The 115,343-nt window shown below is 49.3% G+C and carries 90 protein-coding genes, 3 tRNA genes and 2 riboswitches (1 of these 95 running past the window's edge); of the genes, 45 read left to right on the forward strand and 48 right to left on the reverse strand.

Annotated features, from left to right (window positions below):
* The coding region (locus H8K29_RS18075; protein ID WP_370527135.1) for an ExbD/TolR family protein at window positions 1–129 on the forward strand (129 nt) is incomplete at its 5' end.
* Between the two features lie 166 nt (window positions 130–295).
* Entirely contained in the window at window positions 296–1,543 is a 1,248-nt protein-coding gene (locus H8K29_RS16250) for a hypothetical protein (protein ID WP_186898434.1), read from the forward strand.
* A gap of 107 nt (window positions 1,544–1,650) precedes the next feature.
* On the opposite strand, the gene H8K29_RS16255 is transcribed toward H8K29_RS16250, so the two are convergent.
* Window positions 1,651–3,180, reverse strand: coding sequence for a transglycosylase SLT domain-containing protein (locus H8K29_RS16255; protein WP_186898435.1), 1,530 nt, complete (start codon window positions 3,178–3,180; stop codon window positions 1,651–1,653).
* Between the two features lie 336 nt (window positions 3,181–3,516).
* On the opposite strand from H8K29_RS16255, the gene H8K29_RS16260 reads away from it, so the two are divergent.
* The gene (locus tag H8K29_RS16260; protein ID WP_186898436.1) at window positions 3,517–5,202 is read left to right on the forward strand and encodes an amidohydrolase; all 1,686 of its coding nucleotides are present in this window, start codon (window positions 3,517–3,519) and stop codon (window positions 5,200–5,202) included.
* A 95-nt stretch (window positions 5,203–5,297) separates the two neighbouring features.
* Here H8K29_RS16260 and H8K29_RS16265 read toward each other — a convergent pair whose 3' ends face one another.
* Window positions 5,298–5,672 carry a VOC family protein gene (locus tag H8K29_RS16265; protein WP_186898437.1) on the reverse strand — a complete coding sequence of 125 codons (375 nt, stop codon included), beginning with the start codon at window positions 5,670–5,672 and terminating at the stop codon, window positions 5,298–5,300.
* Window positions 5,673–5,759: 87 nt separating this feature from the next.
* Window positions 5,760–7,562, reverse strand: a complete 1,803-nt coding sequence (locus tag H8K29_RS16270; RefSeq protein ID WP_186898438.1) for an ABC transporter transmembrane domain-containing protein — start codon at window positions 7,560–7,562, stop codon at window positions 5,760–5,762.
* Window positions 7,563–7,819: 257 nt separating this feature from the next.
* On the opposite strand from H8K29_RS16270, the gene H8K29_RS16275 reads away from it, so the two are divergent.
* From H8K29_RS16275 to gcvP, 4 genes are all read left to right on the forward strand, one after another.
* A complete protein-coding gene (locus H8K29_RS16275) occupies window positions 7,820–9,220 on the forward strand; it encodes a DUF2799 domain-containing protein (RefSeq protein ID WP_186898439.1) in 1,401 nt (466 codons plus the stop codon).
* Between the two features lie 295 nt (window positions 9,221–9,515).
* A riboswitch (glycine riboswitch) is annotated at window positions 9,516–9,623 on the forward strand.
* A 9-nt stretch (window positions 9,624–9,632) separates the two neighbouring features.
* Window positions 9,633–9,771: riboswitch (glycine riboswitch) on the forward strand.
* Between the two features lie 75 nt (window positions 9,772–9,846).
* Window positions 9,847–10,977, forward strand: a complete 1,131-nt coding sequence (gene gcvT / locus H8K29_RS16280) for a glycine cleavage system aminomethyltransferase GcvT (RefSeq protein WP_186898440.1) — start codon at window positions 9,847–9,849, stop codon at window positions 10,975–10,977.
* A gap of 131 nt (window positions 10,978–11,108) precedes the next feature.
* Window positions 11,109–11,486 carry a glycine cleavage system protein GcvH gene (gene gcvH, locus H8K29_RS16285; RefSeq protein WP_186883752.1) on the forward strand — a complete coding sequence of 126 codons (378 nt, stop codon included), beginning with the start codon at window positions 11,109–11,111 and terminating at the stop codon, window positions 11,484–11,486.
* 88 nt (window positions 11,487–11,574) lie between these two features.
* Window positions 11,575–14,454: an aminomethyl-transferring glycine dehydrogenase gene (gene gcvP, locus H8K29_RS16290; protein ID WP_186898511.1), complete on the forward strand. Its 2,880-nt coding sequence runs from the start codon at window positions 11,575–11,577 to the stop codon at window positions 14,452–14,454.
* A gap of 128 nt (window positions 14,455–14,582) precedes the next feature.
* Here the strand turns inward: gcvP and H8K29_RS16295 are convergent, their stop codons facing one another.
* The 18 genes from H8K29_RS16295 to H8K29_RS16380 all read right to left on the reverse strand — a co-directional run bounded on the left by H8K29_RS16295 (window position 14,583) and on the right by H8K29_RS16380 (window position 41,254).
* Window positions 14,583–15,179, reverse strand: a complete 597-nt coding sequence (locus H8K29_RS16295; protein ID WP_186898441.1) for a trans-aconitate 2-methyltransferase — start codon at window positions 15,177–15,179, stop codon at window positions 14,583–14,585.
* Window positions 15,180–15,221: 42 nt separating this feature from the next.
* On the reverse strand, window positions 15,222–18,662 hold the full coding sequence (locus H8K29_RS16300) for a hypothetical protein (protein WP_186898442.1): 3,441 nt from the start codon (window positions 18,660–18,662) through the stop codon (window positions 15,222–15,224).
* Complete coding sequence (locus H8K29_RS16305) at window positions 18,659–20,005, reverse strand: ATP-binding protein (protein WP_186898443.1); 1,347 nt, start codon at window positions 20,003–20,005, stop codon at window positions 18,659–18,661. The genes H8K29_RS16300 and H8K29_RS16305 overlap by 4 nt, the downstream gene beginning before the upstream one ends.
* 21 nt (window positions 20,006–20,026) lie before the next feature.
* Window positions 20,027–26,281, reverse strand: a complete 6,255-nt coding sequence (locus tag H8K29_RS16310; RefSeq protein ID WP_186898444.1) for a contractile injection system tape measure protein — start codon at window positions 26,279–26,281, stop codon at window positions 20,027–20,029.
* Window positions 26,282–26,286: 5 nt separating this feature from the next.
* Window positions 26,287–28,815, reverse strand: a complete 2,529-nt coding sequence (locus tag H8K29_RS16315; protein ID WP_186898445.1) for a hypothetical protein — start codon at window positions 28,813–28,815, stop codon at window positions 26,287–26,289.
* A complete protein-coding gene (locus H8K29_RS16320) occupies window positions 28,805–29,098 on the reverse strand; it encodes a hypothetical protein (protein ID WP_186883745.1) in 294 nt (97 codons plus the stop codon). Before H8K29_RS16320 ends, H8K29_RS16315 begins: the two co-directional genes overlap by 11 nt.
* Before the next feature lie 3 nt (window positions 29,099–29,101).
* Complete coding sequence (locus tag H8K29_RS16325) at window positions 29,102–29,920, reverse strand: hypothetical protein (protein WP_186898446.1); 819 nt, start codon at window positions 29,918–29,920, stop codon at window positions 29,102–29,104.
* The gene (locus tag H8K29_RS16330) at window positions 29,917–33,687 is read right to left on the reverse strand and encodes a baseplate J/gp47 family protein (protein WP_186898447.1); all 3,771 of its coding nucleotides are present in this window, start codon (window positions 33,685–33,687) and stop codon (window positions 29,917–29,919) included. The genes H8K29_RS16325 and H8K29_RS16330 overlap by 4 nt, the downstream gene beginning before the upstream one ends.
* An 18-nt stretch (window positions 33,688–33,705) precedes the next feature.
* The gene (locus H8K29_RS16335; protein ID WP_186898448.1) at window positions 33,706–34,119 is read right to left on the reverse strand and encodes a GPW/gp25 family protein; all 414 of its coding nucleotides are present in this window, start codon (window positions 34,117–34,119) and stop codon (window positions 33,706–33,708) included.
* Between the two features lie 18 nt (window positions 34,120–34,137).
* Window positions 34,138–34,410 (reverse strand): PAAR domain-containing protein, encoded by a 273-nt coding sequence (locus tag H8K29_RS16340; protein WP_223826899.1) that lies wholly within the window; start codon window positions 34,408–34,410, stop codon window positions 34,138–34,140.
* A gap of 46 nt (window positions 34,411–34,456) precedes the next feature.
* Window positions 34,457–36,247, reverse strand: coding sequence for a type VI secretion system tip protein VgrG (gene vgrG / locus H8K29_RS16345; RefSeq protein WP_186898449.1), 1,791 nt, complete (start codon window positions 36,245–36,247; stop codon window positions 34,457–34,459).
* 41 nt (window positions 36,248–36,288) lie between these two features.
* Complete coding sequence (locus H8K29_RS16350) at window positions 36,289–36,969, reverse strand: peptidoglycan-binding protein (protein WP_370527212.1); 681 nt, start codon at window positions 36,967–36,969, stop codon at window positions 36,289–36,291.
* Window positions 36,970–36,971: 2 nt separating this feature from the next.
* Window positions 36,972–37,136 carry a DUF5908 family protein gene (locus H8K29_RS16355; RefSeq protein ID WP_186883739.1) on the reverse strand — a complete coding sequence of 55 codons (165 nt, stop codon included), beginning with the start codon at window positions 37,134–37,136 and terminating at the stop codon, window positions 36,972–36,974.
* Between the two features lie 12 nt (window positions 37,137–37,148).
* Window positions 37,149–37,616: a phage tail protein gene (locus H8K29_RS16360; protein ID WP_186883738.1), complete on the reverse strand. Its 468-nt coding sequence runs from the start codon at window positions 37,614–37,616 to the stop codon at window positions 37,149–37,151.
* 8 nt (window positions 37,617–37,624) lie between these two features.
* The gene (locus tag H8K29_RS16365; protein ID WP_186883737.1) at window positions 37,625–38,083 is read right to left on the reverse strand and encodes a phage tail protein; all 459 of its coding nucleotides are present in this window, start codon (window positions 38,081–38,083) and stop codon (window positions 37,625–37,627) included.
* 74 nt (window positions 38,084–38,157) lie between these two features.
* Window positions 38,158–39,843, reverse strand: a complete 1,686-nt coding sequence (locus H8K29_RS18080; RefSeq protein ID WP_186898450.1) for a phage tail sheath C-terminal domain-containing protein — start codon at window positions 39,841–39,843, stop codon at window positions 38,158–38,160.
* A 17-nt stretch (window positions 39,844–39,860) separates the two neighbouring features.
* Window positions 39,861–40,670 carry a hypothetical protein gene (locus H8K29_RS16375; RefSeq protein ID WP_186898451.1) on the reverse strand — a complete coding sequence of 270 codons (810 nt, stop codon included), beginning with the start codon at window positions 40,668–40,670 and terminating at the stop codon, window positions 39,861–39,863.
* Window positions 40,667–41,254 carry a DUF4255 domain-containing protein gene (locus H8K29_RS16380; RefSeq protein WP_186883734.1) on the reverse strand — a complete coding sequence of 196 codons (588 nt, stop codon included), beginning with the start codon at window positions 41,252–41,254 and terminating at the stop codon, window positions 40,667–40,669. Before H8K29_RS16380 ends, H8K29_RS16375 begins: the two co-directional genes overlap by 4 nt.
* Before the next feature lie 502 nt (window positions 41,255–41,756).
* On the opposite strand from H8K29_RS16380, the gene leuE reads away from it, so the two are divergent.
* Both leuE and H8K29_RS16390 read left to right on the forward strand, forming a co-directional pair.
* Window positions 41,757–42,422 carry a leucine efflux protein LeuE gene (gene leuE, locus H8K29_RS16385; RefSeq protein ID WP_186898452.1) on the forward strand — a complete coding sequence of 222 codons (666 nt, stop codon included), beginning with the start codon at window positions 41,757–41,759 and terminating at the stop codon, window positions 42,420–42,422.
* A 155-nt stretch (window positions 42,423–42,577) separates the two neighbouring features.
* Window positions 42,578–43,522, forward strand: a complete 945-nt coding sequence (locus H8K29_RS16390; protein WP_186898453.1) for a prenyltransferase — start codon at window positions 42,578–42,580, stop codon at window positions 43,520–43,522.
* Between the two features lie 45 nt (window positions 43,523–43,567).
* Here the strand turns inward: H8K29_RS16390 and H8K29_RS16395 are convergent, their stop codons facing one another.
* Window positions 43,568–44,140, reverse strand: coding sequence for a lipocalin family protein (locus H8K29_RS16395; RefSeq protein WP_255423421.1), 573 nt, complete (start codon window positions 44,138–44,140; stop codon window positions 43,568–43,570).
* Between the two features lie 425 nt (window positions 44,141–44,565).
* Between H8K29_RS16395 and H8K29_RS16400 the strand changes: the two genes are divergently transcribed.
* The 3 genes from H8K29_RS16400 (at window position 44,566) to H8K29_RS16410 (ending at window position 47,709) form a co-directional block, all read left to right on the forward strand.
* On the forward strand, window positions 44,566–45,453 hold the full coding sequence (locus tag H8K29_RS16400; protein WP_222611514.1) for a hypothetical protein: 888 nt from the start codon (window positions 44,566–44,568) through the stop codon (window positions 45,451–45,453).
* Window positions 45,454–45,455: 2 nt separating this feature from the next.
* The gene (locus H8K29_RS16405; protein WP_186898454.1) at window positions 45,456–46,787 is read left to right on the forward strand and encodes a choice-of-anchor X domain-containing protein; all 1,332 of its coding nucleotides are present in this window, start codon (window positions 45,456–45,458) and stop codon (window positions 46,785–46,787) included.
* Between the two features lie 169 nt (window positions 46,788–46,956).
* Entirely contained in the window at window positions 46,957–47,709 is a 753-nt protein-coding gene (locus H8K29_RS16410) for an SDR family NAD(P)-dependent oxidoreductase (protein ID WP_186898455.1), read from the forward strand.
* A 188-nt stretch (window positions 47,710–47,897) separates the two neighbouring features.
* Here the strand turns inward: H8K29_RS16410 and phnE are convergent, their stop codons facing one another.
* The 8 genes from phnE to prpR form a co-directional block, all read right to left on the reverse strand.
* A complete protein-coding gene (gene phnE, locus H8K29_RS16415; RefSeq protein WP_186898514.1) occupies window positions 47,898–48,719 on the reverse strand; it encodes a phosphonate ABC transporter, permease protein PhnE in 822 nt (273 codons plus the stop codon).
* The gene (locus H8K29_RS16420; RefSeq protein WP_255423422.1) at window positions 48,719–49,582 is read right to left on the reverse strand and encodes an ABC transporter permease; all 864 of its coding nucleotides are present in this window, start codon (window positions 49,580–49,582) and stop codon (window positions 48,719–48,721) included. Before H8K29_RS16420 ends, phnE begins: the two co-directional genes overlap by 1 nt.
* A gap of 14 nt (window positions 49,583–49,596) precedes the next feature.
* The gene (locus tag H8K29_RS16425; RefSeq protein ID WP_186898456.1) at window positions 49,597–50,496 is read right to left on the reverse strand and encodes a phosphonate ABC transporter ATP-binding protein; all 900 of its coding nucleotides are present in this window, start codon (window positions 50,494–50,496) and stop codon (window positions 49,597–49,599) included.
* Entirely contained in the window at window positions 50,496–51,404 is a 909-nt protein-coding gene (locus H8K29_RS16430; protein WP_186898457.1) for a putative selenate ABC transporter substrate-binding protein, read from the reverse strand. The genes H8K29_RS16425 and H8K29_RS16430 overlap by 1 nt, the downstream gene beginning before the upstream one ends.
* 137 nt (window positions 51,405–51,541) lie before the next feature.
* Window positions 51,542–52,561 carry a diguanylate cyclase gene (locus tag H8K29_RS16435; protein ID WP_186898458.1) on the reverse strand — a complete coding sequence of 340 codons (1,020 nt, stop codon included), beginning with the start codon at window positions 52,559–52,561 and terminating at the stop codon, window positions 51,542–51,544.
* Window positions 52,561–53,172, reverse strand: coding sequence for a chemotaxis protein CheC (locus H8K29_RS16440; protein WP_186898459.1), 612 nt, complete (start codon window positions 53,170–53,172; stop codon window positions 52,561–52,563). Before H8K29_RS16440 ends, H8K29_RS16435 begins: the two co-directional genes overlap by 1 nt.
* Window positions 53,172–53,534 (reverse strand): response regulator transcription factor, encoded by a 363-nt coding sequence (locus tag H8K29_RS16445; protein WP_186883725.1) that lies wholly within the window; start codon window positions 53,532–53,534, stop codon window positions 53,172–53,174. Before H8K29_RS16445 ends, H8K29_RS16440 begins: the two co-directional genes overlap by 1 nt.
* A 53-nt stretch (window positions 53,535–53,587) precedes the next feature.
* Window positions 53,588–55,273 carry a propionate catabolism operon regulatory protein PrpR gene (gene prpR, locus H8K29_RS16450; protein ID WP_186898460.1) on the reverse strand — a complete coding sequence of 562 codons (1,686 nt, stop codon included), beginning with the start codon at window positions 55,271–55,273 and terminating at the stop codon, window positions 53,588–53,590.
* Window positions 55,274–55,492: 219 nt separating this feature from the next.
* Between prpR and prpB the strand changes: the two genes are divergently transcribed.
* From prpB to H8K29_RS16475, 5 genes are all read left to right on the forward strand, one after another.
* On the forward strand, window positions 55,493–56,383 hold the full coding sequence (gene prpB, locus H8K29_RS16455) for a methylisocitrate lyase (RefSeq protein ID WP_186883795.1): 891 nt from the start codon (window positions 55,493–55,495) through the stop codon (window positions 56,381–56,383).
* A gap of 150 nt (window positions 56,384–56,533) precedes the next feature.
* A complete protein-coding gene (prpC, locus tag H8K29_RS16460; protein WP_186883723.1) occupies window positions 56,534–57,682 on the forward strand; it encodes a 2-methylcitrate synthase in 1,149 nt (382 codons plus the stop codon).
* 133 nt (window positions 57,683–57,815) lie between these two features.
* Window positions 57,816–60,407 (forward strand): Fe/S-dependent 2-methylisocitrate dehydratase AcnD, encoded by a 2,592-nt coding sequence (gene acnD / locus H8K29_RS16465; RefSeq protein ID WP_186898461.1) that lies wholly within the window; start codon window positions 57,816–57,818, stop codon window positions 60,405–60,407.
* Window positions 60,408–60,473: 66 nt separating this feature from the next.
* The gene (prpF, locus tag H8K29_RS16470; RefSeq protein ID WP_186898462.1) at window positions 60,474–61,664 is read left to right on the forward strand and encodes a 2-methylaconitate cis-trans isomerase PrpF; all 1,191 of its coding nucleotides are present in this window, start codon (window positions 60,474–60,476) and stop codon (window positions 61,662–61,664) included.
* Window positions 61,665–61,985: 321 nt separating this feature from the next.
* Window positions 61,986–63,881: a propionate--CoA ligase gene (locus H8K29_RS16475; RefSeq protein WP_186898463.1), complete on the forward strand. Its 1,896-nt coding sequence runs from the start codon at window positions 61,986–61,988 to the stop codon at window positions 63,879–63,881.
* Window positions 63,882–63,954: 73 nt separating this feature from the next.
* Here the strand turns inward: H8K29_RS16475 and H8K29_RS16480 are convergent, their stop codons facing one another.
* The gene (locus tag H8K29_RS16480; RefSeq protein ID WP_186883719.1) at window positions 63,955–64,836 is read right to left on the reverse strand and encodes an HDOD domain-containing protein; all 882 of its coding nucleotides are present in this window, start codon (window positions 64,834–64,836) and stop codon (window positions 63,955–63,957) included.
* Window positions 64,837–65,102: 266 nt separating this feature from the next.
* Window positions 65,103–66,941 (reverse strand): DUF885 family protein, encoded by a 1,839-nt coding sequence (locus H8K29_RS16485; protein WP_186898464.1) that lies wholly within the window; start codon window positions 66,939–66,941, stop codon window positions 65,103–65,105.
* A gap of 199 nt (window positions 66,942–67,140) precedes the next feature.
* Between H8K29_RS16485 and H8K29_RS16490 the strand changes: the two genes are divergently transcribed.
* Complete coding sequence (locus tag H8K29_RS16490) at window positions 67,141–68,130, forward strand: fumarylacetoacetate hydrolase family protein (protein WP_186898465.1); 990 nt, start codon at window positions 67,141–67,143, stop codon at window positions 68,128–68,130.
* 114 nt (window positions 68,131–68,244) lie between these two features.
* Here H8K29_RS16490 and H8K29_RS16495 read toward each other — a convergent pair whose 3' ends face one another.
* A complete protein-coding gene (locus H8K29_RS16495) occupies window positions 68,245–70,452 on the reverse strand; it encodes a patatin-like phospholipase family protein (RefSeq protein ID WP_186898466.1) in 2,208 nt (735 codons plus the stop codon).
* A 168-nt stretch (window positions 70,453–70,620) separates the two neighbouring features.
* Between H8K29_RS16495 and H8K29_RS16500 the strand changes: the two genes are divergently transcribed.
* The 4 genes from H8K29_RS16500 to H8K29_RS16515 all read left to right on the forward strand — a co-directional run bounded on the left by H8K29_RS16500 (window position 70,621) and on the right by H8K29_RS16515 (window position 73,086).
* Window positions 70,621–71,562 (forward strand): CysB family HTH-type transcriptional regulator, encoded by a 942-nt coding sequence (locus H8K29_RS16500; protein ID WP_186883715.1) that lies wholly within the window; start codon window positions 70,621–70,623, stop codon window positions 71,560–71,562.
* A 95-nt stretch (window positions 71,563–71,657) separates the two neighbouring features.
* On the forward strand, window positions 71,658–72,311 hold the full coding sequence (locus H8K29_RS16505) for a class I SAM-dependent methyltransferase (protein WP_186898467.1): 654 nt from the start codon (window positions 71,658–71,660) through the stop codon (window positions 72,309–72,311).
* Window positions 72,312–72,398: 87 nt separating this feature from the next.
* Window positions 72,399–72,695: an SCP2 sterol-binding domain-containing protein gene (locus H8K29_RS16510; protein ID WP_186883713.1), complete on the forward strand. Its 297-nt coding sequence runs from the start codon at window positions 72,399–72,401 to the stop codon at window positions 72,693–72,695.
* 91 nt (window positions 72,696–72,786) lie between these two features.
* Window positions 72,787–73,086, forward strand: a complete 300-nt coding sequence (locus tag H8K29_RS16515) for a 2Fe-2S iron-sulfur cluster-binding protein (RefSeq protein WP_186898468.1) — start codon at window positions 72,787–72,789, stop codon at window positions 73,084–73,086.
* On the opposite strand, the gene H8K29_RS16520 is transcribed toward H8K29_RS16515, so the two are convergent.
* Together H8K29_RS16520 and H8K29_RS16525 are read right to left on the reverse strand one after the other, a co-directional pair.
* Window positions 73,073–74,101: a CapA family protein gene (locus H8K29_RS16520; RefSeq protein WP_186898469.1), complete on the reverse strand. Its 1,029-nt coding sequence runs from the start codon at window positions 74,099–74,101 to the stop codon at window positions 73,073–73,075. The genes H8K29_RS16515 and H8K29_RS16520 overlap by 14 nt on opposite strands.
* Window positions 74,098–74,556, reverse strand: coding sequence for a hypothetical protein (locus H8K29_RS16525; RefSeq protein ID WP_255423423.1), 459 nt, complete (start codon window positions 74,554–74,556; stop codon window positions 74,098–74,100). Before H8K29_RS16525 ends, H8K29_RS16520 begins: the two co-directional genes overlap by 4 nt.
* Before the next feature lie 460 nt (window positions 74,557–75,016).
* Between H8K29_RS16525 and H8K29_RS16530 the strand changes: the two genes are divergently transcribed.
* Both H8K29_RS16530 and H8K29_RS16535 read left to right on the forward strand, forming a co-directional pair.
* Window positions 75,017–75,220, forward strand: a complete 204-nt coding sequence (locus H8K29_RS16530; RefSeq protein WP_162021796.1) for a cold-shock protein — start codon at window positions 75,017–75,019, stop codon at window positions 75,218–75,220.
* A 218-nt stretch (window positions 75,221–75,438) separates the two neighbouring features.
* Window positions 75,439–77,157: a methyl-accepting chemotaxis protein gene (locus tag H8K29_RS16535; protein ID WP_186898470.1), complete on the forward strand. Its 1,719-nt coding sequence runs from the start codon at window positions 75,439–75,441 to the stop codon at window positions 77,155–77,157.
* Window positions 77,158–77,218: 61 nt separating this feature from the next.
* On the opposite strand, the gene H8K29_RS16540 is transcribed toward H8K29_RS16535, so the two are convergent.
* Window positions 77,219–78,124, reverse strand: a complete 906-nt coding sequence (locus H8K29_RS16540) for a LysR family transcriptional regulator (protein ID WP_186898471.1) — start codon at window positions 78,122–78,124, stop codon at window positions 77,219–77,221.
* Window positions 78,125–78,296: 172 nt separating this feature from the next.
* On the opposite strand from H8K29_RS16540, the gene H8K29_RS16545 reads away from it, so the two are divergent.
* From H8K29_RS16545 to H8K29_RS16565, 5 genes are all read left to right on the forward strand, one after another.
* Window positions 78,297–78,977, forward strand: a complete 681-nt coding sequence (locus H8K29_RS16545) for a haloacid dehalogenase type II (RefSeq protein ID WP_186898472.1) — start codon at window positions 78,297–78,299, stop codon at window positions 78,975–78,977.
* 28 nt (window positions 78,978–79,005) lie between these two features.
* Window positions 79,006–80,592, forward strand: coding sequence for a malate synthase A (gene aceB, locus H8K29_RS16550; RefSeq protein ID WP_186898473.1), 1,587 nt, complete (start codon window positions 79,006–79,008; stop codon window positions 80,590–80,592).
* A 226-nt stretch (window positions 80,593–80,818) separates the two neighbouring features.
* Window positions 80,819–81,385, forward strand: a complete 567-nt coding sequence (locus tag H8K29_RS16555) for a DUF1415 domain-containing protein (RefSeq protein WP_186898474.1) — start codon at window positions 80,819–80,821, stop codon at window positions 81,383–81,385.
* 499 nt (window positions 81,386–81,884) lie between these two features.
* Window positions 81,885–83,135 carry an aspartate kinase gene (locus tag H8K29_RS16560; RefSeq protein WP_186883705.1) on the forward strand — a complete coding sequence of 417 codons (1,251 nt, stop codon included), beginning with the start codon at window positions 81,885–81,887 and terminating at the stop codon, window positions 83,133–83,135.
* 220 nt (window positions 83,136–83,355) lie between these two features.
* Window positions 83,356–83,447 (forward strand) — tRNA-Ser (locus tag H8K29_RS16565).
* A gap of 120 nt (window positions 83,448–83,567) precedes the next feature.
* On the opposite strand, the gene H8K29_RS16570 is transcribed toward H8K29_RS16565, so the two are convergent.
* A complete protein-coding gene (locus H8K29_RS16570) occupies window positions 83,568–84,773 on the reverse strand; it encodes an HPP family protein (RefSeq protein ID WP_186898475.1) in 1,206 nt (401 codons plus the stop codon).
* A gap of 452 nt (window positions 84,774–85,225) precedes the next feature.
* Here H8K29_RS16570 and H8K29_RS16575 point away from each other — a divergent pair, with 452 nt between their 5' ends.
* Window positions 85,226–86,926, forward strand: coding sequence for a DUF1566 domain-containing protein (locus tag H8K29_RS16575; RefSeq protein ID WP_186898476.1), 1,701 nt, complete (start codon window positions 85,226–85,228; stop codon window positions 86,924–86,926).
* Between the two features lie 70 nt (window positions 86,927–86,996).
* Here the strand turns inward: H8K29_RS16575 and H8K29_RS16580 are convergent, their stop codons facing one another.
* The 3 genes from H8K29_RS16580 to metE form a co-directional block, all read right to left on the reverse strand.
* Window positions 86,997–88,751 (reverse strand): hybrid sensor histidine kinase/response regulator, encoded by a 1,755-nt coding sequence (locus H8K29_RS16580; RefSeq protein WP_186898477.1) that lies wholly within the window; start codon window positions 88,749–88,751, stop codon window positions 86,997–86,999.
* Window positions 88,752–88,760: 9 nt separating this feature from the next.
* Entirely contained in the window at window positions 88,761–89,426 is a 666-nt protein-coding gene (locus H8K29_RS16585; RefSeq protein ID WP_255423424.1) for a response regulator transcription factor, read from the reverse strand.
* Window positions 89,427–89,730: 304 nt separating this feature from the next.
* Window positions 89,731–92,007 (reverse strand): 5-methyltetrahydropteroyltriglutamate--homocysteine S-methyltransferase, encoded by a 2,277-nt coding sequence (gene metE, locus H8K29_RS16590; protein ID WP_186898478.1) that lies wholly within the window; start codon window positions 92,005–92,007, stop codon window positions 89,731–89,733.
* Between the two features lie 53 nt (window positions 92,008–92,060).
* On the opposite strand from metE, the gene H8K29_RS16595 reads away from it, so the two are divergent.
* The 3 genes from H8K29_RS16595 (at window position 92,061) to H8K29_RS16605 (ending at window position 95,931) form a co-directional block, all read left to right on the forward strand.
* Window positions 92,061–92,993, forward strand: coding sequence for a LysR family transcriptional regulator (locus H8K29_RS16595; protein WP_255423425.1), 933 nt, complete (start codon window positions 92,061–92,063; stop codon window positions 92,991–92,993).
* A 322-nt stretch (window positions 92,994–93,315) separates the two neighbouring features.
* Complete coding sequence (locus H8K29_RS16600) at window positions 93,316–95,031, forward strand: methyl-accepting chemotaxis protein (protein ID WP_186898479.1); 1,716 nt, start codon at window positions 93,316–93,318, stop codon at window positions 95,029–95,031.
* Between the two features lie 144 nt (window positions 95,032–95,175).
* Window positions 95,176–95,931 carry a carbonic anhydrase gene (locus H8K29_RS16605; RefSeq protein ID WP_186898480.1) on the forward strand — a complete coding sequence of 252 codons (756 nt, stop codon included), beginning with the start codon at window positions 95,176–95,178 and terminating at the stop codon, window positions 95,929–95,931.
* A 153-nt stretch (window positions 95,932–96,084) separates the two neighbouring features.
* On the opposite strand, the gene H8K29_RS16610 is transcribed toward H8K29_RS16605, so the two are convergent.
* Window positions 96,085–97,611, reverse strand: a complete 1,527-nt coding sequence (locus H8K29_RS16610) for an acetyl-CoA hydrolase/transferase family protein (protein ID WP_186898481.1) — start codon at window positions 97,609–97,611, stop codon at window positions 96,085–96,087.
* Between the two features lie 117 nt (window positions 97,612–97,728).
* Window positions 97,729–98,667 carry a bestrophin family protein gene (locus H8K29_RS16615; protein ID WP_186898482.1) on the reverse strand — a complete coding sequence of 313 codons (939 nt, stop codon included), beginning with the start codon at window positions 98,665–98,667 and terminating at the stop codon, window positions 97,729–97,731.
* Between the two features lie 143 nt (window positions 98,668–98,810).
* Between H8K29_RS16615 and hpaR the strand changes: the two genes are divergently transcribed.
* The 4 genes from hpaR to H8K29_RS16635 all read left to right on the forward strand — a co-directional run bounded on the left by hpaR (window position 98,811) and on the right by H8K29_RS16635 (window position 101,904).
* A complete protein-coding gene (hpaR, locus tag H8K29_RS16620) occupies window positions 98,811–99,266 on the forward strand; it encodes a homoprotocatechuate degradation operon regulator HpaR (RefSeq protein ID WP_186883696.1) in 456 nt (151 codons plus the stop codon).
* A gap of 363 nt (window positions 99,267–99,629) precedes the next feature.
* Window positions 99,630–101,507 carry a potassium transporter Kup gene (locus tag H8K29_RS16625; RefSeq protein WP_223826891.1) on the forward strand — a complete coding sequence of 626 codons (1,878 nt, stop codon included), beginning with the start codon at window positions 99,630–99,632 and terminating at the stop codon, window positions 101,505–101,507.
* A 56-nt stretch (window positions 101,508–101,563) separates the two neighbouring features.
* A tRNA-Arg gene (locus H8K29_RS16630) sits at window positions 101,564–101,640 on the forward strand.
* 187 nt (window positions 101,641–101,827) lie between these two features.
* Window positions 101,828–101,904 (forward strand) — tRNA-Arg (locus tag H8K29_RS16635).
* A 107-nt stretch (window positions 101,905–102,011) separates the two neighbouring features.
* On the opposite strand, the gene H8K29_RS16640 is transcribed toward H8K29_RS16635, so the two are convergent.
* Window positions 102,012–102,422 (reverse strand): thioredoxin family protein, encoded by a 411-nt coding sequence (locus H8K29_RS16640; RefSeq protein WP_186898483.1) that lies wholly within the window; start codon window positions 102,420–102,422, stop codon window positions 102,012–102,014.
* Between the two features lie 73 nt (window positions 102,423–102,495).
* On the opposite strand from H8K29_RS16640, the gene tsaB reads away from it, so the two are divergent.
* Genes tsaB through H8K29_RS16660 form a run of 4 tightly spaced genes read left to right on the forward strand, consistent with a single transcriptional unit; the run spans window position 102,496 to window position 105,447 of the window.
* Entirely contained in the window at window positions 102,496–103,185 is a 690-nt protein-coding gene (tsaB, locus tag H8K29_RS16645; protein ID WP_186898484.1) for a tRNA (adenosine(37)-N6)-threonylcarbamoyltransferase complex dimerization subunit type 1 TsaB, read from the forward strand.
* Between the two features lie 44 nt (window positions 103,186–103,229).
* Window positions 103,230–103,664: a ribosomal protein S18-alanine N-acetyltransferase gene (gene rimI, locus H8K29_RS16650; protein ID WP_370527213.1), complete on the forward strand. Its 435-nt coding sequence runs from the start codon at window positions 103,230–103,232 to the stop codon at window positions 103,662–103,664.
* On the forward strand, window positions 103,664–104,476 hold the full coding sequence (locus H8K29_RS16655) for a uracil-DNA glycosylase family protein (RefSeq protein ID WP_186898486.1): 813 nt from the start codon (window positions 103,664–103,666) through the stop codon (window positions 104,474–104,476). Before rimI ends, H8K29_RS16655 begins: the two co-directional genes overlap by 1 nt.
* A complete protein-coding gene (locus tag H8K29_RS16660) occupies window positions 104,476–105,447 on the forward strand; it encodes a DUF1853 family protein (protein ID WP_186898487.1) in 972 nt (323 codons plus the stop codon). Before H8K29_RS16655 ends, H8K29_RS16660 begins: the two co-directional genes overlap by 1 nt.
* On the opposite strand, the gene lplT is transcribed toward H8K29_RS16660, so the two are convergent.
* Window positions 105,444–106,706 carry a lysophospholipid transporter LplT gene (lplT, locus tag H8K29_RS16665; RefSeq protein ID WP_186883690.1) on the reverse strand — a complete coding sequence of 421 codons (1,263 nt, stop codon included), beginning with the start codon at window positions 106,704–106,706 and terminating at the stop codon, window positions 105,444–105,446. The two genes, H8K29_RS16660 and lplT, sit on opposite strands and share 4 nt — an antisense overlap.
* A 138-nt stretch (window positions 106,707–106,844) precedes the next feature.
* Between lplT and radA the strand changes: the two genes are divergently transcribed.
* The gene (gene radA, locus H8K29_RS16670; RefSeq protein WP_186898488.1) at window positions 106,845–108,224 is read left to right on the forward strand and encodes a DNA repair protein RadA; all 1,380 of its coding nucleotides are present in this window, start codon (window positions 106,845–106,847) and stop codon (window positions 108,222–108,224) included.
* A gap of 26 nt (window positions 108,225–108,250) precedes the next feature.
* Here the strand turns inward: radA and hpnE are convergent, their stop codons facing one another.
* Both hpnE and hpnD read right to left on the reverse strand, forming a co-directional pair.
* Complete coding sequence (gene hpnE / locus H8K29_RS16675; protein ID WP_186898489.1) at window positions 108,251–109,582, reverse strand: hydroxysqualene dehydroxylase HpnE; 1,332 nt, start codon at window positions 109,580–109,582, stop codon at window positions 108,251–108,253.
* A 1-nt stretch (window position 109,583) separates the two neighbouring features.
* Window positions 109,584–110,417: a presqualene diphosphate synthase HpnD gene (gene hpnD / locus H8K29_RS16680; protein WP_186898490.1), complete on the reverse strand. Its 834-nt coding sequence runs from the start codon at window positions 110,415–110,417 to the stop codon at window positions 109,584–109,586.
* Between the two features lie 253 nt (window positions 110,418–110,670).
* Between hpnD and H8K29_RS16685 the strand changes: the two genes are divergently transcribed.
* Window positions 110,671–111,552: a hypothetical protein gene (locus H8K29_RS16685; protein ID WP_186898491.1), complete on the forward strand. Its 882-nt coding sequence runs from the start codon at window positions 110,671–110,673 to the stop codon at window positions 111,550–111,552.
* A 92-nt stretch (window positions 111,553–111,644) separates the two neighbouring features.
* On the opposite strand, the gene H8K29_RS16690 is transcribed toward H8K29_RS16685, so the two are convergent.
* Both H8K29_RS16690 and hpnC read right to left on the reverse strand, forming a co-directional pair.
* Window positions 111,645–112,349, reverse strand: a complete 705-nt coding sequence (locus tag H8K29_RS16690; protein ID WP_200181394.1) for a M24 family metallopeptidase — start codon at window positions 112,347–112,349, stop codon at window positions 111,645–111,647.
* A gap of 480 nt (window positions 112,350–112,829) precedes the next feature.
* Window positions 112,830–113,651, reverse strand: coding sequence for a squalene synthase HpnC (gene hpnC, locus H8K29_RS16695; protein WP_186898492.1), 822 nt, complete (start codon window positions 113,649–113,651; stop codon window positions 112,830–112,832).
* Window positions 113,652–113,837: 186 nt separating this feature from the next.
* Here hpnC and H8K29_RS16700 point away from each other — a divergent pair, with 186 nt between their 5' ends.
* Both H8K29_RS16700 and H8K29_RS16705 read left to right on the forward strand, forming a co-directional pair.
* Window positions 113,838–115,055 carry an efflux RND transporter periplasmic adaptor subunit gene (locus tag H8K29_RS16700; protein ID WP_370527214.1) on the forward strand — a complete coding sequence of 406 codons (1,218 nt, stop codon included), beginning with the start codon at window positions 113,838–113,840 and terminating at the stop codon, window positions 115,053–115,055.
* Window positions 115,052–115,343 carry the 5' portion of an efflux RND transporter permease subunit gene (locus H8K29_RS16705; protein ID WP_186898493.1) on the forward strand. 2,804 nt of this gene lie beyond the right edge of the window, so the window shows 292 of its 3,096 coding nt (coding positions 1–292); its start codon is at window positions 115,052–115,054; its stop codon lies off the right edge, out of view. Before H8K29_RS16700 ends, H8K29_RS16705 begins: the two co-directional genes overlap by 4 nt.

Below are 115,343 nucleotides of genomic sequence, written 5' to 3' on the forward strand. Positions count from 1 at the left end.
CAACCGGAAGTGCATCTGCGTCCGAATGCGGTGGTGCCGTACAAATCGGTCGCCGCGGTGATGGCCTCGGCCCAGCGTCTTGGGGTGACCAAGATCGGTATGGTCGGCAATGAGCAGTTCTTGAAGTGATCCATATAAATCAAGCTCTGGACACTTCAATGGTCAATTCTTGATGTATTATAAAAAACGGCAGGGGCATCCCTGCCTTTTTTCATATTTGCCAGAATGTGTACTTTCAGGTCACGAATATGTACCTTTCTGAGTTTATTTAATTTATTGATTGAGAGATCAACATATGAAGCAACTTCGCTTTTCTCGTATCGCTGTCATGTTTGCAGCAATCGGTTTTGCTGCCGTACCAGAATTAACCAATATCGCAGCTAATACTGCTTATGCACAAGAAGCAATGCGTCCTGAAATTGGTCGTATTGTGCAGGCGGCAGGTGAGTTGTTTAAGGCGAAGAAGTATAAAGATGCTTTGTCTAAGATTCATGAGGCTGATAGTGTCAGCGGTAAAACTGTCAACGAAAATTTTACGATTGAGCGTATGCGCTTGTCGATTGCATCCGCTGCTGGCGATAACGACACTGTGATCCGTGCTGCCGAAACGATTATCGCCGCCGGTAAGTTGCCGTCAAAAGATCAGTTGCAGATGATACAGGTATTGGCAAATGCTTATTACAAGTCGGGCAATTACTCCAAAGCTGCTCAATGGTATAACCGCTATTATGCTGATGGTGGTACAGACCAGTCCTTGCGTCCTTACCTGATCCAGGCAATGAATCAGGGTGGTGACAGTGCTAAAGCGCTCAAGGAAGTAACCGCCGATCTGGCGGCAGATGAAAAAGCTGGACGCACACCTAGTCTGGCGAATCTGGAATTCTATGCTGATGCGGCGCGCAAACAAAAAGATATGGCTGGTTACTCCAGTGCGCTGGAAAAAATGGTGGCATATCATGGCAAAAAAGAATATTGGGTGAATTTGCTGAATAACGTCGAGCGCAAGCCGGGTTACTCTGCTCGCCTGAAACTTGATTTGCTGCGTCTGAAACTGGCTCTGGGTCAGGTGACAAAAGCAAACGACTTCATGGATTTGTCTTTGATGGCAATTCAGGCTGGTTACCCTGCTGAGGCAACTAAAATTATCGAAGCAGGTTACAAGGCGGGTGCTTTAGGCACTGGTAATGATGCTGAGCGTCATAAACGTTTGCGCGATATGGCAGCCAAGGCGCTTGATGAATCAAATAAAGGCGCAGCGGCCGTAGAATCTGAAGCAAAACAAAGCAAAGATGGAAATGGTCTCGTTAGTCTGGGTTACGCCAGTGTCACAGCCGGTAAATTTGATCAGGGCCTGGCAATGATGGAAGAGGGCATCAAAAAAGGTTCTCTGAAAAATCCGGAAGACGCTAAATTGCATCTGGGTATTGCGCAATTCCAGGCTGGTAAAAAAGCCAATGCAATCAAAACCTGGAAAACCGTGCAAGGCAATGACGGTACTTCGGATCTGGCGCGTTACTGGACAATTTACGCGAATCAGAAGTAACTTATTTCTGCTTGTTAAAAAGGGTGCTGATCAGAGCACCCTTTTTTTATTGAGCCTGACTTTCAGACTCATCATGTGGTAATGAAAATTGGCATTAAGCGCGGATATTAACCGTGAGGTTTTCTACCGCTTTTTGCATTCGCTACCAATGTTTTGCTATTCGGTGCCGAAGCCTTATTGCGTTGCGTAGGCTTAGCGTGAGAGGCAACTGTGATGTGGCGGGATTTTGCGAGAACAGGGACCTGGATTTGCAAATTTTGTCCTGCGTTGACGTTATCACGCTTCAGATTATTCCAGCTCTTTAAATCGGCAACGCTGACCTTGTAGCGCTGGGCGATGCTATTCAGATTGTCTTTTTTGCCAACGCGATAATGTAATTGGCGCGTTGCGATTCCTTTTTCTATGACTAACTGAGCTTTGTCAGCAATCTCGGGCGATATATCCTGATCGGGTGTTTTTTCCGACTTTGGAACCAGAATAGTTGAGCCTGCTTTGACCAGCATGCTTGCCGGAATCATGTTCACTTCACGGATAAATTCCGGTTTGTGCCCAAGTTTATGCGCGAGTGACTCAATTTTTTCAGTTTTTGCTACTGTATAAGTGGACCAGCTTGAAAGCGGGCCTTGCCACTTACTGAGGTTTTCCTTAAACAGGGCAGCATTGTCTGTCGGTAATAAAATCTTGGTGTCGCTGTTGCCGGTAATGACAGGGCGGTTGAATTGTGGGTTGAGTGCGGTGAACTCATCCATTGGCAGTTCTGCCAACTGCGCAGCGACGCGAACATCAATATCCCTGGTTTTTTCAACGGTGACAAAGTAGGGCTGATTCTCGAGCTTAGGCAGTGCAATATTAAATTGCTCAGGGTGGCCGATGATGTTTTTGACTGCTTGTAACTTCGGTAGATAATTTCTTGTTTCCGCTGGCATCAGCGCGGACATGCTGTCGAAGTCCACAGGTAAGCCCAGCGCCTGCTGTTTTTTGATCGCGCGTTGAACCGAGCCTTCACCCCAGTTATATGCGGCAAGAGCGAGTTGCCAGTCTCCGAACATTCCGTACAGGCGTTCAAGATAATTCAATGCTGCGTCTGTCGAGTCGAGGACGCCGCGTCTGTCATCCTTAAACATGTTTTGTTTAAGATTGAAATCTTTTCCGGTGGCGGCCATAAATTGCCACATGCCGCTGGCTTTTGCGGTTGAAATCGCCTGCGGATTAAAGGCTGACTCGATAAATGGCAGTAACGCCAGTTCAGATGGCATGCCGCGCTTTTCCAGCTCTTCAACGACATGATACAGATAGCGCGATCCGCGCTGGACCGTGCGCAAAATGTAGTCGGTTCGCGTGCTGTACCAGGTCAGTTGATTATCTACCAACTTGTTGCTCAGATCTGGTATCGCATAACCAGCGCGTATACGCTCCCACAAATCGGCTTCCTGATTTGTGTAAACGAAAGGCGTGATTTCGGCCGGAGAATTAACTACAGAGGGGGAAGTGTTGCGGCTGATGCTGGCTTCTGGTGCATTACTCAGAACAGCGAGTGAAGATGAATCTGCGTGACTGATATTAGGAAGTGCCCAGAATAGTAAGGCAGAGGCCGTAAAAGCAATCAGAGGGCGGGTTTGGTGTCGTAATCGTTTCATAGGCGGGATGATGTGCTCATCGACCATGGTCGACTTTGATAGAAGAATCGTAAGAGTGTACGCAAGGGCAGGCGGGTGCGTCAAGGGAAATGTCATTGTGCTGACATTTTAATCGGCTTCATAAAGGAGATGCGAGGAGTTTGCGTCTCAATGGCACTACGTTAGATGTGACTTGGATAAAGATGCGGATTTTGTAATTGTTTGTGACTGTTTTAGTGCTTCTTTTTTAGCTCTTTTTACGATGTGCGGATAGGTAGCGCACGGATGCAGAATCCTCGATGTCTATTCCGCCATTTATCCTACAATGTCAGCCTGTAATTTTCCGACTGGCTCTTTATGATTTTAATTAAAACAGGTTTGTCTTTGATCGCCGTGACGGTTTTGATGTCGATATCAGCGTACGCCACGGCTGATACGATGATTGAAAATGCGAATGGTTACACATTAAATCGTCAGCAAAAATTGATCCGCTTTGATTCGATTGTTTTTGATGATAGTGGAAAAATCACCGCGGTCGGACGTAGTAAAAATCTGCTCCGGCAATTTCCTCTGGCGCAGCGTATTAATCTTCACGGCAAAACCTTGTTGCCCGGACTGATTGACGCACACGGACATGTGCTGGCGTTGGGGCACCATCAGGCGCAGTTAAGTTTGCGCGAGACGCGGACTTTGGCTGAAGCGCAGGGGCACATCAGCGATTACGCACAACGCTTTCCGTCACAGCAATGGATACTTGGCGGTGAATGGAATCAGGTTAACTGGGATTCGGGCCGCTTTCCAACCGCACACGATATTGACGCCGTTGTCAGCGACCGTCCGGTCTGGCTGAGCCGGGTCGATGGCCATGCCGCTTGGGTAAACAGTCGCGCGATGCAACTGGCCGGTATTGGCCGTGATACGCCTGATCCCGTTGGCGGCAAAATAGAGAGAGATGCGCAGGGCAATCCTACCGGTATGTTGATCGACAATGCGATGGATCTGATTCAAGCGGTCATCCCTCCCGCCAGCGATGCCGGTAACCGTATGGCGTTGGATGCAGCTTTACTCACACTTGCGCAGTTCGGCCTGACCAGCGTGCATGACGCCGGTGTGTCTGCCGAAGCTGATCGTTTGTTCCGTGAATACGCTGCAAACGCCAAACTCAGTGTTCGTATTTACGGCATGATCAGTGGCACCGATGATTTTTTTGAGCGTATTTCCACAGAGGGGCCTTTACTTAGCGGCGGACAGGATCGCTATGCTTTGCGTGCCGTCAAATTGTTTGCGGACGGTGCGCTCGGTAGTCGTGGAGCTGCGCTGGCGGCGCCATATTCAGACGCGCCCGACACTTCGGGCTTATTGTTTCAAACGAAGTCGGCCATGGCAGTGATGATAAAAAAAGCGGCTGACAAAGGTTATCAGGTGAATGTGCATGCGATTGGTGACGCGGCCAATCGCCAGATACTGGATGGTTTTGCGGCTTTACCTGCAACAGAAAGGAAGGCCGCGCGGCACAGGATAGAACATGCGCAAGTCCTTGCTGTTGAGGATATTCCTCGTTTTAAGTCGCTCAATATTATTCCCTCTATGCAGCCTGTACATGCCACCTCAGACATGACGATGGCTGAGCAAAGGGTGGGGCATGAACGCATCAAGGGCGCGTATGCATGGCGCCACTATTTAAAGCAAGGATCGCGCATTGCCTGTGGTTCCGATTTTCCGGTCGAGTCAGCCAATCCGTTCTGGGGGATACACGCGGCAGTAACGCGCCGCAGCCGCGATGGTGAACCTTTGCAGGGCTGGTATGCCGATCAGGCAATGACGCTGACCGAAGCTTTCCGCTGCTTCACGCTGGATGCCGCGTATGCTGCCCATCAGGAAAATATCATCGGCAGTCTGGAGAAGGGAAAATGGGCAGACTTTATCGTTGTAGATCGTGACATGTTCACGATTCCGGCACAGCAGATACATCAGATTCAGGTAGTGCAGACCTGGCTTGCGGGGAAAGTGGTTTATCAGAATGAAGCGCCTTCTCTGAAATAAACGCTTCGTCAGATCAGTTGCTATGTGAATCGTATGTTGAATAAGTGCGCCTGCATTCTCGCCGGGTTATGCGGCAGGAATGCAGGCGTCGTTGATCAGGCACTCATGCAAAACACGTTCAGTTTATTGCCATCGAGGTCGCGGAAATATCCGGCGTAAAATCCACTGTCTCCGCGCGGCCCCGCAGCGCCTTCATCTTTGCCGCCGAGTTCAATGGCTTTGTTGTAGACCGCATCCACTTTTTCTTTTGAATCGACGATCAGCGCAACCATCACACCATTGCCGACCGTTGCTGCTTGCCCGTTGTAGGGTTTGATAATGCTCAGTCTGGCCTGATTCGGGCTATTGCCCCAGGCGATAAATTCTGCTGATTCCATCGCGCGTTTGGCGCCGATTACCGCCAGCAAATTGTCGTAGAAATGAGCTGCGCGTTCAAAGTCGTTTGTTCCCAGTGTGATGTAGCCGATCATATGTTCTCCTTTGGTGTCATGTCAGGCGCAGTTGCGCATGTTTTTATTGCATCATTATTGTGCCAGTAAAAATACAGAATTGTTGGCTCAGGCATGTTCTGACGCCAGATTAAATTGCAATGCAGCCAGTTTTGCATAGACACCACCTTGCGCAACCAGACTGGCATGGGTGCCGGTTTCAACGATACGACCATGTTCCATCACGATGATTTTATCGGCCCGCTGCACCGTTGCCAGGCGGTGCGCAATAATCAGCGTGGTGCGGTCTTGCATCGCGACTTCCAGTGCACCTTGCACCAGACGTTCTGATTCAGCATCCAGTGCGCTGGTGGCTTCATCGAGTAACAGCAATGGCGGATTTTTCAGTAAGGCGCGGGCGATCGCAATCCGCTGCCGTTGGCCGCCCGACAGGCGCACGCCACGTTCACCGAGAAATGATTGATAGCCTTCCGGCAGCTTTTCTATGAATTCATGGGCTGCCGCCATTTTTGCGGCGGCGATCACTTCGGCGTCGCTGGCATCTGCGCGGCCGTAGCGAATGTTGTCCATCGCATTGGCCGAAAAGATGATGGTCTCTTGCGGCACGACGCCAATTGCATTGCGCAGTGTGTGTAAATCGAGATCGCGGATGTTTGCCCCATCGAGTTGAATTTCTCCGCTTTGCGGATCATAAAAGCGCAGCAGCAATTGAAATAAGGTAGTTTTCCCTGAGCCGGAAGAACCGACGACAGCGATTGTTTGTCCGGCGGGAATATCCAGCGTGACACCGGCAATAGAGGCGGTATCCGGGCGCGATGGATAATGAAAGCGGATGTCGCGTATCGATAAACTGGCGCCGCCCGCTTGCTTCACCGTACGTTGCGGCAACTGCAGCGGACGTGCTGGATTTTGTATTGGTGACTGCACTTCCATTAATTCCAGCAAGCGTTCAGTTGCACCGGCAGCGCGTTGCGCATCGCCCATGACTTCCGATAAAGCGCCGAGGGCACCGGCGACGATGGAGGCATACAGGATGAATTGTCCGAGTTCGCCGCCGCTCATCGTGCCGTCCATGACCGCACGGGCACCCAGCCACAGCACGAAGACGATGGCGCCGAACACCAGCAAGATCGCCATCATGGTCAGCAGCGAGCGTGCGCGTATGCGGCGCATGGCGGTGCCGAATGCGTTTTCCACGGAATGTGCAAAGCGTTGTGCTTCGATGGTTTCGTGAGTAAATGCTTGTACCGTCGGCATCGCATTCAGAATTTCACCGGCAATCGCAGACGCATCAGCGATTTTGTCTTGTGAATCACGCGACAGCTTGCGCACACGGCGACCAAACAAAATGATCGGCAACACCACCAGTGCCAGCATCACGATGATGATGGACGAGAGTTTGATGCTGGTGATAAACAGCATCACCAGACCGCCGATAAACAGCAAGACATTGCGCAGTGCCATCGAAATGCTGGTGCCGACCACTGTTTGTATCAGCGTGGTGTCGGTGGTCAGGCGCGACAGCACTTCGCCGGTTTGTGTGGTTTCAAAAAACTGTGGGCTCTGCGTAACCACATGCGAATACACTGCATTGCGGATATCGGCGGTGACACGTTCACCCAGCCACGACACCATGTAAAAGCGGGCGGCCGTCGCGATGCCAAGAACGCAGGCAACAGCAAACAGCGCGAGGAACGTCAGATCCACATGTTGAATGTTGCGCTGCCCGTTGTGAGCAAAGCCCAGATCGATCATTTGCCGGAATGCTGCTGGAATCGCCAGCGTCGCACAGGCCGCGACCAGTAAAGCGATACCGGCAAGAATGAACTGGCGGCGATAGGGGAGCAGGAAAGGGAGCAAACCTTTGAGTGTGCTCAGGCTGCTGCGTTCCTTGGGGATGTCAGTGCTCATAGTGGATATCGACCGTTTGAATGTATGTGAAATAGCGAAACAGCTACATGAAGACCTTCAGCAGGAAATCAAGCGCTTGGAATGAGGAAGCTGGTATAGAAATGTAACAGGCTGCTGCGGTCTATGCTGGCGATTATGTTTTGAATATGCTTTGCGCTTTCGGCGGGTGAGGTACGCGTGTTTGTTTTATCTTGCTGTCAACAATGTTGCAGTGGCAGCCGTTGTAGCAGTTCTTCCGGACTTCTCTCTTTTTCATCATGCGCCTTTCTGATTATGGATTACGTACATTACTGACTTGCTGCGCCATGACAGGCGTGCTGTTACTGAGCGCTTGTCAGAGCACCATCAATCGTATGAATGACTGTCGCAGCGGCGACTGGCAACTGATAGGCAATAAAGATGGTAAGGATGGACTGGACAGAAATTTTGAAGAGCGTCGGCGTTTTTGCGTCTCGGTCGATGCCGATAAAATTCGCACCGAATCGGCCGGTTTATATGAAACTGGCTGGGTGGCCGGGAATCAGCAATTCTGGTATCAACTCGGACGGGACGATGGTCGCAAAGCTTTTCCGATGACGCAATATCTGGTGCAAAGCACTTCTGCGCGTATTCGCGATCTGCACACGCCCCTGAATCAGCCTTCTTACGAACAGGGATGGCAGCAGGGCATCAATGACTACTGGTTTAACACCGGTATGAACGATGGTAAGGCCGGGCGCAATGCCAGCGAAGAAAAGGTGCATGCGACGAACCCTGGCAGCGCAGGCTTTCGTGCCGATGCTTATCGTCAAGGCTGGAACGAAGGTAATTACAGCTATTGGGAAAACCTCGGATATCAGGACGCCCACGTAGGTATACCCGATTCGACATTGACAAGCCATGCTGCAGCGGCGAAAAGTCGTGAACTGCTTGTGCGTGAGGATGCGTATCACAATGGCTGGAATCGCGAGATCGTTGAATACTGGAAGCAATTGGGCTGGAATGATGCCGTCAGCGGACGCGATATTCAACTGCGCCGCGACGATGCCCGCCGCCGTGGTTTGAAAATCATGGAAGCAGAATATCAGCAGCAGTGGCAGCGTCGGCTGATGCAATACTGGGAAGAGGTGGGAACCGCAGATGGTTACGGCCAGCCTTTCCAGCTTGAACAACGCATGAACAATGCGCGCAACGATCAGGTGTTCGTTATTCCGCAGACGCGTGACATCTACACGCAAGCGTGGAATCGCCAGAATGCCGCTTACTGTACGGTCGATAACGCGTTTAACTGGGCGCGCCAGAATCAGCGCATGGCGATCGAAGTGTGTCCGGTATCTTTACAGTTCCGTCTGCAGCAAGCGCAGATGAGCGGGCGCGATTATGAAGATATCAGCCACCGTTCCCGATCTTTGCATCGCGAAATCGGTGAGCAACAGGATAAATACCGAGACGCCGAGCAAAGGCTGAATCGTCTCGAAGCAGAAATACGTCGCAATCAGGACGACAAGAATCGCCCGAATAATCAGGACAACGTGAATGTCGACCGCAGAAATGAGCGTGACCGCAACGAGCTGCGCGACCAGTTGCAATCGTTGCGCCGCCGTATCGACGATATGCGCAGCCGCGAATCTCGCTATGAACAGCAATTACAGCAAATAAAACGGGATCTGCGGTTTTGATCGGGCTGACACCGTGTTGTGCAACTGCCAGATTGCTGCGTAATGGCTACTCCGCGCTATTTTTGCCTGAATTTTCATATACTCCCCCCATTATTTGATGTTTTTGCCCTCATGTCCTTATAAACAAAGGGCTTCAAAATATACTGGGGGGGAGTATATTTTTGCTCCAAAACGGCCTCTGCAAGCATTTCCGACATCACCTGCCTGTGATGAGACGTTTGTCTCGTTTCGCCGAAATAATTGGCTTCCGCTGGCGGCAAACCTATCCAAGCCGATCTAAGCCTTATATAATCGTGCGACTTGATCGGGAGAGCGCCGTGACATTGATCTGATTGATCGCATGCACAGCCGCCGAAGGGGCTACAACCCAAAAACTCTCAGGCAAAAGGACCGGTCAGCGGGGCATGCAGATGCCTCACACTCTGGAGAGCGGTAGCGGCAGATATGTTTATTTTTATAAATATTCGCCGTACTACCCACCGAAGGTGCGCACGAGACTGCAAATGATTTTGCACTCGTAATCTCTCAGGTATCAGGACAGAGGGGTATGCGATTTTTCGCATGCGGCGAGCTATGTTCGTCAGCGTGCGTTTGTTCGTCCCTTCTAATCTGGTAACGAGGCATTCATGACGCAAGCAGCGACATCACTCAAAGTAACTCCTCTCAATGCAGCCCATCGTGCGGCTGGCGCAAAAATGGTTGATTTCGGCGGCTGGGATATGCCTGTCAACTATGGTTCCCAAATCGAAGAACATCATGCGGTACGTACTGATTGCGGTATGTTCGATGTGTCGCACATGTGCGTGGTCGACCTGCGTGGCGAGAATGTGCGTTCTTTCCTGCGCGGTCTGGTTGCCAATAACGTCGATAAATTGCAAGTGCCGGGCAAAGCGCTGTATTCCTGCATGCTGAAACCAGAAGGCACGGTGATCGACGATCTGATCATTTACTTCTTCAGTGAAAACTGGTTCCGCCTCGTCGTCAATGCTGGCACAGCAGAAAAAGATGTGGCATGGATGAATGCCCGCAACGCTGCGACAAACAGCGGCATCACTATCACTCAGCGTCGCGATGGCGCGAATGCGTTTGCACTGGTCGCAGTACAAGGCCCGAATGCGCGTGCCAAAGCATGGGAAGTGCTGCCGGAAACCAAAGCCGCCAGCGCCGATATCAAACCATTCAATGCCGTCATCGTTGAAGGCACTGCATACGGTGAAGTCATGGTGGCGCGCACTGGTTATACCGGCGAAGACGGTTTTGAAATTGCGGTGGCGGCAGACCGCGTGAATGATTTGTGGAATGCGCTGGCTGCAGTCGGCGTCAAACCTGCAGGTCTGGGTGCGCGCGATACCTTGCGTCTGGAAGCCGGGATGAATCTCTACGGTCAGGATATGGATGAATCCATCAATCCACTCGATGCCGGTCTCGCATGGACGATCGATCTGGTTAGTGAACGTGATTTCACCGGTAAGCAAGCTTTGCTGGAACAAGGTCAGAAAGCGCAGTTCCTCGGTCTGATTCTGCGTGAAAAAGGCGGCATCCTGCGCGCACATCAACAAGTTGTGACGGCCCAGGGCAACGGCGAAATCACCAGCGGTACTTTCAGCCCGACCATGCAACAAGCGATTGCGCTGGCGCGTTTGCCTATGGGTGTTGCCATCGGTGACACTGTGCATGTGGTGATCCGCGATAAACAACTCGCGGCAACGGTGGTGAAATTACCGTTTGTACGCAACGGTAAAATTCTCGCTGTCTGATTTTCAGTACGCAGCAAACGGCTGCCGGTAATCTGGCAGCCGAAAAATGTCGCCGCAAAAAATTTAAGCATTATTTTAAGCATTATTTTTAGTATTTTCCTTTTTGAATAATTAACACTCCGGAGTCCACCATGAATGTACCAGCAGATCTGAAATACACTTCCTCTCACGAATGGGTACGCGTTGAAGCCGATGGCACGCTGACAGTCGGCATCACAGACTTCGCGCAAGATGCATTGGGCGATATCGTGTACGTGGAATTGCCAAAAGTTGGCTCAACGCAGACCGCGGGTAAAGAATGTGCTGTGGTTGAATCCGTCAAAGCAGCTGGCGATATTTATTCACCAGTCAGCGGTGAAGTGGTTGGCGTGAACGAAGCATTGGCTGATGCGCCTGAATCCGTGAATACAGATGCATTCGGTGCATGGCTGTTCAAACTGAAACCAGCGAATGCAGCAGACGTTGACGCTTTGCTGAGCGCTGAAGCGTACGCTAAAAATATCGGCTGATCCTGACGCAAATATGATCCTGATCTGCGCTGGCAACGATGTCAGTGCAGGTGGATTTCCCCAGAATACTTCCTGTCGTTCATCTACCATGACCCGTCCCTCATTGTCTCAACTGGAAGCCACTGACGCTTTCATTTCCCGCCATATTGCCCCGTCTGACGCTGAACAAGCGAAGATGCTGGCAGTGCTTGGCTATGCTGACCGTACCGCGCTGATTGATGCGATTGTGCCTGCCAACATCCGTCGTCACGATGTCTTGCCGCTGGCTGACTTCACTGAACCGAAAACGGAGCAGGCTGCGCTGGCGCAATTGAAAGCGCTTGCCGGTAAAAATAAAGTGCTCAAGTCTTTCATTGGACAAGGCTATTACAACACGCATACACCGGGCGTGATTCTGCGTAACATCTTTGAAAATCCAGCCTGGTACACCGCTTATACGCCTTATCAGCCTGAAATTTCTCAGGGGCGTCTGGAAGCGATGCTGAATTTCCAGACCATGATCACCGATCTGACTGGCATGGATATCGCCAATGCTTCCATGCTGGATGAAGGTACTGCCGCTGCTGAAGCGATGACGCTGATTCAACGTGTCGGCAAATCCAATTCCAATGTGTTTTATGTAGCCGCAGACGTGTTGCCGCAAACCCTGGAAATTATTCACACCCGGGCAAAGCCGCTGGGCATAGAAGTCCGTATTTGTAACGGTACGGAAGCAATAGAAAACGAGTGTTTCGGCGTTCTGCTGCAATATCCTGGAGTGAATGGCGATGTGCGCGATTACCGTGAATACGCCGCCGCGATCCATGCAAAAGGCGGCATGGTGATTGCTGCCGCTGACTTGCTGGCGCTGACCTTGATCACGCCGCCGGGCGAGTGGGGTGCTGATGTGGTTGTCGGTAACAGCCAGCGTTTTGGTGTGCCGCTGGGTTTTGGTGGCCCCCATGCAGGTTACATGTCGACACGTGATGCGTTCAAGCGCAGCATGCCGGGTCGTCTGGTTGGTGTGACCGTGGATGCGCAAGGTCAGCAAGCGTATCGTCTGGCATTGCAAACACGCGAACAACATATCCGCCGCGAAAAAGCGACATCCAATATCTGTACAGCACAGGTCTTGCTGGCGGTGATGGCGTCGATGTATGCGGTGTATCACGGCCCAGACGGTTTGCGCCGTATCGCCCAGCGCGTACAGCGTTTCACGGCAATTCTGGCGGCAGGCGTGCAGCAACTTGGTTTGAGTCTGGCGAACAGCACTTACTTCGATACGCTGACAATTAATGTGAGCGATGCGGGTGCGGTGCATGCGGCAGCAACGGCGGCTGGTATTAATTTGCGTCAGATCAGCGCGACGCAAGTCGGCGTTTCGCTCGATGAAACCGTGGTGCGTGAAGACATCGTCAGTTTGCTGACGGTGCTGGCGCAAGGTAAAAATGTGCCGGATTTTGCCGCGCTCGAAACTGCTGCGACAGAAACCGTACCGTCAACACTGGTGCGCAGCAGCGCGTTCCTGACGCATCCTACTTTCAGTCGCTATCATGCAGAGCACGAAATGCTGCGTTATCTGCGCAGTCTGGCCGATAAAGATCTGGCGCTGGATCGCAGCATGATACCGCTGGGTTCATGCACGATGAAGCTGAATGCGACATCTGAAATGATTCCTGTGACCTGGCCTGAGTTTTCCAATATCCATCCGTTTGCACCGGATGATCAGACCGTTGGTTATCGCGAAATGATAGCTCAGTTAGAAGCGATGTTGTGTGCAGCAACGGGTTACGCCGCGGTTTCCCTGCAACCGAATGCCGGTTCGCAAGGCGAGTATGCAGGTTTGCTGGTCATCAAAAAATACCATGAATCGCGTGGCGATCATCACCGCAATATCTGCCTGATTCCTTCGTCGGCACATGGTACCAACCCGGCGTCCGCTGCAATGGCAGGTATGGAAGTTGTTGTCGTGGCATGTGATGAGCGCGGCAATGTTGATCTGGCAGATTTGCAGGCGAAAGCAGAAAAACATAGCGCCAATCTGGCTGCGGTGATGGTGACTTATCCATCCACCCACGGTGTGTTTGAAGAAGGCATCCAGCAATTATGCGAGATCGTTCATCAGCATGGTGGTCAGGTGTATGTCGATGGTGCGAACATGAATGCGCTGGTCGGCGTGGCGGCACCAGGCAAATTCGGTGGTGACGTCAGCCATCTGAATCTGCATAAGACATTCTGTATTCCACATGGCGGCGGCGGACCTGGTGTTGGCCCTGTTGCGGTCGGTGCGCATCTGGCGCAATTCCTGCCGAATCAGACATCGACCGGCTATGTGCGTGGTGAACAGGGCATCTCTGCTGTCAGCGCCGCTGCGTTTGGCTCTGCATCGATTTTGCCGATCTCATGGATGTACATCGCCATGATGGGTGCCGAGGGCTTGAAGGCGGCTACCGAAACAGCAATCCTGGCGGCGAATTACATCGCCAAGCGCCTGGCACCGCATTACCCTGTGCTGTATGCAGGTCATGATGGGCTGGTGGCGCATGAATGTATTCTCGATCTGCGCCCATTGACCGATGCAACAGGCATTTCGAATGAAGACGTGGCAAAGCGTCTGATCGACTTTGGCTTCCATGCGCCGACCATGAGCTTCCCGGTTCCTGGCACGTTGATGATAGAACCAACAGAAAGTGAATCGCTGGCAGAACTGGATCGCTTCATCGATGCGATGATCACGATTCGTGAAGAAATCGCGAAAGTGGCTAGTGGTGAGTTTGATGCGAAAGATAATCCGCTGAAACACGCGCCGCATACCATCCAAACCTTGCTGTCTGCGGAATGGAATCATGCGTACAGCCGTGAAGTCGCGGCTTATCCGGTGGCCAGCCTGCGTCATCAGAAATACTGGGCGCCGGTCGGTCGTGCCGATAATGTGTATGGTGACCGTAATCTGTTCTGCTCTTGCGTACCGCTGTCGGATTATCAGTAATCTGTATTGAGTCCATAAGTAAAAAAGGCTGGTGTGTGCATCAGCCTTTTTTTATTTGTGTTACCGAGTAGCAGAAATTTTTACTCAAATTATTTTCAGATAAAAATCTCGTGATGGGGTTTTGTTTCCTACTTTCGCATCAGCACCGTAAAATCATCCGGCAAATAACCTGAAATAATCTCAGTAGCCGGGTCCAGCTGACGACAGAAATTCAGAACTTCATTCTGATCGTAAGCGCGTAAAACTTCATCGCTTTCAAACTGTGCCGCATCAAGTAAATTAAACACTACGCCCTTGTTTGCGGCTTCCCACATACGGCTGATGCTTTGCCACGGATGCAGGGCGTTCTCAGAGCGATAGTTCAGACTGCCTGAGGCGATAACGATATCTACCTCGGGTAAGCCTACTGTCAGAAAGTCTGCCTGAAAAAATTGGGTATTGGCTAATTCGCCGTAATGCAACTGAGCACCGTCGATGAACTCTTTTAAAAAATCGACGCCGAGGTATACAAAATCTTTGTAATGCTGATCTAGAAATGCTTTCAGATCACCAAAGCCGCAGCCTAAATCTAATACCGAACAGTGCGAAAAATCCCCCAGTTGCAGTAAGACCTGAAAGCGCCGGGTCTGGCTTTCCTGACTACGATACCCAAGCGCCTGTATGGTGCTGCCGTTCAACCTGCTGCGGTGAAATGCCTGCACCGTGGCTTTTTCTATGAGGTGCATATTACGAAGCTCAGGTGGTCAGAAAAGTAGTCTGATTTCATTTCAGTAGCCTCCTGTGGTCAGTGATGATATTTCTTTTCCATTGCTGAGCCAGTGCTCGTTATTGGCCGAGCAGTAGGTGATGTTCACCTTTAACTGGTGCGCCTGTAATTTCACATCAAAGGCGGTCGCTGCTTCGGGGTCGCTGATAGCCAGACCAATCACGGTCTCACCGGGCATGATTTTCTGTCCGATCAGGGGCATGCTGTTCCATTGCAGATTATTATCTGGGCCTAACACCGCTTCCAGTGCAGTCTTGGCATCGGCAATTGCCTGTCCATCCAGCAGTATTTCGACTTTCTTGATGATGGCATAGCCAGTTCCCTGATTCCTGATAACCCAGCGGAACCCTTTATCATCGTCCTGCAGTGACCACATAATGATAGGAAATCCTAGTCCTTGGCGCTGTGGCAGGGCATTTTGTCGTAATGGCACGTCACGTTTGGAACGCAGATAAAGATAACCAAAGAAAATGCCAGAGATAATAATCAGCAAGGAAATAATGAACGGCAATTTTCCTTTCGATAAATTGACCATATAGGGATCATAGAAAAGCAGTAAAGTAAAAAGCAGGAAGATGGGAATCAGCATCAGCGCTAATACCCATAAAAAGTATTTCTTCACCAGATTCTGTACTTCACAATACTTGAAATAGAGTATGGCTAAAGTAATTGCCAGTAACACCAGCAGTGTCAGCATTAATTGCAGATAGCCGCGATAGACGCAGGTGAATTTTTCGATAACGGAAGGTTGGTTTTCTACCTGATCTTGTTCACGGATATTTTTCAACACGCACAAAGCGATGCTTTTACCGTTATTGCATGACTGCGTCATATCAGTGATGGGCGTTGCCAGATTATTGAAATCAGGTGCCCAGAAACCAATTCCGCCAAAATTATCGCTTGCATACACGATATCGTCTTCCAGTTGCTGCCAGTTGTGATTGTCAAACTGCACAACCGGAATCACCCGACGTAAAAACCTCGCACGTCTTTCCCCATGTAAGCCCGCTTCATTTTCGATATCACCTTGTAGACGTTTCTTTGCATCGGAACTGGGTTCTTCTAACAAAACCAGGATGTATTCCTCGACGACAGGTTTATTACCGCCGGAACCGCTTAATTGCAGATCCGCCTTTTTCTGCAAGTTCACCAGATTGGACAGGCTTAAAGCGCTGCGTTTATTTTCCTGACTATTGGTAAAGGTGTCTTGTGATACCAGAATATTGAGCCAGACTTTATCCTGCGCTAACTCTTTACTCAGGTCAGCATAAAACTCATTGAAGAGTAGTGCAGCGTCGGCATCTTGCGGATAGTTTTGAAAATATATGGTGACGCCATCCCCTCGCGTCGGTGTTTTTGCAAGGCCGAAACTGGTGTACGGTCTTAATTTAGAAGCAGTATCGGTCAGTCTGGTATGCAATAACAAGGCAATATTACTCACCAGTTTTTTAAATACAGCTTGTTTGTTTGCCCTGGATTGTTTGCGCCAATCACCATTCCAGTCATTTTTTTGTATCACCCAATCTACTTTTGAATTGTATTGACGTGCAGTATTTAAGAACTGATTTTCTTTGGCATTGCCATTTCTTATATCAAAATTGTCTGACCCAAGATGCAGTTCGCCAACGTTGTCTACCGTTAAACCATAGTAAGCAACCCGGTTCAGTACCTGGAAGTTGATGGTCTGCGGCGTTTTCTGATTGTTCCAGTATGGGTAAAAACCATAAACTGTTCCGGAAAATTCATCTAAAGCGCAACCGCAGTCGCTGCCTTTTATCTGTATCGGAGAAATTTCGTCGGGGATGCGTTTTTTTGCGATGTTTTCAATCGCAACTCCCAGATAAGTCTGATAAATGCTTTGCACCAGAGCTCTGGAATTTCGCAGAGTATCGCTATCGCAGACGCTGAGCTGGGCACGCAGTTTTTCCAGCTCGCTGAACGCGTTATCGATGCTGCTTCCTATCGTGTTTTTTCCATCAATCGCTTGTGCTTGCAAGCTGCTCAGCTCTTTTTTAAGAAGAGAAAATTCTTCATCGCTCATTCTGAGCGTGCCGACAAAGCTGTTGTTGGATGGCGAATTCAGCTTGCAGGCACCGATGCTCATCGCGATTTTAGAAATCGCAGCAGTCCTGAAAAGGCTTACTTCCGGATAATTGACATCTTTGATTTGTTGTAATGCTCGAACGATGACTGCAGGCAGGCCGGTATTCTGTATGTTGCCTTTCAGCTCGCTTTTAATGATATTGATCGACTGTTCCGTCAGGTGCACGTTGTCGAACACCAGTGCTGCATCGGCAATATTATTGCGTTCATCGTCAGAGAGCAGTATGACTTTTTCACTGACTTCTTTCAGAAACTTGTCGAAATCATCCTTTTCCTTGAAGTATTGTGTTCCCTGTAAACGCAATTCATCGATGACGGCGGCAGGGAATTCGCTCGTCTGTTTTAACTTCGTCAGTGCAGCTTCATTGATGAGATAGCCATCGAATACACCTGCATTTCTTTCGATTAAAGGCCAGAGTTGCCGGATGAAATAATCGCGCCCACCCATTGCCTGAGATACGGCAACCCTGAGTGCTTCGGTTGAATTGAATTCTTTATCCTTTAATGTGCTCAGAATCTGAATTACCTGATCTTTACTGCCAAGAACTTCAAGATCTGCCTGGCTCAGGCTATAAGTAAAGTAAGCACTTTCATCGATGTTTCTGTTTTGGGCGATTCGTGGCGCCGTTTTTCTGCTACCGCGAAAGCGATTAACTAGATCTATCAGTTCGCTGTCATTTCCCTGGCGGCGGATCTGATAGTCTTTTGCTTTGATTTTCTCTGACTGAGATGAATCCCAGCTTTCAAATTCCGGGCTTACTAAAATTTGCAGTTCGCTTTTGTGTTTCTCACCGAAAGTTGCGATGCGGTTAATATTGTCGGCGAAGGCGTTCGCATAATCACCTTCCGTATTGACCTTGAAATTAAATCCGAATCGCTGCAGCCATGAAAGCGTGACGGGGCCGACGACGCCGTCACTTAAGGGGGCCTGTTTGAGTGCAAAGTCCCGCTTCCATTCAGCCAGATCCTGGTAGATCAAACCCAGTTGTTTTTGCATCTGTAGAACACTAGTTTTACTCATACCTTTAAAGTGTTCTTGCCGGATATTACGGTTGTAACCCGTGACGGCTACCACTTGTGTATTTGTAGCCGCTGTCGTTTTCTGTATCTCAGCAGGTTTATTGTTTTCTGCGCCTTTGCTTGAAGTTGGCGTTTCTGCTGACGCGACGGGGGCGCTGGCAGATGCGCTCTGGGCGTGACTGACACCGGCAGTCAGCAACAGCAGACTGGTGATTAGGGTGAGATTTCTCAGTATTACGCCCGGATTCATTCGTAAACGAAAAAACGCATCTGTCCGGCGATTTTCTTTTACTTGTGTAATATGGAATAGCGGTTTCACAATGTTTTCCCATCCTTCATCAATTCTCTGCTGATACCCGCCAGCAGGTCGTCTTGTATGATTACATCCCGATGATTTCTGACTGCCCGGATCGCAGCATAACGAGCCACATTCAGTAATGCGCCACCAGCAAGTTCATAGCGCTCCGCAATCTCTCCGAAATTCACATCTGGTGCCAGCTTTCCTGTGGTTCCGAAAAGACCTTGCCAGAGCCGCTCCCGCTGTTTTGCGTCCGGCATGGCGAAATAGACTTCACTCTGAAAACGACGCGAGAATGCGGCGTCAATGTTGGCTTTTAAATTGGTTGCGAGGATGATGACTCCGGGGAAGTCTTCGACCCGTTGCAGCAGATAAGAGATTTCCTGATTCGCATGGCGGTCATTCGAATTGCTCGTTTGTGTGCGCTTTCCAAAAAGAGAGTCAGCTTCGTCGAAAAACAATATCCAGCGTTTGTTCTGCGCCTGATCAAAAACGCTGGCCAGATTTTTTTCAGTTTCACCGATGTACTTTGATACCAGCATCGACAAGTCAATCCGGTAAACATCGGCATTCACGGCTTTGCCGATTAAGCTGGCAGTGAGTGTTTTACCGGTTCCGGGCGGGCCGTAAAATAATGTGCGATAACCGGGCTTCAGCGATTTTTCTAATCCCCATGTCTGTAGAATCTGGGTTGGCTGTTGCAGCCAGGTGACGATGTTTTCCACTTCTTCCATGACGTCGGCATTTAAGACCAGATCAGACCAGGTCAGTTGCGATTGCATCAGCTTGGCTGGAAAACTGGCGCTGAAATCAGGTTTGTGAATTTCTCCATCTGCCAGACGTTGCAGGTATTCGTTGCTGAGCGACAGGGCAGAGTTAAAGAAGGGTTCGCCACTGTCTTTCTGGTCCAGTTTGAGTATTCCATGCTTGTGAAAAAAATGCTCATCTCTGAACAGGCGGGCAACGGCAAAACGTCTTGCAAGGTCAGTTCCTGCCAGAATAAACGAAGCAGTTTCGCAGGTAGGTAAAAAACCAATGTGACTCTTTCCATGCCAGCCGCCAATTTCGCTATAAGGGCGTCCCAATACGGCATTCTGCATAGAAAAAATATCGAGCACCTGTGGTCGTAAATGAGGAATGAATGCGAGCATCAGTACGACACGCTCATAAAAACTCATGTTGTGTTCACGTACCAGACTCGCATAGGGGCTGGGGGACTGCGAGATATCTGGCGCAGGACAGCTTGCTTCCAGATCGATCTTTTTTTCGCTCTGCTGGAAATACGCATTCATGCGGGTCTCACAGACACGGCTGAACCAGGCAATTTCTTGTTCCAGACAATCGGCAATAGTATTTGTCATCATCATAAGAGCCATGATCAGTGATTAACGCCAGGTAACGTGCAAGGGTTCTGGCATCCATGGGAACTTAATCATGGAAAAGCTCCAGGGAAGACGATCTAACAGCATGTCGAACGTTGCTGATGGAATATGTAATTGCCAGCTTTCTTCTTGCTTGAATAAATGTCCTTCTCTTTGCAGAAACGTTTCACGCAGGCCCTGTATCGACGTTTTTCCGATCGCGCTCCAGTGTGTAATCACGCCCACCAGCATTTGCTGGATTACTTCCTTTTCATGCTCCGTCATCTGTATTCCTGCAACGATGGGGACGCCTCCGTGTACGCCGCATAATAGTTTGTTCAAGGTCAATTGATATTCTGGTGTTTGTTCTTCGCCTGTGACGATGTACTGTAAAAGATGTATTGCTCGTTGCGCTGCAGCGTCGTCGATAAAGGCTGAATTTTTTGTCAGTTCTAAAATACCGAACAGGCGTTGAATGTATGGCGCGACGATAACCAAGCCAGCATTCATGACATATGAATCTCTATTGAACATTGCCTGTTCCGCCGGAACCTGTGCCGATGTTTCGGTGCTTTGAGGGTGTGTTTGCACTACTTTTTCAATTTCAGTATGTTCGCGATATTCCTTGAGTAACTGCAGGCAGATATCAATGTCTGGCAACGGATATACGCTGCACAGCTCGCGCAGGAAGCGAGTGACAAATTCCTGCATTGTCAACGGACGTGACTTGGCAAACTGCGCTCGATAAATTGCTAACCACGTCTGCTTTAAAAAAATGGCTTGAGTTAGCTTCAGGCTGATTCCCAGCGCATTTTCTATCTGTGTTACTAACTCAGGTAATCGCATATCCAGTTCCGGCATAAGACAATGACATAGTCTTTGCAGGGTTGCGCAGGAAGCTGCTTCAACCAGCCGGGCGACAGCGACTTCCGAATGCAAGGCGAGCGATATTTCTTCACGGGCGGAAGAGGGCATCTCAAAGATTTTATCTAAGATAAAGTTCAGAAATTGCTCATCACGCATTGATAGTGGCGCATGCTTTTGCAGCAGCAATACACATTGCGAAATCCAGTTTTCCAGTGTTGCTTGTTTCGCCTGCGTACCATTCGCGGTCTTACTTACATTGCCATCAGACGATAGCAAAGATGGCTTCGTCAATTTCAACGCAGCCATCACCATCGCCTGGTAGATATAGTCAGGGTTTTCTGCTGTCTGAACAGATGCCGTTTGCTGGGTATTGATCAGGGTACCTGTAGTCTTGTCTGTGACATGAGTCCTGGCAGTATCGGTTTTTCTGCGGGTTTCTTCATGCAATACATTGGCTGGCGCAAGCTGAACAGCATTCCTTTCCAGATGTCGAGCAAGGCTTTTCCAGAATTCTCTGGTGGCTGTCGGATCGCTTTGCTTTAAACGGCGACGTAACTGTTGTTGCCATTCTTGCTTATGCCAGTCTGTCTCAGGAAATAGAACCTGAAGTGCAGCAAACCAATGCGGTGTCTGTCCGTGTTGGCTCGCCGCTTTCCAGTAAATGGCGATTTCTTGCGTAAGGGGATGAGACAAATGCTTTTCCGTCAGTGCCGTCAGAATTGTGGCGGCGACAGCAGAGACATCTTCTGAATCTGTCTTTTGCTCCAGAAGAGCATTAAACACGGACGCCAGGCTCTTTTGTTGGCACGTCATTAATGACATGTCGTTTCGTAACGCTTGTCGATAAATTTCCCATTGATGCCATAATTCTTCGAGAAGATGAGCTGCCGTCTCAGACAGCGCAGCGATCAAGTCCTTCAGTATCGCCGGATCGTGATCTGCGATTAGTTTGTTGCGCAGATCAATACGACGTAAATAACGCCGCTGTGCTTGCGCTAACAGATCACCATGATATTGAATCAGTTCAGGCCAGATATGGCTCAGCTTGTTTAACTGGCTATGCAACAAAGCATGGGCAAGCTGCCCGGTCAGTGTCGTTTGCGTGCTCATCGACAGAGGCGACTGATGGCTCGCTGTGACGTTATCTGGAGTATTGTCCCGCGTTGACGACAACTCATCAGGCGTGATTCTGTTCCAGGGGACCTGATGAATGAGCTCGACATATTGCTGATAGGCGATCTCATCTGCCGAATTATTCCGGCCACGCTTGTTTACGAGTGACCAGAATTGTTTATCCAGATGGAAGCTGGCATCGGCAATTTCCTGAAACGTTTTTACGATAGATGCTGGTGCCGTGTTGTTGATTGCTTGCAGTAAGTTCGTAAAAATTTCTGTAGATGTATTTGAAAAGTTAATTTCGAGTTGCAATTCATCTGACGGGTTTTCGTTAAGAACTGAGGATGCGGTTAAATTCAGCCATTGATAAACCCACTGACGAAACGCCAGTTTATTCAGAGTTGGTAAACGCTCTGTTGAGTAATTCGTTGTATCAGATACCTGCTTCGCGTGCCAATTTTCTCCGGTGATACCGATACTATTGATAACAGATGGTTGGGGGCTATTTATCGACGAGGTCGCTGATAAGAACTGCAGCAATTGTGAGTTGAATGACGCTTTATCCTTCGTTGCGGCATCTGGTTTAGTCGTGGGGATATACTCTGCTCCAGTAAGACCGCTCAACGGTGGCTGACGCAGATCGTCAATGGCGTATGTGCTTATTTCCGTTAGTTTTCCACGCAGTGTTTCCAGGTTCGGCAGATTGCCATTTTTTTCATTCAGGAGTTGCCGGATGATGTTGATATAAAAAAGACGAATGGATTTTGTTGTCAACGCCAGATTTTCCATTTCATCTAAAAATACAGATGAAATGCCTTTACTCGCAGCCTGATTCACCCATGTTGAAATGAACCGATGTAATTGGGCGCTGCGTAATATTGTCAATACTTCCGGCTGCCGTTTCAGCAGTGCAACGACGTCACTCCAGCCTGTCTCTGATAATAAAGCCTGATCAACTTGATTAAGTAACTCAATATTTTCCATGAGTGTGGGTTGGGTTGCACTTGTCTCGTGGTTAGCAGAGGCGAAGTATGCTTCGTCTAGATTTTTCGGACGGTTTTCAGCAGGATCGTCAGTCGTTGATTCGAAAGCTTGAGCTTGCTGGCGCGAGGTGGTTGGCTGATTTTCTGCTTTTTTTCGTAACGACTCTATGTCAACGTTTTCGCCATTTCTGATCGCTTCAAGTACATATTGCAGGAAAAGCTCTGGTGCGCTGGAATGTTTTTCCGCTTCTTTGATACTGGCTAACATCAGACTGAAATCTTTTCCTTCGTTAGCGTTTTGATGCCACATCAGCCAATGTAAATAGCGAAGTAATTCATTTCTGTTGAGACCTAAATTCTGCAGTTGTATCCTGTCTTGTTGCCACGCCCTGAAACTATCTGCCAAGGGCGTGCTCTCGTTTTTCAAAGATACGTTTTCCGATGGGAAAATATGACGCAGATACTTTGTATCAGCTAAGCGGGCGTCGTTACAGATGCGCCGTAAGCTATTTTCGTCAATGATCGATTTGTCTGCGAAAGCCACCATAAAAATATTTTTAATCGTCATTTTTTCTGACGATGGTTCTGCCTGCAAACAAAATGTGCATACCTTGTTCAAGATGACGTTGGCGGAAATTTTTTCTGCTGTTAACGAAATTGTTGCTCTGTTATCCGAGATAATGTTTGCCAGCGCAGTGGCGTAAACACTCAGTTCTTTTACATAGTGCGCAAAGTTTGGATGCAAAATCTGTATCAAGACAAGCTGTTTTTCTATCGGCAACTGGACAATTAATGTATTTCTCTGCGCATTGGTGAGTGAGAACCACGTAGTTTGTAATTGTCTGGTGTGACTCGCAATAAGTACGGGCCAGATTGCGTTTATCCGATGTATGTCTGCGCACTGAAAAGCAATAGTTAATTCATTCAACTCATCAGGAACAGCGTTAGTGTTTCCGCTATTTCTGATGGGAGTGTTGGTCACCAGCCTGGCGTTGTCAGCGTCGCTGCTCTCAAGCAGTTTTTCATCCAATGCAATAATCGCGTTGAGTTGTTCTCTGCTGAAAGAATTTTCTGGGCTGGCTAACAGCAAGGGAATAAGTCTTTCTATGGTAGAGAAAGAAATGCCATTTTTTGCCTGCAATATTGCCTGAAGTTCAGGGCGTATCGATGCATGCAATTGAAGAATGAGCCGGTGAAGCAGATGTTTCGGCAGGTTTTTCCACCACCTGCGCCAATGCTGATGTCGGATGCGAATCAGCAGAGGTATATCGTTTGCCAACGCGTATTCAATTGCAGTGGAAAGCGTGCTTACATCGTTGCTGCAAAGCGCTGATTGCAACGTAGATACTGTTGTGTAGTTATCCGTCTCGTTATCAACAACCGTAGTAGCAAGCTTAGTAGCGGCAGTGACTGGCGCATGATGCGTCAAGAGGGATGGTGCAGTCGCATTTTCAACGATCGACTGCAAGATGACAGCCAACGACGGTTGCTCCTGAATCAGTGTTTTTATTTTAGCGATAAAACTTTGTACTGATAAAGTCTGAGTCTTTGCAGTGAATAAAATGTCAAAGCCGGCGCGGGTCGCTGCATCAATCTGGCCGTGATAATCCAACTGGATTTTGGGTTGCCATACGCGACTGGCTTCTGTTTGTACAATTCTGCCGATGTCGCTCAGGAAGTGCAGCGGAAAATGGTCCAGCCATTGTATTTTGTAATCCGGTAATAACTTGAGAATCAGTGCCGGATGCTTGCTGATCAACAGATTCCATAGACCTGATAAACGCGGGATGTCAGCATTTTTTAATGCACTTAATATCTGGCTTTGGGGAATTTTTTTTGTAACTTCAGGTGTAGCTTCATTTTTTTCTATGACAACAATTTTTCGTGGCTCTGACCCGTGTACCTGTTTGGGAAATGGCGTAGCCAATATCCTGTTCCCTGCCAACATACGCTCCAGGTCTGCGACTTCAAGGCTATTGACCCGCGCAGATAGCGCATACGTAACAAGCTGATCCAGACACTCTTTACTGAGAGTGTGCAGATTATTCTTTAATTGTCCGCGGATGTACTCACTACAATGCTCTTGCAGGACAGCGATCAGATCAAGGCAACTTGTTACCGGAAATTCGCTTAACCACTGCTGCCAGCAATCATTGTGTTGTACCCGTATGGAATCGACGTTGCTATTGAATAGTTGATTCAACGAGGCGGCAGAGGTTGGATTTCCTTTGTCGGCAGAGGATAGTGCGGTCGTCGATTGCCGGCTTATATTCCTGTCGTCTGCATTTTCCGTAATGCTTGTATTTGATGTTGACGGGGACGAGATTTTTCCAGTCCTGGATTTCTCTTCTGAGGATGAATATTCTGCATTGGCAAGCGATCTTCTCGACGCCATTATCTTGAAGCGATACGAACGTGCAAGCTCGTCCGATATGCTGTTTATCGGTAATTTTTCTGATGACACAGAAATAGCCGTGGCTGAGCGAAGTTTTTGTATCGCCTCATTCATCGCAACACGTGACTGCCGTGACAAATATGAATTTTTTTCAAGAAAATTTTGGTAAATGTGGATTACCTGGTTTTTATTTTTTTGCTGGGCAGACAACCACGCTTGTATCACTGAGTCGAAATTCTTGTCAGCAGAATCAAGAAGCGGTAGTACCGACAACCAGAATTCTTCAATTAACGGACGGTTGTCATGAAGGGTGATCAGTTCCAGACTCAGCCAGTCAAACAATAAATCCTGATTATCTTCCGGCCACTCGCGTAACTCCTGACGCAATATGGCGAACAACGTGCCGGTATCAAATTGACGGATTAGGCGCAGTAAGCGGCGCTGATTCGACACTACATTGCGCAATAATTCATCGGGCGTTCCTTCGTCGAGTACGGCTTGCAAAAGTTTTTTATGTGCGTTTGTCCGGTCGCTTAAATACTTCCAACTGATTTGTCCTGTTTGCAGAAAGTCCAGCAGATGCTGATGTGCTTCGCTGGTGGCTTCCGGTGGGGAAATATCATGAGAAGAATCGCTTATTTGGAAATATAGGGCGTTGCGCAATTGAGCGTGCAGGCGGCGTGCTAATTCGGATTCTGATTCAGCCTGCAGAATACATCCCAAGTCGATTTCCAGTTTTTCTATTCGTTTAACTTCCTTTTTTCCTATCCCCAATTCGATACATATGTCATCCAATACCTGATCTATGACCGGCAGCAGAGACGATTTAATCCAATCAGCTGAGGTAGCGCCATCCGTTTGCATGTCAGCAAACGACAGATCAAACACTAAATGATGGATGAGATTGGATGTTCGCATTTTGCTTATATCCAGAAATGTCTGGGTTGCTGATGACGATTTTTTTTCAAAAACTCAATCAGATCGCCCGCTTTATTATCTAGCTCTTGAGCGTCAGCTTTATAGCCCGCCAGCGCAAAAGTTTTTAGTGCGCTTATCCAATTTTTATAGCGCAGTTCAAATTGCGCCAGAAAGGCAAATTCCAACCAGAAAAATTCCGGCATGATGTGTGCGGGAAGATGTTGCGCAATCAGATTTTCTATCCAGTTGCGACATTTTTGATCCGCATATCTTGCGGTAAATCCCGGCAGGATAATGCTGACGCGATGGGCATAAAAATCATGTGAAATCTTACGATGAGTGTTCTCACCACGCGGGCGCAGTAAGATGTGCTCGACAACATGAAATCCTTCACAATCCATACTTAGCTGGATTAAGGTATGTTGCATGTGTTGTGCATACAGACTGATTTTATCGGTCGGCAAAAGAAGAAGAGGCCAGATTTCTTCCGTCTGCACAGTCAGGCATAACCATGCATGCGTACGCCCAGCGGACAGGGATCGGAAGCTAGCCCAATCGACTCCGGCACGCAGCAAGTATTCGCATACTTCCATGCCAGGAAGGGCAAATGCCGGATCAGAGACATAGTCAGCAGGTTTAGCAAGCGCTTTGGTATTTTCGTAGGCAATTGTGTTGGGGGCGTTGACTTGCTTTATACGTCCGTCTTTATAACGGCTATTGCTGATGAATTTAATTTTTTCCCGGAGTGCTTCCGTTAGTGAATTTACTTTTTTGTCATTGACTGAACCGGTCAGAATTTGCAGACGTTTCTGTAAAGGAGTAAGGCTTTCAACATCCCATTCTTTCTGAACATTGATCGCACTGCCGCGTCGGCTACTGAGTTCACACAGGTGTTTTAAAAAATGTATTTTGTTGTTAATCAGATCCTGTTCCAGCTTTTCGTTTTGATAGTAGTTATAGCGTCGCAGGTCTTCTGTGGGAAATTCTTCGCCGTAGATGGCGAGCAATGAGTCCAGTACACGGCTGCGTCTGTCATAGACGTTATCTTGTCCGGCAATAATTTTTGCGACTTCTGACTCGTTTGCTTTTAATGTATATAAATGCTTGATGTCAGGAATTTCTGCATTCGTAAGAAACTGCGAAAAATAACTGCGATCCAGCGTTTTATCGATGGAATAAAAACTACGTATGTTTTCTAATGACGCAAAGTAATTCGCCATCATTTGTTCGAACGGATAAAGGTAGGCCTTTAATTGTCGTGCTCTGGCATGAACCTCTGGTGGCTCTGACTTTGGTACGCCGTAGTGGTTGATACCATAGATTGCAGGAGTATTTTCACCAAGCGAACTGTATTGTGCGAAGTCGCGGTGCTGCCCTTGAGGCAGTTGTATGATGTGATCGATTTTTCCTTTGTTGCGGCGAAATGCATTATGCTCAAATTCATATTTTTTTAAATACAAAGCGATTTGTTCGCCGAACTCCCGGGTTTCATATTTGTTTTGCAGAGTGCTTTTCTGAACGGTTTTTTCATCATCATGACTCGCGTCCAGCGACGTGGTTCTTCCATGCACCAGACGCAGGGCATGTATTTTTTCGCTTTGTTCAACGAAGTGCAATGCCGGACAGTTGGTATCTTTGTGGCCGATATGCACCAGTTCCAGGTTAGTCCCGTTTTCATCGACCAGAAACAGCGATTTGACATTTTTTACGCCTGGAATATGACGCACTAAAGTAATCAGCTTCATGACATCAATGTCGTAATTTTCCTGGGAAAAATCTCTTTCGTTGATATATCCATGGGTTGTCAACGGCCCGCACAGAATTTCCTCCCATCGCAGACCCTGATGTATGGCGTCTTCAAAACGTAAAATCTGGCTACCGGCGGTTATCAGTTTTGCACAGCGGAAGTAAATATCGGCGTAAATTTCAGCACGCGGACGGCTATCATCAATTTCGATTTCACCAGCTAATGTATAGGCTTGCGGAGTGACGACGTGGATATCATCGATGTCGCGGCAGAGGTTGCGATGTTCTGATAACAAGCGGATGACGTCATTGCGTAAGGTGTGCTGCACCTGACGAGTATCTTTTTTACTTGGAAGGAATAAGGATTCGTGGGGTTTGATGAAGACGGAAAACATACCCGGTATCGGGTGATCGTCATTTGCTGACAATATCCACACGTCCTCTACTTCTGGCAAACTGTCGTAAATTAATTTACAAAAATCAAGATCGGTCAGCGCTTGATTGACGAAAATCTCTTGCGGTGCATAGAGCGCTAAGGCTTTATAATCGATACCGCCGTCCTGTCCGCATAAAAAGTCGCTGACGTCAAAATCGGTGCGGTAGACCAGATCGGTCAGGCCATAACAAAGTAATTCCAGCAGAGTGACGCCAGGGTCGTGCAAATTGTAATCTGTCCATTTTTCTTTAGACAAACTTTGCAAAAGCTCGAGACCCTGCATCCTGAGACCATCGAAGTCGAGGCCGTCAGGATCTGCTTGCAGACGATTAATGTGATCTTTACTGATCACTTTCCTTTGCCTCCTGCATTTGCTGGTGCATGGTGTGTAACAGGGCACTGACACGCTTGTAGGGCATTTCCCCCAATACACTCAGAATCAGACGCAACTGACTGGCGCTGACGTTGATGGTACCGATATCGTCTTCATCCGATCCTTCGGGAAAGCTTGCTGCCGCCTGCTGGTTCAGATGTCCTATCGTTTCAAAAACTTCTTTAAATGGCCGTTCAACCAGTGCTTCCAGTATCAGATTGCCCTGTGCAAGACTCAAGGAGAATGAAATTAAATCTTTCATAGATTAATTTTTAACCTTACCTTTGTCATCGTACTGAGGAACCGGCTGACGTAATGGCTTCTGATCGCTTTCTAACATCAAGGTATCCAGCCAGAGTTGGGTCAGATGATATTTAATCCATACATCATCACCGTAGCTGCAACCAACACGCATCTGTAATTTAAATTCAAATGGCTTCTCTGGATTGTCATTGATCCATCGAAGTTCGATCCGGCTGCATTTGTTACCGAAATGTGTCTGATGATAAGTGATGCTGCCGTTTGCATTAAACGCATTTAATGCAAATGCATGGGTCAGCGCATAACGGCCATCGCTGTCTTTTGCTCCTGCTCCGGCGATCACTTCCCATGCCTGGCAGCCTGTCATCATTTCCGTAATGTCATACCAGCGACCATCGGCTGGCACAGCTAATTCTCCCTCGCGCCCGATGCGGCCGTGAGATGCAATACAGCCCGCAACATCCAGCTCATGCTGCGGTTGGGTTTTACGAATGCCTACTGCCGTGCGATGTACGCCATCGGCGCCGGTTGTGCTGGATAAGGTCAGAAGTGCCTGATTGCGGGCATCCTGAATACTCAGATTGTCGCTGGATTTTTCCAGCCCAAGAGACCAGAGCGCATTCCCGATATTAATGTCCTTGTAAAAACTGACCAGTTTTCCATCGCGTAGTTGCGCGACTTTGAATCCTGCTTCTGGTGTTTTATCGAAACCTTCATCCAGCATGTTCAGCATGGATTCGATTAAGTCGGAAAAATCTTCTTCTGTCGGCATTTTTCCATATTTAAACTGCTCTTGTAGCATTTGACGCGTTCTTCTGGTCATGTCTCTGTTCTCGCTGGAATAATGAATGTGGAACCTACTTTGAGCTCATTGATGCCAATGGCTTTCGCAGAGTGTTGTCCGGGTTTGTCGGCAATGACTATCCAGTGATCGTTAATTGGTACAGCGATACTCCATGGATAACTTGGCTGCAGGTCTTTCTCCTGATGTGAAAATTTGGCGTTATCTTTTAATGCGTACAATAGTTCCGCAGAGCTGCCGACCGGGCAAATTTGCAACATGGATACGCCGCTGACTTCATCGACATATTCAAGATCATGCAGAAATGAAACGACGTTATGCTGCTGTATCGACCATCCGAAATGCCGATGCTGGCCGTGTACATTCCATGGTGAGAGGTAGTCGCAAATAGCCTGATTAATCTGCTCAATATAACGTCCGCCAAAACGACTGTTATTGAACTCTGTTTTCAGCTTGATAGTGCAACGCACTTGTATTTCTTCATACACCGGATTTTCTACACTGATGGTTGCGTCAGCCGGGGCGTAAGTTTTGATGAAGCTCTGAATTTCATGAATCAGATGTCCGCTCAGATTAGGTTTCTGATTGCTATGCCCGCCCTGATTTAAGTGGGGAATAGGGACGATGAGAATATGCCCTGGCCGTATCTGTCTGCGTGAGCCATGATCTGTACACAGGTTGGAAAAACACTTTACCTTATAGACCTGAGGGAATTTTTCCAGAATCAGCGATTCATAATCCGATGCAGTCAGGCTGCGATTTTTATGGCGCAGACGTTCGCTGGCCCGTGTTCTGAATTGTGAAACGCTTTCTTCTGACTTCCCATCAAAACTGCATCTGATTTGTAGTATCTGGTCGATACCGGCGATATTCTTGCGGCTTTTGTTGATACTGAATGCTGGTAATACGGAGGTCAGTTTTTGCCCCTGATCTGCATCCCACGTGACTTTGATTGCCTGAGTATAGATACCGTACAGGCTGCAAAACCGTTCCAGCCCGCGCTGCGCCGTGACTCTCAGCCAGAACATATCATTTGGCATCACCGTATGATCGCTGTCGATATCGTCAGGTAACTGCAATTGCACGATGCCACTGGTCATGAATCCTTGCGTGGAGTCATCCAGAATTTGTGCCTGCTGTAATTTTTTCCAGCGATTGGATGATAAATACGACCAGATCAGATTGGCATCTGCAATCTTTGTCATTGGCAGCGAGTCTTCACGTAAATAGAAATAGAGACTCAACGGACCGGAAAGACGTTGTGCAGTTAAACCAATCAATAAATTTCCTGTTGCGTCGTAGTCAGGAATCAAGGCAACATCTTTGTTATCGTGAATCTGAATCGCCTCGTAACCGATGGGGTGGAGATGAATAAATTGTTCAGAAAAAAAAGAATGTATTTCTGATTTATTGTGTTCGAAGCTTATTTTCGAACAGGCCTCGTAGTTCAAAACAATACGGCTGATTTGTGGCGTGTAGGGTGGGTTAGGTAAGGCTTTTCTCAGATTTATTTTTTTGGTTTGCGCATTGTTTGTCAGCGTTTGCGATAGCAAATGTGGATATTCCTGATGGCCAAAAGCACCATCGGGAGCGTTCAGACTGATTTTGAACATACCGTTCATGGTTGCTGACGTATAGCTGAATGCCGTACTTGCTGTTGCCTGAGGTGTCGGCAAACTCTGTTTATAGAATGGAATAACTGAACGAAAACTGAGACGGTTTTCAGTACGCACTTGATTGCTATGCGTTCCATCGTCATTCGTTTGATGCTGGAACAGATTGTCATTGACGCTTGCGCTGATCCACTTGCCATCGACCAATACCGACATTTTTATCTGCACTGCGCCGGATTGGAGCGGTGAATCATAAGCACTGTAATAGCTGACGAATCCCCCTGAAGAATTTGGTAATCCCGCCCACTCAACATCAACCGAAACGTCGCGTAGGTGTTTACCTACTATCTCTTCGCAACCCAGAACTAAGTAAGAGCCGATATCGGGAAGGGGGCCAAACGGCAAAAAAGGTGCGAGTGTGCTGACCTGTCCTATGTGATTATGCAATACAAGCTGACGGCATCCATTGACGTGCACGTCGATATGAATTTCGTCAAGAAACCACTGATTTAAAATATCGTAGGGATAGGCATATTCATTCTGCGTCATTTCTCCCCGCAGAACAGGAAGGGCTGTCTGGAACCCAGCTCCGTGAATACTCTCCTGGTATTCTGTGATTGCCGGAGCGCTGGCGGGCAGGGTGAATGTAATGGTCAGGCAGTTGGCGCTTAATTCAGCATTTAACCCCTGGTATTCAGGACGATATTCAGTGATCTGGTGCCAGCCAGTGGTGCTGGTCAGTGAGAGACGAAACATACTGCGGACGAGCTTCACAAACACGTCGACATTCCTTAGCCGTGACGTTTGCCCATGTTGTGTATGTTTTTCCTGTTTCAAAATCTGATTGGCAATTTCTTTCAGACTGGACTCAAGGGTATATTTGCTGTTATTACGGAACTGGAATGTGAGGCATACGGTACGCTCGCCCTCGTGCATCAGCAACGTATGGCTTGCAATCGCAAAACCAAAACGAGCTGCGCTTCCTCCGGATACGTGTTCCCCCGGTTTCGGCGCACCCATCAGAGGAAGGGGTGGCAGACTTTCATGCAGGGATTGTTCTCCATCCGGCGGTGGAGGCTCTATCGTGCGCAAATAGGCTGATTGCGTGCTCAGTAATTGAGATGCCGACGCATGCTTATCGAAAAAAAGTGTGTGTATCGCCGCAATTTTTGCATCGCTGAGCTGAGCGCTGTTATCCGCTTTGTAAACAATGTCGCGTTGCGCAGTATCGTTTCCGGCGATGAACTCTGCTCCTTTTTCGACGAAAATCTGACGTACGGCTGTATTGGTTTTGACGACGATATGTGCGCTGTCTGGCCGTTGTCGTTGCGGCTCCATACCGAGAACCTGGCCATAATAAAAATCGATATGCTTATCGCTGAACCGATTAATCCGTTTTTTTAGTTTTTCAAAAAGACGTATGAAACTGATTAATAAGCTGACAGCCGGATCGTGATTACCGCTAGTAATGGACGTTGGTAATAGTTTCTTTACCCCGTTTTGCAACATGTTGATTGCCAGATTCAGCGTATGGAAATTATGACGAATCTGCGTCGTTGAAACAGTTAGTTTTTCTACCGGTGAATTTACGGTTACTGAGTTTGCTGGCCATTCAACGAGTTCTTTAAATTGTTTGCTGAACAAAGCATTCACATAGACTTTCAGTTCTGCGGGAGTACTGTTGATCAGGCTTTGAATTTCCCAATTCAGACCACGCAATATCCCTTCCAATAAGGTTTTGGCTTGGCTGGTGAGATTATTTGGTAAAAGACTGAATGCGGTCAGCCACTGATTCAGTAAACGGAGAACCAGTAATGGCGAGTTAATCAGATCCCGATACGATGCGTCCAACTTTGTTGCGATGTCGGTACGGAACCAGTCGCTATAATCCGGTTCGCTTTGCAATCGATGTTCAAACTGTTTTGAGAGAAATTGTGTATCAACAGCCAATATGGTCGCTATCAACACCGTTTCATCCGCAGCGAAGAACTGGTACCAGTCGCCATCGGTATTGAGATCAGGCTGATAAAAATGCATCAGGCGTGCATATTCACTTGCGATAGCGAGGAGTTGTTCAAAGCGCATCTCACTGATATGGAAGTAATCTCCACTTAATGCCGGTAACTGGCGCTGCGACTGACTGCGGCCATCGCTGATCATTAAATGTGACTTCATACCGATCCTGATGCGGGCTTAGAGTTGCACATCGGTGCCTTCACGCAAGTAGAAGGGGTAGACAATATTGTGACGGGTGTTGGTGCTGATGATCGTGTAGAAAATCGTGAAGTTCAACTTACCTTCGTAAGCCTCAGCCGCATCGGTCACAATATTTTCAAGAATCACACGCGGTTCATAAAACAGAATCGCGCGCCCGATCATGTCTTTCAGGATTGTTACAGTGCTTTCATTGATATTTTCATAGACCTGATTTTTCAGTCCGCAACCAAAATTAGGTTGCATTACACGTTCGCCGGGTGAGGTTGACAGCAATATGAACAAGCTTTGCCTGATATCTTCTTCTGCACTGACCATGATCACGTTGCCACGCTTTGAGAATTCGGGAGGGAAATTCCAGCCGGTGCCAAGAAATGATATGTTTTGATTCATTTTATCTCCCGAATAAAATCAGCCACCGATCATGACTGTCGGAAAACCAAGCGCGATATTTCCGCCGTGCGCGGTCGTATCGCCGATTCTCGCTGCCGGGCGGCTGCTGATCATGACTGTTGCGCTACCTTTAACTATGCTGTCTGGAGGACCAACGCAGACGCATAGGTCTCCGACCACGGCTGCCGGTAAGCCGCCTATCAGCACATTTGGTACACAAGGTCCGGAAATCGGTCCACCGACATGCGGGATCGGTGGCAGACCCGGGGTCACCATGGGACAAACATGCATATCGGTTATTCTTGCGGCAGGAGGCATGGTTATGACTTTCTTCCGTTTAGTTAATCATGACCATGGCGCCTTTTACCGTAGTCTGACCGGCAGCAGACAGCTCTGCGCTGGCGGTTCCTTTGGCGACTAAGCTGACGTTGGCTGTGCTATTGATATTGAGACCTGTGGTTTTGACATCCATCTGTGCGGTAATTTCGACATTTTGTACAGCTGAAATTGCTACTTTTCCTTTGGCATTGATGGTGATGTCTTTGGGACTATCCAACAAAATGCCGCTCGGGCTCAGCTCGACCTTGTTATTGTTCTGATCCTGAAGCAGGATGGATTTATCTTCGTCACTGATGACGACTTTATTTTTACCCGGTGTAATCAAGGTAATAATTTTCTTTTCCTCGTCAAATTCAAGTTTCAGTTTGCTGCGTGTGACGATCGCTTTAAAATTATTTTCTGCTGCGAGCTCATATGGCGGTACATGTTTGCTGCTGTACAGACTACCGAGAATAACGGGGCAGGATGGATCATTGTTAAAGAACCCCAGAATGACTTCATCACCAATTTCCGGAATAATGAATGCGCCAAAACCCGATGAGCCGTAAAAGCTCGAAAACCGGGCCCAGACGCCAACGGTAGCCGCATTCATTAATGGGATCGAAACTTGTATTTTGTATTGACCTTCAGGGTCGGCATCGAGTTTCAGCACGATACCTATGTGTAATCCGCTAATGCCAGCGGTCCATGCCGCCGCCTCTGGCGCTTGTATCTGATGTTCTTCGGTAAACCAATATGTCGGCATACCGAATTCAACTTCGGTGACCCAGTTACCGTCACTGATACTGTGAATGACATTGCTCGCGATGACATTTCCATTGAAATGTTTTCCTACGCCTTTCAATTCCAGTAACACGCCCGGTTTTGCCAGCGCATTTCCCTGAAACTGCATCCGGCCACGGATCCGTGAGAGTGCTGCTTTGGTTTGCTGCGCTTTACTCCAGGCTGTTAAGGCGTCGCTTTCCAACGGTGCCGCGGTTTGCAAACCAAAATCACCGGCATTCAGTACTGCGGCAAGCATCTTTGAATCAAGATCACCCTGACCAGTCAGTTTTTCCGGTTGTGCAGTTTGCTGCACGATGGCTAGCTTTGCCAGATCCCAGCTGGTGCTGGTGACGCTGCTCAATTGCCAGCAGGAGTCGAGTTCCGCCTGAAATTCCTGCAGATCAGCACCGTAAGTCAGAGTGAGTACAGGGCTTCCGCTGGTTGCAGGCGCTGCGACACTCACTTTTCCTGCGTCAACATTGACAAGCAAGCCATTCACTTCAGCGCGCGCCATCATGTAATCCCAATCCGTCACGTAATACTGAACAAGTTCTTTATAGGTGACGCTGGTGCTATCGACTGTGGCGCTTAAATCCGCATGATTGCTGATCAGCGTTGAAATGATTTGATTGTCCGTTTTGTTAACGTAGCTGGCATTTTTCCGGCCAACCGTCATGGCTAACGCCTTATCACGACACTCGATAATGAGTCGCGAATAATTTTCGCCATTAATTTTTACGGCATGCTTAATAACGATGCCTTCAAAGATCACCTGAGTTTTCGAGTCATAGCCTGCACTGATAACGATTTTTGTTCCCGGTTTGAAATTTCCCGCATCGGCAACAGGAAAGTGTCCGTTTGGCATATCGCCATCCAGAATGGTGATTGTCGCAGAGGGAATCCGGTTAAAACTATGCCGGGTTTCTATCGAGACCACTTTGACAAGGTCTGGCATGCTCTGACCGTCACAGGTAATCAGAAAACTCAGAACCCCTGTGCTGTCGTTCAATGGAGAATTAGCCATGGTTGTTTATTTCAAATTAGTAACAGCATCGTCGGATATCTTTAGTTCGCCAATGGCGGAAACTTAAGCGTTGTTCCGGGTGTTAAATTGCGAAAAGAACTAAGACCGTTGATGCGAGCGACTTCCATGTAGTAGCCACTGTCGCGGTAAATCCTGTCGCATAGCAGCGGCAGCGTGTCGCCAGCTTTGACCGTGATCAGATGAGTCAGGTCTGGCGAGCTTGCAGCCTTCTTTTTCCCCATTTCCCCTGGGCTGATGTACTCCACAAAGTTGAGTGTGATTTTTGCGCGCAGAGGTTCACCGTTCGGTTTGAACAGTGTGTAATCAAATTTCATCCCTTCTGCACGCCCGTAGAAAATCAGACTGCCCCACACGATTTGTACAATAGGGGTTTCATGCTTTACTCCTACATAGCTGTAGATCGTGTTTCGTAAAGTCTGAACTTGTTCTTTTACCGTTTTTTTTGTGCCGGGAATGACACCCGTCCCATCCAAAATCAGTTCTTTGAGATTGAGTTTTTGTGGTTGGCTGGCGTGAAATTTTGCCTCATTCCCAGCTTGACCCAAGGTCTGGTTTTTTGCATATTTGATAGAAAAATCATGTCCGTATCCTGATGGGTTAATCAGAGCCTCAAAAAATGGGCGGCTGCTATCAACGCTGATAGATCCGTTTTCAGCGACGGTGCAACCTGAAATTTTGAGCAGTGTTTTTTGCCCGGACACGATCAGCGCTCCCTCGGTTCACGTAGAAGACTTTGTACCATCTGCCGGAGCTCCGTCAGAATTTCGTCTTTGATGAGTTGTTTATCCACAATAACTTCATCCTCCTTATTCTGAGGATGATTCAGTATCGTCGTTTTGATAATCAGCTCTTTAATTTCTATCGACATGATTTCGCCAGATCATTTACTACGTTTCGAATAGGTATAGGCAAAAGTCATCTTCTCGATTGCCACTTCATTTTTTGTCGCGTTAAATCCTTCGACATCCCACTTAACGGGATAAGCATCAATGAAAGCCCATGCCCGTAGTACTTGCCCATCTGCACCATTGAGTTTAACGATAATCGTTTGAGGAACGATCAACTTGATAAAGGCACCTTCCAACGTATCTTTGCACCATTTGACCAACGGTGAGTTGAGCATAGAAATGCCGCGCTTCAATTCAAGGTTAGGATGTTTGATACTCTTTGGAAGCTGATGTACAAAGCGGTTTTCTCCACCTTCCACAACAGCTTCCGTTTCCATCTCCAGACTGATTCCTGACACTTCGCTGAAGGAAGCATCAGGAACCTGTACGCCGTTACCAAAGGTAACCGTGAAATAAAACGCGGCAGGAGGGTAGCCTTCCTCGAAATATTCACCAGTCATATCAATGCTTATTTATTAGCGATAGTCAGACCTTCGTGGACAATCTCGATAGATTCGATCGCCACTTCATTGCCTTCTGATTTCAAGTCGGTACTTGAAATCTTCGTTGGCCACGCATTAGTCAAAGTCCATACCATCGTGTCATTACCTTCTTCATCAAGCAGACTGATCGTGACCGGAACACGTTTGATGGTGTTCATCTTAATTTTGTTGAGCCAGTCCCAGAACTTGTTATCACCTTTAAACACGCCTTTTTTCATCGTGATGTTGCCGTATTTTTTCATTCCGGGCATTTTAATCACTGAGAAAACAGGGCTGTTTCCGTGACGGTATTTAATTTCTTCTGACTGAACATCTAGGCCAGATACCTCCTGGAATGACATTTCATTGGAGTCCCATTTCACGCGGAAATAGAATTTTGGCAAAGGCCATACATTCGCTGATTGTTTAGATCCATCATCTGCCATAACAAACCTCTTTAAGAAAGTAACTTTAAAAAATACGCTGATTAATGACGCGGTATTGCGTTATAAAAGCATTTTTAAGATTTCTGCATCTGCTGTTGGAACGTAATTTCAATGAACTCGGCCGGGCGGCTCAGTGCAACCAGAATAGTGACGCGCAAAATGCCTTCCAGAATATCTTCAGCAGTCATCGTCTCTCCCAGGCCGACATGCACGCTGAATGCATCTTCCGGGCTTGCTCCGGCCAGGCCGCCGCGCTTCCAGATGCCTGTCAGGAAATTGCTTGCCATGCTTTTGATCGTTACCCAGGTGCCGCTGACGTTCGGTTCGAAAACATAAGCTTTCGTTGCCAGACGCAGGGATTCTTCCAACATGATCATCGTCCGACGCACGTTGATATAGCGCCAGTCGAGACTATTGCCATCCAAGGTTCTGGCACCCCAGACCAGCGTTCCTTCGCCGATGAAGCTACGGATCGCATTGATCGATTTACCTGCGGTCGTGACATTCAGATCTTCTTGTTCGTCGTGGGTGATATTGACTGAAGGAGAAACAACCGACGCCAGGCTGACATTGGCTGGAGCTTTCCATACGCCGCGTGAATTATCGACCAGTGTGTAAACGCCTGCCATGGCAGCTGATGGTGGCAACAGATTCAGCTTGACCTGAATGGCACTTAAAATTTTCACGTACAAAGGGCTGATCGTGAACAATGTTTTGTGCAATTCAGCAGGCGCTGAACTGATTTCTGCCTCCGCTTTTGTTTTTTTATCAGCGTCTTCTTTCGCTTTTTTCTTATCTTCATCCGACATTGCTTCTAACGCGGCTCTTTCTTTCGCTCTGTCTTCGGCGTTTTTTTTCGAGTCGGATTCCGCTGTTACTTTTTTATCGGCTTTCAGCTTTTCAGCTGCTGCCAGCACTGACTCTATGCTGTCGATTTGCTCGTTATAAGCATCCTTCTTATCCTGATGCAGGGTGCTGATATTTACTTCTGCTTTCAGGCATTCGCTCAACTTTTTGAGATCAGCGATATTGGAAAAACCTAAATCAGAGAGTTGTACGATGGATGTGTTTGCCCAGGGATAGTAAGCAGAACCAAAGTCGAGAAAGCTGGTGCCTAAAGCATTGCGGAATTTTGCGATGCAGTCACCATCGTCACGACGATCTTTGTAGCCATCATAAATATCAAGAATGGAGAAGCGATTCTTCATTTTTCCGCCGCAGTGCATCAGACTTGCCTGTTGCAGTGAAATGCAGTCATCCATGCTGAGGGACATCGCATCAGGAATGACGATCATTGTCGGTTCCTGTTCCTTGAGCAGTTCGTCAAATGCACTTTCAAGAGCGGCTTTTTCGATTTTTGCCTGATAGTCACCAACAGAAACGACGTAGCATGCGCCACCACCGTTCTGAAAAAACAACTTCATACCGTAGTAGAGATAGTTGCGGCTTTTGGTGTTAAGTAACTGATATTCGTCGTCGCCAATTCTGAAATCGCTGTTAGGCGCATTTTTTACATTGGCGTCTTCACTCGGGAATGTATCGATGGCGAACTTATCGTTCGGAGCGCCACCAAAGAAATTGACGAATTCAGACATGGAGGAAATGCGCCAGGGCTTATTTTTAAGCGACGCTCCTTTGTTACTTGCTATTTCGGTGTATCCGATAAATGCAGGAACTGCAGTCGCAACCTCTACAACTGAGTTAGGAAAAGCATTTTTTTCTACGATATAGACACCAGGGGTTTTATACGCGCCAGCCATATGTATTCCTTTGAAAATTATTGATGAATATAAATTTCCGCAACGACGAATGAATGCCCGTCGGGACGTCTTTCTTTGCCAATATGCTGCACGTTGGCATTTGGTAATCGCTTCATTAATACTTTTCCTGTGACACCCTCTTCACACAGTTGAAAACGTTGTGACGGAATGCTTCTCATCGGCAGTGCCGCTTCAGAAACGAAGGCAACACTGGTCTTGCTAACTACCTGAGACGAAGGGATGAAGCGGATACCTTCGTCTTCATTGCTACTGTTTAAATCAATGATTTTTAATTTGCGCGATGCCAGAGCGCCGGAAAAAAAATATTTCCAATGTATGGGGCGCGCTTCCAGCTGAATCCCGAACTCTCTTGCATCAATTTTTTTCGTATTTACCGGAAAGTCATCCGTTATCGAAACTAGAAATAGAGGTTCTTTCGTGCTGACATAAGCGCTCTTTTTTGCGGCATTTCCGCTGACCATTTCTTCTGCATGCAGCAGTTCGTTCACACTGTCAGCCGTTGCCGTGGAATTTTTGAAGCAGAACGGTAGCGGCATTGGCCAGCGCGTGTAGAAATTCATTAATGGGTCGTCAGAAAAGACGGCAAAGCAGAAGTTCCATTTTTTAGTGCTTGTGACTTGATTTTCTATGTCGCTGGTTTCGAGCCAGATCTCTACGCTATCGGGGCTTTTCCGCAGCAAGATATTTTCCCGTTGCATGAAAAGGGCACATTCCTTCGTTGGCTCAAAACGGATATGCGTACCAGCTCCCTGATCGAAAAAATCATGCCGTACGTAAATCGTAAATAAGCGTTGATATTCGCTCACGATTGCATGCCCACTTCAAATGAATGCTGCGTTTTTGTAATAACAGGTACCTGACCGATGATGGCCTCGCTCTCGACGGTAATCATGCGGACTTTGTAAAAAACCGACGGCAGGTAGCGTCCGCCTAGCAGACTCCACAAATTATTCAAATCAGGAATTTTTAAATTTTCTATATCCAGTATCAGTTTTTCGATACGTGGATCGAGACCAGGGCTGTTTTTATGATCGAATGAGGCTTGTTGCTGGAAAAAGCTGATTGCTTGAGAAATGGATTTAAGTGCTTCAGCGTAATTGCCTGCGCCGAAATTTGCCGCCATCATCACATATAAGTTCAGATATAAAGGGCTGCTTTGCACTACCTGGCGTTCATCTTGCGTGCGCGTTATCTGGTTCGCGCGATAAGGCAGGGTGTCTTTTTCAATATTAACCAGTGTAAGTACCAGTTTATTATTGGCTTGCGCTGCTGCGGTTCCATCTGTTTCAAAGAGATTCGATACAACAGCAATATCTTCTATCAGTTGAAAATTATTTTTGAACTGTTGATTCAGTTGTCCAGCGAGGTGACTTAATGCGGCGTTAATCATCTGCGACTCCGCAGCAGATAGCAGAGAAATAAACAAATGTTAAACGGAACAAAATTCGTAACATGATTGTGTTCTTTCTCTGGGTTCACGCGGACACTGCTAACTTTTTTTATTCTTATTCGACTTAGTTTGAATTGTTTTTTAGTAAACGTTGCGTGATTATCTATATTTTTATTGTTAATTTCAATAGTGAAAAGAAAAACATTTTTGTTGATATTTTTAAATGTCCGGTAGAAACGCGTAACAATGAAGCGCAGCCTGAATGTGGGGCTGGTTTTTATCTGTTCAGATCGTGGAAAAGTGAGTCTTTTATATAAAAATGTGTTGCTTAAATGCACGTTGTCGCTTGCTATGTCCTGCAAATTTGATCCGGATACAGGTGTTTTATTTCTCCCTGATTTGTTCGCGCTGATTATTTTCATTTTTTCTTGTCTGGCGACGTACTTTGATCCGGCGCTGTTATGATGACGACCGTTCACCGTTCTTCACTCTGACATTTCAAATGAATGCATTGATTCACGCCAGCTTTGGCGTTTCTGATTTCTGGACTTTTCTGTTAGGGACAATCTTCATTGTTTTGCTTCCGGGGCCCAATTCCCTTTATGTACTGAGCGTCGCAGCGCAGCGTGGCGTGCGTGCAGGGTATCGCGGTGCTTGTGGAATATTTGTCGGTGATCTGGTGTTGATGGTGCTGTCTGTCGGAGGGATGGCGGCGCTGTTGAAAAGTAATGCGGGTTTGTTTTATGCCGTGAAATATGTTGGCGCGGCTTACCTCGGCTGGATAGGTATTCAGATGTTGCTGCAATGCCTGAAAATGCTGAAAACGAGGCAGGTGGTGGTCGCAGCAAAGATACTACCTGTTCAGACTGGTGACCCGTTTGCAAAAGCTTTGATCATCAGCCTGATGAATCCTAAGGCGATACTGTTTTTCATCTCTTTTTTCATACAGTTTGTTGATCCTGAATTTCATGCGCCACTGTTGTCATATTGCCTTCTGGGGCTGATTTGTCAGTTGACCAGTTTTACGTATCTGACGTTGATTATTTTTGCCGGTGCCAGACTCGCGGAGTCTTTCCGTCAGCGCCGGCGGCTTTCTGCGCTCATGTCGGGCGGGGTCGGTGCGATGTTTATCGGTTTTGGCCTGAAGTTGGCGACGGCGACTCTTTAAGGCGCTTAGTGCTGATGTATAACAAACATTGTTGTCGTTGTTTGCCTCAGATGCAGTGCAAAATCATTGTTTCGCGTTGATTGTTTTTACTGCTTTCGTTTCAGCCTGGCGCTTGTAGGAAAGCGCAGGCTGCACCGTGTTTATTCTGAGGACTTATGCCCGCTGTTGAACCCAATCTGAATAATATGGCCAATCCTGTGCTGCGCTATCTGATGGCGACGCGGCCAGCATTTCTGACAGTCACCTTGTTTGCAGGTTTCATTGGCCTCGCCAGCGCTTATGCCGATGGCGTGCCGATCGATTTGCTGACGGCGGGAATGAGCTTGTTGTTTGGTCTGGTGGCTCATGCCGGTATTAACGTCCTCAATGATTATTACGATGCCCTGAACGGCACTGATGACGCGAACAATGAGCGTATTTTCCCGTTTACCGGCGGTAGTCGCTTTATTCAGAATGGCGTCTTATCTCGCCGTGAAACCGCAATCTTCGGCGGCATACTGATGTTGCTTGTTGTCGTTGCCGGAATCTGGCTGATGCTGGTTTCTGACGCTGCGCTGCTATGGATAGGGGCTGCCGGTTTATTCATAGGCTGGGCGTATTCAGCACCGCCGTTCAAACTCAATAGCCGAGGGCTGGGTGAAATCGGCGTGTGGGCTGGGTTTGCACTGATTGCGATCGGGAGCGATGTTGTCCAGCGCGGTACATTCTCCGTCAAGCCGTTGATTGCGGTTGCGAGTTACGCATTGTTGGTTACAGATCTTTTGTTCATCAATCAGTTTCCGGATGAAAAGGCCGATGGTATTGCCGGTAAACGTCACTGGGTTGTACGTCTGGGGCATCACAACGCTCGCTGGCTATATGCTGTCATCGCGGCGGCTGCATATCTCTGGCTCGCAGCAGCGGTGTGGGGCGGTGCTTTACCGAGGTTTGCATTGTTGGCGTTGGCTTCCTCAGTGTTATCGTTACAGGCGGCCAGAACCCTGATTCAACATTCCGCGACCCCGTCGTCGCTGACACCGGCGATACAACAGACCATCGCCGCGGCAGCTTTACATGGCTTACTTTTATCCATTGGTATCGCCGCCGCAGTCGTGTTCTGATCAGGCGTACTGATCTCCAAAAAAAGCATGAAGGAAATATTGTATTTACTTTTCAGATTGCTGCGGGCTGACCTGAAAATCTTGTCGGCGGTAGCCAAGTGATTCCGCTTTTTTCCATAACTGCTGTAGTGTTTCCTGATTCAGTGTCGGCGTGCGGGCAAGTATCCAGCCATATTTTCTGGATGGTTCACCAACCAGTACCCATTGGTATCCGGGGTCCAGATCAAGTATCCAGTAATCGCCGTAAAAAGGCCGGAAAAAACTGACACGCAATTTCGCGTTATTGCTGCCAGCGACCGGCTCGGCAACACCGATAGCCTCTTCCATACTGCGGTCTGCTTTACGACAACGATTGATCACGCGAATGCTGTCACCCTGTGGAACATATTCCGCCGTAGTATCGCTGACGCACATGGATTGAAAACGATTGGGGATCAGGGCGATCTGATACCAGGTTCCCTGATAGCGTTGCAGCTTCACTTCATTGACAACGGGCAGCGGTGGATATGAGGCGCTGGTACATGCCGCCAGTTCCATGACCGATGTGATGACAAGCAGGCACTTCATCAACGCGCTTAATGGTTTCGCAGATTTCGCTGGTTTTAATGGTTTGTGCATGGTGATGGTCTGGTGATCGGTAAAAGAGAAAATGTCTTGAATCTGACTGGCATCTGCTGCGAGGCGGCGGCATTTTACTATTGTACGTAACCGACGTTTTCCGCGCTGATCGTTTAGCTTTCTGCTTCGCGAAGTGTTGTTTAGAGTCCGGTCTCTAATGTCCGGAATGAATTCCTTTCCTCATAGTGCTTTTATCTGTTTTGTCGCTGTCCCTGGCCTTGATCTGTACGATCAGATGAAGTTATTTTGTTGCATTGCAAGTTGACATCATCGACGTTGATTTCGATACTGCGCTGCGATCTTCCTGTCTGCATCATTGGTCTTTAGCTTATGCATTTATGCGAGGCGGACGGCTGGATTGTTTTTGTTTTCTGATCTCTGTATTCCATGGTTTTTCATCCAGGCAGCACTCGACAAGGAGTTGAATGATGAAGTTAATGCGGATAATGATTACCCTGATGCTGTTGTCGCTGGCAGCGATATCCAGCATCGCCAGTGCCACGAATTACACCTTGTGGATTAATGGTCGCGGCGGTGGCGGTGCGGTTGGCGACTACAACAGTTTTACCTACTGGGGACCTTCCTCCACCGCGGCTGGCGTGAATAAAAAAGCGGTCAACTGGGATGGCTACAACAGTATTTCATCGCAAAACAGCAAGATACGCGACGCGCTAGATTGCTTCTGTACCGGCAGTAACTGGTGTTATGTGGCGACGCACAGCGCTGGCGATCTGATGCTGGGCTATACGCTGGCAAACTATGGCGGCTCGACACGTACCAAGAAAAATGCCGTGGCCAATTCCTCCGGTCAGTGTGGTAACAGCGATGGCACGACACAGGTGGGTTGGAACATCAAGTGGGTCAGAACGGCGTCTGGCGCCGGTGGCGGCTCGGAACTATCTGATGTCGGCTCCTGGGCGGTATCAGAACCATTGGTGAAAGATCTGAAAACGACGACCGCCAGAGCGATGTACAACCATAATGAAACCCGTAACGTCTGGTTTTATATGTATGCCGGAGCCAAAGGCACAGTGTATTCCGGAATTCTGCCCGGACAGGACGACGAGGCCGTGGCTTATCACAGCACTGGTGGTGTGGCAGGTTCCGCCGGACAATCCTTATGCAATCCGAGTGACTGGCTATGCAATGACCTGACGCTGGGAACGGCGGCGAATGAGGGCGGTTCCGTCAAATGGAGTTATCACTCGGTCAGTTTCAGGGATGATGCGGAAGCCTACAATCACTACGCCAATAGTAACTGGCAAGGCATTATTTCTGTTGTGCGGGCGGCGATGGTAAGTAATGCGACGTAATAATGCCACGTAAGCCAGCATCCTCCGAACGCCCTCAGCACCGGCGAGCTAAGCCACCAGTCGATGGTGGTTCATCTTCCGGTGCCGGTGGGTTCAGTCGCTATAAATTCATCGTCATCATTGCTCTGCTGGTAGTGGTGGTGATGGCTGCTGGTTGGAACTGGTTTCCTGAAGCACCTGTCGGCCAGGTCGTTGCGACGACAGCAAAGAATGAACGTTTTCTGGCGATGCCCGCTGCTGCTGGCGCACAACCAGCAGCAGCGGCCTTACCGAAAGACGCACAACGCCAGTTGCTGGTCGCGCAACTGGAACAGGCCGATCAGGTACTTTGCAATTATGTTGAATCAACCCGTTACCCGAATAGCTCCCGCCCGATGAGTGAACATCCGGATCAGGTTTACCCTAACCAACCGGTCGCAGAATCGCATCCCATGCGAAAAAAAGGTGGCGGTACGGACAAAGAAATTCAAATCCAGACGACGCAATCGCGTGTTTATCTGGCGGCTGCCGAAGCCGCCATATTCACCATCAAAGCGACCGACACCAGTGGCAAGCCGCTCACACTCAGTGTCGATAAAGCGATTGCACGCGGGCTGGTGTATGCAGGTGGCCGCGAAACCTCGCCGGTGCCCGTGCCCATGTCGGACAGTGGCCGCGAGGGCGATGCGATTGCTGGTGACGGTATTTACAGCGGTATGCTGGCACCAGCCCAGACCGGGTTCGCCAGTTTCAACGGCACGATACGTACAGAGTTAAATTATGTGGTGAATGGTCAGATCGGTTTCGTGTTTTTCGATGTGATTTATTCGTCGGAAACACCGGCCGTCTGGAGCGGCAATATCCGTGAATCGACCGAAGGTGGCTCGCTCAAATTTATCCTGAAAGCCAATGTCAACACGCCGGGGCGTTACATCGTCAATGGCCGTGTCGATGATGCGAAAGGAAAGCCCTTTGCGCTAGTGACTTTTAACGACCTGCTGCCGCAGGGCAGTAATGATATTCCGCTGACAGTCGTTGGTAATCTGCTGCGTGACCAGCAACCGGCAATGCCGCTGACTTTGCGTGATGTTGATGCGTATTTGCTGAAAGAAAATACCGATCCTGACCGCGCGCTGATGCCGCGTCTGGAAGGCAGCGCCTATGTCAGCAAAACCTATCCGCTGAAGACGTTTTCGGATGCAGAATGGAGCAGCGAAGAGCGCAGCCGCTACATCACCGAATTCAGCAAGGATGTGGCGTTGGCCAAATCTGCGTTGCTGCAATTTGATCCTGAACAGGAGCGCAAACCTTTACCGCAGAGCGAATGCAGCAGAAATAAAAAGCCGAAAAACTAGGCATGCAGATGCAGCTGATTTATCGTCCGTCAAAACAGGCCGCAGCGATGGTGGTATCGTGAGTTTTATCATCGGATTGCGGTCAGTTGCATGCGATCTGACATGATGCAGCCGTGCCCATTCAGCGTCATCAGCAAGGATGTGATCTTGCATTTTCAGGAGAACTATTATGCGTTTGAAAGATAAAAACATCATCATTACTGGTGGTGCCAGCGGCATCGGGCTGGCAACGGCTGAGCGTTGTCTGCAAGAGGGCGCGAATGTGGTGATTGCTGATTTGCCGGGTGCGGCCCATGAACAACTGGTGCGTGATCTCGACGCGCGCTTCACGGGGCGCTGCCTGTTTATTGCGGCGGATGTAAGTTCGACCGCGCAAGCCGATGCATTGATTGCGGCGACGGTTGCGGCACTCGGAAGTGTTGATGGTGTGTTCAATAATGCCGGCATCGGTGGCCTGAGCCCGGCCGATACTTACTCCGATGAAGAGTTTCTGCGCGTGATCGATATCAACCTGATGGGGGTGTTCCGGATTGCCCGCGCTGCCTTACATCAGATGTATCAGCAGGGCAGTGGCAGCATCGTTAATTGCGCATCGATACTCGGTGTGTTCGGTCAGAGCATGACGGCGGCCTATTCTGCGGCAAAAGGTGGCGTGGTTAACCTGACCCGCACGCTGGCGCTGGAATCGGCGGCAAAAGGCGTGCGGGTAAATGCTGTTGCGCCAGGTTATATCGACACGCCTTTGCTGTCGCTGCTTGACGATAATATGCGCAAAGCTTTGATCAGTCTGCATCCTGTCGGTCGCCTCGGGCGGCCTGAGGAGGTGGCGAATGCGGTCGTGTTTTTGCTGTGTGACGAAGCCAGTTTTGTGACCGGTGCCAATTTACTGGTCGATGGCGGTTTTACGGCGGGTAAATCCTGATTTTTCGCGCCGCGATGTGTAAGGCCGCAGCGCGGCCTTTTTTATATTTTATCCGCCAAAACGGCTTAAATATACTGGGGGGAGTATTTTATAAACCCCTTTATTGACGCTGAGATTATCGCGAAATGAATGGATACTCCCCATTTTTGATGAAAATCAGGTCTCGCTGCAAACGGGTTGTGTGGCTGTTAACGCATCAGCCAGCGCCGTATCGCAAAGCTCAGCGCATCCACCAGCGCGACCAGTATCAGCATCGCGATAATGACAGTTGCCGCTGTCGGCATCTGAAACAGCGACAGATGATATTTCAGCATTTGCCCCAGTCCGCCGGCACCGACAACGCCGAGAATGGCAGCGGCGCGGATATTGTTTTCCCAACGATACAAGGTGTACGACAGCATTTGCGGCAAACCTTGCGGCAAGGTCGCATACAGAAACGCATTGCCAGCACTGACGCCGTTTGTACGCAGACTCGTTTCAGCATGTGGCGGCAGGTTTTCCAGTGTTTCTGCAAACAGGCGACCCAGCACACCGGTGGTATGTGCTGCCAGCGCGACGGTACCGGCAAATGGCCCCAGCCCGGCGGCAATCAGCATGATAGCTGCCCACACCAATTCGGGAATCGCCCGCAGGATATTCAACAGTAACCGCGCAACTCGCATGGCGACACCGCCGAAACGACCGCTGGCAGGCAAGGCCATCAATAAGCCCAGCAAGGCGGCAATTAAGGTGCCGAGGGCGGACATTGCCAGTGTTTCCAGTGCCGCGAAAAAGACCTTGTTCACTAAACCGGCACTGGTGTCGGGCGGCGTGAAACCGCGCAAGAATTCTGTCGATGTGCGGATCGCCTCTTCGCTCAGCAGCGCGCGCCAGTCGATTTTCAGACTGGAAAAACTGGCGGCCACCAGCAGCACAAGCGTCAGCAACACCAATGCCGTATTGCGACTGATAAGCGCCGGTGCTGGCGGTAATGCAAGCGGATCTGCCTGGTTGATAGACGACGGTTTCATCATTCCAGACCTTTGCGGAAAAACTGACTGAGCGCATCCGCCGCCGCAACCAGCAAGACGAACACGATCAGCATCGTCGATACTTCGGCACCCGCCAGCATTTTCATCGACTCGTCCATACGCTGACCCAATCCACCTGCGCCGACGAAGCCCATCACGACCGAGCCGCGAATCGCGCATTCCCAGCGATAGACGGTGTACGACACTAATTCTGACGCGGCATTTGGCAGCGTGCCGTAGAAAAATGCCGCCAACCGCGAGCTGCCATTTTCGAGTAATACGCGGGTGGCCTGAGGTTCGCTGGCTTCGATGATTTCAGCATAAACTTTGCCCAGCATGCCACAGTAGGTGAGGGCGATTGCCAGTACGCCGGCGGTGGGGCCGAGCCCGACGATGCGCACGAACAGCAAAGCCCAGACCAGCTCGGGAACACTGCGCAATAACACCAGCAGCCAGCGCACACTTTGTCGCAGCAAGCGCGCAATGAAATGCATGCGGCCAGTGCCGAGACGGGAAATCGATAACTGTTCATTCACCAGCAGTGTCATCGGGATCGCGGCGGCGATTGCCAGAGTGACGCCAGCGGTTGCCATCGCGATGGTTTGCCAGGTCGCTTCCAGCACGATCAGTAAAAATTCTTTGTCATGCGCCGGTGGAAAAAAATTGCCGAGGAAACGTCCGGTGGCGCTCAGGCTTTGCGCATCAATCAGTGCCCACGGGCGGAATTCGGTCAGCAGCAAAGTCGGCCAGAGCACGATCAGCGCCAGTATGGTCAGCGTGATGCGGCTGCGCCACGCGGGGTCGTGCGGCATCTCTGTGCTGATTGCTGGAGAGAGGGAAGGTGAAGCAGGATTAGTGTGCATTGCCGCAGATGAGTTCAGAAACAACGGGCCTGACCGGTATGGACTTCGCCGGAAACGGATGTACTCCGGGCCTCTGCATTTGTAGCCGCATTCTTGTCATCAGATTCGGTAAGCGACTGTGCGTTCTTGTATAAATCTGCGATCATCTGGTCGCTGACATGCTTGCTGTCGAACAGAATTTTGCCATCACGTAAGCCGATAATCCGGCTGAAATGACTGCGCGCCAGCTCGACCTGATGCAGGCTACAGATCAGGCTGGCATTGCGTTGATGCGCCTCTTGCTGCAAGCTTGCCAGCGTTTGCTGTGCCAGCGTCGGGTCCAGTGCCGACAGCGGTTCATCCACCAGCAACAGCCGCGCATCGGATAGCAGCAAACGGGCAAGGCCGCAGCGTTGGCGTTCGCCACCGGACAGTTGATCGACACGCGCATACAGCTTATGTTGCAGATGAAAGCGCGCCAGAGCATCAAATGCCGCGCGGGGATCTGCAGGTCTGATCAGGCTGCGTATGGCTTTCAGCAAAGACCAGTGCGGCAAACGCCCCGCCAGTACCGAAGTGACGACACGCTGACGGGCAGGCAGAGGCGGTGTTTGCGGTGCCAGAAATAACTGGCGGCGCAGTTGATGGCGTGCTGAGTGCGACAGGTGCCAGACGGGTTGTCCATTAAAAATCAATTCGCCTTGCGTTGGCTGACTGGCGCAGGCAAGGGTGTGCAGCAAAGTGGTTTTGCCAGCGCCGGAGGGACCGATGATGGCAATCTGCTCGCCTTGCTGTATCTGCAGATTAATATCCTGCAGCGCAAACGATGCTGCTGGCTGTTGGCGGAATAACTGCCTGCCACCGGACGCAGCAGTTTGCGGATGCCTGACGAACAAACTCCGCACGAGCACTTGCGGTTGCGGAGAACGCTCCATTATTTCAATAAACCGGCATTGTGAGCGGCTGCTTCAATTGCCTTGTAGTTTTCTGCTTTGGTTGGAATAAAACGGCTGGCGCGTTGCAGCTCCAGGATTTCTTTATCTTCGGCTTTGCTGGCATCCAGAGACAAGAATGCATCCGTGATTTTCTTGCGCAGTTCGGCTGGCATATCGGCGCGGACTGTCCAGTTGTAATCGAAGTAGCCGGGCGTTGTGTAAAATACGCGTACCTGTTTGGTATCGACTTTGTTCTGCGCTACCAGTTTGTCCCAGACCGAGATATTTAATGCACCAGCATCAACCTTGCCGCCGGAAACCGCAGCGACAGTCGCATCGTGCGCACCCGAAAACGCAATGCGCTTCAGATCGGTATCCGGATTGATTTTTGCCGCCAGCAAATAAGAACGCGGCATCAGATGACCGGACGTCGATGACTCGGAACCGAAAGTGAAGGTCTTTCCTTTCAGGTCTTCCAGCTTGTGTATGTCTTTGTTGGTGGTGATGAAAACGGATTTGAATTTTTCATCCTCTTCACGTTGCACCAGCGGGATCACCTGATCTTTGCTGCGGACTTTGGCTTGCACGAAAGTGAAGCCACCAAACCAGACCATATCCAGTTTTTTATTGATCAGGCCTTCAACTGACGCCGCGTAATCGGTCACTGGAATGAATTCGACTTTCATGCCGGTTTTCTTTTCCAGATATGCGCCCAGAGGTTTGAATTTACGTTGCAATTCGGTTGGTGCTTCATCCGGAATCGCCGACACACGTAATACTTGCTGAGCTTGCGACTGCGCGATGCTTAACCCGCTGAAACCGAGCAGACCCAGTAAACCGGCTGCGAGCAAAGCTGTACTGCGACGGCGCGAAGGGCGGGAAATATGTAAGGAATGAGTTGGCAACATGATTCTCTCTGTGTCGGTTGATTCGAGGGTGATAAGGATGACAGCCGTGCTGTCATTGCGCTTGCCGCTGGTTGCTTATTTAGTGCTCGTTTAGCTTTTTGATGACTTGATGCTGCTTACTGCAGGACTGAAGAATCTTATGCCGCACTGTTTTTGCTCTGCGCTTGTTTCGTAACATCAGCCGTTTGGGGTAACTGCGGCAGTTTCAGAAAAATTGCTTTGTTCCGGCCATTGTTTTTAGCGGCGTACAGAGCAGCATCGGCTGTCTTCAGTAACAGCGCGGGATCGCTGCCATCTGCATTGCAATAGCAGCTGTAACCGATACTGATACTGACGTGCTCGCTGATCGGCGATTTCTCATGCCGGATCGCCAGATTGGCCACGGCGACTCTGATTTTTTCGGCAAACTGTATGGCGCCTTCTTTGCTCATATCCGGCATGATGACGATAAATTCTTCACCGCCAAAGCGCGCAATCGCATCACTGGCTCTGACCAACTGGCTTTTGAGTCCGGTTGCGACCTGTACCAGGGCTTTATCACCTGCGACATGACCATAGTGATCGTTGTAATCTTTAAAGAAATCAATATCGATCATGAAGACGGCCAGCGGGTTGTTCTGACGAATCGCATTTGCCAGCGCGATTTTGTAATGTTCGTCAAAAAAACGACGGTTGTAGATGCCGGTCAGGCTGTCGGTAGTGGCTTCTTTTTTGAGTATCTCAGAATGGGTACGCAGAATTTTTTCGCGTTTGATCGATGCACTGGAATCAGAAATCTGTACCAGACACCAGCGCTCACCTTCGACGCTGAGCGGTGTCAGAGTGATGGACTGATGCAGACGCTTTTTCTCTCCGGCTTCATCGGCTTGCTCGAACAAGGCCAGCGGGAAACGGTGCAGGGCGTTTGATAACACGACCGGTAAGCCGTAATTCAGCGTGTTGCCGAGTGCAGTTAGAAAAGCACGCGTCGGTGCGTCTTCAAATGCTGCATTGATATGCAGTCCTTGCGCTTCGTCGGCACTGATGCCGCTGTGTTTTTCAACCCAGCCATTCCAGAGCACAACGTGTTGTTTTGCATTAACGACGATCAAACCCAAATTGATGGTCTTTAAAATTTCCACTGTTGCTGAGGGCGACAGCGGTAATACATCCGACATCAAATTTCTCCCAGATATCGTTCTATCTGAATGATCAGACTTTCAAGGGAAGTTGAACTTAACAAAAAGATCAAGTGGCCCTCGGAACGGCGTTTTTCGATCGCCAGATCAATGTGCAACAGTAAGACGTAAGGCTGTTTTTCGTCATCACTGACACGCCGGAATATTTCTTCGGTGGTGGCGACGGTATAGTCAGGCAGTGAGCAGTCGAGCGGGATGTTGAGCATATCCGCCATGGCAGACAGGCAGGCATTCAGGATGATGTTGCCGAGTTCGCACATTGCTTCCTGCTCAAATTCGGCAAGGTCTTCCAGACTGATCTGCGAGCCCATCATGTCGCGCACGATTTCGAGCGCATGTTCTTCTGTGAATAACAACAAGGCTTCAGCCTGAAATGAGCCGCTGAAGGTCTGGTGCACAGTGCCAAAACGGTTGCTTTCGAGCGAGATGGCAGATAAATCCAGATCAGAAGATTTGCGGATTTCTACCGAAGGAACAGACAGCAGAACTTCGTCACCAACGATTTCAGACAGGCTGGCCGCTGCTCTGCCGGCGCCGACATTGAAGACTTCGCTTAATGCGTCGAGATGAAGTTCGCTCAGAGTGTTCATTATTCGCTCATGAAGTGATGGACAACGATCGCAATGGATTTTTCTGTGACTGGTTTTGCTACAAAAATAGCGCCGAGTGCATGCGCCCGTGTTTGCATGGTGTCTTGTACGTTTGCTGAGAAAATGGCGATACGCATGTGTGGATGGGCTTGCAATATCTGTTCTGCTGCATCGGTTCCCAGCATGCCTGGCATATTGATGTCCATGGTACAGAAATCCGGCGCATGTTGCTCTACCATTTTGATCGCTTCCTCGCCTGACGCTGCTTCAATAAATTCCCAGTCAGGCTGAACTGCTTTCACGTGGGCGCGGATAACCATGCGCGAGACTTTACTATCATCAACAATAAGTAATTTTTTCATATTTCACCGTTGCAATTCGGCAGTGAGGGGGATATCGGAAATTGGGGCTCATTTTACCTTACAGACTGATGATTTTCATCGCCTGATTTGTCGTTAATTTGTAGTTGCTTTAATTTTCGCCAAAGCGTTGTCCTGCTGATGCCAAGATGGGCGGCAACGGCGTCCCGCTGATAACCGAAACGCTGCATGATTTCTTCCAGTGTTTCCTGGTTGGCAGCCCGCATACCTGGTAACTGGTCATTTTGGCCAGAGGGCAGATGGATGGCTTTTGTCGTTTCGTTCGTCGTGATTCTGTCTGATAATTCCGGCAAGATTTTGCTGACAAACGCCGGACTCAGCGCCTGCAAGGGTTCTGCGGCGAGAAATAGTGCCAGTCTTTCCATCATGTTGCGCATTTCTCTCACATTGCCGGGCCATGGGTAAGTTTCAAATAAGCTGGTGCAACTGCTGATTTCCGCATGCAGATTCGGATGAGGGCGGGCGCCCATCGCCGCCAGTGCATGTTTCAGACTCCATTCGGCCAGCGGCATGATGTCGGCGTGTCGCTCGCGCAGCGGTGGCAATTGCAGACGCAACACCGCAAGCCGGTAAAACAGGTCTGAGCGGAATTTTCCTTCTCTGATTCTGGCTTCCAGATCGCAATGCGTGGCGCTGATGATGCGCACATCAACCGCGACCGGCCGTACGCCGCCGACCCTGACGATTTCGCGCTCTTCCAGAACGCGCAGCAGACGGGTTTGCAGGTTCAGCGGCATTTCGCCGATTTCATCCAGAAATAAGGTGCCGCGATTGGCGGCTTCGAATAAGCCCGCATGACCGCCACGGCGCGCACCGGTGAATGCGCCTTCGTCATAGCCGAATAATTCCGATTCCAGCAGCGATTCCGCAATCGCACCGCAATTGACAGCCACAAAAGGCTGCCGCGCCCGTGAGCTTTCACTATGAATGGCTTGTGCCGCCAGTTCTTTACCGGTGCCGGTTTCACCCTGCAGTAACACCGTGGCGGGGGAACGCGCAAACAAGGTAATCGCGCGACGGGTATTTTCCATGATTGCTGACTCACCGCGCAGGTCATTGATCCCGTGCTTGGTGCGTAAGGCGTCTGCGGCCGGATGATGGCGACCGCGTTGTGATTCCAGGCGTGTCAGCCGGGCGATTTCGAGCGCGTCATCAAATGCCTGACGAATTGAGGTGGCGGAGTACATAAAAATACCGGTCAGACCCGCCTCGACGGCCAGATCGGTAATCAGCCCGGCACCGACGATCGCCTGAATACCACTGGCCTTGAGTTCGCTGATTTGTGCTCTGGCGTCTTCTTCAGTCACGTAGGTGCGCTGTTCTATTTTGAAACCAAAAGTATTTTTAAAATCAGCCAGTTCGGGCATGGTTTCCTGATAGGTGATCAGACCAATTTCCTTGGATACTTTGCGGGCCCGCGCCAGCGCCTGCATGACGTCAAAGCCGCTGGCCTTGGCGGTGACGACAGGAATCGGCAGGCGGCTTTTCAGATACGCGGCATTCGAGCCAGCCGCAACGACCGCGTCGCAGCGCTCGGTTTGCAGGCGTTCACGGATGTGCTGCACCGCTTCCTCAAAACCCATATTGAGCGGAACGATATCGGCATTCGCATCGTATTCCACCATGATGTCGCGGAACATATCGAATAGGCGGGAAATCGATACCGTCCAGATCACGGGTTTGTCTTGTGTTTCGCGCGACGGCAATGGCGGTTGTTTCATATTTGTTTCAATCCTGAAAAACGTGTTTCATTTTTCGTTTGATGAAACATCATTATGAAACATTTTATGCTTAATGTGCAATTGATTATTCTTAATCTGCGCTGTTTAAGTCCTTGATTTTTAACATTCCCGGTCTAAGCTGTTGCGATGCCGGCTGGTGCTGGCATGTTGATTGCAATAGACGCTGGCAACTTCATTAACCTGAAAGACATCAACGATATGAGCAACTACTCCGCAGGTGCCGCCTTCCGTAAGGCGATGCAAGAAGAATCCCCGTTACAAGTGGTCGGCGCGATCAACGCGAACCACGCTTTGCTGGCCAAGCGCGCTGGCTTCAAGGCTATTTATCTGTCCGGTGGCGGTGTTGCTGCCGGTTCTCTGGGTTTGCCTGATCTGGGTATTTCCAATCTGGATGACGTGCTGACGGATGTACGCCGTATTACTGACGTGTGCGACCTGCCTTTGCTGGTGGATGTGGATACCGGTTTCGGTTCATCTGCGTTCAACGTGGCACGGACCGTGAAATCGATGATCAAATTCGGCGCTGCGGCGATGCATATTGAAGATCAGGTCGGCGCCAAGCGTTGCGGCCATCGTCCGAACAAAGAAATCGTCACCAAGCAGGAAATGGTTGATCGTATCAAAGCGGCAGTCGATGCGCGTACAGATGAAAATTTCGTGATTATGGCGCGTACCGATGCGCTCGCCGTCGAAGGTCTGGAAGCCGCGATTGATCGCGCTCAGGCTTGTGTTGAAGCCGGTGCTGACATGATTTTCCCGGAAGCGATCACTGAACTGGCGATGTACAAACAATTCGCTAACGCGGTCAAAGTACCTATCCTGGCAAACATCACCGAGTTCGGTGCGACACCGTTGTATACCGTCGAAGAACTGGCCGCAGTGGATGTCGGTCTGGTGTTGTATCCATTGTCTGCATTCCGCGCGATGAACAAAGCGGCTGAGAATGTGTACACCGCGATTCGTCGCGACGGCTCGCAAAAGAACGTGGTCGATACCATGCAGACGCGGATGGAATTGTACGAACGCATCAACTATCACGATTTCGAGCAAAAACTGGATGCCTTGTTTGCGCAGCAAAAGAACAAATAATTCCTTATTTTTTACCGGATTCCATTCATTTTAAAACCGTATAAAAACACATACTCCCCCTGTTTTTTTAAATAATCGCCTTATCCTCAGCAGATTCATTGGGCGTTAAAAAATACTGGGGGGAGTATCTAATTATCTCAGGAGAGCACCATGACCGAAGCAGTTCCTTTCAAACCAAAGAAATCCGTTGCCTTGTCTGGCGTGACTGCGGGTAATACCGCTTTGTGTACCGTGGGTAAAACCGGTAACGACCTGCATTACCGTGGTTACGATATTCTCGACGTGGCCGATGCCTGCGAGTTTGAAGAAATCGCCCATTTGCTGGTGCACGGCAAGTTGCCGACGGTCGCCGAATTGCATGCCTACAAAGCGAAGCTGAAAGCATTGCGCGGCTTGCCTGCGAATGTCAAAGCAGCGCTCGAATGGCTGCCAGCATCGTCGCATCCTATGGATGTGATGCGTACCGGTGTTTCCGCACTGGGTTGCGTTTTGCCGGAAAAAGATGACCACAACACACCGGGCGCACGCGATATCGCTGATCGCCTGATGGCGTCGCTGGGTTCCATGCTGCTGTACTGGTACCACTACAGCCACAACGGCAAACGCATAGAAACCGAAACTGACGACGAATCCATCGGCGGCCACTTCCTGCACTTGTTGCATGGCCAAAAGCCAAGCAAGCTGTGGGAGAAAGCGATGCATACCTCACTGATTCTGTATGCAGAACATGAATTCAATGCATCGACATTTACCGGTCGTGTCATCGCCGGTACGGGTTCCGATATGTATTCTGCGATCACCGGCGCAATCGGCGCCTTGCGTGGCCCTAAGCATGGCGGCGCGAATGAAGTCGCGTTTGAAATCCAGAAGCGCTATGACAATCCGGATGAAGCAGAAGCCGATATCAAAAAACGCGTTGAAAATAAAGAAGTCGTGATCGGCTTTGGTCACCCTGTCTACACGATCTCTGATCCACGTAATAAAGTGATCAAAGAAGTCGCGCGCAATCTGTCGAAAGATGCGGGCGCGATGAAGATGTACGACATCGCTGAACGTCTGGAAACAGTGATGTGGGACATCAAAAAAATGTTCCCGAATCTGGACTGGTTCTCTGCTGTGTCGTATCACATGATGGGCGTGCCAACAGCGATGTTCACACCATTGTTCGTGATCGCCCGCACATCCGGCTGGGCGGCACACATCATAGAACAGCGTATCGATAACAAGATCATTCGTCCTAGCGCAAATTATGTCGGTCCTGAAGACCTGAAATTTGTGCCGATCAAGAGCCGCAAATAATCTGTCATTTGTCTGAGGCGCTGACGCTGCTTACTTATGTGTAAGCAGCGTCAGTGCAGAAAAGAGGGCAAAGGCGTAGCAAGAGATTGCCACGCGTTTCGCTCCCGGAACATCCATTATTCCTGAATAAGCCATGAACACTGCAAACCGCAAACCACTCCCCGGCACCCAACTGGATTTTTTCGACGCCCGTGCGGCAGTCGATGCGATTCAACCTGGCGCCTACGACAAACTGCCTTACACCTCGCGCGTACTGGCTGAAAATCTGGTGCGTCGTTGCGATCCAGCGACGCTGACTGAATCGCTGAAGCAATTCATCGAACGCAAACGCGAACTCGATTTTCCGTGGTTTCCGGCGCGTGTGGTCTGTCACGATATTCTGGGACAAACCGCGCTGGTCGATCTGGCCGGTTTGCGTGATGCGATTGCAGAGCAGGGCGGTGATCCGGCGCAAGTCAATCCGGTCGTGCCGGTGCAACTGATCGTCGATCACTCGCTGGCAGTGGAATGCGGTGGTTTTGATCCTGACGCGTTCGCCAAAAACCGCGCGATAGAAGACCGTCGTAATGAAGATCGCTTTGACTTCATTAACTGGACCAAAAAAGCCTTCAAAAATGTCGACGTGATTCCGCCGGGTAATGGCATCATGCATCAGATTAATCTGGAACGGATGTCGCCCGTGATTCATGCTAAAGATGGCGTGGCGTTTCCTGATACGCTGGTTGGTACCGACAGCCACACGCCACACGTCGATGCGCTCGGTGTAATCGCGATCGGTGTCGGCGGTCTGGAAGCAGAAAACGTCATGCTGGGTCGCGCATCGTGGATGCGTCTGCCGGACATCATCGGCGTAGAACTCACTGGTCGTCCGCAGCCAGGCATCACTGCAACTGACGTGGTGCTGGCATTGACCGAATTCCTGCGCAAGCAAAAAGTGGTGGGTGCCTACCTTGAGTTTTACGGCGCTGGCGCTGCTGCGTTGACGCTTGGTGACCGCGCGACGATTTCGAATATGGCACCGGAATATGGTGCGACAGCGGCAATGTTCGCGATCGATCAGCAAACCATCGATTACCTGAAACTGACTGGCCGCAGCGATGAACAGGTCAAACTGGTCGAGACTTATGCGAAAGCCGCCGGTCTGTGGGCAGACAGTCTGATCAATGCTGAGTACGAACGTGTATTGACATTCGATTTGTCCAGTGTCGTGCGCAATATGGCTGGTCCATCGAATCCGCATGCACGTGTTGCAACCAGCGATCTGGCCGCTAAAGGCATCGCTGCCAAATGGGATGATGTGCCAGGGCAAATGCCGGATGGCGCTGTGATTATTGCAGCCATTACCAGCTGCACCAACACCAGCAATCCGCGTAATGTGATTGCCGCAGCACTGCTGGCACGTAACGCTAACCGACTCGGGCTGACCCGCAAACCGTGGGTGAAATCCTCACTGGCGCCAGGCTCCAAAGCTGTTACGTTGTATCTGGAAGAAGCCGGTTTGATGGACGATCTGGAAAAGCTGGGCTTCGGCGTGGTTGCCTATGCCTGCACGTCTTGCAATGGCATGTCCGGCGCGCTTGATCCTGTGATTCAGCAAGAAATTATTGATCGCGATTTATACGCGACAGCCGTGTTATCGGGTAACCGTAATTTCGACGGACGTATCCATCCGTATGCAAAACAAGCATTCCTCGCATCGCCACCGCTGGTCGTTGCGTATGCGATTGCCGGGACGATACGTTTTGATATTGAGAAGGATGTACTGACCGTCGTCGATGGCAAAGAAATCCGTCTGAAAGATATCTGGCCTACCGATGAAGAAATTGATGCGATCGTGAAATCCAGCGTCAAGCCTGAAATGTTCCATCAGGTGTATGAACCTATGTTTGCGATTCAGGCCGACAACGGTGAGAAAGTCAGCCCGCTGTATGACTGGCGTCCGCAAACGACGTATATCCGCCGTCCACCATACTGGGAAGGCGCGCTTGCTGCACCACGTACGATGACGGGCATGCGTCCTTTGGCGGTATTGGGCGACAACATCACCACCGATCATTTGTCACCATCGAATGCGATCATGCTCGACAGTGCGGCGGGTGCTTACCTCGCAAAAATGGGCTTGCCGGAAGAAGATTTCAATTCCTACGCAACCCATCGCGGCGATCATCTGACAGCGCAGCGCGCGACCTTTGCGAATCCGACATTGAAAAATGAAATGGTACAGGTCGATGGCAAAGTGAAAGCAGGTTCGCTGGCTCGCATAGAGCCGGAAGGTAAAGTGACCCGCATGTGGGAAGCGATTGAAACCTATATGGAGCGCAAGCAGCCATTGATCATTATCGCCGGTGCGGATTACGGTCAGGGTTCATCGCGTGACTGGGCAGCCAAAGGTGTACGTCTGGCGGGTGTGGAAGCGATTGTGGCTGAAGGTTTCGAACGTATCCATCGTACGAATCTGGTCGGTATGGGCGTATTGCCTCTCGAATTCAAACCGGGCGTGAACCGCCTGACGCTGAATATCGACGGTAGCGAAACTTTTGATGTCGTGGGTCAACGCACTCCACGCGCCACGCTGACGCTGATCATTCATCGTAAAAACGGTGAACGCGTCGAAGTGCCTGTCACTTGCCGTTTGGATACCGCAGAAGAAGTCTCTATTTATGAGGCCGGTGGCGTGTTGCAGCGCTTTGCGCAAGACTTTTTGGAATCGACGAAGAAAGTGTAATTGATGAAATAAGCCCTTCTCCCGCAAGCGGGAGGGGGAGCCTAAAACCAAGTACAGAAGGAAATGATGAATCATCCAGCCCAAATTAAAATCCCCGCGACGTATATCCGTGGTGGCACCAGCAAAGGCGTGTTTTTCCGTTTGCAGGATTTGCCGCAGGCGGCGCAAGTGCCCGGTGCTGCGCGTGACGCGATTCTGTTGCGCGTGATCGGTAGCCCCGATCCTTACGGCAAACAAATCGACGGTATGGGCGGTGCGACATCCAGCACCAGCAAGACCGTGATTCTGTCGAAAAGCACGAGAGCTGATCACGATGTCGATTACCTGTTCGGTCAGGTGTCGATAGATAAGGCTTTTGTTGACTGGAGCGGTAATTGCGGCAATCTGTCAGCAGCGGTCGGTTCATTCGCGATCAGCGCCGGTCTGGTGGATGTGAGTCGTGTTCCGCAAAACGGCGTTGCCGTAGTACGCATCTGGCAGGCGAATATCAGCAAAACTATCATCGCCCATGTGCCGATCACGAATGGCGAAGTGCAGGAAACCGGTGATTTTGAACTCGACGGCGTAACTTTTCCTGCCGCTGAAGTGCAGCTCGAATTCATGGATCCGGCTGCAGATGAAGAAGGCGCTGGCGGTTCCATGTTCCCGACTGGAAATCTGGTCGATGATCTGGACGTGCCTGGTATCGGTACGCTCAAAGCGACGATGATCAATGCCGGTATTCCGACGATTTTTGTGAATGCCGAAGCGATAGGCTACACGGGAACTGAGTTACAAGACGCGATCAATAGTGACGCTGCTGCACTCGCTAAGTTCGAGACTATCCGTGCTTACGGTGCAGTCCGCATGGGCTTGATCAAGCATATTGACGAAGCGGCTCAACGCCAGCATACGCCTAAGGTAGCTTTCGTTGCTCAGCCGCAGTCGTATGTGTCGTCGAGTGGTAAGCAAGTCAATGCAGCAGAGATTGATCTGCTGGTGCGCGCTTTGTCTATGGGCAAGTTGCACCACGCGATGATGGGAACAGCAGCGGTTGCGATCGGCACAGCAGCGGCGATTCCCGGCACATTGGTGAATTTGGCTGCCGGTGGCGGCGAACGCACTGCGGTGCGCTTCGGACATCCATCCGGCACCTTGCGGGTCGGTGCGGAAGCAACGCAGGTGAATGGTGAATGGACAGTCAAAAAAGCCATCATGAGCCGTAGTGCACGCGTGCTGATGGAAGGCTGGGTTCGTATTCCTGGCGATACGTTCTGATTTTACACATCATCATATGTCAACTGACCGCACAATCCGCTTCGTCATGACGACGACTCTCTTGTTGAAAGAGTGTCGTCGTGCGGTGTTGCGGTTGGTTTCTTCCTACCTGAGGTCTTATCAACCATGGCTGGCAGGTACGCTGGAAAGATCCTGCAAATGCTCACATTCGCATCGCATATCAAACACAGAAACAACGCAGAACAATCAGACGCGACCCGTTAAACGGTCGCGTTTTTTCTTGGTCGCTTACATAAAACTTACAGGTTCATTCGCATTTCGCTGACCCGGAATGCAGCACAATAAAAAACAGGAGAGAGTATGTCTTACGCAGCGTTTTATCAGCAATCGATACAAAATCCAGAATCATTCTGGGATGATCAGGCCAAATTGATCGACTGGCACAAACCTTACCAACAGGTGCTTGATCACAGCCAGCCGCCATTTGCCAAATGGTTTGTCGGCGGTGAAACGAATCTTTGCTATAACGCGGTTGATCGCTGGGTTGCAACGCAGCCGGATAAAGCGGCACTGATTGCGATTTCTACCGAAACCAATACGGAGAAAGTGTATAGCTTTGCTGAGTTGCATCAGGAAGTGCAACGTATGGCGGCCATTATGTTGTCGCTGGGCGTTCAGCGCGGTGACCGTGTTCTGATTTATATGCCGATGATTGCCGAGGCCGCGTTTGCGATGCTGGCCTGTGCCCGCATCGGTGCCGTGCATTCAGTGGTGTTCGGTGGCTTTGCCTCGAAAAGCCTTGCTACCCGTATTGACGATGCCAAGCCGGTACTAGTTGTATCGGCAGATGCCGGTATGCGCGGTGGCAAGGCCGTTCCATATAAGCCGTTGTTGAATGATGCGATTGAGTTAGCAGAACATAAGCCAGCGCATGTGTTGATTGTGAATCGCGGTCTTGATGCAATGACGCTGGTTGCGGGACGCGATGTCGATTACGCGGCATTGCGTGCACAACATATGCAGACACCGGTGCCGGTAACTTGGCTGGAATCAAACGAGATGTCGTATGTGCTGTATACATCGGGAACGACTGGAAAACCGAAAGGCGTGCAGCGCGATGTCGGTGGTTATGCGGTGGCGCTGGCTGCGTCGATGAAGCATATCTATTGCGGCAATGCCGGTGAAACCTACTTTGCGACATCCGATATCGGCTGGGTAGTCGGACATTCTTACATCGTCTATGGCCCGCTTATCGCAGGCATGGCGACGATTATGTACGAAGGTACACCGATTCGTCCTGACGCGGGTATCTGGTGGAGCATCGTTGAAAAATACAAAGTCACGCGCATGTTTTCTGCACCGACGGCAATTCGTGTGCTGAAAAAACATCCGCCTGAACTGATGAAGAAATATGATTTATCTTCATTGAAGGCTTTGTATCTGGCGGGTGAGCCGCTGGATGAAACAACTTCAAGCTGGATTGCGACCGAGCTAGGCGTGCCGATTATCGATAATTACTGGCAGACAGAAACCGGCTGGCCGATTTTGTCGGTTGCCCGCGCTATTGAAAATACGCCGACACGGTTGGGCAGCCCCGGTGTCGCGATGTATGGTTACAACGTTCAGATCATTAATGAAATGACGGGCGCTGAATGCGGCCCGAATGAAAAAGGTGTTGTTGCGATTCGCGGCCCTTTGCCGCCGGGTTGTATGCAAACGGTGTATGGCGATGACCAGCGTTTCGTCAGTACCTATTGGGCAAATTTTGCGCATGAGCAGTTGTATTCAACTTTTGACTGGGGCATTAAAGACGAAGATGGTTATTACTTCATTCTCGGACGTACTGATGATGTGATTAATGTCGCTGGTCATCGTCTTGGTACACGAGAAATCGAAGAGAGTATTTCCAGTCATCCGCAGATTTCTGAAGTTGCTGTGGTCGGCATCGAAGATAAACTCAAAGGGCAGGTTGCTGTCGCCTTCGCGACACTGAAGCATCCTGATGCCGCGACGACGCCAGAGCAAAAGCATGCATTGGAAGCGGAAGTGATGGCTGTTGTAGATAAGCAACTTGGTGCGGTTGCCAGACCATCCCGTGTGTATTTTGTCGGGATGTTGCCTAAAACCCGTTCGGGTAAATTACTGCGTCGCTCAATACAGGCGATTTGCGAGGGCAGGGATGCGGGTGACCTGACAACCATTGAAGATCCTCATTCATTAGCACAAATCAAGGATGTGGTTGGTCAGAAGATGTAGTCAGATGTTCTCAGCATAAAAAGAGGTGGATATGCATAGACCGCATATCCACCTCTTTTTTACTGTTGTTGTTTTACACCAGCAAGGCCGATGTCAGGCTGCTGACTTCTTCGTCAGACTCTTCCAGTATGCTGTTGAGCGTGCCGTCGCCGACAACAAAATCGATTTCAGATGCGAATTGTTCTGCTTCCGCATAAGAATTGTAGTCAAAAGGTGATTTTGTTCTGGCCAGCTCATTCGCCAGTAAGATGGTATCGCCCAGCGTTTCTGGCGGCATTGCGCGCAAGCCAAACCACAGCGCCTCCAGCGCTTCGACTACGGTTGGTGGTAGTTGCAGAGTCTGGATGACAGCACGACCAATAATCGCTTCGCTTGAATCACCTTCGTCCTCATCCAGCGGATCTTCAGACACCGATTTTTCGCTTGTTTCTATGATGGGATATTCGATTTCGAGTAAAGATGGGAATTCTTCGGCACGTGATAACAGATAGAAATTACCGACTTCATGCACGATGCCAGCGAACATTGCCGTCTCTGGATCAACTTTTGTGATTTTGCGTGCAATGACCCGCGACAGGGCGGCAACTTGCGCCGAATGTTCCCACAACGTGCTGACCATGCCCTGAATACGTCTGTCTTTGCTGCTTCCGGCTAACTGCCGGACTACAATCGACGCCACTATTGCGTTCAGGGTGGCAAACCCAACACGGTTGATCGCTGCTTTCACGTTGTTGACGACATTGCCCCTGCTATACGCTGCAGAGTTTGCCGTTGCCACCACGCGTGCCGCCAGCAGCGGCTCATTCAGTACCAGTCTAGCAGCAAGATCTGCTGAACATTCGGGGTCTTTGATCGCTTGTTGAATTTTTACGGATGCCGCGATATTCGTAGGGAATACCAGGTCGCCGTTGTTGGCTTGTTCAACAATGTATTTAAGCGCTGTGGATCTGTTCATCGCAGAGGTCATGTTGGTTAAACGTCGCTGATGTTTCCGGTTTGCGTTTGCCTGCTACACCACCGGAGAAAGAAAACTCGATTTAAAACTCGATTTACTGCTTCTGTCACCGTTGCTGTGGCTCAGCCCCAAATACCATTCATTACATTGTAAGTGTTAATTTTAACAATGAAGTTATGAGGCAATGAATATCATTGCCTCATTCTGCTCGACTTGACACTGAAGGTCAATCAAGCTTCTGTAAAAATACGTAAATGTTTCTTCGTTTATTTCATTTGCTTCTGATCATTGATCCACTTCAATACCTTTGTTTCAAGCAAGGATAATGGCAGCGTCCCGTCGCTCAACACGACATTGTGGAAACGTCGCAAATCAAAACGATCGCCCAGTGCTGCCTGAGCTTTCTGGCGTAACTCCATGATTTTGAGTGAACCTATCTTATATCCTAATGCCTGACCTGGCCACGCCATATAGCGTTCTATACATTGGCGTGAAACGGCCTCACTGTATCCCAGTGTCTGTTGCAGATATTGGATTCCCTGTTCGCGGGTCCAGCCTTTGGCGTGCATGCCGGTATCGACAACCAGTCTGGTCGCGCGCAGCATTTCATCACTCAGGTGACCGTAATAGGCGGCAGGATCATTTTCAAATAAGCCCATTTCACGCCCCAGGGTCTCTGCATAAAGCGCCCAGCCTTCTGTGTAGGCATTATTACCACCGACCTTGCGGAATTTCGGTACATCTAACTCTTGTAAGGTCGCCAGATGAAAATGATGTCCCGGTTGCCCTTCGTGCAGGAATAAGGTTTTCATTCCTGTGGTGGCGTAATCCTCCGGCTTATTTATAACCGCCCAGAATACGCCTGGACGAGAGCCATCAATGGCTGGTGCCGTGTAGTGATCGGATGCTGTTGCGCGGCTGATTTCTGGTTCAGGGCGAATTTCCAATGCAGCTTTTGGCGTTTTCTCAAAGAATTCCGGCAGCTTTTGTCTGACAATGCCATCAATCGCAATATAAGCGTCGAGCACTTCTTTTTCGGTTTTGAATGGGCGGTAGCTTGTTTGCGCTTCCATCCATTCAGGCAGGGATTCAGGTGTGCCCTGATAACCGAGTTTTGGCCCAAGTATTGCGTATTCACGCTGAATGCGGGCGACTTCTTTAAGGCCGGTCGCATGAATTTGTTCTGGTGTCAGGTGCGTTGTCGTCTGATCCTCAACCCATGCCTGATACCACTGTGCGCCACCCGGCAATGCACTCCATCCTGTGCTGTCGCGGCTTGCAGGTAGATACTCGTCTTTCAGAAATTGATTAAAGCGGCGTAGTGCTGGTAATACTTGTTTTTGTATCGCGGATTGATAGTCTTTACTCAGACGCAGTTTGTCTGCTTCGGTGAATTCAGCCGGAAAATTTTTAACCGGAAGATAGTACGGATGTTCGGTTGCCTGTTCCGTTACCAGTTGCGCGAACTGAGGCAACATTGAAATCACCAGTGCTTTTGGCAGCACGATCTTACGACGCATTCCTTCGCGCATATTGGTACTCGCCTGTTGCAACCATTCTGGTAATTGCCGGATCCGCTTCAGATAATTGTCGTATTGGGGAACGGTCTTCAACAATTGCGCACTTTGTCCACTGGCGAAATGTGCCAGCGTCAGCGGCACGTTGTCCATTTGATTTACTGGCATGAGCCTGTCGTCAAATTTCGACATGCGAATTGCGGCTGCGATTTCAAATTGCAGGCAATCATAAGTGACCTGGTCTGGTGTGCTCAGTGCATTGCGCCGGATAGCCGACAGTGCTTTTGATATCTGGCTTAACTGGGCTATTTGTTTTGCCTTGATTGCCGGATTTAATGTCTGCGGCAATTTGTCGTCGTAGCGGCTGTCGCCGTTATAGGTCGCGGCTATCGGTTCAAATTTAGCCTGGATTTCGTAATAACGCTCTGCCAGTGCCGCCAGTTTTTTTGCTGCCGTGACGGAATGCTTGGCGTGCGTTGGCGCTGTTGCCGAAGATGGCAGATCCTGTGCGTACGTTAAAGATATTTCGCTACCCAGGCAGCTGATGCTGAGAGCGAGCACTGTTAAAGAGATTGAACGACGTAACATGTGATGATGTCCTGAAAAATAGTATATGCCAGCGCTTTCAGTAAGTAGTAAGTGGTGTTTCAACTGGCGAGTCTGCCCGCTATTTTATGTCAGCACTTGAATTTGTTCCGAGTAATTTATTGTCATCACCGTGCTGACTTATTTCTCTGAAACTTCTTCAGGTAAAATCAGGCTTAACCGAATTACCTCAGGAATGTTGATGAAGCTTGCTACTCTTAAAGATGGATCGCGTGACGGGCAATTAGTGGTCGTGGCCAGGGATTTGAAAACAGCCTGTATTGCGGACGGTATTGCGCCAACATTGCAGCGTGCGCTGGACGATTGGAATTTCATTGCTCCCCAACTCGGTGAGTTGTATGACAGATTAAACGCTGGCAGAGCGGTGAATAGTTTTGAGTTTGAGCCGCAGAATTGCATGGCTCCGTTGCCGCGCGCTTTTCAATGGGCGGATGGTTCATCGTATGTGAATCACGTTGAGTTGGTGCGCAAAGCCCGAAACGCTGAAATGCCGGATAGTTTTTGGCATGATCCTTTGATGTATCAGGGCGGCAGTGATGATTTTATCGGGCCTTGCGACGACATCGTTACGCGCTCAGCGGAATGGGGAATTGATTTTGAAAGTGAAATCGCGGTCATTACTGGCGACGTACCAATGGGCGTGAAAGTGCAGCATGCAGGGGAAGCGATACGCTTACTGATGCTGGTGAACGACGTCTCGCTGCGGAATCTGATTCCGGCTGAACTGGCAAAAGGATTCGGTTTTTTGCAGTCTAAGCCCGCGACCAGTTTTTCTCCGGTAGCGGTAACGTCTGATGAATTGGGCGATGCGTGGAAGGATGGGAAAGTCCATCTGCCGCTGCGTTCCAGCTGGAACGGCAATCTTGTCGGGCAGCCGAATGCAGGCGTGGATATGGTGTTTTCTTTCCCGCAATTGATTACCCATTTGTGTAAAACACGGAATGTGCGAGCCGGTTCCATCGTCGGTTCGGGAACTGTATCGAATAAGGATGCGGCTAAGGGATATAGCTGTATCGCTGAAAAACGTGCACTGGAGATGATCGCAACCGGTGAGCCCCTGACGCCATTCATGCAATATGGCGACAGCATTAAAATCGAAATGCTGGATAAGAATGGAAAATCAATTTTTGGTGCGATTGATCAAAGTGTTGTTGAGGCGGACGGAGTCTGATATACCGCGTGTTTATTGAGTAAGAACTGCGTGGTCAGTAAACTTGCGCCATCTGTTTTAATACACTTTCTCGAATAAAAAAACAGCGATGCTAGACGGCATCGCTGTTTTTCATTATTGCCTGCCCAGCTGAAAGAAAATATTTCTTGCGCCATTCTGCCCGAAAGCAAAGCCAAGGTAGATAGGGCCGATAAAGCTGTTAAATCCGGCAAACAGACTCATGCTTTTACGTAAAGAGGCAGCTGTTATTTCTTTGCTGGTGTTCCAGGTATTGCCAGCTTCTAATGATGTGCCGAGGAACAGGCTTTGTCCCGCCATTTCAAAATTCACAGCCCGTAATAAATAAGTGGCGCTGCCATACAGCATATAGTTGCCGCTGAACTGGTCAGGCTGATAGGCGGAAAGCTTTTGAAAACCGCCGAGCATAGAACCTATTCCCCGGATTTGCGCATCGTTCTGAAATAAACCCGCTGCGCTGAGCTTCAGATTGACGCTATGGTTGTTGACGCTCTTGGCCCATATCGCATTCAGGTTCAGTTCCTGGTAAGTTTTCTTAGGACTGTTTAAACCAACAAACAGGCTACTGTCGAATTTGTAGCCTTCACGTGGAAAACTGGGGTCGCTGAGCTGATCGATGATGACGCTGGTTTTGATGCCTACCTGCTGTAAGTCGGCGCTGGGTAGGCTGCCATTTGACTGACTACCATCCAGATTATTGATAAGTAAGCCGCCGAGCTTAGGACGAACGCTGTAACTATTAAAATTTACGCCGACCCGGGCTTCGCCCAGAACGCTTTGTTCGCCGATACGGAAGGCGAGATCAACGCCAGCCTTTTCCGATCGCAAAGTGTATTCTGCGAGTCTGACATTGTCTTTATAGTAGTTCAGCGTATTTTCGTTGTAGGCAAGATAGGGAGAGACATACATGCCCTCACGTTCAAAAAGAGGCTGACGCAATTCCGTGCGCAAGTTGATCATGTTGCCGAATTCGATATCGTTTCGCCATTCAAGACCACCTGCGGTCAGCCAAGGGCGGCGATGGCCTACTTGCAGTCTGTATCCGCCTGCGCCTTCAAAACCGCTGGAGAGGCTCAGGCCGAAACGCAGGAAGTGTGGCCCCCAGTTTCGTCCGGTAGCATTAATACGTATGCCATATTCGTCGCCACGCTGAACGAGTTCGTGGTTGATGCTGTCAAATTCACGCGCATTATTCAGAATGGCGAGCTTGCGATTGATTTCTTCAGCGTCGTACATTGTGCCGACTTTAATCGATAACTGACGCCGGATGTCGCTCTCAGGGATCGCACCGTTGGTTTCAATGTCAACAAAGCCTATACGTAGCGGGGGTAGTTGTGGGTTCAAACGCAGTTGCTGGGTAGCTGTATGCAGATGATCTGGCAACTGTAATGCGACAAGTTTGGCGGCGATATTCTGTGTTGCTTTCTCACCGATGGCCGTGGCTTCTTTTGAACGGTCAAAATCCATGAAGCCGATATTACCCAACTGAGGTTCAATCAGAACGTCTTCCGGGCGGAGCAGGCCTTTTTGCACGTTGACATTTTGTTCGGTCAGGATATTCACCATCTGCTGGCTGACATTGAACAAGGTTTGTAGCTGATCTCTTGGCATTAATGGTGTGCCGATATTCACTGCGATGATGATATCTGCACCCATGTCGCGTGCAATATCGACTGGCAGATTGCGCACCAGACCGCCGTCGGATAATAATTTTCCGTCTATTTCTATCGGTGCAAAGACGCCAGGCGCAGCCATGCTGGCGCGCACCGCTTTGTGCAATGAGCCTTTGTTGAAGACGATCATTTTTCCGGTTTCGAGATCGGTTGCAACCGCTCTGAATGGAATTGGCAGGCTATCAAAGTTGATATCGGGTGGCAGGTGGGCGGTCCAGTTTTGCAACAGCTCCTGAAACTGACTGGCTTGCACAACACCTGCAGGCAACTTGACACCATTCGCACTCAGCCCCAGGGTGGCGCCCAGTGGATATTGCTCGTCTTCTTCTCGGACGGACTGTGGCAGAAGGCGGCGATCAACCCGGTCGAGCGCGATATCATTGAGTTTCAGGCTTGCCAGTCTTTTTTCTATTTCTGTGGCAGGCAGGCCTGCCGCATACAGACCACCGACAACCGCACCCATGCTGGTTCCTGCAATGCAGTCTATGGGAATATGCATTGCTTCCAGTTGTTTTAACACGCCGATATGCGCAAAACCACGGGCACCGCCACCGGATAATACCAGGCATATTTTAGGTGCTTTGGTTTGCAGATGCTGCACGGTAGTGCTTTCTGCGCGTGCATCATGCATACTTAAAATGAGGTTTGCCCACGAAAGTAAACTGATAAAAAGCAGTTTCCAACAAAATGAAAGTCGATTGAGCATGGAATTCTTGTCTTGGTCTCTATATACTGCTGGAAGTATATCAACTTAGCTTTTTTAAATTTAAAAGCATAAGCCAACTATTTAGCGCTCCCCATGAACTTACATCAATTACGTTTTGTACGAGAAGCCGTCAGGCAGAATTTTAATCTGACTGAGGCGGCGAAAGCTTTATTTACTTCGCAACCAGGTGTTTCAAAGGCAATTATCGAGTTGGAAGAAGAGTTGGGGGTTGATATATTTACCCGCCATGGCAAGCGGATACGTGGTTTGACTGAGCCCGGTCGGGCGGTGTTGAAATCGGTAGAACTGATCATGCAAGAGATCGATGGTCTCAAGCGCATAGGCAAGGAATACGCAGCGCAGGATAGCGGCAGCTTTACCATCGCCACAACGCATACTCAGGCACGTTATGCCTTACCCAAGGTGGTGCAGGCGTTTATGCAAAAGTATCCAAAGGTGCGTTTGTCTTTGTTGCAGGGCAACCCCAAGCAGATTGCTGAGATGGTCATGCGCGATCAGGCCGATCTCGTCATTGCAACAGAGTCTATCTCTGGTTTTGATGGCTTAATCTCTTTGCCTTGCTATCAGTGGGAGCACGTGGTAATTGTGCCGCCCGAACATCCTTTGTTAAAACTAAAGAATGTGACGCTGGAAGAGATAGCACACTATCCGCTGGTGACTTACGACTCGGCTTTCGCGGGACGTAGCAAAATTGATCACGCATTTCAGCTGCGGGATTTAAAACCCGATGTATTGCTGGAGGCGATCGATGCCGATGTGATTAAGACCTATGTTGAATTAGGTATGGGCATCGGTATTATTGCCGGTATGGCTTTTGATGCCGAGCGCGATAAGCATCTGCGGGCAATCCCGGTTGGTCATTTGTTTGGTATGAATGTGTCCCGGGTCGCGATCAAGCAGGGCGCTTATTTGCGCAGCTATATTTACACCTTTATTGAATTGCTGAATCCGACTCTGACACGCAAGATGGTCGATAGCGTTTTGCAAGGCAATAAAGATAATTACGATTTGTGATTCTCGCACCGAGACTTTCGGTTCCCGGATGGTCTGAAGTGAAGTCCATGAAGCGGGATGAGTTGTTAAAAAATTTGACTAGATTAGAAATAAGTATGATTGAAAACACCATGCGTGATTATTATGCTCAGCGCGCCAACACTCTTGAGCAGATTTACCAGCATCCTGAACGTCAGCAGGATTTACTGGATATGCAGCAACGCATTGCTGACCTATTGAAAAACCATAAAGTAATCGAAGCGGCTTGCGGTACCGGTTACTGGACAGAAAAATATGCCCCATCTGCTGAGTCTGTATATGCGACCGACGTGAATCAGGTGATGCTGGATATTGCGCAGACTAAGAGTTACCCTTCCGATAAAGTTCATTTCGGTATTGCGGATGTGTTCGATTTGCCAGAAGCCAAAGCAGGTGCATACACTGCGTGTTTTGCCGGTTTTTTATGGTCGCACATCAAGCGCGAACAGCAGACTGATTTACTGGCAAAGTTGAGTCGGGGGGCAGGTAAGGGTAGTTTGTTGGTATTGATAGACAATATTTACGTAGAGGGAAGTAGTACTCCGATTGCGCGTACTGATGCTGAGGGAAATACCTACCAACTCCGCACGCAGGAAGACGGTAGCCGGGTTGAGATAGTAAAAAACTTTCCGACTGACAGTGCGTTGCGGAAAAAATTTGCACCTGCTGTTCGGGATATTCGTATTTACAGAAATGAACACTACTGGTTGCTCAGTTGCATCCTTAAGTGACAGGTCGCTATTCTAGTATTGATCCTCCATTGTTTCCCGATTCTTTCCTATGCTACATTGCGGGTCATTTCAATAAAAGGAGCAGACATGGATTTGCAAGCTTGCACAGAAACGATACGTTCTAAAGTTGGTGATAACAGTGGGCTGAACGCTACTTTGAAATTCGACTGCGGTGCCGATGGCGTCGTTTTCGTTGATGCAGTCGCATCCCCAAACACTGTCTCCAATGAAAACAAAGAAGCCTCCTGCACGATCACGATCGCATTGGCTGATTTAGCCGCATTGCTGACCGGACAGTTAAATCCTATGAATGGCTTTATGATGGGTAAGCTGAAAGTGGCGGGCGATATGGGTGTGGCTATGCGTTTGCAAACTGTCGTCTAAGACCCAGCGGGCAAGTTCGTTTTGCCAGATAGAGCCGCAGATCGTTATTGATGCTGCGGCTTTTTTTTATGTTGTGGCGAGCGAGGTGAATATGGATGAAGTCAAAAGCAGGCAAATCTACGTGCAACCATCAGGCTGGCAATGTGCTGCCGGACCTGGCGACAGCTTGCTGGAGGCTGCCTTGTTGTCCGGGGTGCGTTTGCCCAATTCCTGTCGAAACGGAACCTGTCGGACTTGTATGTGTAAGCTGCTGCGAGGTTCCGTTTCTTATCGGATAGAGTGGCCGGGTTTGAGCGCAGACGAAAAATCAGAAGGATGGATACTTCCATGCGTTGCTCTCGCCGAAAGTGATGTCACTCTTGATGCTCCTGGTGCCGTTAAGGTTTTGTAGTGGAGATGAAATCGGTTTTGGCATTGCTGCAAAGTTTGATGCTCGCATCTCCCTGCTGCCAGCAAGGTGTTGTAGCTTCTGGTGCCGGAATGGGGACGCCACCCGGATTTATTTTTGCCAGCCGCGTATCCCACGCCTTGACACCGGATTTGTTGAGCTCCAGCCTGGTTATCCAGCCGCGAGTCTGTGGCTCATTGTCTAATTCGTCGATGACGAAATTACCAAGGCTGTAAATAATCGGTTTGCCTTTGTATTGTTCGGTTTCCTGAATAACGTGTGGATGTCCGCCGATAACAGCATCAGCGCCTGCATCGATCATCAGATGGGCCAGTTGCTGTTGACGCGCAGTCGAATGCTTGTCATTTTCCCAGCCCCAGTGCATAAATGGGATAACCAGATCGGCGCCGGATTCTGTGCGCGCTTTCCGGATGTCTGCAACCACCTGTTCATCTTCGCTCCAGGCGACACCGGCTTCGCTGGCAGTCGCTTCAAAGCTGCGCGGCATGAATTCGTTGTATCCCAGAAGTGCAATTCTCAGGCCATTTTTTTCTATCAGTAAAGGTGTGTGTGCTTCGTGCAGGTGACGTCCGCCACCGAAGTATTTCACTTGATATTGATTCAGATGGTTGAGCATCTCGGCGAACGCTTCGCGGCCAAAATCGCCGGAATGGTTATTGGCAATCGAGACCGCATCAAAATGCCGGCGCAAGGTAGCGAGTGTTTTTGGTGCTGCACGGAAGGTGAAATTCTTATCTGCTGCCCGACCAGATGTAGCAACGACACACTCAAGGTTGGCAACCCTGATGTCCGTTGTTTTGAATATGTCGGAAAATGGTGCCAGCGGATCCTTTCCCTCAGCGATCATTTTTCCCGGTATGCCATCAAGAACGATATCGCCCGCAAAGAGAATACTGACACTATTATTTTTCTCGTTCGCATGCGCTTGTTGCAGCAGGACGGTCAGTGTAAGGGATGCCGCGAGGATTTTTTTTACAGTTGAGAGGTGGAATATCATGGTTGTTTATCTTCCAGCGTGCATTGATATTGCAATTCGCGTTCGACATCACCTGCATAAATAGAATTCTTCGGCGTGAATGGCGTTTCTTGTTTACTTAACTGAAATGGCGGGTAGTAAGTTGCCTGATGAATCGGAACGTCGGCAGACCTTGTTTGGAAAAACGCATATAGCTTGATGTAATTGATGGTGCTGGCGCTACCGTTCATCACTGCTTTAAATTTAAAACGTCCATTGATATCGACCGACTCAACGGAGTAGGGATCGTTGGTTACTCCTGTTTCGATGAGTTGTGTGCTACCTGCGTAGCCCACCACGCAACGTAACCACGGCGTCGCATGGGCATTGACGGACGCTGTGCATAAGCAAATTAAAAAAAACGATGCTGAAAACAAGCGTTGATAATATTGATAATGGCCGTTGCTTTGGATTGTTATAGGTTTCTTTTGTCTCATGTTGACGGCACTTTTGATTAAAAAAATGGAAAAGCATTATTGCAGCGATTGGTAAGATTGCAAAGAGGCCAGTCGTTTCCGTTTTTCGCTGCCATGTTCGGGAAGACTGAGTGCATGCGCTTCAGATTTTGAGGTGGAATAAACGAATGTTGCGGCCATTTTGATCGTTGACTCTTCCTGGCTCGCCCATTATTTTTCTGTTCCGTGCTGATGTTTTAGTTTTTTGCTGTTGCTGTGTACGAAAAGGCTGTGGCGTATGCCTCATAGTGGCGAAAAAAGACCAAAAACGAGGATAATTCTCGTTAATCACATTTTTATTTTACTTTCTCTCAAAAATTGTGCGTATAATCAGATAGTCGTTGAGATTCAAAGTGGTAGTGCAGTATCAGTCTGTCATTTCTTACTTGGTTGAAACGATTTACCGGGCACATGCCCACATTAACTGAAATAGGAAATAGTAATGGCAACAGGTATTGTTAAATGGTTCAATGATTCTAAAGGTTTTGGTTTCATTACTCCAGACGAAGGTGGTGAAGATTTGTTTGCTCACTTCTCTGCAATCGTATCCTCCGGCTTCAAATCTTTGAAAGAAAACCAACGCGTTTCTTTTGAAGTAACGACAGGCCCTAAAGGCAAACAAGCTTCTAACATTCAACCTCTGTAATTCAGACGTTAAATGGCTTTATAAGCCTTGTTGTAAAAGTCCCCGATTCGTCGGGGATTTTTTTTGTCTTTTTTAAAAAAAGTCAGTCGCTAAACTGCGATAAGGACTTTATACTTCGATTACCGACAAAAGAAAATGTTGTCTTCAATCAACACATTTCCTCTCAATTTTTGTATTCTTCTTTGAACCTATTCGGGCATAAAAAAGGAAATTAAATAATGTTCAATTTAACGATTCGATTGCGGCTCATTGGTACTATGGGAGTGATGGCAATTATGCTGACCATAGGTGGATTGATGGGTATCTATGGTGTGCATAATAGTAATACCGTAATCAAGGAGTTATTTACGAATCAACTCCCTTCGGTTCAGGCATTGAGTGAGGCAAGAGACCATTTGTTAAGATCGAGGGTTGTCGTGGATCGGGCGATTGCTCATCCTGATAGTGCTACGCTCGCCGCAACAGTAGCGCGTGCCGAAGAGTTTTTAAAGAAATCTGATGAAGCGTGGAACAAATATCAGAGTTTGCCGCAAGACGCCGAAGAGAAAAAAATTGCCGATACGGCAGCTTCGACACGCGAGCAGTTTCTCAAAAATGCTTATCTGCCTTTGCTGGCGGCATTGAAAGCAGGTAACACAGAAGAGGCTGATAAGCTGAACGTCGCAAACGTACCAAAATTGTTTACAGCGTATTCGGATGATGTTGGCAAGCTGGCTGTGTATCAGTTCAATTCGTCCTCGTCACTGCTGGCGCAGAGTGAAAAAGAGTTCACGATATTTGTTTGGGTTGACGTACTTGGCGTAATGGCTGGTCTGGTTGGCGTATTCATTTCGGCGTATCTGTTGCTGCGTGCAATTTCTCATCCTTTACGTTTTACGCTCAAACAGTTTGATGCTATTGGTAATGGCGATTTGTCACATCAGATCAAGCCTGATTCGAAAGATGAAATGGGGCAGTTGTTAGCTGGCCTGGAAAATATGCGTCAAAGCCTGATTCAGACGGTGACTGTAGTGCGTCAGGGTAGTAGCTCGATTGCCTTGTCTGCGGATGAAATCGCTACTGGCAATATGGATTTATCTTCCCGTACCGAGCAACAGGCCGCGAGCCTGGAGGAAACAGCATCGTCAATGGAAGAGCTGACATCCACGGTGCAGCAGAATGCTGACAATGCGCGTCAGGCGAACACTTTGGCAGTCGCTGCCTCGCAGGTGGCGACCCGTGGCGGACAAGTTGTGGGCGACGTCGTGCATACGATGTCATCGATTAAAGATAGCTCGAAAAAAATTGTCGATATTATTGGTGTTATTGATGGCATTGCCTTCCAGACCAATATTCTGGCGCTGAATGCTGCAGTGGAAGCGGCTCGTGCCGGCGAACAGGGGCGAGGTTTCGCGGTGGTGGCAACCGAGGTGCGTAATCTGGCACAACGTTCCGCTGGTGCTGCGAAAGAAATTAAAACACTGATTGCAGATTCGGTTGATAAGGTTGAAGCAGGCACACGCTTGGTGGATGATGCCGGTAAGACGATGGATGAAATCGTATCCTCTATTCAAAGTGTTGCCGATATTATGGCTGAAATTACTGCAGCCAGCGCAGAGCAACGCGATGGTATTCAACAGGTAAATCAGGCAATTACAAAAATGGACGAGGCGACTCAGCAAAATGCGGCGCTGGTTGAAGAGGCCGCTGCCGCTGCAGGCAGTATGCGTGATCAGGCAAATAATCTGAATCAGGCTGTAGGTATTTTTAAACTGCAGGAAAATACGGCAGGTACGCCGCATCGGTCTGCGGCTCCGGTCGCATCCCGTCCAGTTGTGAAGCATGCACCGGCATCTGCTCCAGTCGCAAAAGTTACCAAAGTCGCTGCAATTCCGGCAGCTTCTAATTCGCAGAAAGTCAGTAAGCAAGCGAAAGAAGATGATTGGGAAGAGTTTTAATCTGCATTGAACGATGAAAAAAATGGGCGCTTCAAGCGCCCGTTTTTTACTCATTTTTTACTCAGAATTTCTTCCAGTAATCGGGCTTGTTGTATGCCTGTCTTAAAAAATCGACGAATGCTCTGATTCGTAAGGGTAAGTGGCGTCGTTGCGCAAATATCGCATAAATATCATTTCCCGGCGCTGTGTACTCATCGAGTACTGTGATCAACTGGCCTGATTCAATCTCTGCGCCGACTTCCCACATGGATCGCCACGCCAGTCCTTTGCCGGAAATGGCCCAGTCATGCAAGACTTCACCATCATTGCAAACCATGTTGCCTTCAACTTTCACCGTCATGTTTTTACCATTCTGCCTGAAGGTCCAGCCGCGCTGGCTGCCATCGGCGCTGAATGCGAGGCAGTTATGACTGCTTAATTCATCAATGCTACGCGGCGCACCATGACGTTTAAGGTAATCCGGCGATGCGACGACGACACGCTTGTTGTCGGCGAGTTTAACGCCGATCAGATTCGAGTCGGTGAGTGACGCAATGCGGATCGCAACATCCACGCCTTCACCGATCAGATCGACCACGCGATCATTCAGGCTCAGTGTCAGTTTTAAATCCTGATGCTCACTCAGAAAAGAGGGAATCAGCGGTGCTACATGCTGGCGGCCAAAACCTGCCGGTGCCGATACGGTCAGCAGCCCGCTGGCGTGTGCGTTACGTTCCGATACCGATGACTCTGCGGCTTCGAGGTCGGTGAGTATGCGTTGGCAATCTTCCAGAAACGATGCACCCTCATTGGTTAAGGCGATCTTTCTGGTTGTGCGTTGTAGTAACTTTACGCCTAGGCGTTCTTCTAAGGCATCCAGTCTTCTGCTGATCATGGCCGGTGCAACACCTTCGGCACGCGCAGCAGCAGAGAGGCTGCCACGGCTGGCAACTTCTGCAAAAGTTGAGATTTGTTTGAATTGATCCATAGTTGCTCGCCGGGTGAAGATTGGGGGTCAGCATATAAGAATTATTGTGCATCTATTTTTAACTTAAAGTAAAAGATAAAGTGATAAAACTGTATATTTATGTTGGTTTTTATTGAATATACTGTATTCATCAGAAATGCATAGTGCATTTATTGCCTGTTTGAGGAGTGACATGTCTATCAGTGCGGTTGCCTTTGATGCCTACGGTACCTTGTTTGATGTGTACTCCATCAGTCAGTCAGGTGACAAGCTGTTTCCCGGTAAGGGTGAGGCTTTGGCGCAATTGTGGCGCAGCAAACAGATCGAATACACGCAATTACGCACGATGTGCAGCATGTATAAGCCGTTCTGGGAAGTGACTCAGGATGCCTTGATTTTCACATGCAAGAAATTACAGTTAGATTTGACGCTGGACGCGCAAAACGCGCTGATGGGGCAGTATGCGCGGCTTGATGCGTTTCCCGAAAATCTTGAGGTATTACAGCAGTTGCGTGCCAGCGGAATGAAATTGTCCATTTTGTCGAACGGAACCACACACATGCTGCAGGCCGCAGTTGACGCTGCAGGTATGCAAGGTATTTTCAGCCACTTATTGTCTGTTGATTCAGTGAGGAAGTACAAGACAGCGCCGGAGGCATATCAGCTCGGGCCGGACGTATTCGGATTGCCTGCAAAGAATATTTTATTTGTCTCGGGGAATGCCTGGGATGTGTGCTGTGCGACGTGGTTTGGTTATACAACATTCTGGGTGAATCGCCATGATGCACCCCTTGAAGAGTTAGGTGTGACGCCGCATGGAACAGGGCGTTCACTCTGTGATGTAGCCGGTTTTATTGAACAAATGCAGCAATAATTTTTGTTTTATTTTCTAGGAGAGCAGCATGACACAACTGAATTTACCTGCAGGTATGCAGATTACTGGTGAAATCAAACCAGGTTTTGAACAGATTCTGACGCCAGAAGCGCTGGCACTGGTTGCCAAACTGAGCCGTGCGTTTGAGCCACGCCGTCAGGAATTACTCGCCGCACGCGTAGAGCGCGCAAAGCGCCTGGATGCTGGCGAGACACCAGACTTTTTGCCAGAAACCAAACACATCCGCGAAGGCGACTGGAAGATTGCCCCAATTCCTAAGGCACTCGAATGCCGCCGGGTAGAAATTACTGGTCCGGTTGAACGCAAGATGGTCATCAATGCGTTTAACTCTGGCGCAGATAGTTACATGACTGACTTTGAAGATTCCAATACACCGAACTGGGATAACCAGATCACTGGTCAGATCAATATGCGCGATGCTGTTCGCCGCACGATCAGTCTGGAACAAAATGGTAAGTCTTACAAACTGAACGACAAGATTGCGACGCTGGTTGTTCGTCCACGTGGTTGGCATCTGGATGAAAAGCATGTACTGGTCGATGGCAAACGCATCTCTGGCGGCATCTTTGACTTCGCGCTGTTCCTGTTCCATAACGCCAAAGAACAATTGGCACGCGGCGCTGGCCCGTATTTTTACCTGCCGAAAATGGAATCGCATCTGGAAGCGCGCCTCTGGAACGATATTTTTGTCATGGCACAAAATGAAATCGGCATTCCACAAGGCACCATCAAAGCAACAGTCCTGATCGAAACCATCGTTGCAGCATTTGAGATGGATGAAATTCTGTACGAACTGCGCGAACACAGCTCAGGTCTGAATGCTGGTCGTTGGGATTACATTTTCTCTTGCATCAAAAAATTCAAGAACGACAAAGATTTCTGCCTCGCAGATCGCGCTAAAGTCACGATGACAGCACCATTTATGCGTTCTTACGCGTTGTTGCTGCTGAAAACCTGCCACAAGCGTAATGCACCGGCGATCGGTGGTATGGCTGCGCTGATCCCGATCAAAAACGATCCGGAAAAAAATGAGATCGCAATGGGCGGTGTTCGCAACGACAAAGCACGTGACGCAACCGATGGTTACGATGGCGGCTGGGTTGCTCATCCAGGTTTGGTTGAATTGGCGATGGCGGAATTCAAAAAAGTATTGGGTGATGCGCCAAATCAGATTTCCAAGCAGCGTCCGGATATCGAAGTGACGGCAAAAGATTTGCTGAACTTCCAGCCTGAAACGCCGATTACAGAAGCCGGTCTGCGTTACAACATCAACGTCGGTATTCATTACCTCGGTGCATGGCTGGCAGGCAATGGTTGCGTACCGATTCACAATCTGATGGAAGATGCGGCAACGGCAGAGATCAGCCGTTCCCAGGTCTGGCAATGGATACGCTCAGCCAAGGGCAATCTGGAAGATGGTCGCAAAGTGACTGCAGATATGGTCCGCGCGATGATTCCTGAAGAATTGGCGAAGGTGAAAGAAGTGGCTGGCAACGGCGCAACTTACGACCGTGCAGCGCAGATTTTTGAAGAAATGTCGACTTCTGAAGATTTTGCAGAATTCCTGACACTGCCTTTGTACGAAGAAATTTAATCTGCTTGTCATTGTCGATATTCGGTTGAATATGAACCTTAATATTCAGCTGAATATGTGACAGATAATGCGACGAATCCTTGCCTGACGGCAGCGCCTAGTCGCGAATCGAGTAAGTGGCCCGGAGTTTTTCCGGGCCTTTTTTACGCCAGTTTTTGTCGGTGCTCAGAGGTTGGTCTTTGGCCGCATGCTATCCTTGCGCTCTTTTAGACGAACCCAATTTCCTATGTCACAAGCAAACTCTCTTTCACACGACGACATCATCGCGCAAACCACCGAATGGTTGGAAAAGGCAGTGATTGGTCTGAATTTATGTCCGTTTGCAAAGGCTGTGCACGTCAAAAAGCAAATTCGTTATGTCGTCAGCGATGTCACGACGCCGGAAGCCTTGCTCGAAGATTTGCGGCGTGAGCTGGAAGTGCTGGCAGAAGCGAATCCGGAAAAAATCGACACCATTTTGTTAATCCATCCGTACGTGCTGAAGGATTTTCTCGATTTTAATGATTTTCTCGATGTGGCCGATGGCTTGCTGGAAGAGCTGGAGCTTGATGGCATTTTGCAAATTGCGAATTTCCATCCGGATTACCAGTTTGCCGACACCAGCATCGACGACATCGAAAATTACACGAACCGTGCACCATTCCAAACTTTGCATTTATTGCGTGAAGAAAGCATAGACCGTGCAGTCGAGTCTTTTCCGGAAGCGGAAACGATCTATGAAAAAAACATCGAAACCATGCAAAAACTCGGCATAGAAGGCTGGCATCAGCTGTTTTCAGGGAACAAAGAATAATACGTGAAGCCGGCGAGGGCAGCGGGGCGCCGATGTTTCTGCCGCGCTGCCGCAGATGACGCGGCGAGCGCATTCTTTTCTACTATCGATTGCTTATATTGATATGCGAAAAAGTAATGTTGCTTCCTTTTCGTCTGATCAGTGTCACAGTGCTGTTAAAGGTGATTTTTTTACCTGTATATACTCCGGGGAGTATATTTAAACACCCATATTTCATGCTGAGGTTAGGGCAAAATTGACGCATACTCCCCTGAAAATGCCAATTTCGGGATATTTCGATGAAGGTTTTCCGAATTGCCTGTAAAACGCAGACACATAGTCATTATTCGGTTTTCTGGTGAAATTTTTTCTTCAAACAATAGAAAATTTGTCGGAAATATCGTGATTGCCACGTATTCTTCAGCATTCATGCCGCATCGCTCCTTGTTATTTTGCAGAGCAGCATGTACAGTAAGGGGTTGATTTACCTCATTTTTTACTCCTTCAGTCTTATATATCTATGGCTTTAATCGTCCACAAATACGGCGGGACTTCGATGGGTTCAACCGAACGCATCAAGAACGTCGCCAAGCGCGTCGCCAAATGGCATGATGCCGGTCACCAGATAGTCGTGGTGCCATCAGCAATGTCCGGCGAAACCAATCGCATCATCGGTCTCGCTAAAGAAATTATGGCGCAACCTGATCCACGTGAACTCGACATGATTGCGTCGACCGGCGAACAAGTGTCAGTCGGTTTGCTTTCCATGGCGCTGCAGGCTATCGGCAAACAAGCCGTGTCTTACGCTGGCTGGCAAGTCCCGATCAAAACCGATTCCGCATACACCAAAGCGCGTATCGAATCGATTGATGATGCCAAAGTCAAAGCCGATCTGGATGCCGGCAAAATCGTCGTCATCACCGGTTTTCAGGGGGTGGATGAGAAGGGCAATATCACAACGCTGGGCCGTGGTGGCTCTGATACATCAGCTGTTGCGATTGCCGCTGCATTGAAGGCGCAGGAATGTCTGATTTATACCGACGTTGATGGCGTCTATACGACTGATCCACGTGTGGTTTCCGACGCGCGCCGCCTGAACACCGTGACATTTGAAGAAATGCTGGAAATGGCATCGCTGGGTTCCAAAGTACTGCAAATCCGCTCTGTCGAATTTGCCGGTAACTACCGCATGCCTACCCGCGTTTTATCGTCACTGACTGACCCGTTAATGCCGCTGGAAGAAGAAGCGAATTCCGGCACTCTGATTTCGTTTGAGGAAGATACAAATATGGAACAAGCCACCATCACTGGCATCGCGTTCAGTCGTGATGAAGCAAAAATCACTGTGTTAGGCGTGCCTGATAAACCAGGAATTGCTTATCAGATTCTGGGTCCGGTCGCTGATGCGAATATCGAAGTGGATATGATTATCCAGAATCAGTCCGTTGAAGGTAAAACCGATTTCACGTTTACTGTGCCACGCGGTGAATATGCCAAAGCGATGGCGGTTCTTGAAGGTAGTGTGAAGGCGCATATTGGTGCGGCAAGCATCGTTGGCGATACGAAAGTTTCTAAAGTGTCTGTTGTCGGTGTCGGCATGCGCAGCCACGTTGGCATCGCATCGCAAATGTTCCGTACCTTGTCTGAAGAGGGCATCAATATCCTGATGATCTCGACATCTGAAATCAAAATTTCAGTGCTGATTGACGAGAAATATATGGAGCTGGCAGTGCGCTCGCTGCACAAAGCTTTTGGTCTGGAAAGCGTTTGATAGGACTTGTGCAAAACCGCCCCGGCGGCGTTATGGCTCCCGTACTATTCGTACTGTCTTCGTTGTCATGCCTTGCCGGGACAATTTTGCGTCAGTCCTGGATTATTAAGTTTGCAAAAAAGCTGTTTTTGTTTCTCTGAGTAGTTGACCAAAAGCAGTTCAGCAGCTATGATCTTGGTCTCGATTGCAGCCAAGTTGTAAGACTTGACTGTGAAAGTGTGGAGACGTGGCCGAGTGGCCGAAGGCACTTCCCTGCTAAGGAAGCATCTGGGGTAACCTGGGTCGTGAGTTCGAATCTCACCGTCTCCGCCAGTAACACTGAAAAAGCCCTTGAGTTTCAAGGGCTTTTTCTTTTTCTGGCTTGCACAGCATTGCTAGTGCATGCCATTTCCTTCCTGTACCTGAATTTACTGCGCCATTGAATGCGGGTGCTTAGCCCGCGGTTTTTATTTCCGTATCTGCCAGTTTGCCGCGATACAGTGCGGCAATCAGATCGGATTGCGTCAACATGCCGATCAGACGTCGCTCATCATCCACGATGGGAATATGATGTAAGCCCTTGTCGGACAACAAAGGGACTAGTTCCACGATATGCATATCATGACGGGCGGTTTTGACTGGCTGTGTCATGATTTGTCCTACCACTTCGGGCTTGCTGGAATGCAGGTCGCGGGTGCGGCGTATCAGCTGCCGTAATTTTTCTTCGAACGTTTCATAGACATCCAGATTAGCATTTTTCATAAAATCCACCAGCGTCACAATGCCGATCACACGGCGGGCGCGGTCGGTGACCGGTAAAGCCTTGATTCTGTGCTGGCGCAATAATGTCCAGGCCTCTTCCAGTGTGGTGCCGAACTCTGCCGTAATCACATCTCTGGACATGACGTCGCTGCACATAATTTCGCCGAAGCGACGGCGATAGGCATGCATCTCGGTTTGCAGGAACAGGGATTCCAGATCATCGCGGCTGACATCCAATACCTGATTATATTGTTGCAGCACTTCATCCAGATCGTGCGAAGTAAATCCCAGGCGGTCAATCGGACGCGCGTCCGCAGTGTCGTGTGTACCACTGTGATCGGGCTGTGAGGCATGCGGATAACGTCGGCCCGTTGCATTGTTATATGCCAGTGCAAACAGCATCAGCAGCAAGGAATTGAGCATGACGGGGAAGACGACGAACTGATATCCCAGTCCAATAATAACCGGGCCGCCTAATACGGCTGTCAGCGCAACTGCGCCACCAGGAGGGTGCAGACAGCGGGAGAAAAACATCGCTCCGACTGCAAGGCTGGTGGCAATCGCTGCCGTCATCATGGAGGCCTCCAGAAAATGAGTGCAGGTGACGCCCACCAGCGCAGAGATCATGTTGCCGCCGACGATGGACCAGGGTTGCGCCAGCGGACTGGAAGGCACGCCAAACAGTAAAACAGCGGAAGCACCGATGGGGGCGAGTAACATGGGAACACGGAAAACGGAACCCAGCATTAACTGTGTCGCCACCCCTGTCAGTAGCAAGCCGGCTAACATTCCACCGCAGGCGCGCAGACGTTCGATATGGCTGATATTCATACCGGCAGGTAAAAAAGTCCTGAGCCAGACGAGACTCATTTTCGATAAAGACCATTTTCTACGCATACCAGGCATCACTTGACGATAAAGATGGAAGTGTACAGGAGCTGCATTATTTTGGTGCGTGTGACGGTTCCCGTACAGTTAAAGGTCACGCCTCTATTTACCTTTACTTCCCTCAACGCCTCCAGTCTTGCAGGGGCGAATTCACGCCTTGTTTATCGGAGGTTTTTCTTCCTCGCGTCCATCCATATCTGATTTCTTATGTCGTGAGAGTTGTAATGGCAGACAGGGCGCTGCCTTCCAGCAGCAGATATCATTGCTTAATCTCAGATAGCTGCAGATGCTTAGTCCAATCAGACTATAGGATTCGCTTGCTTCGAGCCTTATCATCTTACTATTTACAGTTCGTCATGTTGGTGAGTTGCGAAGTACTTGATTTCTATCTGGATCAAAAAATTCTCTCAGCGGTTGCAATTGCCTCATTGGCGGGCTAGACACATACAGGGAGAATGCAGTTGATCATCCGGTCTCATATTCATATCGATAAAAAGCTACTCGTAACCGTATTCGCCGCAATGTTCCTGACTGCTTGCGGCGGCGGTGGCAGCAATGGTGTCGCTACCGATGCTACGTCGGTGACGCCAGCGACCCCACAGGTGATCGCAAAAAATGCTGTCGCATTCGCCACTGTAAATTCTGCCCCGGTAACTGCCTGCGCCAGCGGTGGCGTCACTGTTCAATCCGGGGTCGATATCAACGGAAACGGCGTTTTGGATCAGAGCGAAGTCAGCAATACGCAATTTGTTTGCAACGGCGTTAATGGTACAAACGGTACGAATGGCACTAACGGTACGAATGGTAAAAATGGCCTGAACGGAGTTAATGCACTGATCGCTACTACGGTCGAGCCAGTCGGAAATAATTGCCCCAGCGGTGGTTCCAAAATCAGTTCCGGAGCGGATACCAATGGCAATGGCCTTCTCGACAGCACAGAAGTGACTTCGGTTTCTTATATCTGCAACGGCCTCTCTGGCAGCGATGGTACTAACGGTAAGAATGGCACCAACGGTACTAACGGTACTAACGGTACTAATGGTACTGATGGCACAAATGGATCAACTACATTAGTCAAAATCGTTGCCGGTGTTGCCGCCAACATCTGCCCCGCTAACGGTAATCAGATACAGTCTGGCCTCGATCTGAATAACGACGGTATATTGCAGTTATCGGAAGTCACCACGACGGCTTATGTATGTAATGGAGCAACGGGGGCAACAGGTGCCACGGGGGTGACTGGCGCAACCGGTAGCGATGGTTTAACGACATTGGTGACGACGGTTACTGAGCCTGCCGGAGCCAATTGTACCAACGGCGGTAGCAAAATAACTTCCGGCCCGGATGTTAATCGTGACGGCAATCTTGCTGCGGGCGAGGTAACATCGACCACTTACATCTGCAACGGTGCGACAGGTGCTACCGGATCTACGGGGCCAACCGGGCCGACCGGACCAACAGGACCAACAGGACCAACCGGCCCGACGGGGCCTGCCGGGCCTTCAGGCCGTCTGAATTGGGTGACTACAACGGCTGCGAGTGTGCAGGCCGCGACCAATAGTGGATATATCACCAATAACGGCAGTGCCGGCGTCGCCGTTATGCTGCCAACGGCTCCCGCCATCGGTGATCAGTTGCAGGTGATAGGTTTAGCCGCCTGGACGCTGATCCCCAATTTCAATCAGACCATTATTCAGAATATGGCAGGTACAGGTGCGGTGACGGGCGGAGGCTTGTCCGGTGCTTTAGGCGACTCTGTATTGCTGCAATACGTCGGTAACAATACGTTTATGGTGACTGCCTTTGTAGGGCATATTAATTCGATCAGCAGTGATATCTTTGCTCGCAATGGCGTGATCTGGACGCCGCCGACGTTTAATATTAATGGCGCCTATACCTGGGCGGATGGCACGACCTATTGCACGAATACGACATTTGGTGGTTTAGGCGGCTGGCGTTTGCCAACGTCCGCTGAACTGGTCTCGCTTGATAACTTTGGCGTGAAGGGTACACATGGCTGGCCTGCAACTGCGGGCAATATGTGGACGTCAGACATCGATCCCAGCTATGCGAACTCTTATGGTGTCGTCGCGTTTACTTATGGAGTGGCAGCCTACCAGCCAGCAGCGAATCACCTCTTTGTGGCTTGCGCCCGGTCGTGATGGTCCATTCGCCTGAGCATGGCTGTGCCGATAGCTCATTTTGAAGATATGCCAAGGCGAATTAAAGTTATTACTCCTGACTTGTTGGCAGGAGTAATGACAGTTCTTTATACAACAGTAATGGCGATACCGGCTTGTGCATTAATGGCAGGCCGGTCGCGGCAGCTTCGCGTAAGCGTATCGGCGCAGTATCTCCAGTCACCAGAATCGCTGGTATCTCTGTTTTGCAAACACTGCGTATCGCCTGAATTACATCGGTTCCTTTACAGTGATTGCGCAGGCGGTAATCGCTGATAATCAGGTCTGGCGGGTGATGGCGGGCGAGTACGAGACTCTCTTCTTGCGATTCAGCGAGATCGCATTGACATCCCCATTCTGCCAATAACTGCGCCATTGCCTGACGCACGATCGCATCATCATCGACGACTAACACTCTCGCGTGCAATTGCGGTGTCCTTAGCGGCGCCGTACTGATGTCATCGTCCAGCACGGCAAGCTGTGTCAGTGGCAGACTTAATTTGAATACGCTGCCGCGTCCCGGGCGAGATGCCAGTTGCAATTCAAGTCCAAGCAAATCCACCATTTTCCTGACGATTGCCAGTCCCAGCCCCAGGCCTTTTTGTCGGTCGCGTTCGCTATTTCCCAGTTGCTGAAATTCACTGAAAATATTCTCAAATTGCGAGGAGGCTATGCCGATGCCGCTGTCCCACACTTCCAGACTCAGTCGCGATTGATGTTTTCTGCACAGGATCAGCACGCCGCCGTGATGTGTGTAACGGATCGCATTTGAGACAAGGTTTCTGAGAATTAACTCAATTAATGCAGGATCGGAATGAACAACAGCATGAGTTTCCGGACTGCGGTAGAGCAGCCCTTTGGTGTTTGCCTGCGGAGCCAGTTCATTCTCTATTTTGCTGAGCAATGTTTGCAAGCGGAATACTCGCGCTTGCGGCTCAACCACACCAGCCTCAATGCGTGAGTAGTCGAGCAAGGTGTGCAGCATCTCGGTAGTAGCGTTGGTTGCTGAGCTGATGCTGTTGACCAGCTCACGTTGATGTTGCGATAAATTTGTCGTCTGCAATACTTCCAGAAATAAACCCTGCGCATGGATGGGCTGCCTCAGATCATGACTCGCGGCTGCCAGAAACTGCGATTTTTCTGCATTCGCCCGCTCAGCTGCAGCCAGCGCCTTCGCTGCTTTTTCCGACGCAGCACTCAGTTGTTGAATCAGATCCAGGTTGTCGAAACGCAATTGTATGGAGTTGCGCACCGTACGCGAAGAATTATATGCCTGACCCATCAGCGTCACGACATACAGTGCGACGGCAATGCCGATCGCCCAATAGGCAGGATCGTTGAGTGATATGACCGCATAAACGATAGAGCCAAGTTCACACACAACGAATACAACAAACACCGGTAATACCGGTGACAAGATCGACATCGAATTAGCAGCGATGCCTGCCAGCACCGCTAATATCAGCACGCTTCCGGCATTGGTGGAAGTAGACAGGCTCAGCCAGGCTAATGAACCCCATATCGCGCCATCCATTGCGTGCAGCAGCATCAGCCGTATTTTCAGTGCAGCCGTCTGATCGAGGTGAATTCCACGGCGGATGATGCGTTTTGCGTCATACACGTCAAACAGTTTCGACGCACTGACCGCGATCAGCCATAGTGCCAGACTAAATTCATTGCTATGATTTTTCAGCGTCAGATACAGGATCAGCGCAACCAGAATGCCGGGTAAGGTCGAGCTGCCCAGATTCGTCATCAGCAACAGTTGCAGCTCGCGCTGTATATTTTTTTCGACGACGCTGACCATTTTGATCACTCAGTTCACCAGACCTTTGCGGCGTGCCGCGAATGCAGCTTCAGAGCGATTCGATACCTGCAATGTCGTCAGCACCACCTGCACGTGACAGCGCACCGTGTTTTCCGACAGATTCAGACGACGCGCAATCAGCTTGTTTGATAAACCCTGACAGACCAGATCCAGAACCTCGTATTGACGCGGGGTCAGCAAAGGCTTTGCAGCGTTTGCTCTGGTCTTTTCCTGCATCTGTTGCGCTGGCATTTTCGCATCGTCTGCCTCGCTGCGCAGGACACTGAGAATCGCCGCGAGAATATTGTCAGCAGTGTCGCCTTTCGAAATAAAACTGCGTGCGCCACGTTCACGCGCCAGCTGTGCTGTTTCGGGCGCATCGTCTGCAGAAAGAACAAGCACAGGTGTCTCCGGCCATTTTCTTTTGAGTAAGGCAATGCCTTCGAGTCCGTTGAGTCCTTGTAATTTGATGTCGAGCAATATCAAGTGAATATCTGTCAGATCAACCCGCATGGTTTCTTCCAGCGATGCCGCTTCCAGTACGCTGACGTCTTGTAAGCCGTTGCAAATCAGGGCTCTCAGCCCGGTGCGAAACAAACTGTGATCGTCTATCAGTAGTATTTTTGAGCTTAACATGGAGGGTAATAAGATTGCTTCATAACCAGATTTTGCCATGATTGACCGTATGCAGGGGAATAACTCGCCCTGTGGAGTCATTCGCATGCGCCGCAACGCCGTATGTATTGCGGGGGCAAGCAGATCGCGTCTTTCTGATGTGACTTTACTGGGCGCCAATCCAGATGCGATATCCCCAATAAAAATAAGCCTCGTGGCGGCTTTTTACCCTGTGAGGCACGTATTTATTAAGGGATGTCGTTCAACGATTGTCGTTGTGGAGAAATGACGATGGGTAAGCTTCGGGTGCTCCAGTCACACACCAGTCATGCGCCAAGCTCGTTGAGCCTGGCGATGATGATGCTTACGCTGCCTGGCGTAATTGTTTTGCCGCTGTCACCATGTTTCTGAGGGCGGGAATGACTTCTTCCCAACTGCGGGTTTTTAAGCCGCAATCCGGATTCACCCATAAGCGCTCTGTGGGAATGCGTTCTGCCGCTTTGCGCATCAGTTGCACGATGTGTTCCTGTGCCGGAATATTCGGCGAGTGAATGTCATAGACGCCGGGGCCGATTTCATTCGGGTAACTGAAGTGATCAAATGCGTCGAGCAATTCCATATCCGAACGCGATGTTTCTATGGTGATGACATCGGCGTCCATCGCTGCAATAGAGGCAATGATGTCGTTGAATTCTGAATAGCACATGTGCGTGTGTATCTGTGTTTCGTCGCTGACGCCATTGGCGGCGATGCGGAACGATTCGACTGCCCAGCGCAAATAGCTGTCCCATTCAGTGCGTCGCAATGGCAAGCCTTCGCGCAGCGCCGCTTCGTCAATCTGAATAATGCGTACGCCGCTTTTTTCCAGATCCAGCACTTCCTGTCGTATCGCCAGTGCGAGCTGGTAGCAGGATACCGAGCGCGGTTGATCATCGCGCACGAAAGACCAGTTGAGGATAGTGACGGGGCCGGTCAGCATTCCTTTCATCGGTTTTTCCGTCAGTGACTGTGCAAATTTAATCCAGTCCACTGTCATTGGTTTCGGGCGATGGATTTCGCCAAATAAAATCGGTGGTTTGACGCAGCGCGAGCCATACGATTGTACCCAGCCGAATTCACTGAAAGCATAGCCTTCCAGTTGTTCGCCAAAGTATTCGACCATGTCGTTACGTTCGGCTTCACCATGCACAAATACATCCAGATCCAGTGCTTCCTGTTCTTGCACGCAGCGGGCAATTTCGTTTTGCATGAATGTTTTGTAGCTGGTTTCATCGAGTTGCCCCAGACGGTAACGACTGCGTGCCTGACGAATCTCTGGCGTCTGCGGAAATGAGCCTATGGTGGTCGTTGGAAAAGCGGGTAGTTGTAAGCAGGCAGATTGTTTTTTAGCCCGCTGTTCGTAAGTGCTTAGTCGTTGCCCCAGGCTGGCGTTGATGTTGGCAACGGCGGCTTTGACGGCAGGATTGTGCACGAGGGGCGATGTTTTACGGCTGTTGATCGCGGCGCTGTTGGCGACCAGTGCATCTTGTACTGATACGCGGCCTTTGTTCAATGCCTGTGCGAGGATATGCAATTCATCGAGTTTTTGTTGGGCGAATGCCAGCCAGTATTGAATATGACTGGCCAGTTTGTTTTCACTGCGCAAATCAACCGGCACATGAAGCAGCGAGCACGAGGGCGCTATCCATAAGCGTGACTGCAATACGCGGTGTATCGGTTCCAGCCATTCCAGGGTTGCATGTAAATCGGTTTTCCAGATGTTGCGACCATTGATGACGCCCAGCGATAACACCATGCTATCCGGTAAAAAGGTTTGCAGCCGTTCCAGCTCATGCCGCGCATTGATCGCGTCAATGTGAATGCCATCGACAGGTAATGTACATGCGAGGCTGAGGTTCTCTTGCAGATCGCCAAAATAGGTCGTCAACAACAGTTTCAGTTTGCGCGGCGTCAGCGCTTGATACGCTGTGGTGAATGCTTGTTGCCATGCCGGATCAAGCTCTGTTACTAAAATTGGCTCATCGATCTGCACCCACTCCACGCCTTCGGCCTCCAGCGCATCCAGCAGTTGCGCATAGACAGGCAAGAGCTTGGGCAGCAAGGCCAGTTTATCTGATGCGTCTTTTGCTTTTCCCAGCCACAGATAACTGACAGGCCCGATGATGACGGGTTTCGCCGGTACGCCGAGTTCCGCTGCTTGTCTGATCTGCTTCAGCAGGCGCGAGGCATCGAGGGAAAAAGTCGTCGCCGCATCAAATTCCGGGACGATGTAGTGATAATTGGTATCAAACCATTTCGTCATTTCACCTGCATACACACAATGGCACGCAGTATCCTGTGCTGAGCGTCCACGGGCAACGCGGAAATAGTTGTCCAGCGTATTGCCTGCATGATGACGCACGCGGGCTGGAATATTCCCCAACAAAAAACTCATATCGAGCACCTGATCGTAAAACGAAAAGTCGCCGACCGGAACAAAATCTAATTGTGACTGATGTTGCCAATGGCGTTGTCGTAACAACGCGCCAGTGTCTTCGAGCTGGGTCTGAGATAAGTTTCCTTTCCAATAGTCTTCCAAGGCGAACTTCAGTTCACGTTTTGCGCCTATGCGTGGAAAGCCGAGATTGTGTGTCGTAACCATATAACTCCTCATGTGTAGGAGTGCATGATAGATAATTTAATTCATGAATAATAATGGTATTATTTAATGAATTAATTATTAATATTCATGGATTAAATATGCTGGAACGTATTCATCTGACACTGATACGCGAGGTTGATCGCCAGGGCTCATTGACCGCAGCCGCGGATGTACTGTGTCTGACGCAATCGGCACTGAGCCACACGGTCAAGAAAATGGAAATGTTTTTGGGGACGCCGGTCTGGGCGCGTGAGGGGCGGCAATTACGTCTGACGCAGGCCGGCCAGTATTTACTCGGTCTCGCAAACCGCTTGTTGCCGCAGTTTGAGTATGCCGAAGAAGTCATGCGGCAATATGCAGAAGGTGGTCGTGGCACCTTGCGGATTGGCATGGAATGTCACCCGTGTTATCAATGGCTGCTGAAGGTGGTGGCGCCGTATCTGAGTCGCTGGCAGGATGTCGATGTCGATGTGAAACAGAAATTTCAATTCGGCGGCATTGGCGCTTTGCTGAATGATGAAATCGATCTGCTAGTGACGCCTGATCCCTTGTATAAAACTGGCTTATTGTTCACCCCGGTTTTTGATTATGAGCAAGTGCTGGTAGTGGGGGCGCAACACAGACTGGCAGGGAAAAAATATATTTCCCCCAACGAGTTGCTGGAAGAAACGCTGATTACCTATCCGGTCGCCATTGAACGCCTTGATATTTATAAGCAGTTTTTATTGCCAGCGAATTGCTCACCAAAAAAACATAAAACCATAGAAACAACCGACATCATGTTGCAGATGGTTGCCAGCGGCCGGGGTGTAGCTGCATTACCGGGCTGGCTGGTGGCGGAGTACGCCAGCAAAATGCAGATCGCACAAGTCCGTTTAGGTAAGCAGGGAATCGCGAAACAGATTTTTCTGGGCGTGCGGGAAGCGGATACAGAAATCGATTATCTGAAAGCGTTTATTACGCTCGCGGGAGAGATAGCGCATTGATAGGGATGATGTTGTTTCATCACGACACTGGACTACGTATTTACTTTGCTTTCAGTGTAAATTCATACGTAAAAGTGATAAAGATTGTTGATTTTTATGAGTTTTTTCTCATAGTTAATAATTGGAAACAGTAATTTATTTCAAGCGGGCTATCCTGCGCCTGAGTTGTTTTGTCAGAGTCTGTTTGTATTTTTTTTCATTTTTCCGGATACCTGGGCCTGATTAATTTTGACGAAGAACTTTAAGAGCATTGCTACTCAAAATTACTGATAAATCTGTCAGTAAGAAGTCATTTTATTTCAACAAGTAAACGGAGACATTGATGAAATTGTCGAATCTGCCAATAGGTACAAGACTAGGTGCTGGCTTTGCCCTTGTGCTGCTGATGCTGATTGGTGTGGCTTATCTTGGCATTCATGGTATGCAGCAATCTAACCAATCCTTGCATCATGTGGTGACTGTGAATATTAAAAAAATGGATGCCTTGGAAGATATGTCCAGATCCATCCATATCGTTTCGCGGGTGGTGCGTTCAATCGCTTTGCTGTCAGATGAAGCGCAGGCCAAGCTGGAACATAAAAAAATTGACGAAGCGCGGGCTCATTACGATGAGGCTTTTTCTCGATTGGAAAAAATGCCCCTCGATGATCATGGAAGGAAGTTTGTTGCCAGCATTAAAGAGGATCAGGTCGCAGCTAGAGCGCTGAATAACAAGTTTGCAGAAATGATTCACACAAACCGAGAAGAAGCAGTGCAATTTCTTTTGAAGGAAGCCAATCCAGCTAACGCAAAATGGCAGGATGCCATTCGGGATTTTACAAATCTTCAGGAAGAAAAAAATGCGAGTGATGAAGAGGCCGCCGCACACGCATATCAATCAGCATTATTTTTAATGATTTCCATTACCGCACTTGCTGTTATCTGCGGTGGCCTGGTTGCCTGGTTTACTTCAAGATCTATCGTTAATCCTATCAGTGTCGCTGTTGATCTGGCAAAAACGGTGGCTAAAGGCGATTTAACTTCAGAAATTCAGGTAAATTCAACTGACGAAACGGGGCAGTTGATGCAGGCGCTGAAAGACATGAACGGGAATCTGATCGATATTGTGAGTAAGGTGAGGGTTGGCACTGAAACTATTCATACCGCTGCCACTGAAATTGCTTCAGGAAATCTGGATTTGTCGTCTCGCACCGAAGAGCAAGCAGGTGCACTGGAAGAAACCGCTTCTTCAATGGAAGAGTTGACATCGACCGTCAAGCACAATACGGATAACGCGCGGCAAGCGAATCAATTGGCTATTTCTGCGTCAGAAGTCGCTGCCAAAGGCGGCGCCGTGGTCAATGAAGTGGTTCATACGATGGGGGCAATTAATGCGTCATCGAAAAAAATCGTGGATATTATCGGGGTCATTGATGGTATCGCTTTTCAAACCAATATTCTCGCGTTGAATGCCGCGGTGGAAGCTGCGCGTGCAGGCGAGCAGGGACGTGGCTTCGCAGTCGTGGCCAGTGAAGTGCGCAATCTTGCGCAGAGATCGGCTGGTGCTGCCAAAGAAATTAAAACCCTGATAGGAGACTCGGTAGAGCAGGTGGAAATTGGTTCGCGCTTGGTGGATCAGGCTGGCTCGACCATGGATTCTGTCGTATCCAGCATCAAAAATGTTACCGATATCATGGGGGAAATGAGTCTGGCAAGCCAGGAGCAGACTTCCGGTATCGAGCAAATTAATCACGCGGTGACACAAATGGACGAAGTCACTCAGCAAAATGCGGCGTTAGTTGAAGAGGCTGCAGCCGCAGCCGCATCGCTGGAAGAGCAAGCACAAGTTCTGACGCAAATTGTGAGTGTCTTTAAAATTCCCGGGGCGCATGGTGGATTTGCACCCACGTCGAAAACCAATGACCGTGTTGCGCCTGCTTCTGTGCGAAACAATCAGACTCAACGCGGTCAGGTAAAACGTCTTGCCGGTACTGTCAAGGTTGCGGATGGCGGGAAATCAATCAAGGCAGCCGGTGGCGAAGAGTGGGACGAATTTTAATTTAATTATATTGTGTGTCGCTTCTGGAATTGCTGTTGTTGTCGTTGTTACTGTTTTGCACTGTTGAAGTGGCCTGAGTCTTGAAGTTATTTTTTGATTTTTGCTCGGGTAGGATTTTTTTAAAAAATTGAAGGAGATGATGAAATGAATAAAACAGTTTGTATGGCTGTCTTGGGTTTGTTATCTGTATCATCCGGCCTGGCTCTGGCAGATGATAAGGCTCATGCTCCTCACTGGGGCTATGAAGGAAAAACTGCGCCCGCGCATTGGTCTGAGCTGGATGCTGCCAATACTGCTTGTAAAATGAGTAAAGAGCAGTCACCAATTAACATCGTTGAGCGCAATGCAAAAAAAGCCGCCTTGCTGCCGTTGGATTTTAAGTATGTCAGCAACAGTGCTGAGGTGATCAATAACGGTCATACGGTGCAGGTCAATGTACCTGCTGGTAATAGTCTGAAAACTGGTGATGATGAAGGCAGCCTGTTGCAATTCCACTTTCATACGCCTAGTGAAGAAAAAATAAATGGGGTCAGCTATCCTATGGTTGCGCATTTTGTGCACAAATTGAACGACGGTAAATTATCTGTTGTCGCTGTCCTGTTTAAAAAAGGGAAGGAAAATGCTGCATTGGCACCGGTCTTTTCAGCCTTGCCTGCCGAAGGGAAAACAACTCCGTTAACTAATTTTGATCCAGCCAGTGTTTTGCCAGCGACACGTACTTACTACAAATTCACCGGTTCATTGACAACGCCTCCATGCAGTGATGGGGTGCGCTGGCAAGTGCTGAAGCAGCCGGTTGAGTTGTCCGCGAGTCAGATCGCGGCGTTTAAAAAGCTTTATAAAATGAATGCCCGCCCAGTGCAGCCATTGAATGGACGTTTAGTCGAGGTCAGTGAGTAATTCCTGATTTTAGTCCGAACGCAAGGGGGATATTGGCGAGTTTTCTTATCAAGCCTATGCATTCTCATTGTTGCGTCAAGATAAGATGAAAAAACAAAACGCCAACTGAAAGAATTCAGTTGGCGTTTTGTTGTATCTGCTCTTGGAAGCAGATCAGGCAACAGCTTTCAATGCGACAGCTTGTTCCAGCATAGTGCCAGTCTCACGATAACGGACATGCCAGGAAAACGCCTTCTCCAAGACGTGTGGAGTCTGTCCACCACGTAATTCTGCCTCCGCCAGATAATCAAGTAACATTTGTTTGTAAGGCTCTGCCACACAGTTCTGAATGATTTTCTGTGCGCGTTCACGTGGTGCTAATCCGCGCAGATCTGCTAGGCCGACATCGGTCACGATAATGTCAACGTCATGTTCATTATGGTCAACGTGCGTGACCATAGGAACAATACTCGATATCTTTCCATTCTTGGCAATCGCCTTGGTCGCAAATACCGACAGGTAGGCGTTGCGGGCAAAATCACCCGAGCCGCCAATACCGTTCATCATGTGTGTGCCGAGTACATGTGTGGAATTCACATTGCCATAAATGTCGGCTTCAAGCGCGGTGTTGATAGCGATGATGCCAAGACGACGAATGACCTCGGGATGATTGCTGACCTCTTGCGGACGGAGCACCAGGCGATCTTTGTATTTGCCGATATTGGCAAATACTTCCTGACTTTTTTCCGCCGACAGTGTGATTGATGAGCCGGAAGCAAAGTCCAGTTTTCCGGCATCAAAAAGATCGAAAGTGGAATCTTGCAGCACTTCCGAATACATTTGCAAATGTTCAAAAGGGCTGTCAATGAAGCCCGTCATGACCGCATTCGCTATCGTGCCTATGCCAGCCTGCATGGGCATCAGGCTATTGGTCAGCCTGCCATCTTTGACCTCTTGTTTGAAAAATTCAACGAGGTGGGCTGCGATCTGTGCTGTTTCTTCATCTGGCGGCAAAATGGTCGAAGCGCTGTCGGCTTTTTCGGTAATGACGATCGCAACAATTTTCTCTGGCGGAATCATGATTGCCGTTGTTCCAACGCGGTCGCTTGCCGACATGATAGGAATTGGTTCCCGTTGCGGTCTGTGCTTAGGAATGAAAATGTCGTGCAGACCTTCCAGTTCCAATGACTGTGTCAGATTGATTTCGACGATCACCTGATCCGCCAGGATAGCAAAGCTGGCGCTGTTACCGACAGATGTGGTCGGGATGATGGCGCCGGTTTCTGTGATCGCAATGGCTTCAATGATGGCGACGTCAATCGCATTGATCTGGCGCGTGCGCAATTGCTCAACTGTTTCGGATAAGTGCTGATCGACATACATGATCTCGCCGCGATTGATTGCCGCGCGCAAGGTTGGGTCTGCCTGAAATGGCATGCGGCGTGTCATAGCGCCGGCTTCGGTCAGTGTTTTGTCGACATCGCTACCCAGTGATGCGCCAGTCATCAGCGTGATTTTCAGTTGTTCAGATTTTGCCCGTTCCGCAATCGCGAGGGGAACAACTTTCGCGTCACCAGCTCGCGTAAAACCGCTCATGCCTACCGTCATTCCGTCTTCTATCCACGACGCTGCCCGTTCGGCAGTCGTGACGCGATTTCTTAATTCTGGAAGACGTATCCGTTGTTGTTGAGCTTCGTGCATTTTTATATTCCTTTGTCTCTGAAAGTAGATGGGAGAATTACTTTATATTCTGATTTCCTGATTCTGCGACCAGGTTGTTGTTGCCGGTGTTTCTGAAATCCGTACTTCTTTTGTGGCCTAAGTCAGCCGGTAACCCACCGGTATCATTGAATCGGGGAGTGGGTCATGCTTTATTGCTTCAAGTAGGTCAATTTCGATGGCACGACAGATTGCATCTAATGGCAAATCATTCGCGTCAAGACCAAAGGGCTCTTCGATTTCATCGCCAAGTGCATCCAAGCCGAAGAAGGTATAGGCAACAATTGCCACCACAAATGGCGTCATAAAGCCGATCGAATCTACCAGTCCGAAAGGCAGCAGAAAACAGTAGATATAGGCAGTCCGGTGCAGCAGCAATGTGTAAGAAAAAGGAATGGGCGTATTTTTTATACGCTCGCATGCGGCAGCGGCGGCTGTGATGGCTGATAAGGTAGTGTCAATATTGGCCGCGAGACAGGGATCAATGCGCTTTTCATTCATACTTTGCTGCAGATCCAGCGCCATACGATTGATTAAAAAATCGGGTTTGTTTTTGGATGATTGAATCAGCGTGACCTCTTCCTGAGTCAGCCATTGCGGCATATCTTCACCCGGTAAATCGCGCAGCAGATTTTTAAGTGCGTAGGAAAAGGCGATTGCCCGGTAAATCATGCGTACCCTGATATCCGCCAACCCATTGGATGCCACTGCTGTGATCGGATAGGCAATCAGGCTTTGACATTGGCGTGACAGGTTGCGGCTCCTGATCAGTAATTCGCCCCAGAGTTTGCGCGCTTCCCAAAAACGGTCATACGCAGTGTTATTCCGGAACCCGAGAAAAATAGAGATAGGCAAGCCGATCAGGGTAAACGGAATGGTTGTCAGTGTGATTTTGAGTTCAAATAAATCACCATGTGACATGGTGACCAATGTAGCAATCAGAATGTTAATTGTCAGGGCTGGCAATATTCTTGGCAATACAGAGCCACGCAACATGAGAAACAAGCGAAAGCCAGACGGGCGATCCCTGACTATCATGCTTTTTCCCAATTTTTAAAATGTTTCACCGATAATCCGTCAGAATACTAATATATTAGTGAATTAAAACACTAATATATTAGTAAGTCAATCTGTACAATGGCTTTGAATTATTGAAAATAATTAATCTGAATGGAGTCAATATGAATCACAGGATTGCCTACCGAAATCTGCCGCAACTGTTTTTGAAGGCTCGCGCGAATCTGATGAGTCACTTTCGTCCGATATTGAGTCGGTTTGGCTTAACGGATCAGCAGTGGCGAATTTTTCGTGTGCTTGATGAACACGGTCAACTCGAGCCACGAGAATTGTGTGATTTATGTCAGATATCCAGCCCTAGCATGGCAGGGGTACTCAAGCGTATGGAAGAGCTTGATCTGATCCGCCGCTGTGACGTGAAAGGGGATCAACGTCGTGTCTTAATTGCGTTGTCAGAGCAGGGGGATGCGCTGATGCTGAAAATTGCCCCATTGATTGACACGCAATATCAATATGTTGAGCAGGCATTCGGAAGTGAGGCGATTGATGAACTGATTGCTGCTCTTGAACGGTTTAATGAGGTAAAAACAGACGCGGTCGAGCAGGTTGCGTTGGATTAACTCTTGCGGTTTTTTATTTCCTGGAAAAAATCCAGGGAAGCGCATCGAATTCTCTATTTATATCGACCAGCGTTGATGTTTCAGCGTACTTGAAATCATATTGCGCGATCGATTGCAGTGAGATGCATGGGCATAGTTAGCGCGATGTTTGATTTGTAATTGAATTTCCTTGTGAAAGGTTGATTTATTCTCTTTCGTGTGAGCGAGACAACACACGTCGTACCAGTTCCTGCCTGGTGAGGTTACTATTTATGTGCTAACTGTTGCGTATTAACTTAATATATTCTTTTTTTGTTTTGGACTATTGAGTTTGCCTCTGGAATGCCCTATTGTGCAACGCACCAATAATTACAAGGTACGCAATTGGATAATCATCAAACGAAAAGCAGTCTGGCAGGATTGACGTTAGCGGCAGTCGGCATTGTTTATGGCGATATCGGAACCAGTCCTCTCTATACGATGAAGGAAGTGTTTGCGCCAGCCCACGGATTGCAGCTCACGCAAGCCAATATCTTTGGTATCGTCTCTATGATTTTGTGGGGATTGATTATCATCGTTTCTCTCAAGTATGTGACGCTTGTGCTGCGCGCAGATAACCGTGGTGAAGGCGGAATCATGGCGCTGACGGCGCTGTCCCTCGAATCGGTCAGTAAAAATTCTAAACTCTACTTTCCCCTGACTGTGCTTGGCTTGTTTGGCGCTTCGCTGTTTTACGGTGACGGCGTGATCACACCAGCGATGTCGGTGTTGTCGGCAATGGAAGGTATTGAAGTTGCCACACCCAGTTTTAAACCAGTAGTTGTTCCTATTACGCTGATTGTTCTGATCTGTTTGTATGCGGTTCAGCGTAAAGGCACTGCAGGCATCGGGAAGATGTTCGGCCCGGTGATGTTGTTGTGGTTTTCAGTTCTGGCCTTGATGGGCTTGTATAACATCATCCGCGTTCCGGGAATTCTTGCCGCTTTCAATCCCTTATACGCAGTGAATTTTGTGATCGACCATCACTGGGGGGCATTTTTTGCGCTCGGTGCTGTCGTACTGGCGTTTACCGGCTCCGAAGCTTTGTATGCGGATATGGGGCATTTTGGCGCTAAACCGATTCGTGCTGCCTGGTTTTTTATTGTGTTTCCCGCACTGGCACTGAATTACCTCGGACAGGGCGCGCTGCTGATGTTTAATCCAGCAGCAGTGACCAATCCTTTTTATTATCAGTTGGGTGCGTGGAGTATTTATCCTCTGGTTATCTTATCGACGGTTGCTGCGGTGATCGCATCCCAGTCGACGATATCCGGGACGTTCTCGATGACCAAACAAGCTATTTCACTCGGCTTTTTGCCGCGTATGAAGATTGTGCATACGTCAGCTAAAGAAATCGGCCAGATTTATATTCCGGTGGCGAACTGGATGCAATTGTTTGTAGTTGTTGGCGCGGTGATTGGCTTTGGTTCGTCGACGAATCTTGCATCGGCTTACGGTATAGCAAATACCGGTACGATGCTGGTGACGTCATTGCTGACGTTTTTTGTTATCCGGTTTGGCTGGAAATACAATCTTCTATTGTGTGTTGCTGCGACATTTTTCTTTTTAGCCATCGACGTTTCTCTGTTTTCTGCCAATGCATTGAAATTCTTCCATGGCGGTTACTTCCCGATTGTGCTGGGATTGATTATTTTTACCTTGATGCTGACCTGGAAACGTGGACGTGAGCTGGTATTTGAAAATCTGAAAAAACATGCAATTCCGCTGGAGGATTTCCTTGCATCCCTGTTTGTTTCTGCGCCGACCCGGGTTTACGGTACTGCCGTATTCTTACGTGGTGAGGCAGACGGTGTGCCGCACGCACTCTTGCATAACTTATCGCACAATAAAATATTGCATGAACGGGTGGTTTTTCTGACGCTGCATAACAGGGAAATTCCGTGGGTACCATTTTCTGAGCGTATTAAGATTTCTGATCTTGGTAATTCGTGTTATCAGATCGATCTGTTTTACGGATTTAAAAATGAGCCGGATATTCCAGCTGCGCTTGCTTTGTGTGCATCGAGTGGTCTGATTTTTGAGCCTATGGAAACTTCTTACTTTATTTCCAGGCAGACGATTATCTCTACGCCGGGCGGTGGCATGGCAAGATGGCGTGAGGGCATTTTTGTTGCCATGTCTCGCAATGCACGTGATGCAGCGGACTACTATCACATCCCAAGCAATCGCGTGATTGAAGTCGGCGCTCAGGTTGAAATTTGAAATAATGGCGGGAGGGCTTATAAAATCAAAAGTCCTATGCTATAATTTTGTTTTTCGCGGCTGTAGCTCAGCTGGATAGAGTACTTGGCTACGAACCAAGGGGTCGTGGGTTCGATTCCTGCCAGCCGCACCAGATTCAAGGGACTAGATGCAAATCTAGTCCCTTTTTTCTTTTTTGCGTTTCTTTTTTTCTTGTTCATTTTCTTCCCCGGTTCGCTGCATTTTTTTTGCTTGCCTTAATGCTTATTTATCTCGCGTCATAAAAGTTGAGAGGAGGGGCTTTAAATGTTGGGTTTACTTGTGCTATAATTTTCTTCTTCGCGGCTGTAGCTCAGCTGGATAGAGTACTTGGCTACGAACCAAGGGGTCGTGGGTTCGATTCCTGCCAGCCGCACCAGATTCAAGGGACTAGATGCAAATCTAGTCCCTTTTTTCTATTCTGAGATGTTCAAGTTGAAGAAGGTGCTCACGCTGACATGAACACCGAATTGGCTTAGTGATTGATTAGTCCGCGAGTATTAACCGGCGCAGACTCCAGTTTTCTGGTGCCTCCTGATTGAGGGAGCTGCGTTTGATCGGGTTGGATCGTACGCTTTCTTCGATGGACGTAATGAGCCGGTGGAGTTGCGATGCGTCAGGCAGCATAGTTCCCAGAAATGCCACTTCATCGTCATATTGAATCAGGATGGTAGGGAAATTTTCAATTTCTATATCTTCGACCAGATGGGCATGGTCTTCTATGTCGACCCAGGCAAAGCACTTTTCCGGATGGTGGACAGCCAGTTCTTCGAATGCTGTGCGATAAATATTACAGGTGTCGCACCATGCAGCGCAAAGGCAGGCGACCAGCCATTGTTTGGTGTTCAGTTGATTTTTCAACTGTTTCAGATCATTAGTGTGAATATGTGCGTTCATGTTGTAATTCTAACCGATTCAATCTCAATAGAAATCCAGCCTTGCACTGAAGTGAACACGGTAAAATACGTCTATGACAATGATTTTAGCAATAGAAACATCGACCGAGCTGGCATCAGCAGCTTTGCTTGTTGATGATCAGATTTATGTGCGCGAGTTATCCGGTGTGCAAACCCACTCACAAGGAATTTTGCCTGCGTTGCAGTCATTGCTGTCCGAGGTCGGCATCGCGCTGTCTGACTGTGATGTTTTGGCTTACGGATGCGGCCCCGGTGCATTTACAGGGATACGCACAGCTTGCGGCATTGTTCAGGGGCTTGCCTATGGCGCAGAATTAAACGTTGTGCCAGTGATTAGTCTGCACGCGATGGCGTTGGCAGCATTCGCAGAGGTAAAGGCTGATAATTTTATTTGCGTTCTGGATGCGCGTATGAACGAGGTGTACTGGGCGCAGTACCGCTTTGTAGGCGGAGTCTGCGTAGAAGTTAGCGCTCCAGTGTTGGCGAAGATAGAAGATATTACGCCGAGTGCTGATCTTGATGCACCGTATTTTGTCCTTGGGAATGGCGTTGTTTTGCCTTCTCAATATAGTCAGTTTCCATCGATTCCGATGATGCCGCATGCAAAACAGGTTGCGGAGTTGGGGAAACTGGGGTTGGCAAGTGGTCAGGATGTCTCACCAGAGCTGGCGCAGCCGCTGTACCTGAGAAATAAGATTGCCTTAACTACTGCCGAACGAGCTTTGGTGCAGGGGCAGAAGTAATATGCGGCTTTTTCGTGCTGAGTATAAAAAACATGCATAACTTTGTGAAATTGGGTTTTGCGGACATTGATCAGATACTGACGATTGAAGAGGCGGTATACTCTCATCCCTGGTCCCGAGGAAATTTTACCGATTCGTTTTTAAGTGGTTATCAGGCATTTGGTATTCGCGATCATTCCGGAGAAATTGCCGCTTATTTTTTTGTAATGCCTGTTGTTGACGAATTGCATCTGCTGAATTTCGCAGTTCGTAAAGAAAATCAGGGACAGGGATATGCGAGCGCCATGTTGAGATACCTGCATCTTTATGCAAAAGAACAGGACATGACGTCAGTTTTGTTGGAAGTCCGGCGTAGTAATTATCGGGCAATTGAGGTGTACCTTGCCGATGGCTTTGAGGAAATCAGCAGAAGAAAAGCCTACTATCCTGTCGATGTAAATACCCGTGAAGATGCAATCGTGATGCGGAGAATGTGCTGATGAATGCTGCCGAACAAACGGCTCGTATCAAAATTCTGAATGCAATGGGTTTGGGTCCGTTGTGGCTCTCCCGCTATGCGTCTGAGGAGGTAACTCCAGTAGCTGCGACGTTGGCGTTGGCGGATGTTCCTCCTGCGGCTGTTTTGCCTGACGGTGGTGTCACCGATGTTGTAACAGTGGCGGACCTACCCCTGTCTTCAGCGCCAGCGGCGTCTGATCCCGTGGATCGCGTATCTGTGATGTCCTGGGATGCATTGCAAACCGAAGTCGCATCTTGTGTGGCTTGTGGCTTGTGTAAAGGTAGGACAAAAACAGTTTTTGGTACTGGAGATGCCGCAGCGACATGGTTGTTTGTCGGTGAAGGTCCGGGCTATAACGAAAACTTACAGGGTGAGCCGTTTGTCGGCGCAGCCGGACAGTTGCTTGATAATATGCTGCGGGCACTTGGTGTGCAGCGCGGTGAACGTGCGTATATTGCGAATGTTGTCAAATGTCGACCGACGGATAGCAGCGGTAAAGACCGGCCGCCAACGCCCGATGAAATAAAGGCTTGTCTGCCGTATTTGAAGCGCCAGATTGCCTTAATTCAGCCGAAAGTGATTGTTGCTCTGGGTAAGACGGCAGCAATTGCCTTATTGGGGGTCGATCCTGATACGCCGGTTTCGCAATTACGTGGAAAAGAACATCATGTCAACGGTGTGCCTATGATTGTGACCTACCACCCCGCGTATTTATTGCGTAAACCTGTAGAAAAAAATAAGGCGTGGCGCGATTTGTGTCTCGCTCAAAACGCTTTACCAACAAACGTCTGATGCGAGTCTATCCAGACTATCAGGCACAGTTTCATCAGCAGTGGGGACATCTGAACGATGTGCATGTCCGCTCACTCGCATGGTTGTTAAGTTCTCCCGATTTGCTCGATCAGCAGTCACCCGTGTGGGAAGGTGCGATCGTCGCACCGGAGCTGCCGTCTCAGAGTCAGCTTGAACGGTGGTTAACCAAGCTTGATGTATTTCCTGAGCCTTTGCATCAGGCCTTGCGTGACGCGCCGACAAAACGACTGGGTTTGTATGCGGAGGTGTTGCTTGCTTTTTTTCTTGCTGATTCAAGCGAGCTGTTTGCGCATGGTCTGCAAGTGAATGACGAGCAGGCACGTACCATTGGCGAGTTTGATTTTCTGGTACAAGAAGGCGAGGGGCTTGTACATTGGGAGTTGGCAACAAAAATTTATTTATTTTTTGCTGACGCGGTATCTGAACAAAGCGGAGCTCCTGATTTGTTTAATTATCTCGGCCCGAATCTCGCGGATACGCTGGGTGCCAAGATGAAGAAAATAGTGCAGCAGCAATTGCGTCTGGGTTTGCATCCGGCAGCAAAGAAATTGTTGCCTTTTCCTTTGCTGCGTTCTCAAGCACTTGTCAAAGGCTGGTTGTTTTATCGCGGTATGGATATTGGTCGAGCAGGCTCTGTGGTTGATGGGGTATCGGAGCAGCATTGTCGTGGTTACATCTGGACTTTGCGTGATTTGCAGGAAATGCCTGAATGCGAAGGCGTTATTTTGCAGCGCCTTGCCTGGCTGGCACCGGTGCAACTGAGTAGTGACGCTGTATTCGGAACGCAAGAATTACTGACACAGATCAAATCACATTTTTCGATATCGACGGCCCCAGTGTTGCTGGCGATCACCGTCACCCAGAACGGTATTGCCCGGGAAGTTTGCCGCGGCATGCTGATCCCGGAAGACTGGTGGGATCGGGCTTCTGCGGCAAAATTGCATCCCTAGTGTTTATGCTCGCCTATCAGTGCCAGTGAATCAAACTGGCGCTGGTTTGCACTATGCTTTCTCATCACAATGAACATTGTACTCGCCACAAATAAGCCGAATATCACAATCACAGCCTGAATGTTCAGGTCTAAATAGATCATTAGCGCGTACAAGCCCAACATGATCAGTACTGATAAGTTTTCATTGAAATTCTGTACCGCAACTGAGTGTCCAGCACTCATCAGCACATGTCCGCGGTGCTGTAAGAGGGCATTCATCGGAACTACAAAGAAGCCTGCCAGTGCACCAACCAGAACAAGTAAAGGATAGGCGAGCCAGACGCTGTGTACGAAGATCATGGTGGTGACGACTAGTCCCATTGCGATGCCCATGGGCATGACTGCCAGGGATTTTTTGAGTGGGACAAATTTAGCGGCAGCAACTGCGCCGATGGCAATGCCGATAGCGACAACACCCTGTAATACCGCTGCTTTATTCAGCGGCATTTGTAAAGATTCTTCTGCCCATTTTAAAACGATAAACTGCAGTGTTGCCCCGGCGCCCCAGAACAGCGTAGTGACAGCCAGTGAAATCTGCCCCAATTTGTCTTTCCATAGGGTGACAAAGCAATGAGAAAAGTCACACACTAATTGCACTGGATGGGGCTTTTGATGGGCGTAACGGGCACCTGTGTCGGGGATGCGCAAATTAAACAGAGCAGCAAGCCCATAAAAGAAGGTAATGACACAGAGTGCTGCCTCGGTCGGCGTATTAATTGGAAAATCAACTACCGGGAAATCAAAATTCAGCAAGGTCGCCGAGATATGAGGGGTGACCAGCGCACCACCAAGTACGGTGCCGAGAATGATGGAGGTCACTGTTAAGCCTTCGATCCAGCCATTTGCAGCGACCAATTTTTCAGGGGGGAGCAACTCCGTCAGAATGCCATATTTTGCCGGCGAATACGCTGCAGCACCAAATCCGACGAGAGCATAGGCAATCAAGGGATGCACATGAAAAAACATTAAAGCGCAACCAAGGACTTTAATCATATTCGTAATGAACATGACCTTGCCTTTGGGGAGTGCATCAGCAAAGGCGCCGACAAAGGCGGCTAGTAATACGTAAGAGACAGCGAAGAAAAATTTCAGTAAAGGCGGCATCCAGCTTGGCGATTGCATCGATACCAGTAACGCCATGGAGGCAATCAGTAGCGCATTGTCGGCCAGCGAAGAAAAAAACTGTGCCGCCATAATTGTATAGAAACCACGTCTCATGCTTGTCGTTTGCCTGTTACAAAGTGTTATCGGTCAGCTTTATACCATGAAAATCTCGCCTGATCGCTGAATTAGAGCATGTATATCAGAAATTACTGGGTAAAATATCAGTGTTTATTACGTTTTCTTTGAAAAGTTATGGCTAAGGCAAAAACTAATTACACCTGCACGGAGTGCGGCGGCATTGTCAATAAATGGGCCGGACAGTGTCCTTCGTGCGGGCAATGGAACACCTTGGTCGAAACGATCATGGAGGCTGCCGGTAATCGTTTTTCGGCAAAACACCAAAGTCTCGCGCAAACCGCACCAGTGTTGAATCTTTCCGATATTGAAGCGTCAGATGTGCCACGTTTTGGTACGGGTATTGATGAGTTTGATCGTGTCCTGGGGGGCGGCTTAGTGCCGGGTGGCGTCGTTCTGATTGGGGGTGATCCTGGGATAGGAAAGTCCACGCTGTTGTTGCAAGCCTTATCTAATCTGACAAAGATAAAGAAAGTGCTGTATGTCAGTGGTGAGGAGTCGGGCGCGCAGATAGCTTTGCGGGCGAACCGGCTGGTGCTTGATACGCATGGGCTGGCTTTGCAGGCGGAGATTCAGCTCGAAAAAATTCTGAACACACTGGCGGATCATAAGCCGGAAGTAGTAGTGATTGATTCGATTCAGACGATTTATTCTGATGCGTTGAGTTCGGCGCCGGGCTCGGTGGCGCAGGTGCGTGAATGTGCTGCGCAGCTTACACGCGTCGCAAAAACCATGAATATCACCATGATTCTGGTCGGTCATGTGACGAAAGAGGGTGCCCTGGCGGGACCCCGCGTGTTGGAACACATTGTGGATACTGTGCTGTACTTTGAGGGTGATACACATTCGAGTTTCCGTCTGGTCAGGGCGATTAAAAACCGCTTTGGCGCGGTGAATGAACTGGGTGTCTTCGCCATGACCGAGCGCGGCTTGAAAGGCGTATCAAATCCGTCGGCATTGTTTCTTTCTCAGCATGAGTCGCAGGTCGCTGGTTCCTGTGTCATGGTGACGCAAGAGGGAACCAGACCCTTGTTGGTCGAGATACAGGCGCTGGTTGACAGCTCTTTCGCACCGAATGCGAAGCGTTTATCTGTCGGCCTGGAGCAAAATCGTCTGGCGATGTTGCTGGCGGTGTTGCATCGACATGCTGGTGTTGCGGCGTTTGATCAGGATGTTTTTATTAATGCGGTAGGGGGCGTCAAAATTGCAGAGCCTGCAGCCGACCTTGCTGTCTTGCTGGCGATTAATTCGTCGATGCGAAATAAGCCCTTGCCGCGCAGTCTGGTTGTGTTCGGCGAGGTCGGCCTGGCTGGTGAGATACGGCCAGCGCCGCGAGGGCAAGAACGCTTGAAAGAAGCAGCCAAGCTCGGATTTACGATAGCCATGATCCCGAAAGCGAACGCGCCCAAGCAAAAAATCGAAGGGCTTACCATCATTGCAGTCGATCGTATTGATGAGGCAATGAGCCGTATCCGCGATATTGATGACGCTAACTGAGTTCTTGCGTCGCGCAGCAGTTGTGTTTATCGGCGCAGGCTGTTGATCACCTCAGTTGCTGCGTGGATGCCGCTGCTGATCGCGCCTTCCAGTGTCGCAGGATAACCGCCCTGCGTATAGTCTCCGGCCAATGTCAGCCCGGGTATGCCTGTGCTGTTTGATGGGCGTTGCAGCGCCGGAGTGCAACTGAAGGTTGCTCTTTTTTCAGTAATGATCTGATGCCACAGAGGGCTTGCCAGTTCGGGGCGCTGGAAGCTGTCAGCTAATTGCCGGGCAATCGCGCTTGCGAGTGACTGGTGATCTTGTTGGTGCTCTTTGGGTGCGCTGATCACGACTGCAAACAAGCCGCTCTGATCATCATGCAACTGGCCGCGGTCAAATACATATTGCCCCCATTGCTGTTGCGAGGGATCGTCCAATAAAGCATACATGGGGCGCGGCAGGCTTGTTCCTGGCGCATACTGCAAATAGCAGCTCGTGATGGCTTCGTATGTCAGTGGCGGCAAGGTCATGCCAGTGTCCGCATCGCTGAGCAGTCGCTGTGCATTACTGGCATCAGTGGCAATAACGATGCCGTCAAATGCCTGCTCATTTTGCTGGACGGACTCGATGATCCATTGAGATGCGCCGTCTTTTTTGATTGCTTTGATTGCGCTTGAACATGCCACATCAGCGCCGTGGCGCTGTATGAATTCCGCCGCTTTTTGGGGGAACAGTGCCGACAGATTCAGTCTCGGCAGCAACATGTCGGATGCGGCGCGACTGGCGCCAAGGCTGTCCCGCAGGACATTCAGAAACACCTGCGCGGAAGCCTGTTCAGCAGGTGTATTCAATGCAGCGATGCAAAGTGGATTCCACATCAGGCGGCACAGTCTGTCCGTCTGATCAAAGCGTTGCAGCAATTCTGCGACGGTGCAATCGGTATTGAGCGTCCAGCCCATCCAGCGCGCTGCAGAGGAAAATCTGGCGAGTGCCAGCTTGTCTTCGCGGCGCAGACCTGTCGCCCTCCAGAGAGCCACGAGCATATGCAGTGGCGCAGGCAGTCGTGGCGCAATGAAGTGCATGCCATCTTCGTGCTCTGGGTAGATCATTTGTAGCGGCAGCCGCAAAAACGCAGCGTTCAGGTCAACACCGACGGTTTTCATTAATTTCAGACTCTGCTGATAGGCGCCCAGCAGAATATGCTGGCCATTATCAACCGTGAGCCCATTAATCCCGACGCCGCGCGCCCGGCCACCGAGTGTTTTGGCCGACTCAAACAGGCTGACCTGATGTCCGTTTTGCGTCAATGTGACAGCTGCCGCACAGCCCGCCCAACCACCACCGATCACAGCAATTTTTTTTGAGACCTTCGCCATTTCAGCCACGGATATAGGTTTTCCAGGCGAGCCAGAGTTTACGTATCGGTGTCAGCGAGATGCGCTGGCTCAGCACATGAAAGCTATCGCGCTGAATTTCCGATAGCAGCGTTCTGTAGATGGCTGCCATAATCAAGCCGGTACGCTGCGCGCGGCGGTCTTCTGGTGGCAGTATTGCCAGTGCCTCATCATAGAGTTTTTGAGCCCGTTCGTACTGGAACTGCATCAGCGCTTCAAATTCAGGGCTATGTCTGGCATTCAGTATGTCCGCTGCCGTCACCTTGAACTGTTGCAGTTCATTGACCGGAATATAAATTCTGCCCTTGCGCGCATCTTCACCGACGTCACGAATGATGTTGGTCATTTGAAACGCAAGGCCGAGTTTCTCGGCGAATACTTTGGTTTGCGGATTGCTAATGCCAAAGATGCTGGCCGATAAAATCCCAACCACGCCAGCCACATGCCAGCAGTATTTTTGCAGCGCAGGGAAATCCAGGTAACGGGTCTGATTCAAGTCCATTTCCATGCCGTCGATGACGGCCATCAGGTGCGCACCTTCAAGCTGGTAAGTCGTCAGGTGTGGCAGCAAGGCTCTGGTGACAGGATGTGTCGGCGCATTTGCCAGCATTGCCTGAATTTCTTTACGCCACCAAGTCAGTTTGCTGCGGGCAACCATATCGTCAGTACTTTCATCGACGACATCATCCACTTCGCGGCAAAAAGCATAAAGTGCAGTAATGGCGCGGCGCCTTTCTGCTGGCAGGAACAGGAAACTGTAGTAAAAACTGGAGCCGCTTTCTGCAGCTTTTTGTTGGCAATATTCGTCTGGTGACATGCTGGAATATAAAAAAGTTGTTGACGCTGGGCTGATCAAAGTTGATAAGAGTTGCTATGCTAACAAACTTCAACATGCCTCAACCTGTTCAGATTGCGATACCGCATGTAGAACGGAAGTATCGTAATGTAATCAGATTGTAGAATTCTTAACTCAAAACGCGACAGCTCGTATAATAGTGGGCGCATTATATTATCGCTCTGCACAAAAGAGCCTGGCTTTTGACTCGAAACTTTAAATTTGGACAAACATCTTGAATAAATCGAAACTTGTGGCAATTTTGGGTGGCCTGGGAATTATCCTGGCTGGATGCGGTGGCTTCGTTTACACCTCCGTCGGCGGCACCGTCACGGGTCTGGGAACAACAGGGGCAAATTCAGTGCAATTGATGAATGAGCAGAACTTCATCCGGACGCTGACTGCAGATGGTTCTTTTTCATTCAGTGTGGCGAGCAATGCTAATTACTCTATCATTGTCTCTAGCCAGCCAAATCTGGTGAATTGCACGGTCGCCAATGGCACGGGAAAAATGACGGGCGAGGGGGCGCTGAATAACATCTTGGTGACTTGTGTGCCGAATGTGCCGGTTTCCGGAACCCTGTCCGGCATGGCCGATAGTGGCGCGATTACCTTGAACAACAACACGGTGAATCCAGCCACCAGTGTTGCCACAGACAAGACGATGTCCTTGTCCGCCAATGGCGCATTCCAGCTGACCAATTATGTGGTGAGTGGGTATCGTTACAATGTGACGGTGGCGATGCCACCAGCCGCACAGTATTGTACGGTCGCCAATGGTACCGGCGTAGCGGATAATAAATATCCGAACGCGATCAACAATGTCGCGGTTTCCTGCGTTCCTGCGGTACCGGTCAAGGTGACGGTGAATGGTCTGACCGCTGGTAATACATTGACGCTGTCGAATGCGACGACAGCAAAATCCACTGCCGATACTTTGGCGATCAGCACGATCGGTATTTATAATTTTGGCTGGAGTTTGCTCAATGGCATGACATATGCGGTGACAGTGGCAACGCAACCGACCGGGCAGACCTGTACTGTGCAGAATGCAAGCGGTGTGGCAGATATTACCAAGCCGGACGCAGCAAGCAACATCGTGGTGAATTGCGTCTGAGCGCACTGGCATTCAGCATTCACTTCATATAAAAAAAGCCCACCATGATTGGTGGGCTTTTTTACTGTTTGATGCACCGAGCGATGGCAGGGTTACAGTTCTTCCAGCATGCCTGCGTCATTGAAATAAAAAATACCTTCCCGCTTGAAGCCCCATTTTCCTCCCTTGAGCCTGATAAATGGTTCAAAGCTGAAAAAACCAACTTCCGACAAAGGGATGTCATTGCTGGAATCAATATACTGGCGCTGATCTTTGTCGTTAGCGATGCTGTGGCCGACGTTGTTGCGATAATCGAGATTGACGAAACCGTTCTGACGTATGCGCATATTGGCCCATTCGAACAACTGGCCAAATGTGGTCTGAGGTCTTACCAGCGCCTGCATTTGCTGATGCATCTGTTTCAGGAAATTCAGACCATTTCTGAATTCGATTAATTGCGGTGTTGGTGTGACTTTGCCATGTTCTATCGGAAATGAACGGGCGCAGTCGCCCCAAAAGCGATCCCGTGTCGGACTCAGATCGATCGTCACCAGATTATCGTTACCGACACGTTCTTCGTTGGGTTGATAATCGCGCCCGGAGACGGAGACGCAACTGCGAGACCCAAGTAATACCAGTGCCGGACATGAGTGATACCAGGTATCCGGATAGCCTTGCGCCTGCAGTAGCCGGTGCGCTTTTTCAGCGATACTTTTTTCGGTGTCATCTGCAGTAATCAGACCAGCCATTTGCTGCAATACAGTTTTGGCGGCGCTTTGTACTTGTCTGTGCTGTTCGATCTCGAACGCGGTTGGCATAATCTTTCCGTTTCAACTGGGCGTGATAGTGAATCTGAGTTTATTTTTCAGAGTTGCTCTTCGTTACCGCTTTAACGCCTGCGGCGGTCACATCCACCGCCGTTCCAACAACGGCACCTCCGACTTTCACTGTCGTGGAGACGGCGACGTCGGCGATGGCAATGACAGTGCACGCACTCAGTGGGAAAACGCATAGTAGGAAAAACATTCGCGATATACAAGTTCGCATGAGTAAGCCTGGCGTTGTTAAGGTTGCTGGAGGTGGGGACTGGGATCGTCTTGCCAGTCGCATTATGCGGCTTTGTTTCAGTATACGTCAGCGCTTTACGCACTTATTTATGGATGTTGAAATTTTTTGTAACTTGATGTTCATTTTGTAATAATTTATATACTCCCCCACTATTTTTAAGAAACCTCGCTAACCTCAGCGTATTCATTGGGCTCTTTTGCATACTGGGGGGAGTATTTATTGATGCTGAATCAGTCTCTGGACGGCATTCGCAGTGCGCGCCAGCCCAGTAGTAGCCAATCCTGCGCCTTCAGTGTTGGTCGATGATGGAATACATCGCCATTCACAGCTTCAATTTTCTCTATGATGCGCAGACCGCCCTGAATAACTAAGCGCAGCTCCCAACCTATGCGGCCTGGAAGTTGCGTCGCCAGTCCGCTACCTGAGAGCATCATCTGACGCGCGCGCGCGGTTTGGAATTGCATCAGTGCTTGCCAGGCGGTGTTCAAATTCTGATTCGCGATATCCTGCTCGCTGACGCCGAAGGTTTGCATGTCACTTTGCGGCAGATAGATGCGCTGTTTTTTCCAATCAATAGCGACATCCTGCCAGAAATTAATCAACTGTAGTGCCGAGCAAATCGCATCCGAGTCACGGATGTTTTCTGGCGTCGCCGCGCGATACAGATGCAGCATAATCCGACCAACCGGATTAGCCGAACGACAGCAGTAATCTTGCAACTGTCCGAAATCAACATAACGGGTGGTGACCACGTCCTGTTTAAATGCCGAAAGTAAATCCCGAAACGCCTGCAGCGGCAGTTGGTGTTGTCGGATAACATCAGCCAGCGCGATGAACATGGGCTGTGTGCTGTTGCTGTTTTGCTCAATGAAGTCGAGCTCCTGCTCATAGGCGCTGAGCGCTGTCAGACGCTGTTCAGGCGTGGCATCTCCCTCGTCCGCAATATCGTCCGCACTGCGGGCAAAAGCATAAATGACTTCGACTGCCGGTCGTAAATGCGGTGGAAGTAAGATCGATGCGACAGGAAAATTTTCGTAGTGTTCAACGGACATAAGTGGGTATGAATCCTTAATGACCGAAAAGTCATTGGCAAAGAGGTTGACCTTAATTATAATAAATAACCAGCCAGTCATTTATTTAAAATCAGTGCGATCAGTTGCAATTAGTTGCGGTAATGATGAATATGTCATCTCGTTACCAGCCGCCTCATTCAGTCCGCATAGTAAAGGAAAACTTTTGTGTTAACACTAAAAACTCCCGTGTTCGCTGACGCGTCCCCCGTTGTCAATCGCGTCAAACTGCGGCATTCAGGTTTGTCCTCGTCGCGGGCGATTGCTGCGCTTTCCTTGTTGAGTTTGTTGGTGGCCTGTTCCAAGCCGGTTGAGAAAACCGAGGACGTGCGGCCAGTGCGTGTGGTCACAGCGACCAATACCACTTCTGATGTGGCATTTGAATTATCCGGTGAAGTGCGCCCACGGATAGAATCCCGCCTCGGTTTTCGTGTCGGCGGCAAAATCGTTCAACGTAAAGTCGAGCTGGGAACCGTGGTGAAGCGCGGACAATTGCTGATGCAGCTTGATCCTCAGGATTTATTGCTGGCACAAACGCAGGCGAAAGCGGCGTTGACAGCAGCAGAAAGTAATCGCGATCTGGCTCAGGCCGATTTAAAACGCTATCAGGAATTACGCGCAAAGAATTTCGTTGCTGCAGCAATCCTCGATAGCAAAGAGGTCGCCTATAAAGCAGCGCAAGCCAGTTTCGAGCAGGCAGTTGCTGGCTTTAAAAATCAGAGCAATCAGGCGGGATACGCGACGCTGATTGCTGATGTCGATGGCGTTGTCACCGGGATTGACGCAGAAGTCGGGCAGGTTGTTGCTGCCGGAACGCCGGTTGTCCGTGTTGCGCAAACCGGTGAGATGGATGTGGTGGTCGGTATTCCGGAAAACAAAATCAATACCATACGGCAGATGAGTGATATCAGGGTCGGCTTATGGGCTGATCCGACATTGGCATTGCCGGGTAAGTTACGTGAATTATCACCGGTCGCGGATGCGGTGACGCGTACTTATCTTGCTAAAGTCAGTTTGCCCGCGGATGCAAAAGATGTGCGCCTCGGTATGACGGCCAATGTCAGCTTCGTCGCACCGAATCCCGCGCCAGTATTTAAACTGCCGACCACGGCTTTATTTCAGGATAAAGGGCAGACAGCGGTCTGGATCGTCAGTGGCGGTGCGGTGAAGCTGGTGCCGGTGAAACTGGCTGGCGCATCGGGCGAAGATGTGTTGATTGCTGGTGGGATTTCTTCCGGCCAGCAGGTCGTGACTGCTGGTGTTAATTTGTTAAAGCAAGGGCAGAAAGTCAGCATTCTGGGAGCTGAGTCTCCGGCAATAAAGCCGCCAGCAACAAAGCCGCCAGTGACGGAAGCGCCAGCTTCTGCGGTGGGAGCTTCTAAATGAGTAACTCTTCGAGAAGTTTTAATTTGTCAGGTTGGGCGCTGGAGCATATCCCGCTTATCCGCTACCTGATCGTTGTATTGCTGCTTGGCGGTATTTTCAGTTATGGGAAGCTGGGGCAGGATGAAGATCCGCCATTCACTTTCCGTGCGATGGTCGTCCGCGCAATGTGGCCGGGTGCGACTGCTTTGCAAATGGCCGACCAGGTGACGGATAAACTGGAAAAAAAGCTGCAAGAGACGCCATACATTGATCGCATCCGCAGTTATTCCAAGCCAGGCGAAACACTGA

This window comes from Undibacterium sp. CY21W, from assembly GCF_014284265.1.
In the GTDB taxonomy this organism is placed as follows: domain Bacteria; phylum Pseudomonadota; class Gammaproteobacteria; order Burkholderiales; family Burkholderiaceae_D; genus Undibacterium; species Undibacterium aquatile.

What these genes read in the sequence shown, in the direction of transcription:
- H8K29_RS16250 (WP_186898434.1), top strand. Translation starts at nt 296, where the DNA reads ATGAAGCAACTTCGCTTTTCTCGTATCGCTGTCATGTTTGCAGCAATC.
- H8K29_RS16255 (WP_186898435.1), bottom strand. Translation starts at nt 3,180, where the DNA reads ATGAAACGATTACGACACCAAACCCGCCCTCTGATTGCTTTTACGGCC.
- H8K29_RS16260 (WP_186898436.1), top strand. Translation starts at nt 3,517, where the DNA reads ATGATTTTAATTAAAACAGGTTTGTCTTTGATCGCCGTGACGGTTTTG.
- H8K29_RS16265 (WP_186898437.1), bottom strand. Translation starts at nt 5,672, where the DNA reads ATGATCGGCTACATCACACTGGGAACAAACGACTTTGAACGCGCAGCT.
- H8K29_RS16270 (WP_186898438.1), bottom strand. Translation starts at nt 7,562, where the DNA reads ATGAGCACTGACATCCCCAAGGAACGCAGCAGCCTGAGCACACTCAAA.
- H8K29_RS16275 (WP_186898439.1), top strand. Translation starts at nt 7,820, where the DNA reads ATGCGCCTTTCTGATTATGGATTACGTACATTACTGACTTGCTGCGCC.
- gcvT (WP_186898440.1), top strand. Translation starts at nt 9,847, where the DNA reads ATGACGCAAGCAGCGACATCACTCAAAGTAACTCCTCTCAATGCAGCC.
- gcvH (WP_186883752.1), top strand. Translation starts at nt 11,109, where the DNA reads ATGAATGTACCAGCAGATCTGAAATACACTTCCTCTCACGAATGGGTA.
- gcvP (WP_186898511.1), top strand. Translation starts at nt 11,575, where the DNA reads ATGACCCGTCCCTCATTGTCTCAACTGGAAGCCACTGACGCTTTCATT.
- H8K29_RS16295 (WP_186898441.1), bottom strand. Translation starts at nt 15,179, where the DNA reads ATGCACCTCATAGAAAAAGCCACGGTGCAGGCATTTCACCGCAGCAGG.
- H8K29_RS16305 (WP_186898443.1), bottom strand. Translation starts at nt 20,005, where the DNA reads ATGATGACAAATACTATTGCCGATTGTCTGGAACAAGAAATTGCCTGG.
- H8K29_RS16310 (WP_186898444.1), bottom strand. Translation starts at nt 26,281, where the DNA reads ATGCGAACATCCAATCTCATCCATCATTTAGTGTTTGATCTGTCGTTT.
- H8K29_RS16320 (WP_186883745.1), bottom strand. Translation starts at nt 29,098, where the DNA reads ATGAAAGATTTAATTTCATTCTCCTTGAGTCTTGCACAGGGCAATCTG.
- H8K29_RS16325 (WP_186898446.1), bottom strand. Translation starts at nt 29,920, where the DNA reads ATGACCAGAAGAACGCGTCAAATGCTACAAGAGCAGTTTAAATATGGA.
- H8K29_RS16330 (WP_186898447.1), bottom strand. Translation starts at nt 33,687, where the DNA reads ATGAAGTCACATTTAATGATCAGCGATGGCCGCAGTCAGTCGCAGCGC.
- H8K29_RS16335 (WP_186898448.1), bottom strand. Translation starts at nt 34,119, where the DNA reads ATGAATCAAAACATATCATTTCTTGGCACCGGCTGGAATTTCCCTCCC.
- H8K29_RS16340 (WP_223826899.1), bottom strand. Translation starts at nt 34,410, where the DNA reads ATGCATGTTTGTCCCATGGTGACCCCGGGTCTGCCACCGATCCCGCAT.
- vgrG (WP_186898449.1), bottom strand. Translation starts at nt 36,247, where the DNA reads ATGGCTAATTCTCCATTGAACGACAGCACAGGGGTTCTGAGTTTTCTG.
- H8K29_RS16355 (WP_186883739.1), bottom strand. Translation starts at nt 37,136, where the DNA reads ATGTCGATAGAAATTAAAGAGCTGATTATCAAAACGACGATACTGAAT.
- H8K29_RS16360 (WP_186883738.1), bottom strand. Translation starts at nt 37,616, where the DNA reads ATGACTGGTGAATATTTCGAGGAAGGCTACCCTCCTGCCGCGTTTTAT.
- H8K29_RS16365 (WP_186883737.1), bottom strand. Translation starts at nt 38,083, where the DNA reads ATGGCAGATGATGGATCTAAACAATCAGCGAATGTATGGCCTTTGCCA.
- H8K29_RS18080 (WP_186898450.1), bottom strand. Translation starts at nt 39,843, where the DNA reads ATGGCTGGCGCGTATAAAACCCCTGGTGTCTATATCGTAGAAAAAAAT.
- H8K29_RS16380 (WP_186883734.1), bottom strand. Translation starts at nt 41,254, where the DNA reads ATGATTAACGCCGCATTAAGTCACCTCGCTGGACAACTGAATCAACAG.
- leuE (WP_186898452.1), top strand. Translation starts at nt 41,757, where the DNA reads ATGAATGCATTGATTCACGCCAGCTTTGGCGTTTCTGATTTCTGGACT.
- H8K29_RS16390 (WP_186898453.1), top strand. Translation starts at nt 42,578, where the DNA reads ATGCCCGCTGTTGAACCCAATCTGAATAATATGGCCAATCCTGTGCTG.
- H8K29_RS16395 (WP_255423421.1), bottom strand. Translation starts at nt 44,140, where the DNA reads ATGCACAAACCATTAAAACCAGCGAAATCTGCGAAACCATTAAGCGCG.
- H8K29_RS16400 (WP_222611514.1), top strand. Translation starts at nt 44,566, where the DNA reads ATGATGAAGTTAATGCGGATAATGATTACCCTGATGCTGTTGTCGCTG.
- H8K29_RS16405 (WP_186898454.1), top strand. Translation starts at nt 45,456, where the DNA reads ATGCCACGTAAGCCAGCATCCTCCGAACGCCCTCAGCACCGGCGAGCT.
- H8K29_RS16410 (WP_186898455.1), top strand. Translation starts at nt 46,957, where the DNA reads ATGCGTTTGAAAGATAAAAACATCATCATTACTGGTGGTGCCAGCGGC.
- phnE (WP_186898514.1), bottom strand. Translation starts at nt 48,719, where the DNA reads ATGAAACCGTCGTCTATCAACCAGGCAGATCCGCTTGCATTACCGCCA.
- H8K29_RS16420 (WP_255423422.1), bottom strand. Translation starts at nt 49,582, where the DNA reads ATGCACACTAATCCTGCTTCACCTTCCCTCTCTCCAGCAATCAGCACA.
- H8K29_RS16425 (WP_186898456.1), bottom strand. Translation starts at nt 50,496, where the DNA reads ATGGAGCGTTCTCCGCAACCGCAAGTGCTCGTGCGGAGTTTGTTCGTC.
- H8K29_RS16430 (WP_186898457.1), bottom strand. Translation starts at nt 51,404, where the DNA reads ATGTTGCCAACTCATTCCTTACATATTTCCCGCCCTTCGCGCCGTCGC.
- H8K29_RS16435 (WP_186898458.1), bottom strand. Translation starts at nt 52,561, where the DNA reads ATGTCGGATGTATTACCGCTGTCGCCCTCAGCAACAGTGGAAATTTTA.
- H8K29_RS16440 (WP_186898459.1), bottom strand. Translation starts at nt 53,172, where the DNA reads ATGAACACTCTGAGCGAACTTCATCTCGACGCATTAAGCGAAGTCTTC.
- H8K29_RS16445 (WP_186883725.1), bottom strand. Translation starts at nt 53,534, where the DNA reads ATGAAAAAATTACTTATTGTTGATGATAGTAAAGTCTCGCGCATGGTT.
- prpR (WP_186898460.1), bottom strand. Translation starts at nt 55,273, where the DNA reads ATGAAACAACCGCCATTGCCGTCGCGCGAAACACAAGACAAACCCGTG.
- prpB (WP_186883795.1), top strand. Translation starts at nt 55,493, where the DNA reads ATGAGCAACTACTCCGCAGGTGCCGCCTTCCGTAAGGCGATGCAAGAA.
- prpC (WP_186883723.1), top strand. Translation starts at nt 56,534, where the DNA reads ATGACCGAAGCAGTTCCTTTCAAACCAAAGAAATCCGTTGCCTTGTCT.
- acnD (WP_186898461.1), top strand. Translation starts at nt 57,816, where the DNA reads ATGAACACTGCAAACCGCAAACCACTCCCCGGCACCCAACTGGATTTT.
- prpF (WP_186898462.1), top strand. Translation starts at nt 60,474, where the DNA reads ATGAATCATCCAGCCCAAATTAAAATCCCCGCGACGTATATCCGTGGT.
- H8K29_RS16475 (WP_186898463.1), top strand. Translation starts at nt 61,986, where the DNA reads ATGTCTTACGCAGCGTTTTATCAGCAATCGATACAAAATCCAGAATCA.
- H8K29_RS16480 (WP_186883719.1), bottom strand. Translation starts at nt 64,836, where the DNA reads ATGAACAGATCCACAGCGCTTAAATACATTGTTGAACAAGCCAACAAC.
- H8K29_RS16485 (WP_186898464.1), bottom strand. Translation starts at nt 66,941, where the DNA reads ATGTTACGTCGTTCAATCTCTTTAACAGTGCTCGCTCTCAGCATCAGC.
- H8K29_RS16490 (WP_186898465.1), top strand. Translation starts at nt 67,141, where the DNA reads ATGAAGCTTGCTACTCTTAAAGATGGATCGCGTGACGGGCAATTAGTG.
- H8K29_RS16495 (WP_186898466.1), bottom strand. Translation starts at nt 70,452, where the DNA reads ATGCATGATGCACGCGCAGAAAGCACTACCGTGCAGCATCTGCAAACC.
- H8K29_RS16500 (WP_186883715.1), top strand. Translation starts at nt 70,621, where the DNA reads ATGAACTTACATCAATTACGTTTTGTACGAGAAGCCGTCAGGCAGAAT.
- H8K29_RS16505 (WP_186898467.1), top strand. Translation starts at nt 71,658, where the DNA reads ATGATTGAAAACACCATGCGTGATTATTATGCTCAGCGCGCCAACACT.
- H8K29_RS16510 (WP_186883713.1), top strand. Translation starts at nt 72,399, where the DNA reads ATGGATTTGCAAGCTTGCACAGAAACGATACGTTCTAAAGTTGGTGAT.
- H8K29_RS16515 (WP_186898468.1), top strand. Translation starts at nt 72,787, where the DNA reads ATGGATGAAGTCAAAAGCAGGCAAATCTACGTGCAACCATCAGGCTGG.
- H8K29_RS16520 (WP_186898469.1), bottom strand. Translation starts at nt 74,101, where the DNA reads ATGATATTCCACCTCTCAACTGTAAAAAAAATCCTCGCGGCATCCCTT.
- H8K29_RS16525 (WP_255423423.1), bottom strand. Translation starts at nt 74,556, where the DNA reads ATGAGACAAAAGAAACCTATAACAATCCAAAGCAACGGCCATTATCAA.
- H8K29_RS16530 (WP_162021796.1), top strand. Translation starts at nt 75,017, where the DNA reads ATGGCAACAGGTATTGTTAAATGGTTCAATGATTCTAAAGGTTTTGGT.
- H8K29_RS16535 (WP_186898470.1), top strand. Translation starts at nt 75,439, where the DNA reads ATGTTCAATTTAACGATTCGATTGCGGCTCATTGGTACTATGGGAGTG.
- H8K29_RS16540 (WP_186898471.1), bottom strand. Translation starts at nt 78,124, where the DNA reads ATGGATCAATTCAAACAAATCTCAACTTTTGCAGAAGTTGCCAGCCGT.
- H8K29_RS16545 (WP_186898472.1), top strand. Translation starts at nt 78,297, where the DNA reads ATGTCTATCAGTGCGGTTGCCTTTGATGCCTACGGTACCTTGTTTGAT.
- aceB (WP_186898473.1), top strand. Translation starts at nt 79,006, where the DNA reads ATGACACAACTGAATTTACCTGCAGGTATGCAGATTACTGGTGAAATC.
- H8K29_RS16555 (WP_186898474.1), top strand. Translation starts at nt 80,819, where the DNA reads ATGTCACAAGCAAACTCTCTTTCACACGACGACATCATCGCGCAAACC.
- H8K29_RS16560 (WP_186883705.1), top strand. Translation starts at nt 81,885, where the DNA reads ATGGCTTTAATCGTCCACAAATACGGCGGGACTTCGATGGGTTCAACC.
- H8K29_RS16570 (WP_186898475.1), bottom strand. Translation starts at nt 84,773, where the DNA reads ATGCGTAGAAAATGGTCTTTATCGAAAATGAGTCTCGTCTGGCTCAGG.
- H8K29_RS16580 (WP_186898477.1), bottom strand. Translation starts at nt 88,751, where the DNA reads ATGGTCAGCGTCGTCGAAAAAAATATACAGCGCGAGCTGCAACTGTTG.
- H8K29_RS16585 (WP_255423424.1), bottom strand. Translation starts at nt 89,426, where the DNA reads ATGGCAAAATCTGGTTATGAAGCAATCTTATTACCCTCCATGTTAAGC.
- metE (WP_186898478.1), bottom strand. Translation starts at nt 92,007, where the DNA reads ATGGTTACGACACACAATCTCGGCTTTCCACGCATAGGCGCAAAACGT.
- H8K29_RS16595 (WP_255423425.1), top strand. Translation starts at nt 92,061, where the DNA reads ATGGTATTATTTAATGAATTAATTATTAATATTCATGGATTAAATATG.
- H8K29_RS16600 (WP_186898479.1), top strand. Translation starts at nt 93,316, where the DNA reads ATGAAATTGTCGAATCTGCCAATAGGTACAAGACTAGGTGCTGGCTTT.
- H8K29_RS16605 (WP_186898480.1), top strand. Translation starts at nt 95,176, where the DNA reads ATGAATAAAACAGTTTGTATGGCTGTCTTGGGTTTGTTATCTGTATCA.
- H8K29_RS16610 (WP_186898481.1), bottom strand. Translation starts at nt 97,611, where the DNA reads ATGCACGAAGCTCAACAACAACGGATACGTCTTCCAGAATTAAGAAAT.
- H8K29_RS16615 (WP_186898482.1), bottom strand. Translation starts at nt 98,667, where the DNA reads ATGATAGTCAGGGATCGCCCGTCTGGCTTTCGCTTGTTTCTCATGTTG.
- hpaR (WP_186883696.1), top strand. Translation starts at nt 98,811, where the DNA reads ATGAATCACAGGATTGCCTACCGAAATCTGCCGCAACTGTTTTTGAAG.
- H8K29_RS16640 (WP_186898483.1), bottom strand. Translation starts at nt 102,422, where the DNA reads ATGAACGCACATATTCACACTAATGATCTGAAACAGTTGAAAAATCAA.
- tsaB (WP_186898484.1), top strand. Translation starts at nt 102,496, where the DNA reads ATGACAATGATTTTAGCAATAGAAACATCGACCGAGCTGGCATCAGCA.
- H8K29_RS16655 (WP_186898486.1), top strand. Translation starts at nt 103,664, where the DNA reads ATGAATGCTGCCGAACAAACGGCTCGTATCAAAATTCTGAATGCAATG.
- H8K29_RS16660 (WP_186898487.1), top strand. Translation starts at nt 104,476, where the DNA reads ATGCGAGTCTATCCAGACTATCAGGCACAGTTTCATCAGCAGTGGGGA.
- lplT (WP_186883690.1), bottom strand. Translation starts at nt 106,706, where the DNA reads ATGAGACGTGGTTTCTATACAATTATGGCGGCACAGTTTTTTTCTTCG.
- radA (WP_186898488.1), top strand. Translation starts at nt 106,845, where the DNA reads ATGGCTAAGGCAAAAACTAATTACACCTGCACGGAGTGCGGCGGCATT.
- hpnE (WP_186898489.1), bottom strand. Translation starts at nt 109,582, where the DNA reads ATGGCGAAGGTCTCAAAAAAAATTGCTGTGATCGGTGGTGGTTGGGCG.
- hpnD (WP_186898490.1), bottom strand. Translation starts at nt 110,417, where the DNA reads ATGTCACCAGACGAATATTGCCAACAAAAAGCTGCAGAAAGCGGCTCC.
- H8K29_RS16690 (WP_200181394.1), bottom strand. Translation starts at nt 112,349, where the DNA reads ATGCCAACCGCGTTCGAGATCGAACAGCACAGACAAGTACAAAGCGCC.
- hpnC (WP_186898492.1), bottom strand. Translation starts at nt 113,651, where the DNA reads ATGTCCGTTGAACACTACGAAAATTTTCCTGTCGCATCGATCTTACTT.